Origin of the sequence: Haemophilus parainfluenzae, assembly GCF_003252755.1 — a bacterium.
GTDB classification, from domain to species: Bacteria; Pseudomonadota; Gammaproteobacteria; order Enterobacterales; family Pasteurellaceae; genus Haemophilus_D; species Haemophilus_D parainfluenzae_N.
In genome coordinates this window covers 1-99,648 of record NZ_QEPT01000008.1, presented here as the reverse complement: position 1 = coordinate 99,648, position 99,648 = coordinate 1, and the positions used below count along the sequence as shown (strand labels likewise).

Below are 99,648 nucleotides of genomic sequence, written 5' to 3'. Positions count from 1 at the left end.
GCGAAAGCCAAAGTATTAGTCATCAAAAATCAACCGTGAATACGGGGACATTTAATGCAAAAGCGCGCGATGAAAAACTCAGTTTTGAGGGCGTTGATGCGAATGCGAAATTGATGGCATTATCAGGCAAAAAAGGGATTGAGATAAAAGGCGTGAAAGACGAAGAGCATCAACGCACAGAAAATAAATCTGTAGGGGGAAGTGTAGGCGTCTTTGTCGGAACCAATGGTAATAGCTATGGAATTGGTATTGAGGGTTCGGTGAATGTGGCTAAGGGCAAGTCGAACTCAGATAGCGAACGTTGGCAAAATAGTCACTTTACTGCAGATAAAATCATCACGAATAGTGAGGAAGGCGGCTTAAACCTTGATGCGGCGAATCTTAAAGCAAAACGCTGGGAAGCGGACATTCAAAATCTCACTGTCACGAGCCGTCAAGATACAGAGAAATACGAATCCAAACAAACGAGTGCGAGTGCAAGTGGCTCGGTGGCGTATGGTTCAGGTGGTGGTGCTTCGGTGAGTGCGTCATACAGTAAAGCGAAAGTGGATTATGCTCAAGTAAAAGAGCAAACCGGCATTAGTGTGGGTGAGGATGGCATGGATGTCACCGTTCATCACCACACGCAATTAAATGGTGCGATTATTGAAAGTGATGCTGATGCAAGTAAAAACCGCTTTAAAACCCAATCAATCTCGACAACAGATATTGAAAATAAAAGTGAGATTAAAACTGAAAGTGCAAGCATTAGTGCAGGCAGTGGTGGAGTGAATCCAATGCAGGCGCTTAGCAGTGCGTTGAGCTTGCTTGGCAATAGTCATGAAAGTGAACATAGCCAAACCAAATCAGCCATCAGTGGCAACATTCAGATAGACACCGAAACACCACAAAAACTGACCGTATCGATAGTCAAGACCCAGGTAAAATCTTAATTGCTGGCAATCTTTCGCTTTCTGGTGATGATTTAAAAAACCAATATAGTAAATTGTTAGTGGGTAAAACCCTTTATTTGGGTGACAGTGCGGTATCTGCTAATGCAAACCATAAAGATTTAGTTGCGGGTGCGACCAAGCTTATCAATGAAGATAAGATTGGGGAAATTCATCGCGTAGATGACGGGAAGTATGGTCAATTACTTTCTTATCGTGATAAAAACCCAGTTAGACGACGTTATGGTCATAAAACTGTATGGGAAGATGATTATCATCACGAGCATGCTACCGACAATTTTAATTTCAATGTGGTGAAAAATAACATTGGTGATTTAGCTGCGGTGAAAGAGGCGAGTTCCCAGTCTACTATTGGTGCGCGTAATGAGGCTGATGCCGTGGGAGCGGTGAATAATGCAGTCCGTTTACCTAATGCGAGCTTATATAAAATTAACCAAGATCCACAAAGTCGTTATGTGGTTGAAACCGATCCTAAGTTTGCAGATAAACGCACTTGGTTAAGTAGCGATTATATGTTTAATGCATTGAAAAATGATCCACAAAACATGCTAAAACGCTTAGGGGATGGATATTACGAACAGCGTTTAATCAATGAGCAGATTAACCAATTAACGGGTAAACGCTTCTTAGATGGCCATGATAACGATTATGCTCAATATAAGAGCTTGATGGATAATGGGGTACTTTATGCGAAAAAATGGCAGTTGGTACCAGGAGTTGCTTTAACTGAAGCTCAAATGAAAGAGCTGACCTCTGATTTGGTGTGGTTTGAGAAACAAGAAACCGTTTTACCAAATGGTCAGAAGGTTTCAGTATTAGCACCAAAAGTTTATTTAGCGCCACGCAATGTTAAAGTGAATGGTGAAGGGGCGATTATTTCGGCGAATAAGGTCGTGATTAATGGTATTCAAGAAGTTGAGAATAGCGGTACGATTTTAGGGAACGAAGGCGTTAGCATTAATGCAGAGAACATCACGAATGACAAAGGACGTGTACAGGGTGATGTTGTACTCTTACAGGCAGAAAACACACTTAAAAATATTGGTGGTGTGATTGAAGGAAAAGATGCGATTCTTGCCAAAGCGAAAAAAGTTCAAATTGAGGGAAGTGTTTCTGAAACCCAAGATGATGGCAAATTCCACCAAAAAATAATTGGTAAAGCAGCAGAGATTAATCTCACCAATAAAGAGGGAGAGGTACAGATTTATGCTGATGAAAATATTACGGTAAAAGGTGCGAAAGCCAATATTGCTGGTGATGCGGTATTTAATGCGAAGGGTAAATTAGAGCTAGGCGCATTAGATACCCATAATAAAGAGCATTATGGTTCTGGTGACAAGTATTATCGTTTAGACCAAGAGATGCAGGTAGGCAATCAGCTGAATGTTGGCGGTGATGTTAATTATATTGGTGGTGAGAAGGTGAGTATTGTTGGCAATGATTTACATGCTGACGGTAATGCACTGATTGCTTCAAAAGGCGATATTGAAATTAAAGAAGGTCGTAATAAAGAACAGTTAAGCAGTGGTGTGAAAACTGTAGATAAGGGCTTAAGTGAAGTAACAAGAGTAATTAAACATGAGCATGATTATGACCTTGCTCAAGCTTCGACCCTGGATGCGAATAAAATTCGTATACAATCCGATGGCAATATTTCTGTACAAGGTTCGAATGTAGTAGCAGAAAGTGGATTAGCAGTTGCAGGAAAAAATATTGATATAAAAGAAGCTGAAAATCGGGTGTATTCAGAAGATTTTTCAATGACTAAAAAATCCGGTTTGCTAGGTGGGGGGATTGGTTTTACTATCGGCAAGCAAAAACAAACCTTAGAAAATGATCAAACTCGTCTTTATGCTAGCGGCAGTCAAGTTGGAAGTCTTAATAACAATACCACAATAGTCGCAGAGAATGCATATACTCAGACAGCAAGTATAGTAAGTGCCATTAAAGGTGATGTAAATATTCTGGCTAAAAAAGCAGATGTTAAAGCGGCAGATGATAAATATGAAACCAATACCAAACAAACTTTTGAACAAAAAGGTTTAACTATTGCTATTACCTCCCCTATCATTTCTGCAATTCAGGCAGTACAAGGGGCTATCGAATCCACTAAACAAGTTGGTGATAGTAAGCATGGTCGTGTGAATACTATGTCGGCAGCTAATGCAGGCTTTGATGCTTATCGTGCAGCTGATAGTGTAATGAATGCTGGCGACTCTATTCAAAAAGCAATGAGTAATAGCAATGTGGATTCCGTAGTGGGAGTACAAATCACTTATGGTCAACAAAAGAGCGAGTCTCGTACTCATACTGAAGGAAAAACCGTAGCCAAATCTCAAGTTAATGCGGGCGGCAAGGTGAATATTGTGGCAACGGGTACTGGAAAGGATTCGAATATTAATATTAAAGGTTCGGATATTTCTGGTAAACAAGGCACGACTTTGATTGCAGATAATCAAGTAAATATCAAAGCCACAGAACAAAACCATCAAGAGCGTAGCACCAACAAGTCAAGTGGTTTTAATGCTGGTGTTGCTATTAAAGTCAGCAATGGCGTAGCAGCAGGTATTACTGTAGGCGGTAATTACGGAAAAGGTTACGGTAATGGTGATGAAACCTCTTATGTTGCTAGTCATGTGGGAGATAGCCAAAGTAAAACAGTGATTCAAGCCGGTGGTGATGCCAATATTATTGGTAGCCAAGTAAAAGGCAAACGAGTAGAACTTAATGCTGAAAACTTGAATATCGAAAGTTTGCAAGATAAATCTAGCTATCATGGCAAACAAATGAATGTAAGTGGTAGTGTGACGGTAGGCTATGGTTTTGCCGCAGGTGGCAGTTTCAGTAAATCGAAAATCAATGCTGATCATGCTAGTGTGAATGAACAGGCTGGAATTTTTGCAGGTAATGATGGCTATGATATCAATGTAAAAAATAAAGTTTCTTCTGTTGGTGGCGCTATCATCTCAAGTGCTGAGAAAGAGAAAAATCAAATGACAGCACAAGATTTCGAATATTCAAATATTCAAAATTATTCTAATGCTAAATCATCTGCGATGGGATTGATGGGAGGTTTCTCTGTAGATCGTGATCAAACTTCTGATGAGGATAAAGCTTTAAATAAAATTTATCGTGGTGAGGATAGAAAGAGCGAAACCTTTGAACAGGCGAATCCAAATAAAGCAAATCAATTGCCAGTAAAATTTGGTTTAGGCACAAATGATGTTCATAGTACAGATTTATACGCTGCAGCAAAAATTGGTCTAGCTAATTTAGCGAGCAATAGCAGTCAAAGTGAAAATAATCAGAGTACAACTAATGCTGTGATTAGTGATGGTAACTTTAATATTGCGAGTATGCAGGGCAAACAGAATATTGAGACTATCAAGAAATCAACAGAGCAAGACGCAAATAAACTTGAAAAAGTGGATCATGCGGAACTTCAGAAGGAAGTTGAGCAGGATGTTGCAACAATTCAGCGTTTTGCGAAGAATGTTGGTGGCGCAACGGATGAAGCTTATCGAACAATGTTTATAGCTGAGCACCGGATGTTTACTCATAAAGTGGATGAAAAAGGAGAGCCTATAAAGGATCCAGAAATCCTGAAGAAAATAGATGAGGAAGCTGATACTAAAGGTATCGCTAGAGATGTATATCTACAACAACAGCTAGATAAAGGACGTAATATTTATCAATTGCATGAATTATCAGATCAAGAACGCAATCAATTACAAAAAGTTACTTATACTGATCCAAAAACAGGGAAAACAGAGAGTAAATATGTTGTTGCATTTAATGGCATCTTTAATAATCATAATGCAGCAGCAAAATTTGCGGTACAAAACTATATTGCAGGCAGGGATGATAAAACAGGCAATATAGATCAAAAAATATATAAAGATGTTTATTTTGTTCACCATCCTGAAGCGAAAAATGGTTTGTCAGAGCTCTTAGTGGCGGGTTATGAGAAAATGTTTGAAACTTCTTTTGGAAATCTATTAGGTATGGATAATTCAAGTTTACAAGCGATGAATATCATGAAGCAGTATGGTAAAGATGATTTATACCTAGGTTCCCATAGTCGTGGCACATTAACATTAAGTAATGCATTAAAAGCGCTAAATACAGAAGATAACCGAGATAAAAAGCTACTTTCAGGTACGACAATTAAAATGGTGGGTCCTGCAGCAGATGTAACAAGAGCGGATGGTTATTTAAGTCAATTGCAAACGGGTAAAGAAAGAACGACTTCAGATGGTTCAATTCGGATTGAGAATCATGCTAGTGACCCAGTAGGTAGTATGCCGATTTTATTGGGAGGCAACCCTGCAACCACGACAGAAAATGACAATAATAACAGCTGGCTTAAACTTAAAGTGGATATGTTTCGTAATGAGGTCTCTTCCGTTCATAATTGTCATGGATTAGGACAGCCACAATGTGTGGATGATGGATATAGAAAAAAAACAGATCTTAAAATGGGTAATGAAACGACTATTTTTGAGTTAAATAACATGAATTAAGGAGGAGAAAAAATGAGATTTTTATTAATACTATTTTCGCTAACATTATTTAGCTGTTCTTTTGGAGGATTTAAGCCGGCACCACAACATTATCATTGGCGTTTACATAATTCTAGGGTTTTATTTCCTAACTCAGATCCTCAAGGACGTATCAAATTTCTTGACAGAAGACAAAAAGATATGTCGGATTGCGGTATGGATTATGTAACAGGAGAAAGTGTTAATCCGGAGGTGAATCTTTGCTTAGAGAAAAAAGGTTGGTATCTTGAAGGTGGACCAGTTTGTGAAGAAAGACTAATGTGGGATAGTCCAATATGTATCCAATGGCGAAAAAAACACAGCTAGCCTGATGCTAAGCCTTGGGGATAAATAATACAGAAGTATTTTAAGCAGGGTACAATTTAACTCGATACAAAGTGATCTGCACCCCAAAACCTGGATACCTATTTTGAGGTGCAGATTACTTTGTTTGTTAAGATTAGCGTTTCGCTTTTTTGATGAACTTCATCAAGCGTTTACGTTTACGTAATTGGTTTGGTGTGAGTTTATTTTTTTTACCCGCGAATGGGTTTGAACCTTCTTGGAACAGCAAGCGGATTGGCGAACCAATAATTTTCAAACTCTTACGATAATAATTAGATAAATAACGTTTGTACGAATCCGGTAATTTATCCATTTGGTTACCATGCACCACGATAATTGGTGGGTTATAACCACCTGGGTGAGCATATTTTAATTTAATACGACGACCGCCAATCATTGGTGGTTGGTGCTCATCCGTTGCCATTTGTAAGATTCGGGTGAGAAGGGACGTCGTCATTTTTTGTGTCGCACAAGCATAAGCTTCTTTAATCGAATCAAAAAGATTCCCCACGCCACTGCCGTGTAAAGCAGAAATAAAATGCACACGGGCAAAGTCGATGAAATCAAGACGGCGATCTAATTCAGATTTGACGCGATCTTTCACATCTTGATTTAAGCCGTCCCATTTATTCACGACGATCACGAGTGAGCGTCCTGCATTTAAGATAAAGCCAAGTAGAGAGAGATCTTGGTCTGAAATGTTTTCACGCGCATCAATTGTGAGTAACACCACGTTTGCATCTTGAATCGCTTGTAATGTTTTGATGACAGAGAATTTCTCAACGGCTAAATGCACTTTTCCACGTTTACGCACACCCGCTGTATCAATCAAGGTGTATTGTTGCCCATCGCGTTCCATCGGAATGTAGATACTGTCACGTGTTGTGCCTGGCATGTCGTAAACCACCACGCGATCTTCACCTAAAATACGATTGGTTAATGTAGATTTACCGACATTTGGACGACCTACAATCGCAATTTTGATATTTTTATCTTGTTCTTCTTCAAGCTCTTCGTCTAATGCCTCATCAATTAATAAGGTATCTTCTTCTGAGTCGAAGTCAAATTCGTGATCCCATTCATCTTTTTCTTCTTCATCAGAAGTGCGGTCATTTTCCGCTTCGTTTTCTTGTAGTTTTTCCGCTAAAGGCGCAAGTACTTGCTCCATTAACTGGGTCACGCCACGGCCTTGTGATGCGGCGATTTGTTCAATTTCACCTAAGCCTAATTGATAGAATTCCGCACAGTGTGAATCTGCATCAATACCATCAGTTTTGTTTGCCACCACGAGGGTTGTTTTATTCGTACGTTGGCGTAAGTAGTTGGCAATGCCAATGTCTGCAGCCGTTAAACCTGCACGCGCATCCACTAAGAAAAGCACTACATCGGCTTCTTCAATCGCTAATAAGGATTGTTCCGCCATTTTTTCTTCAACGCCTTCTTCAGTGCCATCAATACCGCCGGTATCGATCACAATGAAATCATAGCCAGAAATATTGGCATGACCGTATTTACGATCTCGGGTTAAACCAGGGAAGTCTGCGACAAGCGCATCGCGGGTACGGGTTAAACGGTTGAATAGGGTAGATTTGCCTACGTTTGGGCGACCGACTAAGGCAACGACAGGAGTTGTCATAAAAAATATCTCTGTAAAGTGTAAATTTGGTTAATTATAGCGAATGTTGGCTGGCAGGTAAAATTCGGGCATAAAAAAAGCACCTTCAGGTGCTTCATTATCTCGGCTTAATTGGCGGAATGGACGGGACTCGAACCCGCGACCCCCTGCGTGACAGGCAGGTATTCTAACCAGCTGAACTACCACTCCGTGAGTATATTAAGACAAGTTTTAAATTGGCGGAATGGACGGGACTCGAACCCGCGACCCCCTGCGTGACAGGCAGGTATTCTAACCAGCTGAACTACCACTCCGCTAAGTGCTGGGTATAATAATGATGAACGTTAGAACCGTCAATCTTTTTTTTCTTTTTTTATGTTTATCTGATTAATAGATAACCGATTAATGAGAGGTTTCATCTCCCATACGAATTGACCAAAAACATTTGCTATCGCTTTTTTTATTGACCAATTTAATGAAATCTAAATGAGCTTGTAGTTCATCATCTGTGGGTTGTAACACCTTTAAATTCTGCGAAAAATTGACCGCACTTTGAATATCTTGAACATTGGCGCTAGCTTGGATAATCGAACTATCCGAATGCTCTTCATCAAATAGACTGGTTTGACCGCCCGTCATGGACAAATAAACGTCGGCTAAAATCTCCGCATCCAGTAACGCACCGTGGAGTGTTCGTTTGCTGTTATCAATGCCTAAACGATCACACAATGCATCTAAGCTATTACGTTTTCCAGGATACATTTGGCGAGCCATTTGCAATGTATCGGTGACGAGGCAAATATCGGTCGTTTTGATATCTAACCCAAGTTTACGGAATTCATAGTCCATAAAGCCCACGTCGAAGGGCGCGTTGTGAATCAGCAGTTCGGCACCACGAATATATTCAATAAAGTCTTGTGCAATCGTTTTGAAATCCGGTTTATCCGCCAGCATTTCATCTGTAATACCGTGAACTTTAATGGCATCGGGATCAACCAAACGATCCGGCTTAATATAGATGTGAAAATTATTGCCCGTATATTTACGGTTGATCATTTCCACGGCACCAATTTCAATAATGCAATGTCCTTCGTAATGCGCACCAATTTGGTTCATACCGGTGGTTTCAGTATCCAGTACAATTTGGCGATCCGGATTTATCATTGTTCTACCTATCTGTTTCCTTTAAAATACTGCCTATTTTACACAAGCTCGAATTAGTTATGCAAAAACAGATTAAAATTTTTACGGATGGATCTTGCCTAGGCAACCCGGGAGCCGGTGGCATAGGGATTGTCCTGCGTTATAAACAGCATGAAAAACATATTTCAAAAGGGTATTTCAAAACCACCAATAATCGCATGGAATTACGAGCAGTGATTGAGGCTTTAAATAGCTTAAAAGAGCCTTGCCATGTAACGCTTTATAGCGATAGCCAATATATGAAAAATGGCATCACACAATGGATTTACAATTGGAAGAAAAACAATTGGAAAGCCAGCACGGGCAAAGCGGTAAAAAATCAGGATTTATGGATTGCGTTAGATCAGGCGATTCAAACCCATAACATTGATTGGCAGTGGGTGAAAGGCCATTCAGGCCATCGAGAAAATGAAATTTGTGATGAATTGGCCAAACAAGGCGCAAAAAATCCGACCTTCGAAGATATCGGTTACGAAGGCTAGTCTGCACCTTGTTTTAAAGTGCGGTTATTCTTGATAACGAATTAACCCTTCTTGCTGTGTAGTGGCAATTAATGTGCCATCTGCAGCAAAAATTTGTCCTCTCGCTAAACCACGCCCAGCAAAAGCATTATTACTTTCAATGGCATGTAAGTGCCAATTATTTAAATTGAAAGGTCGGTGGAACCAAATGCTGTGGTCGATTGTGGCCACTTTCATCCCTTTCTGTAAAAAGCCTTTCCCATGCGGATGAAGTGCGGTCAAAATACAGTGAAAATCAGAAAAATAGGCTAAGAGACATTGTTGCGTCTGCAAATCTAATGGTGCTTCTCCATTGGTTTTAAACCAAGCATATTGTTCGGGGGGCAGTTCTCGGCCATCAAATGGATTGTTCAAATATCGGCTATGAATCTGAAATGGTCGTTCTTGGGCAAATTTTTCACTCAAGCTTTCAGGCAAAGTCTGCGCTACTTTTAACATGATTTCGTGTTCATCAATACATTGCTCAGGGCCTGGTACTTGTGGCATAGCGGATTGATGATCGAAACCTTCTTCAGGTACTTGAAATGAGGCGGTGACGTGGCAAATCACATTTTTATGCTGAATCGCTTTTACACGTAAGGCAGAGAAGTTGCGACCTTCACGTAAGGTTTCCACATCGTAAATAATCGGGTATTGGCTGTCACCCGGCGCTAAAAAGTAAGCATGACAAGAGTGGAGTACTCGCTCTGTCGGGGCAACCTGCATTGCAGCAGACAGAGATTGAGCGACTACTTGACCGCCAAACACTTGACGAAAACCTAAGTCTTCACAGGCTCCGCGAAAGATAAGATCATCGATTTTTTCTAATTTTAACAATTCGATGAGTTGATTTAATTTATCTGACATTGTTTTTTCCTTTTATAAATACAAAAAGACCGCATAGTTATGCGGTCTGAAGTGTTTTTATACGTTAAAGCGGAAGTGCATGACATCACCATCTTGGACGATGTAGTCTTTACCTTCTAAGCGCCATTTACCCGCTTCTTTTGCACCGTTTTCACCTTTGAATTGGATGAAGTCATCGTAAGCAATTACTTCTGCACGGATGAAGCCTTTTTCAAAGTCGGTGTGGATGACAGACGCTGCTTTAGGTGCTGTTGTACCCACAGAAACTGTCCATGCGCGCACTTCTTTCACACCCGCAGTGAAGTAGGTTTGAAGATTTAATAAGGCATAACCTGCACGAATTACACGGTTTAAACCAGGTTCTTCAATGCCAAGATCTTGTAAAAATTCGATTTTTTCATCGTCATCAAGTTCAGCAATTTCCGCTTCAATCGCCGCACATACAGGCACCACAACAGAGCCTTCTTTTTCTGCAAACTCACGTACTTTGTCTAAATATGGGTTATTTTCAAAACCGTCTTCATTCACGTTAGCAATGTACATGGTTGGTTTTAATGTGAGGAAGTTATAGCTTTTAATTGCTAATAACTCATCTTTATCTAACTCAACAGAACGAATCATGCCCGCTTCAGAAAGTACAGGAAGGATTTTTTCCATCATAGAAAGCTCAAATTTTGCGTCTTTATCGCCACCTTTTGCACGTTTTTGTAAACGTTGGATGGCACGTTCACAGCTGTCTAAGTCAGCAAGGGCTAATTCGGTATTGATGGTTTCGATATCGCTTAATGGATCGATTTTACCTGCAACGTGCACGATGTCATCATTTTCAAAACAACGAACAACATGACCAATTGCATCCGTTTCACGGATATTAGCTAGGAATTTATTCCCTAAGCCTTCACCTTTACTTGCACCCGCAACCAAACCAGCGATATCCACAAACTCCATAGTGGTTGGCAACACTCGTTCAGGTTTAACAATTTCCGCTAACGCATCTAAACGCGGATCCGGCATTGGTACCACGCCAGTATTCGGTTCGATGGTACAGAACGGATAGTTTGCCGCTTCGATACCGGCTTTGGTTAATGCATTAAAAAGGGTAGATTTACCGACATTTGGCAAACCAACGATACCACATTTAAATCCCATGATGTTTTCCTTATTGTAAGCGTAAGTGCGGTTAAAATTTATGGTGTTTTTTCACCGCACTTTTGAGTTAAATTTTAAAACTGTTTAAGCGATTGGTGGCTTTCACCATGCCTTCTTTGAAAAGCAATTCGATGCAATCGGTGGCTTCATCTAACGCTTTATCGAGCGCTTCTCTTTCTGCTGGCGAGGGTTTGTTAAGCACAAAACCTGAAACTAAATCACGATGTCCTGGATGGCCAATACCAATGCGTAAACGATAGAAATTATTGCTGTTACCAAGCTGTGCCACGATATCTTTTAGACCATTGTGACCGCCATGTCCGCCACCTTGTTTGAGTTTTACGATGCCCGGCGGTAAGTCTAATTCATCGTGTAGCACTAAAATTTCTTCTGGTTTGATGCGATAAAAATTAGCAAGTGCGCCTACCGCTTTTCCACTTAAATTCATAAACGTCGTTGGCACTAAAAAACGGACTTCTTTGCCGTTAATCAGTGTTTTTCCTACATAACCGAAGAATTTATTTTCTGCATTAAGCGAAACATTAAAGCGACGAGCCAAACGCTCAATCAGCCATTCACCTGCATTGTGGCGGGTTTCCGCATATTTATCGCCAGGGTTTCCCAGCCCCACGATGAGTTTAATTTCAGACATAGTTTTCTGCTTGAATAAAAATAGTGGCGTATTGTAGCGAAAAAGGGCTAATTTCTCAATCTATAAGGCTAAGACTAAAACACCTGAGAGAATTAATAGACTTCCCATAACTAATTTCATACTTAAAGGTTCGCCTAACAAAACTACGCCTAAAATAATGGCAATCACGACACTGAGTTTATCAATGGGCGCAACCCAAGAGGCGGGCGCCATTTGTAACGCGCGATAATAACAAAGCCAAGATAGGCCCGTAGCAATACCCGAAAGAATTAAAAAGGTGAGTGGTTTTGCGGCAATGTGTTGTGGCAGTTGCCATTCGTTACGTGCGCTAATGATACCTGCTGTAACGAGTAAAACCACAATCGTACGGATAAATGTCGCAAGATTGCTATTCATGCCTTCAACTCCTAATTTGCCTAAAATAGCGGTAAGCCCAGCAAAAAAGGCTGAACCAATAGCAAAAAATACCCAATTCATAATGTGCTCCTATTTTATCGTTAATATTGACCGCACTTTTCCGCTATAATAACGGAAAACTCATCAAGACAGAATAAGACATGAACCAAATTAATATTGAAATCGCTTATGCCTTGCCGGATCGTTATTATTTGAAGTCCTTCAAAGTGGATGAAGGCACAATGATTCAAACGGCTATTTTACAATCGGGCATTTTACAACAGTTTACCGAGATCGATTTGCGTGAAAATAAAGTGGGGATTTATTCCCGTCCAGCAAAACTAAACGATCAATTAAAAGACGGCGATCGTATTGAAATTTACCGCCCATTATTAGCCGATCCTAAAGAAATTCGTCGTAAACGTGCAGCAGAGCAAGCCAAAGCCGCACAAGAAAAAGCTCAACAAGAAAAACAGGAAAAGGAGTAAAAAAATGACCGCACTTTCCAACCAATATTGTCTGCCTGATGGCATTACCCCTGAAATTTTCCTGCGTGATTATTGGCAGAAAAAACCATTAATTATTCGTAATGGTTTGCCTGAAATTGTTGGTCAATTTGAGCCTGACGATATAATCGAATTAGCACAAGGCGAAGATGTGGCCGCGCGTTTAGTGAAAACCTTTTCAGATGATAATTGGAAAGTGTTTTTCAGTCCGCTATCCGAAGAAGATTTTGCAGATGTACCTGAGAAATGGTCGGTGCTCGTGCAAAATTTAGAGCAATGGAGTACAGAACTCGGTCAGCTTTGGAATAAATTTGGCTTTATCCCACAATGGCAACGCGACGATATTATGGTGTCCTACGCACCTAAGGGTGGTTCTGTTGGTAAGCATTATGACGAATATGATGTGTTTTTGGTACAAGGCTATGGCTACCGTCGTTGGCAGTTAGGTAAATGGTGCGATTCTTCCACAGAATTTAAACCGAATCAGCCAATCCGTATTTTCGATGATATGGGCGAATTGGTGATAGATGAAGTGATGAATCCGGGCGATATTCTTTATATTCCGGCTCGTATGTCTCATTACGGTGTGGCAGAAGATGATTGTTTGACCTTTTCTTTTGGTTTGCGTTACCCGAATTTAGCAGACATTTTCGATAACGTGAACAAAGCGTTTTGTCATCAAGATCCTGAATTGAATTTAAGTGAATTCCAATTACCGTTACGTTTAACACAGTCGGAGCAGCGTACGGGCAAATTGGCGGATGAAAATATTCAAGCAATGAAAAAGCAATTCTTAGCGAAATTGGCAGAGTCAGAAGCCTTTGATGCCTTGTTCAAACAAGCAGTAGCCAGTACAGTGAGCTCACGTCGCTATGAAATGTTGGTATCTGATGATATGTCCGATCCTGACGAAGTGCGGTCAATTTTAGAAGAGGAACAAGGTGTATTAATGCAGGACAATAACTGCAAATTACTTTACACCGAAAATCCGCTCCGTATTTATGCTAATGGCGAATGGTTAGATGAAGTGAATGTTATTGAAGCGGAAGTGTTGAAACGTCTTTCTGATGGTGAAGCGCTAGATTGGGCATTTTTAAACAATTTAGTGAATGATACAGAAGATCCTGAAAGTACAATGGAATTATTGCTTGATTCGATTTGTAACTGGTTAGATGACGGTTGGGTGTTGATTGAATAATGTCTGAAAACATTTACTCCGTTTCCCAACTGAACAGCGCAGCCCGCCAAATGCTAGAAGGGAATTTTTCACAGATTTGGCTTACAGGGGAGATTTCTAATTTCACTCAACCTGTGTCAGGGCATTGGTATTTAACGTTGAAAGATGAAAATGCCCAAGTTCGCGGTGCGATGTTCCGCATGAAAAATTTGCGGGTGGGATTTCGTCCACAAAATGGTATGCAGGTGTTGGTGCGGGCGAATGTCAGTTTATATGAGCCTCGCGGTGATTATCAGCTGATTATTGAATCTATGCACCCTGCTGGTGAAGGATTATTGCAACAGCAATTTGAAGCGCTAAAAATGAAATTGGCCGCTGAAGGGTTGTTTGCACAAAACTTGAAGAAAAGCTTGCCGGACTATGCTAAAGCGGTGGGGATTGTTACCTCTTCGACAGGCGCTGCGTTGCAAGATATTCTGCATATTTTGGCTCGTCGAGATCCCAGTTTGAAAGTGGTGATTTATCCAACGGCAGTGCAAGGCAAAGAAGCAACGGCTGAAATCGTCCAAATGATTGAGCTCGCCAATGTTCGTCAAGAAGTAGATGTATTGATCGTCGGTCGAGGTGGTGGTTCCTTAGAAGATCTTTGTTGCTTTAATGAAGAAGAAGTGGCACGTGCGATTTTCCGTTCTAATTTACCGATTATCAGTGCAGTTGGTCATGAAACAGATGTCACTATTGCCGATTTTGTGGCTGATTTACGTGCGCCGACACCGTCTGCAGCGGCAGAGTTAGTGAGTCGCAATCAGCAGGAATTACTTCAACAGTTAGCTTATAAACAACAGCGTTTGGAGATGGCTTTAGATCGTATTTTTAGTCATCAACAACAACGTTTACAACAGTTACGTTTACGCCTGCAAAACCAACATCCGCAAAATCAATTGTTGATGCAAAAAGCCAGAACAGAACAATTACATCATCGTTTAGTTTTGGCAATGCAGCGCCAAATAGATAAAACGCAGCAAAAATTGACCGCACTTTCCGCGCGCTTAAAACAAAATCCGTTGCCTTATCGCTTGCAAAAACAATCTCAATATTTAGCCCAGTTACAAGTGCGGTTAAATTTAGGGGCGAATCGTCAAGTCACGGAACGTCAAAATAAGTTGGCAACATTGTGTGGTAAGTTAGATGGATTAAGCCCATTAAAAGTATTGGCACGAGGATATTCCATTGCAGAGGATGACAAAGGACATGCGATTGTGAGTGTGAAGCAAGTCAAAACAGGCGACACCATTAAAACGAAGGTGGCCGATGGGGTAATTACCAGCCGCGTTTGTTAATTTAAATAAATTTTTAATGTAAACCTATGATGAATAAGAAATCATCATAGGTTTTCTTTTTTTGTGACCGGCTTCAAAGTTTCGACAAAAAAATAGAGGGGTCAGTTTTTTTTATTTTTTTATGGGAGTATTATGCGACCTCGATACTAGGAGAGTAATGATGTCAGAAATTCAACAGTTTAGTCAGCATGATATAGAAGTTCTTAATGAAGAAACTGTTTATAAAGGTTTTTTTATACTTAAGAAAGTACAGTTTAAACATAAGCTTTTTGCCGGTGGCGAAAGTGGCGTTGTGACACGTGAATTATTGGTCAAAGGTGCCGCTTCTGCAGTAATTGCTTACGATCCGGAAGAAGATGCTGTGGTTTTAGTTGAACAAATACGTATTGGTGCATATCAACCTGAATCAGCTCGTTCCCCTTGGTTATTAGAATTGATCGCTGGGATGGTAGAAGAGGGTGAACAACCTGAAGAAGTCGCTTTGCGTGAAAGTGAAGAGGAAGCAGGCTTATCCGTTCAAGATCTCACACATTGTTTAAGCGTGTGGGATAGCCCGGGTGGCGTAGTCGAGCGCATTCATCTGTTTGTCGGTCGAGTAGATAGCTCGCAAGCCAAGGGTATTCATGGTTTAGCTGAAGAAAATGAAGACATCCGTGTTCATGTGGTGAAACGTGAACAAGCCTATCAATGGATGTGCGAAGGTAAAATTGATAATGGCATTGCAGTAATGGGCTTGCAATGGCTTCAATTAAATTACGCCCAATTGCGGCAGCGCTGGCAATAGGAGTCCCATGAGCAATACATTTGAATGCGAACCCGCGAGTGAGATCGTCAAATTATTACAAATTACCGATCCTCATTTATTTAAGGATACAAGCAAAGACTTATTAGGTATTAACACGCACGAAAGCTTTTCTCAGGTGTTAAAAGAAATTCAGGCAGAATCTTTTGATTATGATGTCGTGCTTGCGACGGGTGATTTGGTACAAGATAGTAGCGATGAAGGTTATCTACGATTTGTTGAAATGGTTAAACCATTAAATAAGTCAGTATTTTGGCTTCCGGGTAACCATGATTTTCAACCCAAAATGGTCGAGCATTTAAGCCAACCGCCTATTAATGCGTCAAAACATTTACTTCTTGGAAAACATTGGCAAGTGATTTTGTTAGATAGCCAAGTTTCTGGTGTGCCTCATGGTGAATTGAGTACTTATCAGTTAGATTGGTTAAAAACAAAATTAGCTGAAAATCCAGCACGTCATAGTTTGGTTGTATTACATCACCATTTATTGCCAACAAATTCAGCATGGCTTGATCAGCATAATTTACGTAATGCTCATGAATTCTCAGTGGTTCTTGCTCAATTCAACAATGTAAAAGGGATTTTATACGGGCATATTCATCAAGAAGTCGATGGCTATTGGCAAGGTTATCAAACCATGGCAACACCAGCGACTTGTATTCAATTTAAGCCAGATAGCAACCATTTTGCTTTAGATACCTTACAACCAGGCTGGCGTGAAATTGAGCTACACCCAGATGGGCGAATTGAAACAAGAGTGAAGAGAATTAAACAAAAAACATTCCTACCCAATATGGAAGAAGAGGGATACTAAACAAAGTGCGGTTAAAATTCACGGTAATTTTAACCGCACTTTTTCTATACCGAAATAGGTAAAAGTCCATTTTGCACTAGCCAGAATTGCCACAAATCTGTACAATAGCCGACCGATTTTATCTTTTTACTAATCTTTATTTTTAAGCAATATGACGCAAAAATTACATATTAAAACATGGGGCTGCCAGATGAATGAATACGATTCATCAAAAATGGCTGATCTTCTCTTAAATACGCATGGTTTGGAATTAACTGATATTCCAGAAGAAGCCGATGTGTTACTTCTTAACACCTGTTCTATCCGTGAAAAAGCACAAGAGAAAGTGTTCCATCAATTAGGTCGCTGGAAAGAATTAAAAAAACAGAATCCAAATCTAGTGATTGGTGTGGGCGGTTGTGTAGCTTCACAAGAAGGTGAGCATATACGTCATCGTGCACCTTATGTGGATATCGTATTTGGTCCGCAAACTTTACATCGCTTACCAGAAATGATTAATCAAATTCGTGGCGGTAAAAGTTCGGTGGTGGATGTGAGTTTCCCAGAAATTGAGAAATTTGACCGTTTACCTGAACCTCGTGCAGAAGGCCCAACCGCGTTTGTGTCTATTATGGAAGGCTGTAATAAATATTGTACTTACTGCGTTGTGCCTTATACTCGTGGTGAAGAAGTCAGCCGTCCTGTTGATGATGTATTATTTGAAATTGCGCAGTTGGCTGATCAAGGTGTACGTGAAATCAATTTATTAGGGCAAAACGTAAACGCATATCGTGGCCCGACATTTGATGGCGGTATCTGTACATTTGCAGAATTATTGCGTTTAGTGGCATCTATTGACGGTATCGACCGTTTACGTTTTACCACCAGCCATCCAATCGAATTTACAGACGATATTATTGATGTATATCGCGATACGCCTGAGTTGGTAGACTTCGTGCACTTGCCGGTACAAGCTGGTTCAGACCGTATTTTAACCATGATGAAACGTGGCCATACCGCGTTAGAATATAAATCGATCATTCGTAAATTACGTGCAGTGCGTCCAAATATTCAAATCAGCTCAGACTTCATTGTTGGCTTCCCAGGTGAAACCAATGAAGAGTTTGAACAAACGATGAACCTAATTGCACAAGTAAATTTTGATATGAGCTTTAGTTTTATCTATTCCGCGCGCCCAGGCACACCTGCTGCAGATATGCCAGATGATGTCACTGAAGAAGAGAAGAAACAACGTCTTTATCTTTTACAAGAGCGTATCAACCAACAAGCGGCGCAATATAGCCGTCGTATGCTTGGTACAGAGCAACGTGTATTGGTAGAAGGGCCGTCTAAGAAAGATATTATGGAATTAACAGGACGTACTGAAAACAACCGTATTGTGAATTTCCAAGGTTCACCAGATATGATTGGTAAGTTTGTCGATATCAAGATTACCGATGTTTATACTAACTCTCTACGTGGTAAAGTAGTGCGTACTGAAGATCAAATGGGATTACGTATTGCACAATCACCACAAGAGGTGATGAACCGAACTCGTAAAGAAGATGAATTAGGCGTAGGACGTTATCACGGCTAATCATTTTAGAATATAGATAAGTAACCGTACGAAAGTGCGGTTATTTTTTTATGTGTTTTTAGAAAAAGAGAGTAGGAAAGTCTTTATCCTAAATTTTAGGCATAAAAAAACACCCGTTAAGGTGCTGATTTAAAGTGGTGGGTCGTGAAGGATTCGAACCTTCGACCAACGGATTAAAAGTCCGCTGCTCTACCGACTGAGCTAACGACCCACAGGTATAATTTTGAAATGGTGCCCGAAGCCAGACTTGAACTGGCACGCCTCGAAAGGCGAGGGATTTTAAATCCCTTGTGTCTACCGATTCCACCACTCGGGCAAATTGGAGCGGGAAACGAGGCTCGAACTCGCGACCCCGACCTTGGCAAGGTCGTGCTCTACCAACTGAGCTATTCCCGCGCTTGCTTGTTGCCAAACAACGGGGCGTATTTTACGGATTTATCTTATTGTGTCAAATAAAATTCGTAAAAAAATTTTTTGATTGGTTAAAAATAATTCAAAAATAAAAGGTGCGATTAAAATAACCGCACCTTTTATTTAAATTTTAGCCAATTTTATAATTCAATATTATCTAATAAGCTGCCTTTTGCGGCTTTCAAGTATTGGAGCATAGACCACACAGTTAAAATCGCCGCCAAGTAGAGTAGTATGATTGCCAAGGTTTCCATATAAACGTTATATCGCCAGAGTAATCCACCTAAAGCTAGCATTTGAGAGGTGGTTTTCACTTTTCCCATCCATGAAACAGCCACTTTATTACGTTCACCTAATTCAGCCATCCATTCACGTAAAGCGGAGATTATGATTTCACGTGAAATCATAATAATGGCGGGGATAGTAATCCAGAAAGAATGTTGATATTCCACGATTAACACAAGGGCAGTAATAACCATCACTTTATCAGCTACAGGATCAAGGAAAGCACCGAAGCGAGTTGTTTGTTTTAATTTTCGAGCAAGATAGCCATCAAACCAGTCGGTGACACCTGCAATAAAGAAAATAAGAGTGGTAATAAAAGGCGCGGAAGGGATAGGCAAATAAAACGCCAAGACGAAGAATGGAATTAAAATCACTCGGAGAATCGTCAGGAAAATGGGAATATTATATTTCATAAAAATAACCGCACTTTGGTTAAAGATATGTTCATTTTAAAGGATCTACAAAAATAAAAAAAGCCACTTAATGTGGCTTTTTCTTAAAAATTAAAGTTTGTCAGCGTTTTGTTTCAAGTATTTAGCAACACCTTCAGGGCTGTCTTTCATACCTTCTTTGCCTTTTTCCCATTGAGCTGGGCAAACTTCACCGTGTTCTTCGTGGAATTGTAACGCATCTACCATACGTAACATTTCATCGATGTTACGACCTAATGGTAAGTCGTTTACGATTTGGTGACGAACAACCCCGTTTTTGTCAATTAAGAATGAAGCACGTAATGCAACACCAGCTTCTGGATGCTCAATACCGTATGCTTGAGCGATTTCGTGTTTAACGTCAGCTGCTAATGCATATTTAACTGCACCGATACCGCCGTTTTCAGTTGGGGTATTACGCCATGCGTTGTGAGTGAATTCTGAGTCAATAGATACACCAACCACTTCAACACCACGTTTTTTGAATTCTTCATAACGGTGGTCGAATGCGATTAATTCAGATGGGCAAACGAAAGTAAAGTCTAATGGGTAGAAGAATAATACCGCAGCTTTACCATTAACGTGTTTTTTGAAATTGAAGTTGTTAACGATTTCACCATTGCCTAAAACTGCAGAAGAAGTAAAATCTGGAGCTTGACGAGTTACTAATACCATAGTCATAATTCCTATATAAATGTTAATAAAAATTTTGCTAACGCAAAAACTCGGCCACTATTCTAAAAAAATTGACCGCATTTTAACAGCTGTTTTTATCTATTGAATTAATTAATATTGTCTAAGTTATAGGTGAAATATATGTCAGAACATCATACTTTATCAACCACACTGGTTCATGCCGGACGTAAAAAACGTTTTACTCAAGGGGCTGTAAACCCCGTGATTCAGCGTGCATCTTCTTTAGTATTTGAGACTATTGCAGATAAAAAACATTGCACAAAAAATCGTTATAAGGGAGAGCTTTTCTACGGGCGTCGTGGCACGTTAACGCATTTTGCGCTTCAAGATTTAATGTGTGAAATGGAAGGGGGCGCTGGCTGTTATCTTTATCCTTGTGGTGCTGCAGCGGTAACCAATGCCATTTTATCATTTGTAGAAACGGGTGATCACGTTTTAATGACAGGTGCAGCCTATGAGCCGACACAAGATTTTTGCAATGTAATTTTGAAAAAAATGCATATTGATACGACCTATTATGATCCCATGATAGGTACAGATGTTGCCAAACTCGTGCAACCAAATACCAAAGTCTTATTTTTAGAGTCACCAAGTTCTTTAACAATGGAAGTGCCAGATATTCCAGCGATTGTTAACGCCGTTCGAGCCGTGAGCCCTGAAATCATCATTATGATCGATAATACATGGGCAGGAGGGGTACTATTCAAAGCGTTAGAACACGATATTGATATCTCCATTCAAGCTGGGACTAAATATCTAGTGGGGCATTCTGATATTATGATTGGTACTGCTGTGGCTAATACACGTACCTGGGATAAATTACGCGAGCACTCCTATCTAATGGGACAAATGGTTGATGCCGATTCCGCTTATACGACAGCACGCGGTATTCGAACCTTAGGTGTGCGATTAAAACAACATCATGAAAGTAGTTTAAAAGTGGCCAAATGGTTAAGTGAACAACCACAAATTAAAGCAGTGTATCATCCTGCGTTACCAAGTTGCCCAGGCCATGAAAACTTTAAACGTGACTTTACTGGCGCAAGCGGTTTATTCTCTTTTGAATTACATAAACGTTTAAATGATGAAGAGCTTGCCGCCTTTATGGATCACTTTGAGCTTTTCACAATGGCTTATTCTTGGGGCGGGTTTGAATCGCTCATTTTATGCAATCAACCGGAAGAAATTGAGAAAATTCGCCCAGGTATTGAGCGTAAATTAACAGGCTCATTAATTCGTGTGCATATTGGATTTGAAGACACGGATGAATTAATTGCCGATCTTCAAGCAGGCTTTGAGCGAATCAAATAAGAAAGAGGGCTGTTTATGTAAACAGCCCTTATTTACTCAATCTTTGAGTTGATTTATCATAGTCAGCATTTTTAGCAACTAGAGAAGAACAATGAAACATATTCATATTTTAGGCATCTGCGGTACCTTTATGGGCGGTATCGCGATGATTGCCAAACAAATGGGTTATAAAGTCACAGGCTCCGATACCAATGTTTACCCACCAATGAGTACTTTTTTACAAGAGCAGGGTATTGAAATTATTCCTAATTATGATGTTGCTCAGCTTCAGACTGCACCCGATATGGTGATTGTTGGTAATGCCATGAAACGCGGTAATCCTTGCGTAGAATATGTTTTGGATAATGCCTTGCCTTATACATCCGGCCCACAATGGTTACACGACCATTTATTGCGTAATCGTTGGGTGTTAGCGGTTTCGGGTACACATGGTAAAACCACAACAACGGGCATGTTGACTTGGATTTTAGAACAAAATGGGCTAAAACCCGGTTTCCTAATCGGTGGTATTGCGGGGAATTTTGGTACCTCTGCTCGTTTAGGGGAGAGTGAGTTCTTCGTGATTGAAGCGGATGAGTACGATACGGCGTTCTTTGATAAACGTTCTAAATTTGTCCATTACAATCCGAAAACTTTGATCATTAACAATATCAGCTTCGATCATGCTGACATCTTCGATGATCTTCATGCAATCCAGCGCCAATTCCATCATATGATCCGCACCATTCCTTCTACAGGACGCGTTCTTTCTTTTGCAGATGAACAGAGCGTGAAAGAAACCCTCAATATGGGATGTTGGTCAGAACAGCAATTTATCGGTAAAGATAAGGAATGGTTTGCGGAACGTATTACCAATGATTGCTCTGAATTTGCTGTATTCCATCACGGTCAAAAAATCGCTGAAGTGAAATGGAATATTGTTGGGCAGCACAATATGCACAATGCTTTAATGGCGATTGCGGCGGCTTACCATGCCGGTGTGAAAATTGAAGATGCATGTCATGCATTAGGTAGCTTTATCAATGCAAAACGTCGTTTAGAAGTGAAGGGTGAAGTAAACGGGATTACGGTTTATGATGACTTTGCTCATCACCCAGAAGCCATTTTGGCAACACTTACTGCGTTGCGTGATAAAGTAGGTGGTGGTGTACGTATTCTTGCCGTATTAGAACCTCGTTCAAACACCATGAAAATGGGTGTGCATAAAGATGAAATTGCCCCAGCACTTGGGCGAGCTGATGCCGTGTTTATGCTACAACCAGATAATATTCCATGGGATGTGGCTGAAATTGCAGGACAATGTGTGCAACCGGCACATTACACAGGAAATGTTGATAAATTAGTCGATATGATTGTGGCAGAAGCGAAACCAACTGATCACATTCTTGTGATGTCAAACGGTAGCTTTGGTGGCATTCATCAAAAGATTTTAGATCGATTAAAATAATCTCAATGTAAAGTGCGGTCAAAAATGAGAGTGTTTTTGAACGCACTTTTTATCATCAAAAATAAGGAAATAGCATGGCTGATCCACATATCCAATCTCCAATGGATGTTTGGGATAAACTCACTGTCATTATTTATCGTACAGGCTTTGTGATTGCGGCATTTAGCATTTTGGCTTTAACCTGGTATCCTCAGCAGGCTCAAATCGCTGTATTAATTGCGGCAACTTGCTGTGCGTCATCCCTTCATATTTATTTAAAGCATTTCCGCTTAACATTCCAATTTGCCACGTGGCTTGCACTTTTATGTGCGCTTTTAGGTTGGCATGAATTAGCGTTAGGTGGTGCATTGGTCACACTTGGCGGTTTATGTTTTAAAGAATACTTCTGTTTTAGAGTATCGCTATTAAATTTGCAACCTGCATTTGTCGCTGCACTTTGGTTTGCTTGGGTATTTGAAGAGGGTTGGATTGCCCGAATTTTATCGTTGATTGTTGGCGGATTATTATTGATTCTTGCGGTTCAAAAATGGCGAATGCCATTGCATTTTGATATTGGCGATAAAACAAAGTATCAAATCTAATAAGATTGATAGATAAAGGCATAATTTTTCAGTACATTGTGCCTTTTTATTTTGATTAAAGTTACCTTTATCTAAAAACGAAAAAAGCACCGAAATTTCGGTGCTTTGTAATTTGGTTGCGGGGGCCGGATTTGAACCGACGGCCTTCGGGTTATGAGCCCGACGAGCTACCAAGCTGCTCCACCCCGCGTCTGATGGCGCGTAATATACTCGTTTCAAAAATTATTGCAAGATTTAAACTGAATTTGACTTTCCGTTTGTTAAGAAAATAAACAATGTGAATATTAATTAATCATTTTATGAAATAGTGCTAGTCCTAAAAGGGAATTTTTGATAGCGTATGCAACTTTGTATTAGTTAGTTTAATTTAGGAAAATAAGAATGAAATTTCGTCAAAATCTCGCCGTAAAAATGCTTTCTGTGATGGCGGCTGTTTCGGTGCTTGCATCATGTGGATCGGCACCAAGTAAAGTTTCTTCAAAAAATAATTCTAGCTTGCCGCGTACTGCGACGGGCGACGATCCACAAAAATTCGGAGCAAAGTATAGTGGACGTACTTATCAACAAGCTATTTTAAGCCCAGTGGCTTCCGTTGAAAACAAAGGTGCGGTCGTTAACCAAGGTGATTTTTTAACACAGTTGACGAATGTTCGTGATTATTCAAATTCATTAACAAATCGCTTTGCGGCGAATTATGGCAAAATCACTAACTGGGTGCTTGCAGGAGCAAATGTAAATGAATTAGCACAATACGGTATTAATCCTCAGATTATGAAAGGTTTTGATGGTTATCAAAACGTGTTGATGACAGGTTATTATTCGCCGGTGATTCATGCACGCCGTACTGCACAAGGCCAATATCAACATCCAATTTATGCGATGCCAAGCTATAAACGTTATAGCCGTGCAGAAATTTATAATGGTGCATTGGCAGGACAAGGCTTAGAGCTCGCTTACAGTGATTCAATGATGGATAACTTTCTATTAGGCGTGCAGGGTAGTGGCTATGTTGATTACGGTGATGGCAATTTAAATTATTTAGCCTATGCAGGCCAAAATGGCTATAAATATCAAGCGGTTGGTCGTTTGCTAGTTGAAGATGGTGAAATTCCAAAAGAAAAAATGTCTATTCAAGCGATTCGTGAATGGGGGAAAGCAAACCCATCTCGAGTACGAGAATTGTTAGAACGTAATCCATCTTATGTTTTCTTTAAAAACGATCCAACAGGAGAAGTGAAAGGTTCTGCAGGTGTGCCTTTAGTGCCAATGGCTGCTGTTGCTTCTGATCGCAATGTGATTCCTTCTGGAACCGTATTATTGGTTGAAGTACCGGATATTGATAATGAGGGTAACTGGATGGGCACACACAAATTACACTTAATGGTGGCACTTGATGTGGGCGGTGCGGTAAATGGTCACCACTTTGACTTATACCGTGGTATTGGCGATCAAGCGGGTCATATTGCGGGGTTATCAAAACACTATGGACGTGTTTGGGTACTACAATAATGGCTCGAGTCGATAACTACGAACAACGTTTTGGCGGCATTGGCCGCCTTTACACACCAGAAGGCTTGGCGCGTTTGCGTCAGGCTCATGTGTGCGTCATTGGTATTGGCGGCGTAGGTTCGTGGGTGGTGGAAGCACTTGCGCGAAGTGGCGTAGGGCAGATCACCATGATTGATATGGATGATATTTGTGTCACCAATATTAATCGTCAACTTCCCGCATTAAGCGGCAATATTGGTAAGCTTAAAACAGAAGTGATGGCAGAGCGCGTTAATCTGATTAATCCAGAATGTGTGGTGAATATTATCGATGATTTCATTTCACCGGATAATCAAGCCGAATACTTAAATCGTGGCTATGATTATGTCATTGATGCCATTGATAATGTGAAAACCAAAGCGGCGATGATTGCCTATTGCAAACGTAATAAAATCAAGATTATTACTATTGGTGGCGCAGGTGGTCAGACAGATCCATCCAAAATCCAAATTGCTGATTTAAGCAAAACGATTCAAGATCCATTATTGGCAAAAGTGCGGTCAGTTTTACGTAAGGATTTCAATTTTACTCAAAATCCACAACGTAAGTTTGCAGTTGATGCGGTGTTTTCTAGCCAGCCTCTGATTTTCCCTAAAATGGGCGAAGGCTGTGAAGTATCAGCCACCATGAATTGTGCAAATGGCTTTGGTGCAGCAACTATGATAACCGCAACTTTTGGATTTTTTGCCGTTTCTAGGGTAATCGATAAGTTATTAAAATAAAGAAATGAAGCAACGTGAAAATGTTGCTTTTTCTTTATGAATGAAAGTATTTAACAAGATGAAGAAATATCACTTCATTTTTTTATTTGGAATGTTGCAATTTTATCAAAAAGGCGTAGTCTATGTTGGCTTTGAGAATAATTCCCAATAAAAGTAAGGAAACAAACATGAAACAAGTATTAAAAATGAGTGCAATTTCTACCGCACTTTTAACCCTTCCAATGATGGCAAATGCTGATGTATTGGCCTCCGTGAAACCGCTCGGTTTTATTACATCGTCTATTGCAAACGGTGTGACGGATACACAAGTTTTAGTACCAGCTGGTGCTTCTCCACATGATTACAGCTTAAAACTTTCAGATGTGCAAAAAGTGAAATCTGCGGATTTATTGCTTTGGGTTGGTGAAGATATTGACGCTTTCTTAGCAAAACCGATTAGCCAAATTGATAGTAAAAAAGTCATCAATATTTCTGATATTCCAGAAATTAAACCGCTTTTAAGCAAAGTGCATCATGAGCATTATCATGAAGGTGATGAACACGAGCACGGCCATGATCACAAACATGGACACGATCATAAACACGAGCATGGTCATGACCATCACGACCACGATGTTGATGAAAATGGGTTAAGTGTGAACTGGCATTTATGGTATTCACCAGCGATTAGCCAAATTGTGGCACAGAAAGTTGCGGATAAATTAACAGAACAACACCCAGATAAAAAAGAGCTCATTGCGAAAAACTTAGCTGATTTTAACCGCACTTTGACTGAGCAAAGCGATAAAATCAAAGCACAATTAGCCCCACTCAAAGATAAAGGCTTCTTTGTGTTCCATGATGCTTATAGTTATTTCAATGATGCGTATGGTTTAAATCAAACCGGTTATTTCACCATTAATCCATTAGTGGCACCAGGTGCAAAAACCATTGCTCACATCAAAGAAGAGATTGAAGAACACCATGTAAATTGTCTTTTTGCTGAGCCTCAATTCACACCAAAAGTGATTGATTCGCTAGCGCAAAGCACAAAAGTCAATGTAGGTCGTTTAGATCCTATTGGCGATAATGTACAGCTTGGTCCAAATTCTTATGCGAATTTCCTTCAAGCCACCGCTGATAGCTATGCTCAATGTTTAAGTAAATAATCTAATTTGCTTCTATCTTAAAAACAGCCTTTAAGGCTGTTTTTTTATTGCCCCATCTAAATCGCCCGAATGATTTTCAATTTTTAAGAAATTTTCGCTTGTTTGAGCGAAGCGAGTTCGAAAATTTCTGTAAAGAAAATTGAAAGAGAATGAGGATTAGCGATTTAATTGGGGTGTGTTTTCTTTTGCCTACTTTGCTTTGCACAAGCAAAGAAAAGTAGGTCGCCTTAGGCAAAATCCTAATTAAAACTATGCTATAATCCGCCCAATTTTTCCCTATCGAGAAAACGCATGAAACAATTATTTGCCACAACTGCCCGTGGTTTTGAAGAACTCTTAAAAGTCGAACTGACAGAGCTTGGTGCAATGGAATGTAAAATTGCACAAGGAGGCGTACATTTTCAGGCTGATGATGAAACACTTTATCGTAGCTTATTATGGTCACGTTTAGCTTCACGTATTTTGTTACCTATTGTAAATGGCAAGGTATATAGTGATTTAGACTTGTATTCAATTGTGACAGGGCAAGATTGGTTAAGTTATTTTGATGAGAAAGCTACCTTTTTTGTTGATTTTAACGGGACAAACCAAGAGATTCGCCATACCCAATTTGGTGCGATGCGTGTGAAAGATGCCATTGTGGATTATTTTGAACGCCAAGGGAAAGCGCGCCCAAATGTGGATAAAGACTATCCGGATATTCGAATTCATGCTTATTTGAATAAAGAAGAGCTCGTCGTTTCACTCGATTTAAGTGGTGAAGCATTGCATTTGCGTGGCTATCGTGAAGATACAGGGCAAGCGCCTTTACGTGAAACCTTAGCTGCCGCGATTGTGCTTCGTTCAGGTTGGAAAAAAGGGACACCTTTAGTGGACCCAATGTGCGGTTCGGGCACCTTGCTAATTGAAGCCGCGCAAATGGAAGCACAAATTGCAGCGCAATTACATCGTTTACATTGGGGCTTTGATTGCTGGAAAGGGCATAATCAAGATGCTTGGGATAAGGTAAAAGCAGAAGCGGTACAGCAAGCGGAAACTTATTTTAATCAAAACCCTAAACCGCATTTTTATGGTTTCGATCTCGATCATCGCGTACTGAAAAAAGCGCAAAAGAACGCACAAAATGCAGGTGTAGCACACTTAATTCAGTGGAAACAAGGTGATGTCACCGCATTAAAAAATCCAAGTCCAGATGAAGTGGGAACAGTGATTTGTAACCCGCCTTACGGTGAACGTTTAGGCACAACTCCTGCTTTGATTGCTTTATATTCAGTCTTTGGACAACGCCTTAAAAATGAATTTGGAGGTTGGAATGCGTCAATTTTCAGTAGTGAATCTACCTTACTTGATTGCTTGCGTATGCGTTCTCATCGTCAATTTAAAGCGAAAAATGGTCCGTTAGATTGTGTTCAGAAGAATTATCAAATTTCAGAACGCAAAGAAAGTACGGTTGAAAATCCGCTCGAATTTGACCGCACTTTAACGGTCGCGGTAGATTTTGCGAATCGCTTACAGAAAAATATCAAGAAAATTGAAAAATGGGCGAAACAGCAAGGCCTTGATGCGTATCGTTTATATGATGCTGATTTACCGGAATATAACGTAGCGGTGGATCGTTATGGCGATCATATTGTGGTGCAAGAGTATGCCGCACCGAAAAATATTGATGAAAATAAAGCCCGTCAGCGTTTATTGGATGCAGTGACTGCAACCTTGCAAGTCACTGGTATTGAAACCAATAAACTGATTTTGAAGGTCCGTCAAAAACAAAAAGGCACCAATCAATATGAAAAATTGGCCAATAAAGGCGAATATTTCTATGTAAATGAATACGGTGCACAGCTTTGGGTGAATTTAACGGATTACTTGGATACAGGATTATTCTTAGATCATCGATTAACCCGCAAAATGGTTGGTGAAATGGCAAAAGGTAAAGATTTCCTCAATCTTTTCGCTTATACCGGTTCCGCAACAGTGCATGCTGCATTAGGTGGGGCAAAATCGACAACAACCGTGGATATGTCAAACACCTATTTAAACTGGGCAGAGCAAAACCTGATTTTAAATGATATTGAAGGCAAGCAGCACAAGCTCATTCAGGCAGATTGTTTGCAGTGGTTAGAGAAATGTGATCGCCAGTTTGATTTGATTTTCGTGGATCCGCCAACATTCTCGAATTCTAAACGTATGGAAGACAGTTGGGATGTTCAACGTGACCACATCAAATTAATGCGTAATCTCAAACGTATTTTACGCCCTAACGGCACCATCGTGTTCTCGAACAATAAACGAGGTTTTAAAATGGATTTTGAGGCGTTAGATGAATTGGGATTAAGTGCGGTCGAAATTTCAGCGAAAACCTTACCACTTGATTTTGAGCGTAATAAACAAATCCACAATTGCTGGATTGTAACAATGAAAGCCTAACAAAAAGCCCGATAATGATTTATCGGGCTTTTTTATTATTCGACTTCTTTTTGTTTTTCGGCTTCAGAATCATCATGAAGAAGGGTTTCAACCGCTGCTTCGTCATTGGTGTCATCTTCTTTTTCTAAAATCTCAGCCGTTTCTTCGTTTAGTGCTTCAGCATCAGAATGTGGTTTAATGAAAGGTTTAGGCATCCAATATTTTCGGATGATGTCCGTAGAAAAACCATGCAAAACTTCTTCATTCAATCGTTCTTGATCTAAGTAACGAACTTCTGCAATCACTTCATCCGCTTCAATTTTATTGATACCTAATTGCATTAATGTTGCATGGCTGAGCGTAAGTGCAGACTCAAAGGTTTCACGTACAATAAAGTCTACGTCTCGTTTAATCAGGCTTACTGTTGTTTTACGGTCATAAGTTCGCGCCAAAATAGGGAGTTTCGGATAAGCATCTTTCAAGTTCTGAACAATGCTTTCAATACGATCTGTATCGTTAATCCCGATGACGACACATTTCGCTTTTTCGATACCGGCAGCACGTAACACATCAAGACGAATACCATCACCGTAATAAACTTTAAAACCAAATTTGGCTGCCGCACGGATGTTTTCGATGTTACGGTCAATCACCGATACGTTAATGCCACGAACAAGAAGCGATTGACAGACGATTTGACTGAAACGACCAAAACCAATCACGAGCACGCTATCTTCTAAATCCACAATTGGATCAAGATCGCTAGTATCGATTTTTTCCTCTTGATTTGCTGATTTACGTTGGTTGATTTTACGCATTAATAAACCTATCAATGGGGAGAATAACATCGAGATAATCACCGCAGCGGTAAAGGTTGCATTTTGATCTTTTGTCATCACGCCTGCAGTGGTCGCAGCTGAGAAGAGTACGAATGCAAATTCACCACCGTGCGCCATGATAGTCATTCGTCCAACTGATTCTTTTCGGTCAAGTTTTGTAATTCGTGCAACGGTATAAACGGCTAAGGCTTTGCCAATGATATAAAGACATACTATGCCTAATAACCAAAGTGCATTATGGAATACCAAGGTTAAATCAAGTGACATTCCCACGCCCATGAAGAAGAGACCAAGCAATAGACCACGGAAAGGTTCAATATCGGCTTCTAATTGGTGACGGAATGCAGATTCTGAAAGCATCACGCCAGCAACAAAGGCGCCCATCGCCATTGAAAGGCCACTTGCTTCCATGGCTAATGCCGCGCCTAAGACTACAAGCAACGCGGCTGCTGTCATCATTTCGCGAATATGAGCTTTGGAAATCAAACGGAAAATTGGGTTCATTAACCATTTACCCGCAACCACTAAACCGACAACGGCGCCGAGTGCAATAGCAATAGATGTCCAGTTTGTTTGATGTTCAATATGTTTGGTTTCGGGCGTTAAAAAGGCAATAGAAGCCAATAATGGTACAATGGATAAATCTTCAAAAATTAAGGTAGAAATAACTCGTTGGCCTTTTGGTGTATTCGTAATCCCGCGTTCTTCTAATACCTGCATCACAATAGCGGTGGAAGAAAGGGTAAAGCCCATACCCGCAATAAATGCGACTTCTTTAGGAAGATTTAAAATATAGATACCCGCAAAGGTAAGCAGAGCACCACACAGCCCGACTTGTAGAAAGCCCCGTCCGAAGATCGCTTTTCGCATGGCCCATAAACGTTCCGGATGCATCTCCAAACCGATAATAAATAAGAACATCACCACGCCAAGTTCAGCCATATGCAGAATCGATTCGGCATCTTTCACTACGCCGAAAACGGAAGGACCAATTAAACAGCCAGCCACTAAATAGCCTAACACGCTACCTAAGCCAATACGCTTAAAAAGCGGCACGATAGTGACACTGGTAGCAAGCAGGACTACAGTTTTAATTAATTCAGGGCTGACGACATTCGACATAGGGCAAAAAACCTTAGTAAAAACAGGGAGTATGAGAAGAAAGTTGACTTGTATTCTAGCTTTTTTTCACTAAATAAAAAACACAGAAAAGCAAGAAATTGGTATAATTTACAAAAACTTTACACGCATAAAAATGGTCAGTTTTTTGACCGCACTTTAGAGGTATTATGACATTACAATTCAATATGGTCGCGTTGCTATTGGTTTTCTTAATTGTTTTAGGTTTAATTAGCCAAAATAGCGCGATTACCATCTCAGCCGCCGTGCTGTTAATCATGCAGCAAACCTTATTATCCAAATACATTCCTATACTCGAACAATACGGTGTCAAAATCGGGATTATCATTTTAACGATTGGTGTCCTAGCTCCATTAGTGTCGGGAACAATCCAACTACCCGATCTCAGTTCATTTTTAAACTGGAAAATGGGTGTCTCTATTTTAACGGGAGTATTTGTCGCATGGCTTGCTGGTAAAGGCGTACCATTAATGAGTGAACAACCTGTTTTGGTGACAGGATTATTAATTGGTACGATTATTGGTGTGTCTTTCTTAGGCGGTATTCCGGTGGGACCTCTCATCGCCGCAGGGATTTTAGCGGTATTAATAGGAAAATTTTAAATGAAAAACAAATGGTTATTTATCGCGGGATTAAGCGGCTTTTTATGTGTGGCGATTGGTGCTTTTGCGGCACATGGATTAAGCAAGGTTTTAGAACCTAAAGAATTAGCCTGGATTGAAACGGGTGTGAAATATCAAATGTTCCACACTATTGCGATTTTAGCGATTGGCATTTTGCAATTATGCCGTGAATCATTGGTTGCAAACAAAATGGCTAATCTTTCTGCAGGGACTTGGGCGTGCGGCATTTTTCTTTTTAGTGGCAGCCTTTATGCGCTCGCACTTGGTGCGGGCAAATTCCTCGTTTGGGTGACACCCGTTGGTGGAACGTTATTTTTAATTGGTTGGCTTTGCTTGGCTTACGGTGGTTTTAAAAGTAAATCAGTATGAAGAACAAATCAGTCAAACGTGAATTAAATCTGATACAACAATCTCTCTTTTCGAAACTCAAGGATATCATGCTGGTGGATCAACGTCGTTTATCCGCCCGCATTCATGGTATTGGAAAAATTAAAAGCCAAGAGGCTCAACAAGCTGTTGCCGCAGAAATCCAGCTGCAGATTGAACAGGCTCAATTACGTGTAGAAAATCGTAAAAGTGCGGTGCAAAATCCCATCATTTTTCCAGAGAGTTTGCCCGTTAGCCAACGCAAAGCAGAAATTCAAAAACTGCTTTCTGAACATCAGGTCATTGTGGTGGCAGGGGAAACCGGTTCAGGTAAAACCACCCAATTGCCGAAAATGTGTTTGGAATTAGGTTTCGGCAATTTGGGTATGATTGGTCATACTCAACCACGCCGTATAGCCGCTCGTTCGGTGGCTGCACGTATTGCGGAAGAGCTGGAAACAGAACTTGGCGGTTTAGTTGGTTATAAGGTTCGTTTTAACGATCAAATCAGTGATGATACACAAATCAAATTGATGACTGACGGGATCCTGTTAGCAGAAATTCAAAACGATCGTTTTCTCAATCAATATTCTTGTTTGATTATCGATGAAGCCCACGAACGAAGCCTGAACAATGATTTTATTCTTGGTTATCTAAAACAGCTTTTACCACGTCGTCGTGATTTGAAACTTATCATCACTTCCGCGACCATTGATGTGGAACGTTTTTCCAAACATTTCAACAATGCCCCGATTATCGAAGTCTCAGGCAGAACCTATCCTGTTGAAGTGCGTTATCGTCCCGTAGTGGAAGAAGACGATCAAGATCAGCTACAAGGCATTCTTAATGCGGTGGATGAACTGCAAGCGGAAGGTCGGGGCGATATTTTGATCTTTATGAACGGTGAGCGAGAAATTCGTGATACCGCCGAAGCTTTACAAAAACAAAATCTAAAACACACGGAAATTCTACCGCTCTTTGCACGCTTGTCTGCTCAAGAACAAAATAAAATTTTCCATCCGAGCGGATTAAATCGCATCGTGTTGGCAACCAACGTCGCAGAAACCTCATTGACCGTGCCGAGCATTAAATATGTGATTGACCCAGGTACTGCGCGAATTTCCCGTTATAGCTATCGCACCAAAGTACAACGTTTACCGATTGAACCCATTTCACAGGCTTCTGCGAATCAGCGTAAAGGTCGTTGTGGTCGTGTAAGTGAAGGGATTTGTATTCGTTTATATTCGGAAGAGGATTTTAATTCTCGTCCAGAGTTTACCGATCCTGAAATTCTACGCACCAATTTAGCCTCTGTTATTTTGCAAATGACGGCATTGGGTTTGGATGATATTGAAGCGTTCCCGTTTGTTGATGCACCAGATAAACGCCATATTCAAGATGGGATAAAACTGTTGGAAGAATTGGGGGCGTTTGAAATGGTTCGCACCAAATCAGGCGAGAAACGTCAATTAACGGCAGTAGGGCGTCAATTATCACAACTCCCTGTGGATCCACGTTTGGCGAAGATGTTGCTGAGTGCTGTCTCACAAGGTGCGTTGCATGAAGTGATGATTATTGTCGCTGCTTTATCTATTCAAGATCCGCGCGAGCGCCCACAAGAAAAACAGCAAGCTTCCGATGAAAAACATCGTCGTTTTGCCGATAAAAAATCAGATTTCTTGGCATTCTTAAATCTTTGGCATTATCTACAAGAACAACAAAAAGAATTGAGTAAAAACCAATTCCGTCGTCAATGCCAAAAGGATTTCTTAAATTATTTACGCATTCGCGAATGGCAGGATATTTATCATCAAATTCGTTTAACCGTGCGTGAAATGGGCTTGCCGATTAATTCTGAAAAAGCAGAATATCAGCAAATTCATACCGCACTTTTAAGCGGCTTGCTTTCTCATATCGGCTTAAAAGAGGTGGAAAAACAACAATATCTTGGCGCGCGTAATGCCCATTTTGCGATTTTCCCCAATTCTGTGCTTTTCAAAAAACAACCGAAATGGGTGATGGCGGCAGAGTTAGTGGAAACCTCCAAACTTTGGGGGCGTATGGTGGCGGAAATCGAGCCAGAATGGATTGAGCCACTTGCCGAGCATTTAATTAAAAAATCCTATTCCGAACCACGTTGGTCGAAATCCCGTGGTGCCGTGATTGCTGATGAAAAAGTCACGCTTTACGGTGTGCCGATTGTGGCTGCGCGACCAGTGAATTACGGTTCTATTGATCCGACGATAAGCCGCGAGCTCTTTATTCAATCAGCCTTAGTGGAAGGGGATTGGAATACCAAACATAAATTCTTCAAAGAAAATCAACGACTCGTTCGAGAAGTAGAGAAGTTGGAACACAAAAGCCGCCGCCGCGATATTTTGGTGGATGACCGTACGCTTTTTGAATTTTACGATCAGCGTATTGGTACGGAAGTGGTTTCCCAAAAACATTTTGATACCTGGTGGAAAAAAGCGCAGCAAAAAGATCCTGAATTGCTTAATTTTGAACGCTCATTCTTGATTAATGATGATGCGGAACAGGTGAGCAAGCTGGATTTCCCGAATTTCTGGCATCAAGGCAATTTGAAACTCAAACTGACGTATCAATTTGAACCGGGTACCGATGCAGACGGCGTGACGGTTCATATTCCGTTGCCATTGCTCAATCAAGTGGAAATGACCGGCTTTGATTGGCAAATTCCAGGTTTGCGTGAAGAATTGGTGATTGCGCTGATTAAATCTCTGCCGAAATCTTATCGTCGTAACTTCGTGCCCGCACCTAATTATGCTCAAGCTTTTTTAAGTCGTGCCGTACCGTTGGAAAAGCCATTATTGGATACGCTAATTTATGAATTACGTCGTATGACGGGCGTTACCGTAGAAGCGGAACATTGGAATTGGGAACAAATTCCAAGCTATTTGAAAATGACTTTCCGTGTGGTGGATGAAAACGGCAAGAAAATTGCCGAATCCATGAATTTGGATGAGCTGAAATTCAACTTAAAAGATCGTGTGCAGGAAAGTATTTCTGCTGTGGCAGATGATGGCATTGAGCAAAGCGGGCTGCATATTTGGAGTTTTGCAGATTTACCACAATGCTACGAACAAAAACAACGTGGTTTTAGCGTCAAAGCGTTTCCAGCCATCGTAGATGAAAAAGATGCTGTAGGTATTAAACTATTTGAAACAGAGTTTGAGCAAGCGGTGGCGATGCAACAAGGTTTACGCCGTTTGTTATTGCTCAATGTGCCGTCACCAATTAAATATCTGCATGAAAAATTGCCGAATAAGGCTAAATTAGGTCTGTATTTTACCCCGTTCGGTCGTGTGTTGGATTTGATTGACGACTGTATTGCTTGTGCCGTGGATAAACTGATTGCTGATTTTGGCGGGTTTGTATGGGATGAAGCAGGCTTTGAAAAATTGCGTGATTTCGTTCGAGAAAACCTTAACGGAGTGACCGTGGATATTGCGCAGAAAGTGGAGCAAATCCTCTCTCTCAATCATGCCTTAAATCAACGTTTAAAAGGTAAAATGGATTTCACCATGGCTTTTGCCTTTTCTGATATTAAGGCGCAATTAAGCGGACTGATTTATCCCGGTTTTGTGCAAAAGAGCGGTTATGATCGCCTACCGGATTTACAGCGTTATCTGCAAGCCGTTGATAAACGCATTGATAAGTTGGCTCAAGATGTAAACCGTGATCGTGCCGCGATGCTACGCGTGGAACAAGTGCAACAAGCTTACCAACAATTGCTGGCTAAACTACCGAAATCTAAACCAATTTCCGATGAAGTGGCAGAAATTCGCTATATGATTGAGGAATTACGTGTGAGTTTATTTGCACAGCAGTTAGGCACGAAGTATCAGGTGTCGGATAAGCGGATTTTGAATTTGATTAAAGCTGTGCATGTTGTATAGTATAAAGTATATAGTTTTGGTAATCTAAATAAGAATTACTTATTGTAGATGTTAGGAGGATGTATGGATTTTACAGAAATTGAAATCGCAAAATTATTTGGTTCAGAAGCAGCAGAAAGTGAGGATCCTGATCGTTTAAAAGAATATTATGTGAAGAGTAATATATATTCACAGGTTATTACTGATCTTCCTCTTAGAATATTGGTTGGACATAAAGGAACTGGTAAATCAGCATTATTTCAAGTTGCTATACAAGAGGAATTATCAAAAAAAAGGCTTGCAATCTTAATAAAACCAGATGATATTGCTGATTTAGAGATAAGTGATGATGGACCTTTAAAGTTGATTCGAAGCTGGAAGGTTGGAATAACGGAGATTATTGCGAAGAAGATTTTAGTTTCATTTGGGAAATTATCAGAATTAAAAGATTGGAAAGATAGATTAAAAGATTATGGAGGAAGATTATTTGATTTTATTTCATCATCTAATTTATTACTAAATAGTGAAAATTTAGCAGAAATAAAAAGAGTTATTCTTGAAAACTATCTAAGTGATGGTAGGATTTCGATTTATTTAGATGATTTAGATAGAGGATGGCAGGGTAGAGAAAATGATATACGAAGAATATCTGCATTATTAAATGCGGTTAGAGATTTATCAACAGAAAATAGAAATATGTTCTTTAGAGTTAGCTTACGTTCTGATGTATATTATCTATCAAGAACATCAGATGAGTCTACGGATAAAACCGAAGGGGCTGTTATATGGAACACATGGTCTAACCATGAAATTCTAGTATTATTAGTTAAACGTATTGAAAGCTATTTTGGTCGCCCTATAAATGAAAATGAGTTAATAAAACAACATCAATCTATAATGCTGATGAATTACTTACAACCAGTAATAGAAGATAGATTCACAGGGAGAGGGCATTGGGAAAATGCTCCGATGTATAGGGTACTTATGTCTTTAATTAGAAAAAGACCTAGAGATTTAGTAAAACTGCTAACTTTAGCAGCTAGACGTGCAAATATTGATAAGGCAACTAAAATATCAACTAGACATTTAGAAGGTGTTTTTGAAGAGTATTCTCAAGGGAGATTACAGGATACTATTAACGAATATCGTTCAGAACTTCCTGACTTAGAAAGATTAATTCTTAATATGAAACCTTCTAAGAAGCAGAAAAAGACCTCGGAGTCATATGTATATACAACAGACGAGCTTCTGAAAAAAATAAAAACTATTGAATCGCAAGGGGCATTTTTTTGGCAAAATAAAAGTAAGGCTGACACAAAAGGGTTAGCTGCATTTCTATATAAAATTAATTTTATTACGGCTAGAAAGAAAACAGAAAATGGTATAGACCGAAAATATTTCGAGGAGAATAGATATTTATCAAATAAATTTGCAGATTTTGGCTATGAGTGGGAAATTCATCCTGCTTATAGATGGGCTCTGCAACCAGATAATTTATTTGATATATTTAAAGAAGTAGAATTGAGTAGTGATTAGTATTTTCTCTATAATGGTTCAAGCGTCCAAATGTGGGCGCTTGAACCATCGTTCTGTTTTTAAAAAGCGCGGTTGTTTTCTCAAACGTTTTTTAACTGCAAAAATTCCATCAAAACCGACCGAACTTTCTCCCCAAAACTCTTTTGTGATCTATCTCAAATTTTCGTATTGAACTGATTTACAACTGCCAATTCAATTGCTAATTAGCAACACAAATGGGCGTCAATCCAGCGTCTTAACCATTCCAATGTTACAAGCCTCTAACTTAGGTCGAGGTTTATCACCGGTTTCTGGTGTGGTTGTAGCGGTATCCGATATGGGAAAAATCTCACCATTTGAAATTGTAAAACGTATGTCTGTCCCTATGTTGGTTGGTTTTATTTGTGTGATTATTGGCACAGAAATCTTTGTTTCCGTTGCCGCCTAATTTGATAGGTAAAAAAGAAGGGCTGATAGTGAATATCAGCCATTTTGTTTTGAGTTAAGTGCGGTCAATTTTCTCGCTGTTTCTGATTTTATGCATTTGATGATTTTCAAAGGCTTTCACCAAATCTGCGACTTTTTCGCCTTCTGGTAAAACCAAATCTTGTGCGATATCATAGAGTGGCACAATCACAAATTCGCGATTTTTCATATCGTAATGAGGCACCGTTAAGCGTTCATTTTGAATGATTTGATCACCATAAAGCAGAATATCCAAATCCAGTGTACGCTCACCCCAGCGACGTAAACGTACGCGACCTTGTTCATTTTCGATACGTTGCAATTCATCGAGCAAGGCTAAAGGTGGGCGAGTGGTTTCGATCATCGCCACCGCATTCACATAATCAGGTTGATCCTGCGGACCTAATGGTTTGCTTTGATAAAATCCACTGACCGATTTTAATTCGGTATTAGGTAGTGCAGAAATTGCCTCTAATGCCGAATTTAATTGTTCTGTAGGCGTATTTAAATTGCTGCCAAGGGCGATATACACTTGAACCATTAGTTAGCCGCCTTAGGTTTACGTCTACGATAATATTTTTTCTTCGGTGCAGGATGCAATTTTTGTTGCTCTTGAACTAGTTGGCGACGTTGTTCTTGATTGCTAAGTTGGTACTCATGCCACCATTTTGCGAGTTCAACGGTTTCACCGCCTTCCACTTCAGCACGCATCGCCAATAAATCAAAGGCTGCACGGAATTTTTGATGTTCCATCGTGCGAGCAGGGTGAGAACCCGTGCGTTTAAGCAATTGTAATTGCAACATCCAAATATCACGAATAACGGATGTATGACGACGAGGTGCGGCTAATGATCGGCATAATTGATCAAGCACTTCATTTGCCGCAAGGGCATAGGCATCGTGATTGTTTAAGCCACCTTCATTTTTCAGCACATCCACTTTTTCGCGTAATGGATACCAGAAGAATGCCGCAAATAAAAAGGCTGGATTAATACGTAATTTGTCGGCAATACGTTCATCGGTTGAATTTAACGAGGTTAAAATCATGCGTTCCGCAAGGCTGTCTTCTTTTTCGGTGAAATAAGGCGTTAAGCTTGGGAAAAGCTGTTCAAATAAGCCATATTGGCGAAGTAATTTATAAGTTTTTACGCCATTGCCAGACTGCAATAATTTTAAGCTTTCATCGAATAAACGCGCCGGTGGAATATTTTTCAGCAATGGTGCAAGCTCACGAATTGGCTGTTCACTTGGTTTTTCCAAGAACATATCCAATTTCGCCATAAAGCGCACAGAGCGTAGCATACGAACTGGATCTTCTTGATAACGGGTAACGGGATCGCCAATCAGACGTAATTTTCCGTTTTTCAGATCATCAATCCCGTTGAAATAATCACGCAATGTATTATCTTGCGGATTGTAGTAAAGCGCGTTTACAGTAAAGTCACGGCGTTCAGCATCTTGTTCAATGGTGCCATACACGTTATCACGCAGTAACATTCCTTCATCGCTTTGTTTGGCTTGATTTTCGCTGCGCGCATCCGAATGGTTGGCACGGAATGTGGCTACTTCTATCACATCGCGACCAAACATAATATGCGCAAGGCGGAAACGACGACCGACTAAACGGCACTGACGTTGGAATACCGCTTGAATTTGGTCTGGACGAGCGTTTGTTGCCACATCAAAATCTTTTGGATGTTTACCTAATAATAAATCACGCAAACAGCCCCCTACGATATAAGCCTCATAACCTTGGCGTTGCAATTTTTCTACCACAGTAATGGCATTACGACTAAACATACGTGGATTAATGCCGAAATGAGAGGCTTTCACGCTATGTTTGTCGTAACGAGACACTTGAGTGTTGGTTTTTTTATGGTGAGAAGAGGACGGGGCGATCTTGGGTTGTGAACGCTCTGTTTTTGAAACGTTAGATTTTTTGCTTTTTGGCTCCGTTTTTGGAACGGGCGAATTTATATTGGTTTCGGTTTCTTTTTTAGTTTTTTTACCAAATAAATTTTTTATATAAGTAAGAATAATTTACTCCATTCTCTATGTTCAATACGCATTTGATAAAAACACGAAAAGTGCGGTTGTTTTTGACCGCACTTTTTTGTTGGGTTACTTAAATAAATTAACCTGCGACTTGTTTTTCACGAATTTCAGCAAGAGTTTTGCAATCGATACAAAGATCAGCAGTAGGGCGTGCTTCTAAACGACGAATGCCAATTTCTTCGCCACAAGAATCACAATAACCGAAATCATCGGTATCTAATTTTTTCAATGTGTATTCAATCTTTTTCATTAATTTACGTTCACGATCGCGGTTACGTAATTCAAGACTGAATTCTTCTTCTTGCGTCGCACGGTCAGCCGGATCAGGGAAGTTTGATGCTTCATCTTGCATGTGAGCAACTGTTCTTGATGCTTCTTCCACAATTTGCTCGTGCCACGCAGTTAAAATTTTTTTGAAATGAAGAATTTGATCTTCATTCATATATTCTTCACCTTTTTTAGGTTGATAAGGCTTAACACCAGCCAAATCCAGCAAACTTAGAGAGGCCTTAGACATAGATAACTCCTAATTATGTTACAGACTTTTTATGACATCCTGTCTTGTTTTAGTTTGTTCAGAGCAACTAAAAATAGCTGACATTAGAACCCTGTTATTTTAAGGGCGATATAAATAGCAGAACTTCACCTATTTAGCAAATAAATTTAGTCTAGAAATTTCAAATTTGCGATCGTGATCGCAAAAAACGACATATTCATTTGCGTATCTACAAGCTTAAGGTTAGCTTGCCTTATTTTTCGCTATAAATAACACTTAAAATGAAAATCACGCTATTTCAACTGTGCATGATGTTTATTGTTTCTGCCTTATCCTTGCTTGTAGTACCTGATTTTTTACTGTTTACCTGGCAACGAGCAGGGCTGGGCATTTTATTGCTGGTTATGACCACACTTTGTTCCCATTGGTTCAATTATTTTAAAGCTAGAAATTTTTGCATGAGCGGTATCTTGTTTTTGCTTACTTTGGCTTATGCGCATTCACCTGCTTTATCGTTATTGGGACAAGCAGAGAAAATTTCAAGTTTACCAAATAAAATCACCTTAGATCTTTATATCTCAGAAATTCTTCATCAACAAGATTATCAAACGTTGGTTGCAAGAACGTCATTATTTGATGGGAAAGAACAACAGATTTTTATTAATTGGAAAGCGCCGGAAAAGCCACAAGTAGGTGAAATTTGGCGGGCTGATGTAAAACTTCGACCTATTTCTGCAAGACTTAATCATGGGGGATTTGATCGACAGCAATGGTATTTTTCCAAAAGGATTATTGCCGTTGGAAATGTGAAAAGTGCGGTCAAAATGAGCGAAGATTTTTCTTACCGCACACATTTTCTACAGACTAGCCTCAATCAGACAGAGGGGCTTTCTTTGCAAGGCTTGCTTATTGCATTGGCATTTGGTGAGCGGGCTTGGTTAGATAATAAAACATGGCTGATTTACCAACAAACGAATACGGCACATTTGATTGCCATTTCAGGGCTCCATATTGGTTTAGCAATGGGAATAGGCTTTTTCTTTGCTCGATTCTTGCAACTCGCACTGCCTACACGCTTTATTTCACCCTGGTTTCCACTTTGCTTTGGTGTGTTGATTGCTTTAGGTTATGCCTATTTAGCCGGATTTAGTTTACCGACCTTCCGTGCAATGATGGCATTGCTTTTTATTGCAATCCTTCAATTTTCGCGACGATATTACACGCCTTCGAAAATGCTTTGTTTGGTCGTGGCATTTCTGCTTTTTTGTGATCCACTTATGCCACTTTCGGTTAGCTTTTGGCTTTCAGTTGGTGCTGTTACCTGCCTGATTGTATGGTACCGATATGTTCCCTTATCAATAATCGAGTGGCAACATCAAAAATTATCCCGCAAAGTGCGGTGGATTTTGGGCTTGTTTCATTTGCAGTTAGGGTTGCTGATTTTATTCACGCCTATTCAGCTTTTCTTTTTTAATGGGATGGCGTTAAATGGATTCTTGGCGAATTTAATTACGGTGCCCTTGTATAGTTTCTTACTTGTGCCATTGATTCTCTTTGCGGTGTTAACGAATGGCGCATTTTCTTCTTGGCATTTTTCAAATGCGATTGCTCAAGGTATTACACAATGCCTCAGTTTTTTCCAAGGCTCGTATATGCCGATTTCGATTAATTTATCCCTCATTCTGACCGCACTTTTAAGCCTTGTTTTTGGCGGAATGTTAGGTGGATTGTATTTTTTGTCTCAAGCTCAAACAAAAAATATACCGTTAAAATCAAGTCGATTTTTCACATTAAACAGCACAAAAATCTTATCGTCAGAAGCTTATAAACAAGCTCTTTTAGGTGTTATTCTTATTTCTAGTTTTTGTATTGGTACTCTTGGGTATCGATATATCACGAAACCCAAATGGCAGTTAGATACGTTAGATGTGGGACAAGGTTTAGCAACCTTAATTGTAAAAGAAGGGAAAGGCGTGTTGTATGATACGGGGCCCGCTTGGCAGAGTGGAATAGGTGGCTCTTCTATGGCGGAATTAGAAATATTGCCTTATCTTCAACGGGAAGGGATTGAACTTGAAACCTTGATTTTAAGCCATGATGATAATGACCATTCAGGCGGTGCTAAAACGATTTTAACCGCATACTCAGAGATTGAGCTGATTACACCTTCTCGCAAAAGCTATGGCGAAATGCACCGCACTTTTTGTCTTCAGGGGAAACAATGGCAGTGGCGAGGACTTGATTTTAAAATTCTTTCACCAATGCAAATTACAGACAGGGCGGAAAATCCGCAATCTTGCGTAATTTTACTAACGGATGGGCAGTATCAGATCCTTTTAACTGGTGATGCTGATGTGGCGACAGAAAGATCTTTTGCTGAAAACCTCGGCAAGATTAACGTGTTACAGGTGGGGCATCATGGTAGTAAAACTTCAACAGGCGAGTTTTTACTGGGACAGACAAAACCGGATATAGCCTTAATTTCAAGTGGACGATGGAATGCGTGGAATTTTCCTCATCCAACCGTGATTGAACGGTTAAATCGTTATCAAAGTGCGGTCGAAAATACCGCTATTTCAGGTCATATAAGGTTAAATTTTACTGAAAAGGGCATTGAAATTGAAAAAGCGAGAGGAGATTTTTCACCTTGGTTTGCCCGTGTAATTGGATTATCCCCGAAATAACAGGTACAATGCAGCCAATTTTTTTAAGATAATTGATGTAAGAATAAGCTATGCAAGATAAAGATTTCTCAACCACACAAACTTTTAAGCGTTTATGGCCGATGATTTCACCGTTTAAATCAGGCTTATTAGTCGCCGCTTTTGCTTTAATTTTTAATGCTTTGGCAGATTCAGGTTTGATTTATATGCTTAAGCCTTTGCTTGATGATGGTTTCGGAAAAGCCGATCATTCTTTCTTGAAAATGATGGCATTTGTTGTCGTTGGTATGATTATATTGCGTGGGGTGACCAACTTTGTCTCTACTTATTGCTTGGCGTGGGTATCCGGTAAAGTAGTGATGATTATGCGCCGCCGTTTGTTTAAACATTTAATGTTTATGCCAGTGAGCTTCTTTGATCGTAATTCAACAGGTAAATTGCTTTCTCGTATTACCTACGATTCAGAAATGATAGCGAACTCTTCATCTAGTTCATTAGTGACGATTGTTCGCGAAGGAGCCTATTTAATTTCGTTGCTTGTTGTGATGTTCTATACTAGTTGGGAATTAACACTTGTACTTTTCGTGATTGGGCCGATTATTGCAGTGCTGATTCGCATGGTATCTAAGATTTTCCGTAAGCTTAGTAAAAACATGCAAGATTCCATGGGGGAATTGACCTCTGCAACGGAACAAATGCTAAAAGGGCATAAAGTGGTGCTGTCTTTTGGTGGACAATTAGTTGAAGAAGAGCGTTTCGATAAAGTCAGTAACGATATGCGTCGCAAAGGTATGAAGATGGTGACTGCTGATGCGATTTCAGATCCAGTTGTGCAAGTAATTGCTTCTTTGGCGTTGGCAGCAGTGCTTTACTTAGCAACGACACCATTAATTGCTGATGATAATTTAACTGCGGGTTCTTTCACGGTGGTCTTTTCTTCCATGTTAGCGATGATGCGTCCGTTAAAATCTTTGACGAATGTGAACTCACAGTTCCAACGTGGCATGGCAGCGTGTCAGACATTATTTGCCATCTTAGATTTGGAAACAGAGAAAGATAATGGCACGTATAAAGCAGAACCTGCAAAAGGTGATTTAGAATTTAAAAACGTGAGTTTTGCTTATGAGGGTAAAGAAGAGAAAGCCTTAAATAATATCTCTTTTTATGTGCCTGCAGGCAAAACTGTGGCATTAGTCGGACGTTCAGGTTCGGGGAAATCAACGATTGCTAATTTGGTGACGCGTTTCTACGATATTGACGAAGGCGAGATTTTATTAGATGGTGTGAGAATTCAAGATTATCGTTTATCTAATTTACGTGAGAATTGTTCTGTCGTTTCTCAACAAGTGCATTTATTTAACGATACGATTGCCAATAATATTGCTTACGCGGCAGAAGATAAATACACGCGTGAGCAAATTATTGAAGCAGCAAAAGCAGCTTATGCCCTTGAATTTATCGAGAAACTTCCACAAGGCTTTGATACCGTTATTGGTGAAAATGGGGCAACTCTTTCAGGTGGCCAACGTCAGCGTTTAGCGATTGCTCGTGCATTACTACGTAATTCACCGGTCTTAATTTTAGATGAAGCTACATCGGCATTAGATACAGAATCTGAACGAGCGATTCAGTCAGCATTAGAAGAACTGAAAAAAGATCGTACAGTATTGGTGATTGCACATCGTTTATCAACCATTGAAAATGCCGATGAAATCTTAGTCATTGAGCACGGTGAAATTAAAGAACGTGGTACGCATCAAGATTTGTTAGCGCTTGATGGCGCGTATAAACAATTACACAGTATGCAGTTTAGCGGATAAAATAATAAGGGCGAACCAATGTGTTCGCCCAAAATCAATATAGGATAAATGAAATGCCTTTTTGGTACTCTAATTCAAAGCTTGCTTGGTTGCTTCTTCCTTTTTCACTGCTATTTTGGTTGATTAGCCAAATTCGCCTAGCACTATTTTCCCTGAATATCTTATCCTCTTATAAATCTCCAAAACCGGTCATTATTGTCGGTAATCTTTCTGTGGGCGGAAATGGTAAAACGCCTGTTGTGGTGTGGTTAGTTGAAGAGTTGCAAAAACAAGGATTGCGTGTAGGTGTGATTTCTCGTGGCTATGGTAGCCAATCTAAAACCTATCCTTTACTTGTTACGCCTGAAACCGATCCCGTTCAAGGGGGCGATGAACCTGTTTTAATTGCCAAAAGAACAGGTGTGCCTGTGGTGATTTCACCGAATCGTCAGCAAGCTATCGAATTACTTTTGAAAACACAGGATTGCGATCTGATTATTTCGGATGATGGATTACAACATTATAAGTTGCAGCGTGATATTGAAATTGTGGTGATGGACGCAGAACGTGCTTTAGGGAACGGCTTTGTTTTGCCGGCAGGGCCTTTGCGTGAATTACCAAGTCGTTTAAAAAATGTGGACTTTGTGATTACCAATGGTGGAAAAAACGCTTATTCTGATGCGGTTATGACGCTCGTTCCTCACTATGCGATTAATTTAGTGACGGCTGAAAAACGCTTGTTAAGTGAATTTACTCAAGGTTCAGCCATCGCGGGAATTGGCAACCCCCAACGTTTTTTCATGATGTTGGAAAATTTAAATATTCGTTTAGCCAATACGAAAGCTTTTCAAGATCATCAACATTTTGAGCCACAATTATTAGAAAAACTCGCTGAAAATCAACCGCTCTTTATGACGGAAAAGGATGCCGTAAAATGCCACGCTTTTGCTAAAGAGAATTGGTGGTATGTTCCCGTTGATGCAGAGATTGTAGAGGCTGAAAATCAAGGCCAAAAACTTCCACAATTGTGGGAAAAAATTCGTCATTTGGTTTAACTTATTCGAGTGAAATATGCGTGAGAAACTCAATCCTCGATTATTAGAAGTGATCGCTTGCCCGCGATGTTTGGCAAGATTGAAATACGATCAAGAAAATCAACGGCTCATTTGCCCTTTTGAGCAAGTAGCGTATCCTATTGAAAACGGCGTGCCTGTATTGTTGGCAGAAAAAGCCGAAACATTGAAAGAATAAGGAATGATTATGTCATTTACAGTTATTATCCCTGCTCGTTTTGCATCGAGCCGCTTACCGGGTAAACCTCTAGCCGATATTGCCGGTAAGCCCATGATTCAGCATGTTTTTGAAAAAGCTCAGCAATCAGGCGCGAGCCGAGTGATTATTGCGACAGATAAGGAACAAGTTGAAAAGGCCGCAAAAGCTTTTGGGGCAGAAGTTTGCATGACATCAGAAGCGCATAATTCTGGTACGGAACGTTTAGCAGAAGTCGTGAGTAAACTCGGAATTGCTGATGATGAAATTATTGTAAACATCCAAGGGGATGAACCGTTAATCCCCCCCGTTATTGTGAGTCAAGTAGCAGAAAATTTAGCGAAATTTAATGTGAATATGGCGACACTTGCGGTAAAAATTCATGAAGCGGAAGAGTTATTTAATCCAAATGCCGTGAAAGTCGTCACAGATAAAGATGGCTACGTTTTATATTTCTCTCGTTCAGTGATTCCTTACGATCGTGATCAATTTATGCAATTGGAGGATACCTCAAAGGCACAACTGGCCGATGCGTATCTTCGTCATATCGGTATTTATGCTTACCGTGCAGGCTTTATTAAGCAATATGTGCAATGGGCACCAACACAATTAGAAAACTTAGAGAAGTTAGAGCAACTCCGTGTATTATGGTACGGTGAGCGTATTCACGTGGAGTTAGCTAAAGAAGTGCCTGCTGTTGGTGTAGATACGGCTGAAGATTTAGAAAAAGTGCGGTCAATTTTGGCGTAGTTTTTACTGATGTTTGATTCCAAGAAGTTTCTCTCAGACGTTTCTCATGAACCTGGTGTTTATCGTATGTATGACGATAAAGATCAGGTTATTTATGTGGGCAAAGCGAAAGATCTCAAAAAGCGACTCTCCAGCTATTTCCGCAAAAACTTAAGCAGCAAAAAAACAGAAGCGTTGGTGTCGTCAATTCATCATATTGATACGACGATTACTTCTTCTGAAACAGAAGCGTTATTGCTTGAGCATAATTTCATTAAGCTTTATCAACCTCGTTATAACGTATTATTGCGAGATGATAAATCCTATCCTTTTATTTTATTGACGAAAGAACGTCATCCTCGTATTACTTCTTATCGCGGAACGAAAAAAATTGCAGGTGAGTATTTCGGGCCTTATCCTCATGCAGGTGCAGTGCGTGAAACCTTGTCGTTAATGCAAAAATTATTCCCTGTTCGTCAATGTGAAAATTCGGTTTATAACAATCGTTCCCGCCCTTGTTTGCAATATCAAATCGGGCGTTGTTGTGCACCTTGTGTGCCAGGTTATGTGACTGATGAGGAATATAACCAACAAGTTGAATTAGCGCGATTATTTTTGCAAGGGAAAGATCAGCAAGTATTAGATTATCTCATTGGTAAAATGGAACAAGCGAGCCGAGACTTAGATTTTGAAGGTGCGGCACGTTATCGTGATCAAATTCAAGTGGTTCGTGCAGTCATCGAAAAACAATTCGTATCCAATGAGCGTTTGGACGACATGGATATTATGTCTATTGCGTATCAGCACGGTTTAGCTTGTGTTCAAGTGATGTTTATTCGTCAAGGTAAAGTATTAGGCAATCGCAGTTATTTTCCTAAAGTACCCGCTAACACTGATTTATCTGAATTAACCGCAACATTTGTTGGGCAGTTTTATTTGCAAGGTCATCAGGGCAGAAGTATCCCGAATAGTATTATTGTGGATCATAAACTAGATGAAAAAGCGGAACTTGAGGCCTTATTAACTGAACAAGCCGGTCGAAAAGTGGTGATACAAGAATCCGCTAAAGGCGATAAAGGTAAATATCTACAACTAGCACAGATTAATGCTAAAGCGGCTTTAGCGACTCAACTTAAACAATCTTCTCGAATGCACGAACGTTATCAAGCACTTTGTGAATTACTCGATATGCCTGAAATTAAACGTATGGAATGTTTTGATATTAGTCATACGATGGGGAATCAAACGGTTGCATCTTGCGTGGTATTTAACCAAGAAGGTCCACTGAAATCAGATTATCGCCGTTTTAATATTGAAGGTATTACGGGTGGTGATGACTATGCAGCGATGGAGCAAGCCTTAAAGAAACGTTACGATCGCGATCTTGATGAAGATAAAATCCCCGATATTATTTTTATTGATGGTGGTAAAGGGCAGCTTAATCGTGCCTTAGAGGTTTTTCATCACCTCAACGTAAAATGGGATAAAAATCGACCGCACTTAATTGGTGTAGCAAAAGGTGTGGATCGTCGAGCAGGACAAGAGGTGTTGATTATCAGCAAACAAGATCGTGAGATTCACTTGCCGGATGATAGCCTTGCACTGCATTTAATCCAACATATTCGAGATGAAAGCCATAATCATGCAATTAGCGGCCATCGTCAAAAACGCCAAAAAGCCTTTACCCAAAGTGGATTGGAAACCATTGAAGGGGTGGGCGCTAAACGACGCCAAGCCTTATTGAAATATTTAGGTGGATTACAAGGTGTGAAAAATGCTACGTTGGATGAAATCGCCTCAGTACCCGGTATTTCTAAAGCCTTAGCAGAAAAGATTTTCGAGACCTTAAAAAGTTAGGAAAAATCTTGATTTTCTACGCGAACTGTCTATGATTCAACCTTTCGGATTTTATATAGGAACATATTATGTTTGAATGGCTTGTTGATCCTGAAGCATGGATTTCATTGCTTACTTTGACCGCACTTGAAATCGTTTTGGGTATCGATAACATTATTTTTATTAGTATTTTAGTGGGACGTTTACCCGCAAATCAACGCCAATCTGGTCGTATTATCGCTCTTGGGTTAGCGATGATTACTCGTATTTTACTTCTTGTTTCACTTTCTTGGATGATGAAATTAACGGAGCCGTTATTTACTTTAGTCGGTCAGGAAATTTCAGGCCGTGATTTGATTTTATTCCTTGGGGGCTTATTCCTGATTGTAAAAAGTATAGGTGAAATCAAAGAAGCGATGCATCCTGAATCACATCATGAAGAAGAAACGAACAAGAAGAAAGTCAGTTACTTGGGCGTGTTAATCCAAATTGCTGTTTTAGATATTGTGTTTTCTTTAGACTCCGTGATTACGGCAGTAGGTATGGCAAACCATCTTCCAGTGATGATTTTAGCGATTATGCTTGCGGTTGGTGTCATGATGTTTGCGGCGAAACCAATTGGTGATTTTGTAGATACTCATCCAACATTGAAGATTTTAGCCTTAGCCTTCTTAATTTTAGTGGGCATAAGTTTAATTGCGGAAAGCTTAGATATTCATATTCCGAAAGGCTACATTTACTTTGCGATGGGCTTCTCTGCAGTGGTGGAAATGCTCAACATTAAGATGCGAAAAGCACTAGGACATTAATTATATAAAAAGGGCGGAACAATGTGTTCCGCCTTTTTTAGTGATGATAGAAAACCCCTTTCCCGTATAAATACAGTGTGACGTGTTCTCCAATTTGGTAATGATTAATGAGATCTTCATTAAGATTAAATTCATAACCGCCAACATCAATACAAAGATTAATGGCGCGTCCTCTCGATTCAATCCGTTTAATCTCACCTTTAAAAGACGCTGTCGGATCTTGGATTTTTTTTGCAAGAGAGAATTGCTCAGGGCGGAATAAAACCTTCCCTTGCGTATGACCATTTCCTTTATTTTCTACAGCAACCTCACCTAATTGACAGATCGCGATGGCATCATTTTTTAACGTTGCAGGGAAAATAATACTTTCTCCGATAAATGTTGCGATGGATAAATGCTGCGGTGACCAATACAGTGTTTTAGGTGTCGCAATTTGGAGGATTCTTCCTTCTTGAATCACAGCAATTTTGTCTGAATAACAGAGTGCTTCATCACGATCATGAGTCACAAATATGGCGGATGAATCACTTTCTCTTAATACCTGTAACATATCGTAACGAATTTGATTTCTTAGATGCTCATCTAATGCACTGAATGGCTCATCAAACAGGATGAGTTCTGGGTTTGGTGCGAGAGCTCGAGCAAGTGCAACACGCTGTTGTTGCCCGCCTGAAAGTTGATGGGGAAAACGATCAGCTAAGCTGCTAATACCAGTTAGTTTCATCACTTCCTGTATGCGTTGTTTTTCCTCTTCGGTTTTTCCTTTACCATCGCCTAAGCCATAAGCAATGTTGTGGTAAACATTTAAATGAGGGAATAACACGCCTTCTTGTACCACATAGCCTAATTTGCGTTGCTGAGTTGGCACATTGATATTGTCGTTAAAAATAGGTTGATTCTTTAACCAAATCTCACCGCTTGTAGGTTGTTCAAAACCAGCAATACTACGCAATAAGGTGGTTTTTCCACAACCGGATGCACCGAGAAGAAACAGAATTTCACCTTTCTCTAATTGCAGAGAGATATTGTGTAGAACCTGGTGCCCATTAAAGGATTTATTCAAATTTTTAATGTCGAGTAATGTTGTCATTTTTATCTTCTCGTTATTTAAAACCGTATCGTTTCAGTAAAAATACAGGAATGCCTGAAAATAGCACTAACATAATGGCATAAGGCGTTGCTGCCGCATATTGTGCATCAGAGGTATATTCCCACACCGCGGTTGAAAGTGTTTTAATGTCATTTGGTGTCAGCAATAGGGTTGCAGTGAGCTCTTTCATTAAGTTTAAGAACACTAAAGCAAACGCAGCGGCAATCCCTGGTAACATGGCCGGAATGACTAAGGTACGGAAAATATAAAAGTTACTGCGACCTAAGCTTTGTCCTACCTTTTCAATGTTACTAGACATTTGTTCAAGCGAGCTACGCAAGGTCGTTTGCGCCATTGGAAGATAAAGCATAAAGTAGGCGACGACAACCATGGCAAAGGTTTGATAAAGCGAATACGCATAGTTGATGGTAAAGAAAACCAACGATAATGCGATAACAAGCCCTGGCACAGCGTGAAGTAGATAAGGGATTCGATCAAGCCAAATCGTCAATTTACTGCGATAGCGTACCGCGGCCCATACCAATGGTAGTGCACAAATAACGGTAAGTGTTGCCCCCAGTGTTGATATAGTCAGTGAATTTGTGAAGGCGGTAAAAAATTCCCCAAAATCGACCGCATTTTCAATGGAACTTCCCACGGTTAGCCAATAAATCAGCATAGTAATCGGCACACCAATACTGAGCATAAAAATGGTCGTGAAAAAGTTCACGGCTAAAATTTGTTTTCCTGCTGAGAGCGTTTTCAACGGATACGGACGTATTACACCTTTGCCGCTTTGATAGAGCGTTTGTGTGCCTCTAAAACGAATTTCACCCATCACCACAAGGATACAAATGACCATTAACACGCCAGAGAGTAAGGCGGCAGTGTTGTTATTAAAGGCCATTTCATATTCTTGGAAAATTGCTGTAGTGAAGGTTTGATAATTTAAAATAGAAACCGCACCAAAGTCTACCAACATATGAAGCGCAATTAATAATACGCTACTACCAATGGCGGGTTTGAGTTGCGGAAAAATCGCATGCCAAAATGTGTAAGCATGGCTTTTCGCCAGTGAAAGGCTCACTTCTTCTAAAGAGCGGTCGAGTCTTTTTAAGGTCGCCGCGACAGGGAGATAAGCAAGCGGGAAAGAACTCAGCGTCATAATGCCGATGGTTCCCCAGAAGCCTTCCACTCTGAAGGTGAGACTGATCCACGTAAAACAACTGACAAAAGCCGGAATACAAAGAGGGAGCGTCATGGCTACTTGGAAAAAGCCTTTTCCCCAAAAGCGATAACGTTCTAATAAAAATGCACATAGTGTGCCGAGAATAATGGCAAAAAGTGTAACAAATACCATTAAAAGTAGGGTGTTACTGAGCAATTCCCACATTCTTGGGCGCCAAAGTAATTCAATGCTGCGAGCCAATCCGACATCTGCAGCACGCTCAATAACATATAAAAAAGGGAGTAATAATGGCAAACTAATCAGCACGATTAAGGCTATAAGCCAGCGAGGTGGGCGATTAGACACAGAAAAATCCTTTAAAAAGTATAGAGTAAGTCGAGTAAATAACAGAAGGGCGTGTATTACACGCCCTATATTGCATAGTAAATTAAACTTATTTCAAACCAGCTTCTTCAATAAGTTTGTTTGCGTTGTCTTTGTCTTCAGAAGTGGTTGCTGAAACAACAGGCGCTTCTAATTTTGCATAAGGTTCCATGTTAAATGGAGAAACCACATCGGTACGAAGTGGGTATTCTGCACGTACTGAAACAAACGCTTGTTGTCCTTCTTTACTTGCTAAGAAATCAACGAATTTTTTCGCTTCTTCTTTATTTTTAGACCCTTTTAATACAGCAGCACCAGAATAAGTCACTAATGCACCAGGATCTTGATGACGAATAAAATAAAGACGTGTTTTGAGGTTTTCAGCACCTTTTTCTTTTGCCAGAGTATACCAGTAATAGTTGTTAATTAACGCTGCTGGTACTTCACCATTTTCAACCGCTTGAAGGGCAACACTGTTTTTCGCATAAAGTTTGCCGTTTTCTTTTAAGCCTTTTAACCATTTAAGAGCGGCATCTTTACCTTTTAATTTGGTAATCGCAACAACTTGCTCTAAGAATGCGCCTGAAGTTGGAACGTAACCAATTTTATCTTTCCATTTTGGTGTTGCATAATCTAACACGGATTTTTCCATGTCTTTTTCAGATAATTTAGTGTGATCGTAAACCACAACACGAGAACGACCGCTTAATGCGACCCAGTCTTTTTTCGGTGCAACAGGAACGCCCTTGTGTGCAGTTTGTTTAATAGTATCTGCAGAAAGCGGTTCTAATAAGCCCGCATCAGACAGGGCAGCGAAAGGTGCAGTTTGTTCAGAAAAGAATACGTCAGCAGGGGTTTTATCGCCCTCTTCTTTTAATTGACCTGCAAGTTGATCACTTTTAGCACTGTTTAAGGTCACTTTAATGCCCGTTGCTTTTGTAAATGCATCAGCAACAGCTTGAGAACCTTCTTTGTGCTGTCCATTGTAAACAGTAATATCTGCAGAAGCGAAGCCTGCAAATGCCATTAAGCCAGTAAGGGCGGCAATTTGAAAATGTTTAATTTTCATAAAAACTCCTTTATATTATCGGGGGAAGGGGAATATAGCTAATTCTCTGAAAACAAGAATTGTCCCATTCTAATATACTTAAAACAGATAATGCAAATAATTATCAAATATTTTTATTTATATCAAAATTTTATATTTCATGCTATTTTCTTACTTTGTTACTTATTAATCTTTTTACATAATGTAGAGCAAACATCTTGAGTAGGAATGGATATGAACATTCAGCAAATCATTAAACAACATCATCTAGAACTCTTATTCCAGCAAGGCACTTTTGGGATTGAAAAGGAAAGTCAACGGGTGCATTCGGATGGTTCAATAGTGACATCATCGCACCCCAAAGCCTTTGGTAATCGTCGTTTCCACCCTTACATTCAAACAGATTTTGCAGAAAGTCAGTTGGAATTGGTGACTCCCCCTATGAAAAAGTTAGAGGATACACTACGTTGGCTTTCAGCCATTCATGAAGTGACTTTGCGAACTTTACCGGAGGATGAATTTATTTTTCCTTTCAGTATGCCAGCAGGATTACCGCCAGAAGAACACATTAAGGTTGCACAATTAGATAATCAGGAAGATGTGGCTTATCGGGAGCATTTAGTCCAGTCTTATGGTAAATATAAGCAAATGGTCAGTGGTATTCATTACAATTTTCAAATTGACCCGAAGTTTATTGATGCTTTATTTCATGCGCAAAATGAAACACAAAGTGCGGTTGATTTTCAAAATGATTTTTACCTAAAAATAGCCAAAAACTTCTTACGCTATCAATGGATTCTGCTTTATCTGTTTTCTGCGACACCGACGGTAGAGGAAAAATATTTCAGAGGTCATTCCCCCCTTAAACCGCATCAATATGTGCGGAGTTTACGTTCAGGGAAATATGGTTATGTGAATGATCCGAAGATCCACGTCTCTTATGACAGTTTGCAAGAGTATGTTGAGACCTTAGAACACTGGGTGAAATCGGGTGATTTGATTGCGGAAAAAGAATTTTACTCAAGTGTACGCTTGCGTGGTGCTAAAAAAGCACGAGATTTACTTGAAAAAGGAATTCAATATTTAGAATTCCGTTTGTTTGATCTCAATCCGTTTGCACCTTACGGAATAGAACTTGCTGATGCGAAATTCATTCATTATTTTATTTTGTTAATGGCATGGCTTGAAGATACGGCTGATCAAGAGGGCGTAGAATTAGGTAAAGCACGTCTTGCAGAAGTAGCATGGGAAGACCCAAGACAGCAAAGTGTTTATGCGGTAGAAGGGGAATTAGTCCTCCTTGAAATGCTCAAAATGCTTGAGCAACTCAATGTAAGTGATGAGATTAAAACGATTGTTAAAGACAAATTAGGGCAATTTGCGGATCCAAGTCAAACGCTTTGTGCAAAAGTCGTCTCGGCAATTGAACAGGTCGGCAGTTACCAACAATTAGGGGCGGATATCGCGCAATCCAATAAAGCCAAAGCCTTTGAACGTTTTTATGCATTAAGTGCGTTTGATAATATGGAACTGTCAACACAGGCGTTATTGTTTGATGCAATCCAAAAAGGATTAAACATAGAGATTTTAGATGAACGCGATCAATTTATCAGTCTTCAATTTGGCGATCATTTGGAATATGTGAAAAACGGTAATATGACTTCTCACGATAGCTATATTTCCCCACTCATCATGGAAAATAAAGTGGTGACGAAGAAAGTGTTAGCGAAAGCAGGATTTAATGTACCGCAAAGCCTTGAGTTTACCGATGTGAAAAGTGCGGTCAAAAATTTCCCACTTTTTGAGAATCGAGCCGTCGTGATTAAGCCAAAATCAACGAATTTTGGTTTAGGGATCAGTATCTTCCAACAAGGTGTAACGAATAGAGAAGATTTTGCAAAAGCAGTAGAAATTGCTTTCCGTGAAGATAAAGAGATCATGGTTGAAGATTATCTACAAGGCACCGAATATCGTTTCTTTGTGTTGGGTGATCAAACCTTAGCCGTCTTATTACGCGTACCTGCAAATGTGATTGGAGATGGTGTACATACCGTTGGTGAATTAGTTGCCGCTAAAAATGATCATCCTTTACGGGGCGATGGCAGTCGTACACCATTGAAAAAAATTGCATTAGGGGATATTGAGCAGTTGCAGCTTAAGGAACAAGGCTTAACCGTAGATTCTATTCCTGCGAAAGATCAAGTTGTTCAATTACGTGCGAATTCCAATATTAGTACCGGCGGCGATTCTATTGATATGACGGATGAAATGCATGCCAGTTACAAAGAGATTGCGGTAGGGATTAGTAAAGCAATGGGGGCAGCAGTGTGTGGCGTGGATTTAATTATTCCTGACTTGAAAAAGCCAGCAGGGCCGAGTCTACGTTCGTGGGGCGTTATTGAGGCAAACTTTAATCCTATGATGATGATGCATATTTTTCCATTTAGTGGACAATCTCGACGATTGACAATGAATGTGATTAAGATGCTTTTCCCTGAATTGCCTTAATTTGGTTATCGGGCTTCATCAGTTGGTGAAGCCCGTTTTACATTCATCGTAATTAGGCTAAAATGGAGACAGTATTCACCATTCTAAAACGAAATTTAATGACAACTTTTACCCTCGAGCCTCAAGAAAATGATCGTCTGCAATCTCTTTGTGGTGCATTCGATGAAAATATCAAACTGATTGAAAAAGAATTTAACCTCAATATTTCTCGCAATAACTTCACTTTTACCGTGAAATCAAATGATGAAAATCCCAAATCTCACCATGAACAATTAATTGATCGTGCGGCTAAATTAATCCAAACATTATATGTGGAGACTGCACCAATTAAAGGGAAAGTGAAAGAACTTGATTTAGAAGATGTGCATATTGCCTTGCAAGAGAGCAGAATGTTATCGCAAGCGGGAAGTGAGTCACGTAGTGAAAATCACGTCTATAGCACCACAATTAAAACCAAGCGTGGTTTGATTAAACCGCGTGGTGAAAATCAAATTCAATATTTACATAATATTCTTACGCACGATATTAGTTTTGGGATTGGCCCCGCTGGTACAGGGAAAACCTTTTTAGCCGTAGCAGCGGCAGTTGAAGCATTAGAACGCCAAGAAATTCGTCGCATTTTGCTGACTCGTCCTGCGGTGGAAGCTGGCGAAAAATTAGGTTTCCTACCGGGTGATTTAGGCCAAAAAATTGAACCTTATTTACGACCACTTTATGATGCGTTATTTGAAATGTTAGGCTTCGAACGCGTACAAAAATTGATGGAGCGTAATGTGATTGAAATCGCGCCATTAGCTTATATGCGTGGGCGTACACTCAATGATAGCTTTATCATTCTAGATGAAAGCCAAAATACGACGGTCGAACAAATGAAAATGTTTTTGACCCGTATTGGTTTTAATTCTAAAGCCGTGATTACAGGGGATGTGACTCAAATCGATTTACCGCGCAGCACAAAATCGGGTTTACGCCACGCTATGGAAGTGTTAAGTAAAGTGTCAGAACTAAGCTTTAACTATTTTGAGAGTAAAGATATTGTACGACATCCTGTGGTGGCAAAAGTGGTGCAAGCTTACGAAGAATGGGAAGCCCAAGATGAAATTCGCCGTCAAGAAATCTCAGCGCAGCGTCGAGCTGAACGTGAGCAAAAAGTGCGGTCAGAAAATGAAACGTATTTAGGAGAATAGCATGGGCAATATGATTATTGATTTGCAACTGGCTTGTGAAAATACAGAAGGCTTGCCATCAGTAGCGCAAATTCAGCAATGGGCAACCGCCGCAGTGCAACCAGAAAGTGATAATGTTGAAATGACAGTACGCATTGTGGATGAAGCAGAAAGTCATGACTTGAATTTGACTTATCGTGGAAAAGATCGTCCAACCAATGTGTTGTCTTTCCCTTTTGAATGTCCTGACGAAGTGGAATTACCGCTGTTGGGTGATTTGGTAATTTGTCGCCAGGTAGTAGAACGCGAAGCTACCGAGCAAGAAAAGCCTTTAATGGCGCATTGGGCGCATATGATAGTGCATGGTAGCTTACATTTACTTGGTTACGATCACATTGAAGATGATGAAGCAGAAGAAATGGAAAGTTTAGAAACTGAAATTATGCAGAGTTTAGGTTTTGCAGATCCTTACCTTTCCGAAAAATAATGACGATTTGGAGCAATTATGTATAAAGCCGTATTCAGCGATTTTGATGGTACCTTATTAACTTCGGATCATCGAATTTCGCCTAAAACCTTAGATGCACTTCAACGCATTACCAAACAAGGTATTCCATTTACACCAATCTCTGCTCGTTCACCGCTGGGTATTTGGCCTTATGCAAAACTCATTGAAAATTACAACATCATTGTGGCATTCAGTGGTGCCTTGATTTTAGATAAAAACTCTACACCTATTTATTCGGTACAAATTGATCCAGCTGACATCCAAGCCATTAACAAAGTATTAGCAGATCATCCTGCACTAGGTGTTAATTATTATACTTATGATGATTGTGTCGCTCGTGATTTGGATAATAAATGGGTAATTTACGAACGTAGCGTAACAGGCATTCAGATTGATCCTTATGATGAAAGTGCGGTCTATTCCCCGCATAAAATTCAAATCATTGGTGAAACAGATGAAGTTATTGGTATTGAGCAAATCTTGAAAGAGAAATTCCCGCATTTAAGTATTTGCCGTTCTCATGCGAATTTCCTTGAAGTGATGCATAAATCGGCGACAAAAGGTAATGCGGTACGTTTTCTTGAAGATTATTTTCATGTGAAGATGGAAGAATGTGTCGCTTTCGGCGATAACTTTAACGATTTAGATATGCTAGAAAGCGTGGGATTAGGCGTTGCAATGGGCAATGCGCCGGATGAGATTAAACAGGCCGCCAATCGAGTCACTGCTTCGCATAATGATGATGGGATTGCATTGATATTGAATGAGATTTTCCCTGAATAAATAAAAAGGCGCTTTTTATGAAAAAGCGCCTTATTCATTATAGTGTGGCTAACGCAGCTTCATAATTTGGCTCATCTTTAATTTCAGACACCAATTCACTATGTAACACATTATTGTTTTCATCTAAGACAATCACTGAACGAGCAGTCAAGCCCGCGATTGGACCAGTTGTGATGTTTACCCCTAAGTTTTCATGGACTTCTTTATGACGGAAAGTAGAAAGCGTTTCTACGTTCTCAATACCTTCCGCACCGCAGAATCGTGCTTGTGCAAAAGGTAAATCAGCTGAAATGCAAAGTACCACAGCATTTTTTAAATTAGCTGCTTGTTGATTGAATTTGCGAACAGAAGTTGCACATACATCTGTATCAATACTTGGGAAAATATTTAAAACTTTGCGTTTTCCTGCATAAGTATCAAGCGTGACGTCAGCGAGTTCTTTATTGGTGAGCGTAAGTGCAGTCACTTTCTCTCCTTTTTGGGGAAAGTTGCCGCTTACTTCAATGGGATTACCCATCATTGTTACTTGAGTCATAAAAGCTCCTATTTTTCATTTCCTAAATTAAGCACTTTTTTAAGTGCAGTAAAAAATTTGTCATTTTCTCGTGGTAAGCCAATACTGATACGTAAGTGATTTGGCATGCCATAACCAGCAATAGGACGAACAATGACGCCTTCACGTAATAATGTATCATAAATTGGTGCGGCCGGTTGTTTAAAATCAATGGTAATAAAATTACCTTTAGACGGAATAAAGTCTAAGCCATATTGTTGACAGAAGGTTTCATAACGTTTCATTTCTTGGCGATTATTCTCCGCCACTTTTTCGACAAAGGCATCATCGTTCATCACTGCAATTGCACTGGTCAAAGCAAGGCTATTACAGTTAAATGGCTGACGAACACGATTTAATAAATCTGCAATTTCAGGATTAGAGACTGCGTAGCCAATGCGCAAACCCGCAAGTCCATAAGCTTTTGATAGAGAGCGTGAAACGATAAGGTTCGGATATTTTTCCAGTAATGCAAAAGAATTAACACGTTCGTTTGGATGGGTAAATTCAGTATATGCTTCATCTAATACCACAATCACATTTTCAGGTACTTTGACCAAGAAAGCATCCAATTCTGCTTCCGTTAAGAAATTCCCTGTTGGATTGTTTGGATTGGCAATAAAAATCAGTTTGGTTTTATCTGAAAGTGCGGTCAAAAAACCGTTTAAATCATGCCCCCAATTCTTAGCTGGAATTTCTTTTGCTACGGCGTTAATGGCTTTCGTCACTAAAGGGTAAACAATAAAGGCATATTGTGAATAAATCACTTCATCATGTTCACTCGCAAAGGTATGAGCAAAGAGCTCTAATAAATCGTTAGAACCATTGCCAAGGGTGATTTGGTTTGGTTGCACACCAAATTTTTTTTCAATAGCCGCTTTAAGTTCAAAACCGTTAGCATCAGGGTAGCGAGTTAAATGATCAAGTTGGGCTTGAATGGCTTTTTTCGCACTTTCAGGGAAGCCGAAAGGGTTTTCATTCGAGGCCAGTTTAACGATATCCGTAATGCCTAATTCGCGTTCAAGTTCTTTGATGGGTTTTCCTGCTTGGTAAGGTGAAAGAGATTTTACGCCTTGATTGGCGACGTTGATATATTGCATATGCTTTCCTTATAAAAACGAGCGGGCCTTTCAGCCCGCACATTGAGTTTAATGAATCAGATAATTAGCTATTTTCAGCTTCAAATTTTTTCATGAATTCAATAAGCGCTTGTACACCTTCTAATGGCATCGCGTTATAGATAGAGGCGCGCATACCACCTAGCACTTTATGGCCTTTTAAAGCCTGAAGACCCGCAGCTGTAGATTCTGCAACAAATTTAGCATCAAGCTCTGGATTACCTGTTACGAATGTCACATTCATGGTTGAACGGTTTTCTTTAGCCACTATGTTACGATAGAGTTTACTGCTATCAATGTAGTCATAAAGTGTTTGCGCTTTCACGGCATTATGTTTTGCAATTTCTTTTAAGCCACCAATCGCTTGAATGTGTTTGAAAACTAATGAACAGAGATACCACGCAAATGTTGGTGGGGTATTGATCATGGAGTCTGCATCACGTTGTGTGGCATAGTTCCAAATTGATGGCGTTGCTTGGCGTGCATGACCAATTAAATCATCGCGAATAATGACGAGTGTAATCCCAGCAGGACCAAGATTTTTTTGTGCACCGGCATAAATAACACCAAATTTGCTAATATCAATTTCACGAGAGAGCACATTAGATGACATATCTGCTACAAGCACCGCATTGCCTACATTCGGTACATCAAAAATTTCAACACCACTAATCGTTTCATTTGGGCAGTAGTGAACGTAATCGTATTGTTCAGCGATTTCGCTGAAATCAAGGTTCGTGATGCGTGTGTGATCACCATTTTCCACAATGGTAATTTCATCAATTTCAGCAAAGTTACGCGCTTCTTTCGCTGCAGTTGCTGACCAGTGACCGCTATTTAAATAAAGCGCTTTGCCTTTCTCACCGATTAGGTTCATTGGTAATGCTGCAAATTGACCACGAGCACCACCTTGTAGGAATAACACACGATAGTTATCTGGAATGTTATATACCTCGCGCAGATCTTTTTCTGCTTGAGTAATCAATTCCATAAAATATTTGCCTCGGTGGCTGACTTCCATCACAGACACACCTTGACCAAGCCAGTTAGTTAGCTCAGATTGTGCTTTGTGTAGTACCTCAGGGAAAATCATGGCTGGACCCGCGCTAAAATTAAAGACTTTTGACATTGTGTTTCCTTATTTTATTTTGAATGGATTCTTCATTTTTACCACTACCGAATAGGATAATCAACTAAATCAAACAGATTTTTGATCTAATCCATCAATTTAAATTTAAGCTTTTGACGGGGACGAAAAAAAAGGCTACATTACTCGAAGTTTGTTTTTAACTTTGAGAGAGTAGATCATGGGAAATGTAAGTAAATCCTTCCAAGAAGTATTAGAGTATGTGCGTTTGTATCGTTTAAAAAATAAACTTAAACGCGACATTGAAGACAACAACCGCAAAATTCGTGATAACCAAAAACGTGTCTTATTGTTAGATAACTTAAATCAATATATTCGTGATGATATGAGCATTGAAGATGTTCGTGCGATTATCGAAAATATGCGTGATGACTATGAAGGTCGTGTGGATGAGTACAACATTCGTAATGCGGAACTTTCAACTTTACGCCGTGAAACGAGCAATAAGATGAAAGAACAGAAAAAAGCTCACGCGAAATTAGTGAAAGATTCATCAAATAAAATTACATTATAAACCCTCAAAATAAATGACCGCACTTCGATAAAGTGCGGTCATTTTTTATGGTATTTTTAGAATGAACTAAATGATTAAACATCATAGGTGCCCATTATCACTGCTTGATCCAAAATATGCCCTTGCATCGCAAAATGTAGATCATTAAAACGGAATCCTGGTTTGAGGTTTAGTTTGGTATCGAGTGCATACACAATAAGCTCGTAACGATGTAAACAGTTTGGTGGTGCCATACCTCCATAGAATGAGGCTTCTGCAATATCAAATTGACCTAATTTACTCGCCCAAGTGTTTGCACCTTGTACATAATCAGTTGCGGTTTGGCTTTCATTTTCTTGAATAACTGTACGTTCAAGATCCGCAATAAGCCAATGAATCCACACAAAGCCACTCGCCGTAATTGCGTCTTTATCTTCTAAGACAACTGCAAAGGATTTAGTGCCTTGAGGGGCATCGTGAATTTCAAACGGAATAGAGTAGGTCGGCATACCATTTGGGCTAAATTGTGTGCCGCGTTTACCATATTTGTCTTCAAAGGCACCATTTTGAATAGCTGAACTGGTTACAAACATTGTTTTCTCCTTAATTTCTCACGGAATACACTTTAAATTTGGTGGTTTGAGCAAGGACTTCAAACTTACCGAAATGTTGTGTTAATAAATCGGGATAGGGTAGAAATGCATTAGCAACGATACGCAGTTCTCCGCCTGCTGTTAAATGCCATTTAGCTTGTTGAATAAGTTCTTTCACTGCACGATAAGCAGTGTCGATTCCATCGTGGAAAGGCGGATTTGAAATAATTAGATCAAATTTCCCTTCAATATGGGAAAACACATCGCTTGCGATAACCTGACCTTCAAGCTGATTTTCAGCAAGTGTTTGGCGAGCGGATTGAATTGCCATTGCATGAATATCAGTCATTGTGATATCCGCTTTAGGGTGATGTTTTTTGATCATTGAACCAATGACACCCGCCCCGCAACCAACATCTAATACTTTGCCTTGAATTGGCGATGTTAAGGTAGAAAGTAGAAGTGACGTTCCATTATCAAGTTCATTGGCACTAAATACACCCGGCAAGCTGTAAATACGGAGATCGCCTAATACATTATTTTGGTAGCATTTCCAATAAGATTGAAGATCAAAGTGCGGTTGTTTTTGTAATGAAAAATGGTATAAACCGCAACGACGCGCAGAGTCGATTTTGCCAATTTCACCATAAGGCTCAAGCAGTTTTTCAGCTGAACGGACGCCACAACGATTTTCACCGATAATCAACACTTCTTGACCAATTTTACTTTTGGCGAGTAGTTGCATCAGCTGAAAATTCACTTCTTGTTTATTCTTCGTCCAATAATAAATAATCAAATCGGCTTGCGGCTGAAATTCAACTTCAAAATTGACCGCACTTTGGGTTTTGGCATAATCAAAATACCAACTCCAAACCTGCACAGATTGGCAATATTTTTGCAATATTTGAGGGAAATCATCATTAATGCCGCCGGCAAGAAGAATTGATTTACCGCTAAAAAGGGGGAGATGGCGTTGTAAAACTTCGCTTTCGAGAGAAATCACGCTTTAAATCCTGTGGTTTATTGGTTAAAATTACGTGTTATTCTAACAAAAGAAAACGATTTAAACGTATTTATTAAGGAATTATTTATGAAAAAAATCATCACCGCAGTCGCAATGGCAAGTTTATTGTCCGGCTGTCAATTAATCGAACAAATTCAAGGTAGCAAACAACAACCTTCAACCTTACCAACAAGCTCAAACATTGAATTACCAGCCGCACAGGCGCAAAGCTTAGATGCGCAGTTTGAGCGTATCAAAAAAGGTAACCAAGAAGTGACATTCAACGGTGAGAAATTCTATAAACAAACGAAAGCCTTTGATAAATCAGAAGATCCCCGTTTTTTAAGTGGTGCGGCGAATGTAGATCGTAGCAATCGTAAATTCATCATGAGCGAAACCTATTATCTAAAAGATGTTTCACATGTTCCGGCATTAACGACAAAATATCTTGATGCAAACAAAAAAGTATGTGAGTTAAAAACAATTGGTAACGCTTCAGATGTTTATTATGCTTGTGATGGTAAAGATTTCCAACGTTTTATCGCCGTGGTTTATCAAGCGAAAAACATTCTTTCTTTCCGTAGCTTAAAAGCATATCAAGAAAAACCAACTGAAGCGCAAGAACAAGCGATTGTTAAAGGTTTAAGAGATTATCCGTTAGATACTATCGCTCGTTAATCTATGGATAGACGCAATCTTCTTTTAAATGAAATGGGGATAACCCGTTGGCAGCTCCATCGCCCCGAAATATTACAAGGGGCGGTTGGTGTGAGTGTGTCTGAGCAAGTGAAATTTATTGTGGTGACTAAAGATAACGTATCGAATTCCCCACTTTTTTCAGATGTTCGACTCGCACTCGAGTTAAATAAAGAAGATTGCCTTTGTCTGAATTTTGACCAAATTCAGCATATCACGTTACAACATTCTGTGCGGTATTGGTTATTAGCTGAAAATGCAGATGAAATCGACCGCACTTTGCCTTATTGCTTAAATGCAGAGCGTGTTTATCGCTCTGTTGATTGGCAACAATTCCAGCAAGATAGCCAAGCTAAGCGTGAGCTTTGGCAACAAATCCAACAAATTTAATTATGCCTTCTCTTTTTCCTATTGAAGAATGCGATATGGATCGCTTATATGAAATTGAACAAGCTGCACACCTTGTGCCTTGGTCATTGGGAACATTGAAAAATAATGTCGGCGAGCGTTATCTCAATTTGAAATTAGTGGAAAAAGAGCAAGTGCTTGGTTTTGCCATTTGCCAGACGGTATTAGATGAAGCCTCATTATTCAATATTGCGATAGATCCGGTTCAACAAGGAAAGGGCTACGGTTCGTTTTTATTGCAAGGTTTAATGGATATGCTTAAAGATAAAGGTATTCAAACCCTTTGGCTTGAAGTGCGTGAATCGAATCCCGCTCGTTTTCTTTATGAAAAACTAGGGTTTAATGAGGTTGATATTCGTAAGAATTATTACCCGAAACCGGATGGTGGACGAGAAAATGCTGTTGTGATGGCATGTTATCTCTAGAATGCAAAAGTGCGGTCAATTTTGACCGCACTTTGTTTATCTAAAAAGTAAGACATTACACTTCTTCTGCAGGGAAGACAAATGGATTTAATCCACTGCGTGCGAAGCCTTTTTCTTCCATTTCAATATCTAAGAAAATAGATGCCAAATCATCCGCTACCGCTTCAACGTTCGGATCTTTTTCTTGGAACATGATTTTTAAGTAGCTTTGGCAATCACCACAGGTTTCAGCACGAATGAGTGCAAGTTCTTCATTTAATGACCACAATTCGAGATTTTTATGTTCATTGCAGTTAGTACATTGTGCACGCACTAAATTCCACTCGCTTTCACAAAGGCTACAGTGTAAATAACGTAAACCTTGTGATGTGCCAATATGCACCACGCTCGCAACAGGGGTTGAACCACAAACAGGGCAGTAATGCAGATTATCTGTACCTTCTTGGCGGCTGTTATGAGGAATTTGTTGAGCCAATTGTAACCAATAAAGAGAAAGTGCTGCCCAGATAAAGACAGCTTTATCAGTGCTCACTAAATTAAATTCTTGGCTTAAAAGATGAGTCGACATTTCTTCAAGCTCTTTATCAGCGGCTTTTTCAAGATTTTCAATTGTAGCAATAACCTGTTCATTCGCTTTTGGTTTAATGCTATGTAAAATTTCTTTGAGATATTCAATCCAAATACTTGAGCGTTTAAATGTTTTAGCATTTAACGGCTCGATTTCGTTTAAGTTATCGAATTGCTCTGTTTCTAATGGATTTTTTTCAAATACGCTTAATTGGCTTTCCACAACATCTGCAGCAAAGAGTAAATAATCAGCCAATGGATGATCTTTTGCTAATTCTCTTAAACGTTTTGCACGACGTTGATAAAGATTTTTAGGGTTAGCAAACAAAACAGGTGGAATATCGTATGAATTCTTTTTTTGTTTGATTTCGTCTGCAGATAAGATTTTGATACTCATAATAGTCTCTTAAGTATTGATAAGAAAAAGTGCGGTCAATTTTAACCGCACTTTTTGATTTTAGCCATTGATACCTTTGAACAATGCTTTGGTTTTTACTTTTTTACCTTCAGCTTCATTTTCAAGGTCTTCTTCTAGCTTAGGAAGTACTTCATCTCGATACCATTTCGGGTGGTGTTTTTTCGCCCAACGAACGGTTACCCAACCTTCCACAATACCGCGAATAGATCCTTTAATCCAGAATGCCATGTACATGTGTACCAAAATACCAGTGAACAACATGAATGCACTTAAAGAGTGAAGGAAAATCGCAAAACGTAATACCGGAATAGAGAAGTAGTGCGAGAAATACTGACGCCACATAATGATACCGGTTACAAGTAAAGTGACCATCGCCAAGTTCAATGTCCAGAATAACATTTTTTGACCAAGGTTATACTTGCCGTTATCTGCAACAGCGTGCTCATTCCCTTTTAATACTTCAACGATGCCTTTTAACCAACGAATATCGTTTTTCTCTGGAATGTTGTGATCCCAGTAAAGATAGCCGAGGAAAATAAAGGCAACGAACATAATTATACCGGTGAACGGGTGAATTGCTCGAGCCAGTTGCGGAGTACCTAAAATCTCAGTTAACCACGCAAAATCCGGGAAGAAGAATGCCACACCAGTGAACATCGTCATAAAGAAGCAGATTACGAGTAACCAGTGGCTAAAACGAGCAGGCGTTCTATGACGAATGATTCGAGTATCATTGCTAATCTCAATCTTACTCATCTTTGCCTCCTTTTTTATCTTCTTCAAATTCATGGTGATGATCTTCTACATCTTCTTCAACGTTTGGACCTACAGCTAAGTAGTGAGCGATTTCAGCAAGTGCTAGACCACCCATTGCTACAGCCGCTACCGGTTTCAATACATCTTTCCAAAGGGTGACGGTAAGGTCAACTTTTGGATCTTTTGGAAGACCAGAATAAAGTTCAGGTTTATCCGCATGGTGTAATACATACATTACGTGAGTACCACCTACGCCTTCAGGGTCGTAGATACCTGCGTTTTCGTAACCACGTGATTTTAAGTCAGCAACACGTTGTTCTGCGTAGAGTTTCATCTCTTCTTTAGAACCAAAACGAATTGCACCGGTTGGACAGGTTTTCACGCAAGCCGGTTCTTGGCCCACAGATACACGATCCACACAAAGGGTACATTTGTAGACACGGTTGTCTTCTGGGTTCATACGTGGAATGTTGAACGGACAACCTGCGATACAGTAACCACAACCGATACATTTATCAGATTGGAAATCCACGATACCGTTCGCATATTGGATAATTGCGCCTGGTGCAGGACAAGCTTTTAAACAGCCTGGTTCTGAACAGTGCATACAACCATCTTTACGGATTAACCATTCTAAACGATCATTTTCTTCAACTTCGTTAAAGCGCATTACCGTCCATGCTTTTGCATTGAGATCTACTGGGTTATCGTAGATCCCCACACATTGAGCATTAACATCAGAACGGATGTCATTCCACTCTGAACAGCCCACCTGACAGGCTTTACAACCGATACAGGTGGATACGTCGATTAATTTTGCAACTTCAACTTTATGATCACGCGCTTGAGGTGCTGGTGTTAAACCAGACGTAGCGGAGACCTTGATAATGTCTTGCGATTGAACGCCTTGACCACTTCCTGCCATATTATGCCTCCGCTTTCTCAATGTTTACCAAGAATGTTTTGTATTCTGGTGTTTGAGTGACTGCTTCACCCCAAGATGGTGTTAAGGTGTTGGTGGAGAAACCACGATTACCTTTACCATTTAAGGCTTTCATATTCCAGTGAATTGGAATACCCACGTGATGTACGGTACGTCCATCGACTTCTAAATCTTTCAAACGTTTCGTTACCACTGCTACGGCTTTAATGTAGCCACGGCGAGAAGTAATTTTCACCATATCACCTTTTTGGATGCCTTTTTCTGCTGCTAATTTCTCACCAATTTCCACGAATTGTTGTGGTTGAGCGATGATATTTAACGCAGATTGAGCAGTCCAACTGTGGAAGTGTTCGGTCAAACGATAAGTGGTTGCCACATAAGGGAAATCTTTGTTTGAACCGATAAATTCACGGTCTTCTTTATAAATACGAACAGTCGGATCAGAGACAACACTTGGGTGTAGTGGGTTAGTGTCAATCGGACTTTCAATTGGTTCATAGTGTTCAGGCATAGGACCATTCGCAATTTTATCTACAGCGAATAGACGGCCAACACCTTCTGCAGACATAATAAATGGACCTGCATCAGAACCTGGTGGTTGTGTGCCATAGTCAGCTACATCTAACCAGTTCCAGTTTTTACCGTTCCATTTGATTAATTGGCGGTGTTTATCCCAAGGATTACCGTTAATATCAAGTGAAGCACGACTGTAAAGGATACGACGGTTTGCTGGCCATGCGAAGCCCCAACCTAATGTACAACCTAAACCTGATGGGTCAGAGTTGTCACGGTTTGCGGTTTGGTTACCTTTTTCAGTCCATTGACCCACATAGATCCAGTTACCTGATGAAGTTGTACCGTCATCACGTAAGTGAGCGAATCCGTTAAGTAATTGACCTTTTTTATACATGACGTTGCCATCAGCATCGAGAAGATCAGCAAGCGCGTAACCATTCAATTCTTTCGCTAATTCTACAGAACTTGGTGAATGCGGTTGAGCATAGTTCCAAGTCATCGCTTCGAAAGATTCGATACCACGACCACCTTCTTTTTGATAAAGGTGATGCATTTCTTCACGAATCATAGAAAGAATTTCAACATCTGGTAACGCTTCACCTGGTTGGTCACAGCCTTTCCAGTGCCATTGAGCCCAACGACCAGAGTTAGCAATAGAACCATCTTCTTCTGCGAAACAGGTGGTTGGTAAACGGAATACTTCAGTTTGAATATCTGCTGGATTCACATTGTTTGATTCACCAAAGTTTTTCCAGAATTCAGAAGATTCAGTTTGAAGCGGATCCATCACGATTAAGAATTTCAATTTGCTCATACCTGCAACAGTTTTGTTTTTGTTCGGTAATGAGTTTAATACGTTGAAACCTTGTAAAATCCAACCGTTCAATTTGCCATCATTCATTAACTTAACATGAGTGATAGGGTCGTATAAGCGGTCTGCTTTTGGTAAGAAATCGAAACCCCAACCATTTTCTTTGGTTGCTTTATCACCATAGAACGTTTTCATCATACTCACGAAGAATTTCGAGGTATTACGATAGTAGTTCACTTGGTTTGGTACGATATCTTTTGGCGTAATCGCATTAATGTATTGTTCGTAAGACGTATCTTTGTCATTCGGTAAACGCATATAACCAGGTAAAGACATCGGCAATAAGCCCATATCTGTTGTACCTTGTACGTTTGAGTGTCCACGTAATGCATTAATACCGCCTCCTGGCATCCCCATATTACCTAAGAGTAATTGGATCATAGCCATTGAACGAATATTTTGAGTACCGATTGTATGTTCAGTAAAGCCTAACGCATATAAGTGCGTCATGGTTTTATTCGGTGCAGAGGTTTTACCAATTTCTTCACAGATTTGTAAGAAGAGTTTTTGCTTAACACCGGTAATACGTTCAACTATTTCTGGGGTATAGCGAGAAACGTGATCTTTCAAGATATTAATCACACAACGTGGATCTTGTAAGGTCATATCACGTTTAGCATTACCATTTTCATCAAATTGGTAATTCCATTTAGATTTATCGTAAGTACGTTTTTCTTCATCAAAACCTACGAATAAACCATCTTCAAATTTGAAACCTTCATCAACTAAGAATGAAGCATTGGTATAGTGTTTAACGTATTCGTGTTGAATTTGATTAGTTTCCAATAGGTAACGGATCACACCCATTAAGAATGCGATATCAGAACCGGAACGAATTGGCGCATGAAGGTCAGCTACAGACGCTGTACGGTTAAAGCGAGGGTCAACCACGATGATTTTCGCACCGTTTTTCTTCGCTTCGATCGCCCAACGGAAGCCAACAGGGTGAGCTTCAGCAGGGTTACCACCTTGAACAATAATAAGATTGGCGTTTTTGATGTCAACCCAGTTGTTTGTCATGGCACCGCGACCAAATGATGGAGCAAGACTTGCTACCGTTGGTCCGTGTCAAGTATTCGCTTGGTTACACATCGGCACTATGCCTAACATTCTCACCCATTTTTGAGTAAGAAGTGCGGCTTCATTACTCATGGCGGAAGCGGTCATAATACCAGTGGTTGTCCAACGGTTAACAGTTTTGCCACTAGCGTCTTTTTCAACGAAGTTAGCATCACGGTCATCTTTTAATAAACGAGAAACGCGTTTGATCGCTTCTTCCCAAGAAAGACGAACCCATTTGTCAGAACCCGGTGCACGATATTCAGGGTATAATGCACGGCTTTCACTATTAACATAGTCTAATGCGCCCGCACCTTTCGGACATAATGCCCCACGGCTTACCGGATGGTCAGGGTCACCTTCAAGGTGGAATAATTTAGAACGGGTATTGGTGCCTGTATGGCTGCTTAAAGCATCGTAAGGTTTGCCTGTGCTATATAACAACATACCACAGCTCACTGCACAATATGTACAGGTGTTACGGGATTCAAAAGCCCGTAATAATTTGTATTCACGTGGTGCCGCTAAGACAGATGATGGTGCAAAGCCCAACATTGCCGCAGACGTCCCCGCCATACCACCTGCACAGATCTTAAAGAACTTACGTCTAGAGACCTGCATAATCACTCCTTCATAACGGCGAACCGTTAAGATATTTCGATAGTATAAATTCGTATAGATAATTTATTTGATTTCGTTAAAATAACGTATCAACAATTAAATTGATTATAACAATGACCAATTTAAACGGAGCTGATTTTAACTATTTTTTAACCGAAAATCTATAATCAAAACTTGTTATAATCGCTTTAAAACTTGAGCTAGATCACAAAACAAACATTTTTTGTTAAAAAAAAGTAACATTTTTACAACAGTCATTTTATTGGGAAAAAATAATGCACTGGATAATCCAAAAAACAATTAATTTTTTAAAAAAAACATCTGAAAATCCGACCGCACTTTTAGTGGAAAAACAAGATAGTTTGGCTGCCGAAGTGCCTGTTTCACTTGTTTATAATGGTATTGCACATACTGTTATGATGTGCTCTCCCCAAGATTTAGAGGATTTTGCTTTAGGCTTTTCATTAGCGGAAGGCATTATTGAGAAAAAAGCGGATATTTATGGCATTGATGTGGTGGAAGTATGCAATGGCATTGAAGTGCAAATTGAATTATCTAGCCGTCAATTTGTGGCATTAAAAGATCATCGCCGTACATTAACAGGTAGAACGGGATGTGGCATTTGTGGCACAGAACAAATTTCGCAAGTTTATAAAAAGTTGCCGAAATTAGACCACACTTTCCAATTTAATTTAAATTTATTAGATGGCTGTTTAGCACAATTACAAGCTAATCAAACACTCGGAAAAGAGACAGGGGCGACACATGCCGCCGCCTTTTTTGATTTATCGGGTAATTTACTGGCGATTCGAGAAGATGTTGGGCGACATGTGGCACTAGATAAATTAATTGGCTGGCATGCTAAACAAAATCAACCGCAAGGATTTGTACTTGTTTCGAGCCGAGCCAGTTATGAAATGGTTCAAAAATCGGTAGCTTGTGGTATCGAATTACTTGTGGCGATTTCTGCTGCGACAGATCTTGCTGTCAATATGGCAGAACAACACAATCTTTCCCTTATCGGCTTTGCTCGCCCAGGAAAAGCTAATATCTATGCGGGAAAAGAGCGGTTGGTTTTAGCTTAGTTTTATCTATTAAAAAAGTGCGGTCAAAAACATTCTTATTTTGACCGCGCTTTTTATTTATTCCTTCGGTGATTTGCTATCTAAGAGGACTTCAGAGACCCAACGTTGAGTCAGGCGTTTGCCTTCTTGATCCGTACCAAATTTCATAAAATCAATATCCACTAGTTTTAATTTGCTAGCCGGTAGGAAACTTGGTGCAGGTTCTGCATGGATATTGGTTGGAAGTTGATAAGAGTCTGATTCTTTCCAAGGAATTTCTTGGGCTTCTTTGCTTAGCACGAAATCCATAAACAGTTTGGCATTATCAAGGTTTCTCGATCCTTTAATGATGCTTGCCCCGCCTAAAGAATAGCCTACGCCTTCGCATGGTAAAATGCCTTCAACTGGCGCACCATTTTTCTTCTCACGCGGGTAAACCAGCATAAAACCTAAATCAATCGCCACGGTACCGTTAGCCAAATAGTTGCTCGCAAGACCTGTTTTGGTATGTTGCATGAGATTGGGTTCTAATTTTTTCAAATAATCGAAAGCTTTTTCTTCTCCCCATAATGTGGAAAAAGTACTGATAAGTGAGTAGCCCGTGCCGGAAACACGGGGATCTGGATATTGAATTTGCCCTTGATATTCAGGTTTTAGTAGATCTGCATAACATTTTGGCGCAGGAATATTCAATTCTTTCAATTTTTTAGTATTCACCCCAATGCCTAGTTCCATTAAGTAAATCACAGAGGTGAAATTACCGCGTTGATCCATTAAAGATTTAAACTGCGGCATGATATCTTTTTGTAATGGAGAACGATAGGATTCAAGCAAGCCTAACTCTGCGGCTTGAAGATGGGGTTCAATGGTGCCACCAAACCAGAAATCAGCTTGTGGGTTTTCTTTTTCCACTTTAATTTTGCCTAACACTACACCAGTACTATTACGCACAAATTGTGCATCTACATTGTATTTTTTACTAAAGGCTTGAGTGACTTTTTCGCATACAACGTTTTGCACGCTGCAATAGACGGTAAGTTTTCCTTCAGCCTGTGCGTGAGAAGTGTACGCGAGGGCGGTTAGGGCTGAAAGTGCGGTTAATTTTAGCGTTGTTTTTATTGACATTGTGTCTCCTTTAACTTCGTCAATATTTAGTAATTATTTGATATTGCTAATATAAAGGGACGGAGTAAATTTGTAAATATCAGGTTGTTTAAAAATATAATTCCCACTATAATCCCTGTAAATTTAACCAGATTAAAATAAGAGCAATGGATATTTCAGAATTACTTGATGGCTTGAATGATAAACAACGTGAAGCAGTGGCAGCACCGCTTGGTAATTACCTTGTACTTGCAGGTGCGGGAAGTGGTAAAACTCGCGTACTGACTCATCGTATTGCTTGGTTGATTGCCGTAGAAAATATTTCTGAAGGTAGCATTATGGCAGTAACCTTTACCAATAAAGCCGCTGCTGAAATGCGCCATCGTATTCAAGATACTTTATCCAAACATGCTCAATCCAATTTATTTGGCATGTGGATTGGCACATTCCATAGCATTGCCCATCGATTATTACGCGCTCACCATTTAGATGTGAACTTGCCACAAGATTTCCAAATTTTGGATTCTGAAGACCAACTTCGTTTAGTGAAACGTTTGATGAAATTGCACAATTATGATGATAAAGCATTTCCACCGAAACAAGCGTGCTGGTATATCAATAATAAAAAAGATGAAGGTTTAAGACCTCAAGATATTAATGATTTTGGTGATCGCCAGGAAAAAGAGTGGATTAAGATTTATCAAATTTATCAAGATACTTGTGATCGTGCGGGTTTGGTGGATTTTGCTGAATTGTTAATTCGTGCGTATGAATTATTTGCTAAAAAGCCTGTGATTTTGCAACGCTATCAGCAGCGTTTTCAGCATATTTTGGTGGATGAGTTTCAAGATACCAATAAAATCCAATATGCTTGGATCAAAATTCTTGCTGGTAATACGGGCAAAGTGATGATTGTGGGCGATGATGACCAATCCATTTATGGTTGGCGTGGTGCACAGGTCGAAAATATTCAAAAATTCCTAAAAGATTTTAACGCTGAAACTATTCGTTTGGAGCAAAACTATCGTTCTACCGGCAATATTCTGAAAAGTGCCAACCAACTTATTTCGAATAATAGTGATCGCCTCGGTAAGAATTTATGGACCGACGGTGAAATGGGCGAGCCAGTGGGCATTTATGCGGCGTTTAATGAGTTAGATGAAGCAAAATTCGTGGCATCTCAAATCCAAAACTGGGTAGATGACGGTGGAAAATTAGATGATTGTGCTGTTTTATATCGTAGCAATAGCCAATCTCGTGTTATTGAAGAAGCGTTGATCCGTTGTCAAATTCCTTATCGTATTTACGGTGGGATGCGATTCTTCGAACGCCAAGAAATTAAAGATGCGTTGGCTTATTTACGTTTAATTAATAATCGTCAAGATGATGCTGCATTTGAGCGAGTGATTAATACGCCTACTCGAGGTATTGGCGATCGTACTTTAGATGTGTTACGAAATTTAACTCGTGAACGTCAGATTACCTTATGGCAAGCCATACAAGTGGCGACGCAAGAAAATATGCTAACAGGGCGTGCTTCAACCGCATTGTTGCGTTTCCAAGAGTTGATTAATTCTTTACAGATTGATACAGCCGAAATGCCACTGTTTGCACAGACCGATTTCGTGATTAAACATTCTGGGTTATACGATATGTATAAACAGGAAAAAGGCGAGAAAGGCGAAGTCCGTATTGAAAACTTAGAAGAGTTGGTAACGGCAACCCGAGAATTTATCAAACCTGATGAAGCAGAGGATATGACCGATCTTACCGCCTTTTTAACTCATGCTTCTTTAGAAGCTGGAGAAGAGCAGGCCTCACCACATCAATCTTGTGTAGAAATGATGACTTTGCATTCAGCAAAAGGTTTGGAATTCCCACGTGTGTTTATGGTGGGGGTAGAAGAGGGCGTATTCCCAAGTTTACGTTCATTTGAAGAACCCGGTCGTTTAGAAGAAGAACGCCGTCTTGCTTATGTGGGCATTACTCGAGCTAAGCAAAAACTGACGATTTGTTATGCAGAAAGTCGCCGAGTTTACACGAAAGAAGAACGCCATTTGCCTTCACGTTTTATTACAGAATTGCCATCAGAGTGCATTCAAGAAATCCGCTTGCGTGGAACGGTGACTAGAGCATTAAACCAAGCAAAAGTAGGGAGTTTAAGCGCGAGTTTGCCTGAGAACGAATGGAAAATGGGGCAAAAAGTGAAGCATGAAAAGTTTGGTTTTGGCACAGTGATAAACGTTGAAGGCTCAGATAATAACACCCGTTTACAAATCGCTTTCCAAGCTCAAGGCATTAAGTGGCTGATTGCGCATTTGGCAAAATTAGAAAAAGTGCGGTAGAATCGGGAGGATTTTATTGCAGCGGGCATGAATATTGATGTTTGTGCTCAAGGTGCCAAGTGCGAAAGCATTCGAAGAAATGACCGCACTTTTATCATGTGGGAAGTAGATGTTTAAATTTATTTTAAAACGTATTTTGATGGTGATTCCTACCTTTATCGCCATTACTTTTGTAACTTTTGCGCTCATTCATTTTATTCCAGGTGATCCTGTGGAGATTATGATGGGAGAGCGAGGTTTAACGCCAGAAGTTCATCAACAAATGATGAAGCAACTTGGTCTCGATTTACCGTTGTATCAGCAATATTTCAATTATATTGGTAATGTAATACAAGGCGATTTCGGTGAATCATTCCGCACCCAACAACCTGTTCTGAAAGAGTTTTTCACACTTTTCCCTGCTACCTTTGAATTAGCTTTCTTTGCACTATTTTGGTCATTAATTGCCGGTATTACGCTAGGAACGATTGCGGCAGTCAAGAAAGATAGTTGGATTTCTCACACCGTGACAGCTATGTCATTAACGGGTTACTCCATGCCAATTTTCTGGTGGGGATTAATTTTGATCTTATATGTTTCACCTTGGTTTGGTTTACCACAAGGGGGACGTTTAGAAGATAGTTTCTGGATCGATACACCAACGGGTTTTATGTTAATCGATACTTGGCTTTCAGGCGTACCAGGCGCCTTTTGGAATGCAATTAAGTCATTGATTCTACCATCTATTGTGTTAGGTACCATTCCACTTGCGGTGATTACTCGAATGACACGTTCTTCGATGTTGGAAGTGTTAGGTGAAGATTATATTCGTACCGCAAAAGCGAAAGGCTTAAGTTATACCCGAATTGTGATTGTTCATGCGCTACGTAATGCGCTTATCCCTGTTGTGACAGTGGTAGGCTTGATTGTAGGGCAGTTATTATCCGGTGCGGTTTTAACTGAAACGATTTTCTCATGGCCAGGCATTGGTAAATGGATTATTGATGCGATTTCCAATCGTGATTACCCAGTCTTACAAGGTGCCGTGTTAATTATCGCTACAATTATTATTGTGGTGAATTTAGCTATCGATTTACTTTATGGCGTGGTAAACCCACGTATTCGCCATCAATAAGGAGCCTTATTAATGACGGAACAAACTTTATCTATTGAAACGATTGCGCCTCGCACACCGTTGCAGGAGTTTTGGTTTTATTTCAAACAAAATAAAGGGGCAGTGATTGGGCTCACTTTTATTCTTGTCGTAGCATTAATCAGTGTTTTTGCGCCTTGGATTGCACCTTTTGATCCTATTGAACAAAACCGTTCAGCACTGTTGTTACCACCTGCTTGGTATGAAGGCGGCAATTCTGCTTATCTACTGGGTACGGATGACATTGGTCGAGATATTCTTTCTCGCATTATTTATGGTACGCGCATTTCGGTTTTCGCAGGTTTCATTATTGTTATTTTATCTTGCATTTTAGGAACGAGCCTTGGCTTGCTCGCAGGCTATTATGGTGGGGCATTGGATACATTAATTGTTCGTTTCATTGACATTATGTTGGCTATCCCAAACTTGCTTTTAACCATTGTAGTGGTATCAATTTTAGAGCCCTCTTTAACGAATGCGACATTAGCGATTGCCGTGGTTTCGATTCCAAGTTATGTACGCTTAACACGTGCAGCGGTATTAAATGAGAAAAACCGAGATTATGTCACCTCTTCGCGCGTAGCGGGAGCAAGCGTATTACGTTTAATGTTTATTGTGATTTTACCGAATTGCCTTGCGCCTCTCATCGTACAAATGACGATGGGGATTTCTAACGCCATTTTAGAATTAGCAACCTTAGGTTTCTTAGGTATCGGTGCCAAACCACCGACACCGGAATTGGGGACAATGTTATCTGAATCACGTAGCTTTATGCAGGCGGCAAACTGGTTAGTTACTATTCCAGGTTTAGTGATTTTATCGCTTGTTTTAGCATTTAATTTAATGGGCGATGGGTTGCGTGATGCGCTCGATCCAAGATTAAAACAATAGGGGGCAGAATGGCATTATTAGATGTAAAAGAACTTTCTGTTCACTTTGGTGATGAAAAAACACCTTTTAAAGCGGTCGATCGCATTAGCTATCAAGTTAATCAAGGTGAAGTCTTAGGCATTGTTGGCGAGTCTGGCTCTGGGAAATCCGTGAGTTCCCTTGCCGTGATGGGCTTAATTGATTTTCCTGGTCGTGTTTCAGCGAAAGGCTTAGAATTTGAAGGAAAAGATCTCTTAAGCTTACCGCCAAAAGAAAAGCGGGAATTAGTTGGGGCCGATATTGCTATGATCTTCCAAGACCCAATGACAAGCTTAAATCCCGCTTATACAGTCGGTTTTCAAATTATGGAAGCCATTAAAGCGCATCAAGGGGGTAGCAAAAAAGAACGCCGTGAACGCACCTTAGAGCTATTACGCTTAGTCGGAATACCTGATCCTGAATCACGTATTGATGTTTATCCGCATCAGCTTTCTGGCGGGATGAGCCAACGCGTTATGATTGCTATGGCGATAGCTTGTAAACCGAGATTGCTTATTGCAGATGAACCAACTACAGCACTGGATGTGACTATTCAAGCACAAATTGTAGATTTGTTGCTTGAGTTACAGCAAAAAGAATGTATGTCGTTGATTCTGATCACGCACGATCTTGCGCTAGTCGCAGAAGCGGCACATCGCATTATTGTGATGTATGCAGGACAAGTGGTGGAAGAAGGTTGCGCAGAAGATATTTTCCATGAACCAAAACATCCTTATACTCAAGCGTTATTACGTTCTTTACCTGAATTTGCAGAAGGTAAATCTCGTTTGCAATCTTTACCCGGTGTGGTACCTGGTAAATACGATCGCTCACAAGGCTGTTTGCTAAACCCACGTTGTCCGTATGCAACGGATCTTTGTCGAAGTATCGAGCCTGAATTACGCCAAGTAGGAAACAGACAAGTAAAATGTCACACCCCATTAAATGCCCAAGGAGAACCAAGCAATGTCTAATGTCGCACAAGAAAATGCACCATTGCTCAATGCCATTGGGCTGAAAAAATATTATCCTGTGAAAAAAGGGATGTTTGCAAAAACACAGCAAGTGAAAGCGTTAGATGGTGTGTCTTTTTCCTTAGAACGTGGTAAAACCCTTGCTGTAGTAGGTGAGTCTGGTTGTGGTAAATCGACACTTGGTCGTCTTTTAACCATGATAGAAGAACCGACTGAAGGGGAGTTGTATTATAACGGGCAAAATTTCTTAGAGAATGCTTACGAAACGAAAGCATTGCGTCGTCAGAAAATACAAATTGTGTTTCAAAACCCTTATGCCTCACTGAATCCGCGTAAGAAAATCGGCACAATTTTGGAAGAACCTTTAGTCATTAATACCAATCTATCGGCAAAAGAACGCAAAGAAAAAGTGTTATCCATGATGGCAAAAGTGGGGTTGCGAGCCGAGTTTTATAATCGCTATCCACATATGTTTTCGGGTGGACAACGTCAACGTATCGCGATAGCCCGTGGTTTAATGCTTGATCCTGACGTGGTTGTAGCGGATGAACCGGTTTCTGCATTAGACGTGTCTGTTCGTGCGCAAGTGCTGAACTTAATGATGGATTTGCAAGCTGAGCTTGGTTTATCTTATGTCTTTATTTCCCATGATCTTTCGGTGGTTGAACACATTGCTGATGAAGTGATGGTGATGTATTTAGGTCGCTGTGTTGAAATGGGCACAAAAGAGCAGATCTTTAAAAATCCACAACATCCTTATACGCAAGCTTTACTTTCGGCAACACCAAGATTGTCACCTGAATTACGTCGTCAACGGATTAAATTAACCGGAGAATTACCAAGTCCGATTAATCCACCAAAAGGTTGTGCATTTAATCCACGTTGTTGGAAAGCGACCGATAAATGTCGAAATGAGCAGCCTAAATTGGAAAAATACCCTGATGGTAAGCTCATTGCTTGCTTCCATCTCGATTAGAAAAGAGAAAAGAAAATGACCGCACTTAAGTAAGTGCGGTCATTTTTTTAGGCGTTTTGAGTGCGATAGCGGAAATTAAAGAAGACAAAAATGCCGAGTGCAATTATAGCTAATGCTGCGCCACTAAAGCCTATATATTCAATACCAATGTGACGAGCGATTTGATTACCAAATAGTGCGCCTGCACCAATACCTGCATTAAAAATACCTGAATAAATGGCACTCGCTACGTCTGTTGCATCGGGTGCAAGTTGCAACACGCGCATTTGTAATGCGAGTCCAATACAAGAAATTCCTATCCCCCAAATAAAGGCTAAGGCAAACATTGTTGCGGTATAGCCAGCCGAAGTAAGCATAAAGCCTAAGGAAATAGCTAATAACAGAATTGCATGGATAATAAATTGTGTGGCGCCTAAACGGTATAATCGGTTAAAAATCACACTCGCTGTCACACCTGAAATACCAAAGACCAAGAGAATCATGGTAGCTAGATTAGGATCCATTTGCCCGATTTGAATCATAAATGGCTCGATGTAGGTATAGGCTGTAAAGTGGGCCGAAACAATAATTACCGTGGTTGCATAAAGTCCAATTAATAGTGGACGTTTAGCTAAAATAGGCAAACTTGCAACGGAACCTGCATTTTTACTTGGTAGCGTTGGTAATAAGCGAATGATTAAGAGCATTGTGACTAAAGCTAATACACCAATAATGGCAAAGGTAATGCGCCATCCTACAAGTTGACCAACTAAGCGTCCTAATGGCAAACCTAGAATTGTGGCCAATGATGTACCAATGGCTAACATACCAATGGCTTGTGTCTTTTTATTTTTAGGCGCAACGCGCATCACTAAAGAGGCGGTGATTGACCAGAATACGGAATGGGCCACCGCGATACACATACGGGCAATAAGAAGAATCCAATAATTCCATGCAATTACCGAGATAATATGCCCGATGATAAAAATGATGAAAAGCCTAACCAGTAAACTTTTACGTTCCATTTTTCCTGTGGCAAGCATTGCAGGCAGGGACATGATGAGAACTGTCCACGCATAAACGGTCATCATTAAGCCGACATCAGAGGTTTGCATATCAAAACTTTGTCCGATGTCAGTGAGTAAAGCAACGGGTACAAATTCCGTGGTATTAAAAATAAAAGCGGCGCAAGCCATGATAACTACGCGCCAATATTGGGTTCTTTCTGCTTTCTGATAAAACGACATTATTTTAATTTCTCTTTAATTAATTCCTTAAGTTGATGACGGAAATTTTTATCAATATTTAACTTGTATTGTGGTGCATAGCAGCTATCGAAAAAGCGAATAGGTAATGCGAGTTTTTTGTATTTTTCGTTAGTTGATCTTAAAGTTAAATTGATGTCACATTGTACATTATCTAAATCAATGGCTCCAGAACCTTCACCTAAAAGTGCGGTTGTTTTTAAGCTTATTTTATCTACTTTTAGTAAGTGGTTTTCGAACGAAAGATGTGATTCAAAACGTTCGTAAGGTGTATTCATATTTCTACTGGCAGTTAAATCACTGTTGTAATTAATTGGTAAATACTGTGCCGCCATATCTAATAAATTCAATCCTAAAAGCTCGCCATCACGCGCATTAAAATCAAATTTCCCTTCGATTAATTCTGAGTTTGTAAAGGCTAATTGAGTGTTAAAATCACTCGTACCTGTCATGGTTTGCGGGAAATTAAGTAAAGCTAACAACTGAGTTAAAGGAAAATTTTTACCAGAAAAATTGACCGCACTTTTTTGTAGATAGCTATCAAATTTGAGTACAGCAAGACAATTTGTGGTGCATCTAGGCTTAATGTAAGCAATGGCACGTTTCTGTGGCTTTGTTAAATCTGTATGAATTTCAATATAGCCCAGGTCTTGCTGATTGAATTGAACATGATCAAATTGAATAAGTGATTCACTTTCCCGACGGAGGGTAACATGACCTTTGATAAAACGAAAATTAAAGATTCTATTACTGCCATAAAGTGGTTTTGCTAGTTCAACAGTAATGAGAGTTGTTGTGCTAAATGGAATATCATCACTAGTAATATAATTAAGTGGGAAACCGTTGAAATGCACTTGAACATTTGCTGAGTTTTGTGCCTTTGGGGATAACTTGATATTTTGAGCAACTAATTCTTGCAGTTGAGCATTACCCAAAACTAATGATGGCAGAGAAAATTTTCCAGTTATTTTTTCAATACTTATTTGATTATGTTGAACTTTGTCAAAGGAAATATACGGCTCAGGGAAAATGCCCATATTAAACTCTTGGAAGGTAGTTTCATGCTGAGCTAGTGCGGTAGTAATCACTGTTTCCAGTTTTTGAATTTGTGAATAAAAAAAAGCAAAGATCGCAAACAGCACGATCAACAGGCTAATTGCGATCTTTTTCATTGATTAATCCTCATTAATTCGGCTCGCTACCGCATTTTGCTGATGTTTATATTTCGCATCTTTACGGCTGGTGTAAGGGCGTGCTGCCGGGCCACTTAATACTTCAAAACTTAAAGCACCAATCACCATATTAGGACGTAATGCTAAAGGTAATTTGCCGGAGTTATAGAATTCCAACACAATTTTGCCTTCCCAACCTGGATCGATACGATGTGCGGTTACATGTACCATTAAACCTAAACGAGCAAGTGAAGAACGACCATCTAGCCAACCGATAATATTGGCAGGGAGTTTCACTGACTCCAATGTGGTTGCTAATGCCAACATACCAGGATGTAAGAAGAAGGCTTCATCATCACCGATAATAATTTCGTCACTCATTACTGATTCAAGTTGAGCAGAGACTTCTTCTTTCGGGCCACTTAAATCAATATAAGGTGCGGAATGTTCACGAAATACGCGAAATGAATTGCCTAAACGCACATCAATGGTTGCCCCATTGATTTTGTCATTTTCAGGACGAGGCGTTAAAGAAATAATGCCATCATCTAGATAGCGTTCGATATCGGTATCGCAAAGACGCATGATTTTTCCTATTTTTGGTTTAATAAATGAAGAATTTGAGCTTTTAACATATTAATCGCAATACGGTTTTTACCACCGCGCGGAATCACGATATCCGCATATTGTTTTGATGGTTCGATAAATTGCATAAACATTGGGCGCACAGTTGCACGATATTGATCAATCACAGATTGTAATGAACGACCACGTTCTTCCATATCACGTTGTAAACGACGGATAAAACAAATGTCTAATGGCGTATCCACGAACACAGAAATATCGGCTAATTGGCGAACTCGCTCATCAGTAAGCAATAAGATGCCTTCTAAAATAACAATTTTTTTCGGGGTGAAGTGTTTGGTTTCGCCTGTTCTGGTATGCTCAACATAACTGTAGACAGGAACATCCACAGCAGTTCCGTTTTTTAAGTCTTTTAAGTGTTGAATAAGTAAATCTCTGTCCATTGAACTCGGGTGGTCATAGTTGGTTTTTACTCGCTCACTCATCTCTAAATGGCTTTGATCTTTATAGTAGCTGTCTTCAGCAATAATCCCAATTTCTTCACAACCTAAGTCGTTGCAAAGTTCTTTATGAACGGTGGAAGCAATGGAGCTTTTGCCTGAAGCGGATGCACCCGTGATGGCGATGATAATACAAGATGAGTTTGACATGGAACGTCCTCAAAAACGGAAGGTAAAAATTATGGGGATTATAAAGAAAAATCAGTTTAAATTCATCTTTCTTTTTTATTTAAATTTTTTAAATTTGTGAAGTAGTTCACGGAATTTTTTTTCGTTTTCGCTTACGATGTGCTCGTTTTTATTATTTCATCAGTGTTATTTATGAGGAGTGTACGATGAAAATGAATAAAATTTCTCTCTCCATTTCAACCGCACTTTTAGCAGCAGGCTTCATGACATCATCAGCCGTTAATGCTCAAGGGCGTTTAGTGGTGTATTGTAGTGCGACTAACATTCTTTGTGAAACGACAACCAAAGCGTTTGGCGAAAAATATGATGTGAAAACTTCATTCATTCGCAACGGTTCAGGCAGTACGTTTGCAAAAGTTGAAGCGGAAAAAAATAACCCTCAAGCAGACGTTTGGTTTGGTGGTACATTCGACCCTCAAGCTCAAGCGGCAGAGTTGGGTTTAATCGAACCTTATAAATCTAAACACATTGATGAAATTGTTGAACGTTTCCGTGATCCAGCGAAAACCAAAGGACATTATGTATCCGCTATTTACATGGGTATCTTAGGTTTTGGTGTGAATACCGAGCGTTTAGCAAAATTAGGTATTAAAGAAGTACCAAAATGCTGGAAAGATTTAACTGATCCTCGCTTAAAAGGCGAAGTGCAAATTGCTGACCCACAAAGTGCAGGTACAGCATACACTGCGTTGGCTACTTTCGTTCAACTTTGGGGCGAAGAAAAAGCCTTTGATTTCTTAAAAGCATTACATCCAAACGTATCGCAATACACCAAATCAGGTGTCACTCCATCTCGTAATGCGGCACGTGGTGAAACTGCGGTAGGTATCGGTTTCTTACACGATTACGCACTTGAAAAACGTCAAGGTGCGCCGTTGGAATTAGTGGTACCTTGTGAAGGTACGGGCTACGAGTTAGGTGGCGTAAGTATCTTAAAAGGTGCGCGTAACATCGATAACGCAAAATTATTCGTGGATTGGGCATTATCTAAAGAAGGTCAAGAGTTAGCGTGGAAACAAGGTGACTCTTTACAAATCTTAACTAACACCACAGCGGAACAATCACCAACTGCGTTTGATCCAAATAAACTTAACCTCATCAATTATGACTTTGAAAAATACGGTGCAACCGAACAACGCAAAGCCTTAATTGAAAAATGGGTTCAAGACGTTAAATTAGCGAAATAATGTTTAAAGTGCGGTTGAAAAACATGAGATTTTTTGACCGCACTTTTACCATTTTAGCCCCACTAGATAGATTTTTACGTGGGTTTCTACGATGAGCGTATTAGCTTATCTTATTTTATAAACACAGGAGTGGACCAATGAAAATGTCTAACGTTGCTTTAGCACTTTCTGGTGTTGTATTTGGTGGCGTGTTGCTAAGCTCTCACGCATCTGCTGCAGAAGGTCGTTTAGTGGTTTATTGTAGTGCACAAAATACGATGTGCGAGCAAGAAACCATGGCTTTTGAGAAAAAATACGGAATCAAAACTAGTTTTATCCGTGGTGGTACAGGCACAATTTTAGCCAAAATTGATGCTGAGAAAGACAACCCTCAAGGGGATGTGTGGTATGGCGGTACGCTTGATCCGCATTCTCAAGCGGGTGAAATGGGCTTACTTGAAGCGTATAAGTCACCAAATCTTGCACAAATTCCTGAACAGTTTAGAGACCCAGCTAAAATTAAAGGCAACTATTCCTCCGCGATTTATCTCGGTGTATTAGGCTTCGGTATTAACCCAGAACGTTTGAAAAAACTCAATTTGCCGACACCAAAATGTTGGAAAGATCTAGCCGATCCTGCGTACCGTAATGAGATCCAAGCAGCTGATCCACAAAGTTCTGGAACAGGTTATACACAATTAGCCACCTATATCCAACTTTGGGGCGAGGATGAAGCATTCAAATATCTCAAAGAACTCAATAAAAACGTTTCCCAATATACCAAATCCGGTAACACCGCAACCCGTAATACAGCGCGTGGTGAAACCGCAATCGGAATTGGTTTTTTACATGAATATTCTTTAGAGAAAGCAAAAGGCGCACCAGTTGAATTAGTTGTTCCTTGCGAAGGTACAGGCTATGAAATTGGTGGCGTGAGCATTATTAAAGGTGCAAGAAACCTTGAAAATGCGAAATTATTTGTGGATTGGGCATTATCAAAAGAAGCGCAAGAGTTAACCTGGAAAAAAGGGGAAGCATATTCTATTTTAACCAATAGTACCGCTGAGCAATCGCCTTATGCGCTTGATTTTAAATCCATCAATTTAATTAATTATGATTTTGACAAATACGGCTCAAGTGATTTACGTAAACGTTTGATCACAAAATGGGTTGATGATGTTAAATTAGCAAAATAATGATGTATACATAGCGAAATAATAGCTATTGTATTATTTCGCTTTTTTCTTTTATGCGAGGTTGTATGAACGCAAATAAACGTCCTATTATCCAATCAGCCAATTTTTGGATAATTCTTGCAGTGATTGCATTTCTTCTTCTTCCTTCTCATGCATTAGATTACGGCTTGTTTGAGAGTACTAGTGATGAATATTATGATGCAATGGGTTGGTCTTCGTTAAATATTACGGTCTTATGGTTTTTACCGATTCTTTTATACGGTTTAGTACCTTATCTTAAATTACCGAGGGCTACGCAAGCGAAAGTGGAACTTTATCTTATTGCCGCTGCGACGTTGTTTATCTTCGTCAGTGCGACCATTTATAAAGTCAGCCTAGGATACTCTGTGATTGTATTAATTGCGAGTTTAACCGCATTGGCGACGTTTTCTTTTGCAAAATTGCAGGTAATGCAAGGGGATAAATTTATTATTGCCTCTTTGCTTTGCATTATCTTATTAATTTTCTTCTTCATCGTTTATCCAACATTGGCGATCTTTGTCTCCATGTTCTATGACGGTGAGACTTTTGCACCACAACAAGTGATGCGAATTTTGACTCAAAGCTACATTGTACGTGTTATTAGTAACTCGTTATTCTTATCGGGCTTTGTAGGTATCGTATCAACCATTTTCGGTTTGGCATTTGCGCTTTATACTACCCGTATTGCACGTAGAACGGCATTCATTGGTAAAATTTTCTCTATTTTACCAATCGTCACACCACCGTTTGTTGTGGGTTTAGGGGTAACATTGATGCTTGGCCGTTCAGGTTATGTAACTGAGTTCTTATCCTCAACATTTGGATTTGAGAACCATAACTGGTTATACGGGTTCAACGGGATTGCGATTGCACAGATTCTGGCTTTTGCGCCGATTTCATTCATGATTTTAGATGGGGCATTAAAATCTGTTCACCCGTCAATTGAAGAAGCATCTTACACCTTGCGTGCAAATCGTTACCAAACATTCTTCAATATCATTTTCCCATTACTACGTCCGGCATTGGCAAACTCATTCTTAATCGTGTTTATCCAATCCTTAGCGGACTTTAGTAACCCGTTAGTATTGGGGGGTAGCTTTGACGTAATCGCGACACAAATCTACTTCTATATTGCAGGCTCACAATTAGATTATGCGTCAGCAAGTACTTTAGGTTCGATGCTTTTAATCTTCTCATTAGCCGTATTTATCATCCAATATATTTGGATTGGTAACCGTTCTTATGTGACCGTTTCAGGCAAATCCTATCGTGGTGACGTGCAAGATTTACCAACTGGCTTGAAATACACCATCATCGGTATGCTTGGCTTCTGGGTACTCTTTAACTTAGCGTTATACGGCAGTATTTTCTACGGTAGTTTCACAGTAAACTGGGGTGTGGATTACACCTTAACCTTGAAAAACTATGCGATGTTATTCGGACAAGGCTTAAGCGATGGGGCATGGCCATCATTGATTAATACCTTAATTTACGCAGGAATTGCCGCACCATTGACCGCACTTTTCGGTTTATTAATTGCGTATATTGTGGTGCGTAAAGATTTCCAAGGTAAAAAATCTCTTGAGTTCTTAACCATGCTTTGCTTCGCCGTACCAGGAACTGTTGCAGGGGTATCTTATATTTTAGCCTTTAACAATGCGCCACTTTACATTACAGGCACCAGCATTATCGTGATCATTTCAATGGTAATGCGTGATTTACCAATCGGTATGCGTGCAGCGATTGCAGGTCTTGGTCAATTAGATAAATCACTCGATGAAGCATCTCTTTCTTTAAAAGGTAGCTCATGGAAAACATTATGGTTTATCGTTTTACCATTGTTAAAACCAGCGTTACTTTCTGCATTGGTTACCAGCTTTGTTCGTGCGATGACCACCGTAAGTGCGATTATCTTCTTAGTCACCGCTGATACACGCGTGGCAACAGCCTATATTTTAAACCGTGTAGAAGATGGTGAATATGGTGTTGCTATCGCATACGGTTCGATTTTAATCATCGTGATGATGGCCATTATTTTATTCTTTGACTGGATTGTGGGTGATACCCGAATTTCCCGTTCTAAAGCGAAAAAAATGAATTAACTCGTTAAGTTGTAGGTAAATATTATGAGTAATAATGATTTCTTAGTATTAAAAAATATCACTAAATCTTTTGGTAAATCCACAGTCATTGATAATTTAGATTTAACCATTAAACGTGGCACCATGGTGACCTTATTAGGGCCATCCGGTTGTGGTAAAACCACTGTGTTACGTTTAGTGGCAGGTTTAGAAAACCCAACTTCAGGTCAAATTTTTATTGATGGTGAAGATGTAACCAAATCATCCATTCAAAATCGTGATATTTGTATCGTATTCCAATCTTATGCGTTATTCCCACACATGAGTATCGGTGATAACGTAGGCTATGGTTTACGTATGCAAGGAGTGAGCAAAGAAGAACGTGCTAAACGTGTAAAAGAAGCGTTAGAGTTAGTTGACTTAGCGGGTTTCGAAGATCGTTTCGTGGATCAAATTTCGGGTGGTCAACAACAACGTGTGGCATTAGCACGTGCGTTAGTGTTAAAACCAAAAGTATTACTTTTTGATGAACCATTAAGTAACTTGGATGCAAACTTACGTCGTTCCATGCGTGAAAAAATCCGTGAACTACAACAAAGTTTAGGTATTACCTCACTTTATGTGACTCATGACCAAACTGAAGCATTTGCGGTATCTGATGAAGTTATTGTGATGAATAAAGGTAAAATCATGCAAAAAGCGCCAGCAAAAGAGCTTTATTTGCGTCCAAATTCTTTATTTCTTGCAAACTTCATGGGAGAATCAAGCATCTTTGAAGGTAAATTAGAAAATAACACCATTGACGTGAATGGTTATAAATTACCATTAAGCAATGCGGCGCAATTCAATTTACCGGATGGTGAATGCTTAGTGGGCGTTCGTCCTGAAGCGATTTACTTAAAAGCAGAAGGCGAGGCAGCACAACGATGTGAAATCAAGAGTGCAGTCTATATGGGTAACCACTGGGAAGTGGTGGCAATTTGGGCAGGCAAAGAATTGCTCATTAATACCAAACCAGAAGACTTTAATGCTGATCTCAAACAAGCTTATGTGAACTTCTCTGAACAAGGTATTTTCTTGTTGAAGAAAGAGAAATAATATCAATTCAAAGGCGTATGGAAGCATACGCCTTTTCTTTTAAAATCCTTTCAAAATTGACCGCACTTTTCCTTTCATTTTATTTTTCCTAACAGATCTGTATAATCTTTACTCTTTGAATATAAACGATTGAAGGAGGAAAGCATGATAAAACCTGATACTTTACCGCAATTTTTGCGTAATAAAGTCGAGAAAAATGATGCCTTTGGTCTTGTGGAAGGGCTGTGTCAATTATTGCGTAGTAGCCCTACAGAAAAAATTTCTCCAACCTTACATTTATTTAAGTTTATCTTAAAGAACGACAAAGAATTAGGCTGTTCTGTTTCGAAATTATTATGTGGTTGGTTATGTGGTTTACGTCTTTATCCCTTGTTTATTAGCAGCGGTATTCTTACACGTGGCGGTTTTGGACAGGAAATGAAAACGCGTATTTATGAGCGTTTTAACCCCTCTTTTAAAGATATTAATGATTTACGTGATATTTTTTATTTATTGTTTAGCGATAAAAATGATGCGCGCTGGATTGATGCCGTCCCATTAAAAACGTGGCGAGGCGTATTTGGCGTTTTAACCCGTTATACAGAACAAAAAGATCGGGAACGTTTAAAAAATCATATTGAAAGTGAAGGGCTATTTGCCATAGAGATGCTTTCAATTTGGATTGCAGCTGAAGATATGGATCCTGAGCTGATGCGAATGGAACCCTCTCTGTTGAATGCTGATTCCCCTTTTGTGGCATTGCACCATGAAGTGGTGAATTGGTTACAGGCACGCCGCCAATCAACTGTTTTTGATGATAGCCATTTACAGGTAATGTTTAGCCAATGTAAAAAATTGGTTGAGCGTTTGCAAAAACGCGGGGCAGTGGTGGGATCTTCCTTAAATACAGCGTATTTATTGGAGCGTCTTTCTCAGACCTTAGAGCGATTGGAAACCTTGATGGCGATTTTTGTTTCAAATCGCTATTTACCACGCCGAATATTGTTATTAACCGGCTGTTTTGCCCGTGCAGCAGCAGAAAAACATAGCATCACCCGATTATGGAAACAAAGCTCAAGATTAATCTCACGTAGCATTACCCAAAATGCGGGCGACCACGGCGAGCACTACATTACGCGAGATAAAAAAGAGTATTGGGCAATGTTTTATTCTGCGGCAGGTGGTGGTGTATTAATTGCACTGATGGCGCTATTTAAAATCTATCTAGGTAGCATTATTGATGACAAAGTCTGGAAAGGCATTGCAGAAGGCTTAAATTACGGCTTAGGTTTCATGGTGATCTTTATGCTGCATTTCACGGTTGCAACCAAACAGCCAGCTATGACTGCAGCCCGTTTTGCTGAGGCTGTTGAGAAAACGCCTCAAGGGAAAACCGTCAATATGAAATTAGCCCAATTATTAGTGGATGTATTTCGTTCTCAAAGTATTGCTGTGCTAGGTAATGTGCTCATTGCGATGAGCTTAGCCGCATTGATTGCGTTTGGTTACCAATATAAAACAGGTGAGCCGTTGATGAATGCTGATCAAATAGCTTATCAGTTGCATAGCATTGATCCTTTTGCGGGAACCTTATGGTTTGCAGCCATTGCAGGTGTATGGTTATTTTGCTCAGGGATTATTTCGGGCTATTTTGATAACCGAAGCAATTATTTGAATATGCGCATGCGTTTAACCCAACATCCGTTATTGAAAAAACTAATATCTGAAAAGACTCGCGTTAAATTTGCTAATTATATGCATGAAAATTATGGATCGCTTATTGGTAATCTTTGCTTTGGTATGTTGCTTGGGATTACCGGTGTAGTGGGTTACTTAACGCATTTTCCGTTAGATATTCGTCATGTGGCATTTTCATCTGCGAATGTCGGTTATATTGCAGTGAGCGGACATTTCACCTATTCATTGCTTTTACAATGCATTGGTTTTGTATTGTTGATTGGTTTGGTTAATTTAATTGTCAGTTTTTCATTAACGCTTTGGGTGGCATTGCGTTCTTTGAATGCGGAAATTGATAGCTGGTGGCCAATTTGGCATGAAGTTTGTCAAATTGTGAAAAAACGTCCATTAAGCTTATTTCTTCCTGTTCAATTAGATAAATAATCGGCTTAAGTGCGGTCAAAAATATCAACGTTTTTGACCGCACTTTCTTTTCGACAAATTTAATTTGCGTTATCATGTTGCTCATCTAACTCGATAACTTTATGAATTATTCTAATGAAACAAACATTTCTTGAACTTCGTCACCTAAGAACCTTGCTTGCTTTGAAGGAAACGGGCAGCGTTTCGATGGCGGCAAAACGTGTGTATTTAACACAATCAGCACTCTCTCACCAAATTAAGTTAATGGAAGAGCAATTCGGTTTACCTCTTTTTGAGCGTAAAAGTAACCCATTGCGTTTTACAGCCGCAGGCGATCGCTTGATTCGTCTTGCCAATGAAATTCTTCCGAAAGTGGTTGATGCAGAACGTGAGCTTGCACGCGTAAAACACGGTGATGCAGGGCAATTACGAATTGCAGTAGAGTGTCATACCTGTTTCGACTGGTTAATGCCGGCAATGGATGAATTTCGTCAACACTGGAGCTTGGTGGAGTTGGATATTGTCTCAGGTTTCCACACTGATCCGGTTGGATTATTGTTATCTCATCGTGCAGATTGGGCAATCGTGTCAGAAGTTGAACAAAATAGTGATGTTTTGTTTAAGCCGTTGTTTTCTTATGAAATGGTGGGCATTTGCTCTAAAGATCATCCATTAGCCAATAAAGAGGTTTGGCAGGCGGAAGATTTTGCTGAAGAAACTTGGGTAACTTATCCTGTGCCAGATGATATGTTGGATTTATATCGTCAAGTATTGAAACCGAAAGGTATTAATCCACCTCGTCGTACAACAGAGCTAACGATCGCTTTGATCCAGTTAGTAGCGAGTCGTCGTGGCATTGCTACTGTACCTTATTGGGCGGCATTACCTTATTTAGAGAAAGGGTATGTGGTGGCACGTAAAATTACAGAAGAAGGATTGTACAGCAACCTTTATGCGGCGATTCGTAAAGAAGATGTGAATTTAGCTTATATCGAAGATTTCCATCAAACAGTTAAAACGCAAAGCTTTTCGACCTTACCTGGTTTGTCTGTTTTAGAGTTGTAGTAGGTCAATATGTCAGAAGTAGTGACAGAAAATCCCATCAAAGCCGCGGCAAAAGCGGCATTTCCTTACAGTATGCCAATGCTTGCCGGTTTTTTATTTTTAGGCATAGCATACGGCATTTACATGAAAGCACTTGGATTCGGTGTTTGGTTTCCCGTTGCAATGGCTGCACTTATTTATGCAGGCTCCGTTGAATTTATTGCGGCTGCAGCACTAGTTATGCCTTTTTCGCCTTTAAGTGTTGCATTGGTGACACTGATGGTAAGTGGTCGCCAGATTTTTTATGGCATTTCCATGTTAGAAAAATATGGGGTTCAACTCGGGAAAAAACGTTGGTATTTAATTAGTACTCTTGTAGATGAAAGTTTTTCTCTGAACTATATGGCAAAGATTCCTGATCATTTAGATAAAGGCTGGTACATGTTCTTTGTCAGTTTTTATCTCCATCTTTATTGGGTTGTTGGAGCAGGATTAGGTAACCTATTTGGTTCAATTATCCCTTTTGATTTAAAAGGGGTAGAGTTTGGTATGACTGCACTTTTCCTCGTGATTTTTGCTGAAAACTGGCTCAAAGAAAAATCTCATGAAAGTTCATTATTAGGTTTAAGTGTGGCTTTTGCATCGCTATTAATTGTTGGAAAAGAGCATTTTTTAGTGCCAACACTCATTAGTATTTGGATTCTGTTAACTGTAAGGCGGCCTAAACTTTCATCTAAATTGGAGGCATTAAAATGACATTGATGGAGCAAATTATCACCATTGTGATTTGTATTCTGTGCGTGCAATTTACCCGATTATTGCCTTTCTGGATCTTTCCCGCAAATCGCCAAATTCCAGAATATGTTCGTTACCTTGGCAAAGTATTGCCTGCGGCGATGTTTGGGATGTTAGTGGTGTATTGCTATAAAAATGTGGATGTGTTGAGTGGTTATCATGGCTTGCCAGATTTTATAGCGGGTGCTTTGGTATTGGGATTGCATTTCTGGAAAAAGAACATGTTTCTTTCTATCTCGGCAGGCACAATTTTTTATATGTTTTTAGTGCAAAAAATCTTTATCTAAGCGAATTTTGAGCGAAATAAAAATTTCTTGATATTGCAATCGGTTGCCTTTATTTCGCCTCTTTTCCTCAATTCCAAAATCTTTTATGATGGCGCCTCAATCATTGTTAACGGAGAGATTTATGGAATTTAATTTCATTGAGTTATTAGGTTATTTGGCAACATTCTTTGTGGCCGTGTCTTTTTTATTCAAATCCATTGTTCACTTGAGAGTTGTTAATGCAATTGGAGCGGTACTTTTTGTCGTTTACAGTTTAATCATCAAATCTTATCCAGTTGCGCTTCTAAACGCCTTCTTAGTTTTCGTTAATTTATATCAACTTTATCGTTTAAAAAAAGAGCAGCCAGCATCAAAAGTGCTTAAATAATTGACCGCACTTTTCCACGATTTACCCCCATATTTGATATAAGGCAATCACCAGAGGCATAGTAAACATACAAAGCAGCGTCGTTATTCCATAAATGGCGCTGGCTTTTTGTGGGTTGTTGTTATAAATCACCGCCATTTGTGTCACTGTTGAAGCTGAAGGGCTAGTGGTAGCCAAAAAGCTAATCAACACGATAATCTCACCTTTCTCAACCCAATGTACAAAGCCAATGAGCTTTATTAATATCAACAATACAAACGGAATAACCAACAAGCGCAATAGTGTGACTAAATAAATGCGCTTAGATGAAACAATGCTTTTTAATGGAATTGCGGCAATTAACATGCCCGCAACAAGCATGGCGTTTGGACCAATAAACAAACCAATGGAAGAGAGCGTGCCATTGATAATATTTGGCAACTTAATTTGAAAAGCAAACAAAAATGCTCCGACGAGAATTGACCAAATATTGATGTTTTTAGCAATCATCTTCAAGGATAAATTTCCTTTTCCTACAATAATCAAGCGGCAATGCGTCCAAAATAGAAAGGTTTGTACCACAATAAAACAGCTGGCGTAAATGACCCATTCTTTACCAAATAGCGACATCACAATTGGAATAATTAAGTTGCCAGAATTAGAATAAATGGAAGTGGCATGCTCAATAGGATCAAGGTTTAATAAGCGCTTTAACAGACTGCCAATAATAATCAGAATACTCTGAAGAAATACGGCCATAAGTAGTGAAAGCTGCAAACCTTGTAGAATTTCAGGTGTGTAATCAATTTGAAATGCTTCAATCATCACCGCAGGACTGATGACATAAAGCCCAATAATAGAAAGTGGCTTGCTATCTTCAGATTTTAATAATTTTGATTTAACCAACCCATAGCCGATAAGCACAATAAGTGTTAGTTCAATAATTTTAGTACCGAGTAAAAATGCGATGTCCATAGTGAATATTGATGAGAGAAATTAGTGCTATGAAAGAAGAAAAGGGCAAATAATTTGCCCTTTAAATTGATTGATATTATTCCCATTCTATCGTTGCTGGTGGTTTTCCGCTGATGTCATACACGACGCGGGAAATGCCGTTCACTTCGTTAATGATACGATTAGATACTTTGCCTAATAAATCATAAGGTAAATGAGCCCAATGTGCGGTCATAAAGTCGATGGTTTCTACCGCACGTAGTGAAATAACCCAATCGTATTTACGACCATCGCCCATCACACCTACAGATTTCACAGGTAAGAATACGCTGAAAGCTTGACTGGTTTTTTCATACCAACCGCTGTTGCGTAATTCTTCGATAAAGATCGCATCCGCGCGGCGTAATAAATCACAGTATTCTTTTTTCACTTCACCTAATACACGTACGCCTAAACCCGGGCCAGGGAATGGGTGGCGATTGATCATTTCAGCCGGTAAGCCTAATGCTAAACCGATTTTACGTACTTCGTCTTTAAATAACTCGCGTAACGGTTCAACTAAGCCAAGTTTCATATAGTCTGGTAAGCCACCTACATTGTGGTGTGATTTAATCACATGCGCTTTACCGGTTTTGCTTGCTGCAGATTCGATCACGTCAGGGTAGATCGTACCTTGTGCCAACCATTTCACATTAGTGAGTTTTTTCGATTCATCATCGAATACATCTACGAACACTTTACCGATAATTTTACGTTTTGCTTCAGGATCTGATACGCCTGCAAGTTCGCCTAAGAAACGGCTTTCCGCATCAACACGGGTAATATTTAAACCAAATTTATCACCGAACATTTCCATGACTTGATCGCCTTCGTGCAAGCGAAGTAAGCCGTTATCCACGAATACACAGTGTAAGTTTTTACCAATAGCACGATGTAAAAGTAATGCAACCACAGAAGAGTCAACACCACCAGATAAACCTAGAATCACTTCATCGTTACCCACTTGCTCTTTAATACGAGCAACGGCATCTTCGATAATGTTTTCTGCTGTCCATTTGGTTTCGCAACCACAAATGTTTACGACGAAATTCATTAATAATTCCAAACCTTTTTTAGTATGGGTTACTTCAGGGTGGAATTGTACGCCGTAGAAACGACGGTTTTCATCAGACATCGCGGCAATTGGGCAGGTTGGAGTTGTACCGGTAACTTGGAAGTTTTCTGGTAAGCGCGTTACTTTATCGCCATGACTCATCCATACATCCAATCTGCTATCGCCATCATTTAAATGAGCGAAAAGTGCGGTCGGATTATCCATTAAAACGGAGGCATAGCCGAACTCACGATGATCAGAGGTTTCAGTTAGACCACCAAGTTGCATCGCCATGGTTTGCATACCGTAACAAATACCCAATACCGGCACTCCTGCGTTAAATACATATTCTGGTGCACGTGGGCTATTTTCTTCAGTAGTACTTTCTGGACCTCCAGAAAGAATGATACCGTCTGGATTAAATTCACGGATTTGTTCTTCAGTCACATCCCACGCCCAAAGTTCGCAGTACACACCGATTTCACGCACACGACGTGCAATCAGTTGAGTATATTGTGAACCGAAGTCGAGGATCAGGATTTTATGATTGTGGATGTTTGTCATTTATAATGCTCTTATTATTAATAGTGTAGACGGTCAATTTTCTCCAAAGCTTTACAAAAATCAACCGCACTTTAAAACAACAAAAGGTGGACTAAAGCCACCTTACGGATTAGCCCATACGATAGTTTGGTGCTTCTTTGGTAATGGTTACATCGTGAACATGGCTTTCTTTAATACCTGCACCACTGATGCGAACGAATTCTGCTTTCGTGCGTAATTCTTCGATAGTTGCGCAGCCAGTTAAGCCCATGCAAGAACGCAAGCCACCCATTTGTTGGTGGATGATTTCTTTTAAGTAACCTTTGTATGGAATACGGCCTTCGATGCCTTCTGGTACGAGTTTGTCTGCTGCATTGTCCGATTGGAAGTAACGGTCTGATGATCCTTTCGCCATTGCGCCTAATGAACCCATACCACGGTAAGATTTAAACGCACGACCTTGATAAAGTTCGATTTCACCTGGCGCTTCTTCAGTACCAGCGAACATAGAACCAACCATTACACAGCTCGCACCAGCTGCGATAGCTTTTGCAATATCACCAGAGAAACGAATACCACCGTCGGCGATAACTGGAATACCACGATCTTTTAATGCCGCCGCTGCATCTGCGATAGCGGTGATTTGTGGAACACCTACACCGGTTACGATACGAGTAGTACAAATAGAACCAGGACCAATACCTACTTTCACTGCGCTTGCGCCTGCGTCTGCAAGTGCGATAGCACCTTCAGCCGTCGCGACGTTACCCGCAACGATAGGTAAGTTTGGATATTTTGCACGCGTTTCACGAACACGTTGTAATACACCTTCAGAGTGACCGTGAGAAGAGTCGATTAACAACACATCTACGCCAGCTTTCACTAAAGCATCAATACGTTCTTCGTTACCTGGGCCTGCACCTACAGCCGCACCGACACGTAAACGACCGAATTCATCTTTACATGCATTTGGTTTTTGTTCCGCTTTTTGGAAGTCTTTAACGGTGATCATGCCTTTTAATTTGAATGCATCATCTACTACAAGTACTTTCTCTACGCGGTTTTGATGCATTAATTCTAAAATCGTTTCACGGCTTGCACCTTCTTTTACGGTGACTAAGTCTTCTTTTTTCGTCATTAATTGTGAAACAGTTTTGCTTAAATCTTTTACGAAACGCGTGTCGCGGCCAGTAATGATACCGATTAAGTTATTTTCACCGTCTACAACAGGGTAGCCTGCGAAGCCGTTTTTCTTCACCATTTCAGCAAGTGCTGCAAGGGTTAAGTCTGGCGAAACAGTCACTGGTTCAGAAACGATACCACTTTCGAATTTTTTCACTTTACGAACACGATCCGCTTGGCGTTCGATCGTCATATTTTTGTGAATAAAGCCGATGCCGCCTTCTTGTGCTAAAGAGATTGCTAATTTGGTTTCTGTGACAGTATCCATTGCAGCAGAAAGCATCGGAATATTTAAGCGAATTTCTTTGGTGAGATGAGTTGAGAGGTTGGCAGTATTCGGAAGAACAGTTGAATGAGCTGGGACGAGTAGAACGTCGTCAAAAGTCAGAGCTTCTTGTTTGATTCTAAGCATGGCAATATCTCGTTGTTAAAAGTTGTGTCAAAAAATATTGCGCTGGGATTATACAGATTTTTCATGTGGTTGAAAATGAATTTTTTCGCTTTTATGGTAAGATTTGTCAAGGTTTTTATGAGAAGGAATGAATATGCCATCGTTATTGGATTGTTTGTCTGATTGCCAACCTAAAGTGCGGTCAGATTTGATGTCGTTTTTAAATATTGCATCAAATGAATTGGCGCAGGAAATGGCATTATTGAGCGAAGCGGGATTGAATATTCAAGAAGAAAATGATGTTTATCAGTTAGTGCCAGAAATGCCTTTGTTAAATCTTCAAGCAATTTCGACCGCACTTTTCCCTTATTCCGTGCATTATCATCGAACTATTTCTTCAACAAATGAATTTATAACGAATCAAATTAACCAATTAAAAAAAGGTGATTTGTGTTTGGCAGAATATCAAACAGCGGGGCGGGGACGTCGTGGTCGCCAATGGCTTTCACCGTTTGCAGGGCAGTTAATTTTCAGTTTTTATTGGACTATCGATCCTAAAAAAGCATTAGATGGATTAAGTTTAGTGATTGGTTTAGCCATTGCAGAAGCGTTAAATGCGAAAGTGAAATGGCCAAATGATATTTTGCTTTCGGGACGAAAACTAGGTGGCATATTAGTAGAAATCATTAATAACAAGAATGGTCTGCTAAACTTAGTGGTTGGTATTGGGATCAATGTAAAATTGCCACAATCGACAGAAATTAGTCAGCCGTATGCGCAGCTAACCGAACAGGATCCAAATATAGATCGTGAAACGATCCTTGTTAAAGTGATTCAACGCATTTATTCTCGATTAGCTCAATTTGAAGAAAAGGGTATTGATGAGGAATTCATTCAACAATGGATAAACCATAATGAATTTTTTGGTGATGAAGTGAATATCTTTACCGAACAAGGCGCAATTTCAGGTATAGAGCAGGGAATTGATAAACGCGGTTATTTGAAAGTCATAACTGATGAAGGCGATCGGTATTTTAATGCTGGAGAAGTTTCTTTAAGAAGGAAGTAAATAAAAGTGCGGTCAAAATTAACCGCACTTTTTATATGTATGCTAAACTACTTTCTGAATAAGCGCTGAAATGTCGTCTGCAAATTTTTCATTTTTTGCCATTTGCTCAATTTCCTCAGCAGAATATTTTTCACCGTTATACACGACAACAATGCTGAGATCATTAGGTTGTAAGAAATGCGTTTCACCGAACTCGGTATAACGAGTGGCGCCAATACTAATAATAGCTTGTTTCGGATAGTTTGCTAGCTCTAATAAAGAGGCAATATGATTCATCGGTCCTTCATCGGGTTGATTGTTCATTCTATCCACGATCCAATCTAATAATTGTTGGTGGAAATAGCTATAACCAATCGCGGGGCTGTCAATGCCGTAAGTATTGAGTTCGTCATTGCGTTTATGGAAGCAAGCGATATGATATTGATCAATTTCACTTCCTTTAACAAAAGAGGAAAGTGGAATTAGTTTGGAAGAAATACCTTTACTTGTCGCGCCCCAGTTTTTCTTTTCACAGATTTTTTTCGCATTAGGTCGACGAATAGAGCAGTCATTATAAGCTGTAAAATAACGCGGGATAATTTTCTCAACTTGATTTCCTTTATAGATAAGTTCACAAATAAGTGCAATTTCAGGTTCAATTTGCAGATTATCTGCGCCTTGTGGAAAATTAATTTGATTGTGACTTAAAGGATAGGTAGAAAGAAAGCCCGCTTTTTCACTTGGTATATAAAAAGGGAAAATCGCTTTGGGTTGAATGGCATTTTCTGTCTTAACTTGAGTGAAATCAGCTGCTTCACCGGCTTGTTCTAAATGTCCTGCGAAATTGCCTGCTACACCGAAACCAATCATTTGCTCAAAATTCATAACTACCTCATTAAAATGCCTACTCTTTGGTGGTAATTTACCTTGAATATTGAACAAAGACAATTCACTTTGATGATTAAATCATCAGACAAGAAAAAAATTGAATTTTTTTGTAAAAAAGCACTTGCAAAGAATTCTAAAAGTCCTATAATACGCCCCACACAACGACGCGCTGTTGTGAAGCTTTAACAAAACCAGTGCGTCGTTGTTTTTTGCTCTTTAACAATATATCAGACAATCTGTGTGGGCACTTGTTGATTGACTTGTTTTAAAAATATTTTTTAATTTTGAAGTCTTAATAGGTGCTAACTAGAAATTCATAATACTTTTTAAGTAGTGACATTTTATGTCAGCAGTATTGAGCGATTGAACTTGAATTGAAGAGTTTGATCATGGCTCAGATTGAACGCTGGCGGCAGGCTTAACACATGCAAGTCGAACGGTAACATAAAGAAGCTTGCTTCTTTGATGACGAGTGGCG

85 protein-coding genes, 6 tRNA genes, 1 rRNA gene and 1 pseudogene are annotated in these 99,648 nt (G+C 39.8%); 54 read left to right on the top strand and 39 right to left on the bottom strand.

Annotation, left to right across the window (positions count from 1 at the left end; translation table 11 throughout):
* The 3 genes from DPV95_RS09340 to DPV95_RS09330 all read left to right on the top strand — a co-directional run.
* The coding region (locus DPV95_RS09340) for a hemagglutinin repeat-containing protein (RefSeq protein ID WP_243583178.1) at positions 1-932 on the top strand (932 nt) is incomplete at its 5' end.
* A 59-nt stretch (positions 933-991) separates the two neighbouring features.
* Positions 992-5,473 carry a hemagglutinin repeat-containing protein gene (locus DPV95_RS09335; protein ID WP_243583175.1) on the top strand — a complete coding sequence of 1,494 codons (4,482 nt, stop codon included), beginning with the start codon at positions 992-994 and terminating at the stop codon, positions 5,471-5,473.
* Between the two features lie 12 nt (positions 5,474-5,485).
* Positions 5,486-5,818, top strand: coding sequence for a hypothetical protein (locus tag DPV95_RS09330; RefSeq protein ID WP_111406986.1), 333 nt, complete (start codon positions 5,486-5,488; stop codon positions 5,816-5,818).
* 133 nt (positions 5,819-5,951) lie between these two features.
* Here the strand turns inward: DPV95_RS09330 and der are convergent, their stop codons facing one another.
* The 4 genes from der to dnaQ all read right to left on the bottom strand — a co-directional run bounded on the left by der (position 5,952) and on the right by dnaQ (position 8,615).
* Entirely contained in the window at positions 5,952-7,472 is a 1,521-nt protein-coding gene (gene der, locus DPV95_RS09325) for a ribosome biogenesis GTPase Der (protein WP_049367657.1), read from the bottom strand.
* 112 nt (positions 7,473-7,584) lie between these two features.
* Positions 7,585-7,661, bottom strand: a tRNA-Asp gene (locus tag DPV95_RS09320).
* A 27-nt stretch (positions 7,662-7,688) separates the two neighbouring features.
* A tRNA-Asp gene (locus tag DPV95_RS09315) sits at positions 7,689-7,765 on the bottom strand.
* Positions 7,766-7,853: 88 nt separating this feature from the next.
* Positions 7,854-8,615 (bottom strand): DNA polymerase III subunit epsilon, encoded by a 762-nt coding sequence (gene dnaQ, locus DPV95_RS09310; protein WP_049367655.1) that lies wholly within the window; start codon positions 8,613-8,615, stop codon positions 7,854-7,856.
* 59 nt (positions 8,616-8,674) lie between these two features.
* Here dnaQ and rnhA point away from each other — a divergent pair, with 59 nt between their 5' ends.
* A complete protein-coding gene (gene rnhA, locus DPV95_RS09305) occupies positions 8,675-9,136 on the top strand; it encodes a ribonuclease HI (RefSeq protein ID WP_049367653.1) in 462 nt (153 codons plus the stop codon).
* 24 nt (positions 9,137-9,160) lie between these two features.
* On the opposite strand, the gene tesB is transcribed toward rnhA, so the two are convergent.
* The 4 genes from tesB to DPV95_RS09285 form a co-directional block, all read right to left on the bottom strand.
* Entirely contained in the window at positions 9,161-10,021 is an 861-nt protein-coding gene (gene tesB / locus DPV95_RS09300) for an acyl-CoA thioesterase II (RefSeq protein WP_049367651.1), read from the bottom strand.
* A gap of 57 nt (positions 10,022-10,078) precedes the next feature.
* On the bottom strand, positions 10,079-11,170 hold the full coding sequence (gene ychF / locus DPV95_RS09295; RefSeq protein WP_049367649.1) for a redox-regulated ATPase YchF: 1,092 nt from the start codon (positions 11,168-11,170) through the stop codon (positions 10,079-10,081).
* 67 nt (positions 11,171-11,237) lie between these two features.
* The gene (gene pth, locus DPV95_RS09290) at positions 11,238-11,822 is read right to left on the bottom strand and encodes an aminoacyl-tRNA hydrolase (protein WP_049367647.1); all 585 of its coding nucleotides are present in this window, start codon (positions 11,820-11,822) and stop codon (positions 11,238-11,240) included.
* 60 nt (positions 11,823-11,882) lie between these two features.
* Complete coding sequence (locus DPV95_RS09285) at positions 11,883-12,299, bottom strand: EamA family transporter (RefSeq protein WP_049367645.1); 417 nt, start codon at positions 12,297-12,299, stop codon at positions 11,883-11,885.
* Positions 12,300-12,379: 80 nt separating this feature from the next.
* Between DPV95_RS09285 and DPV95_RS09280 the strand changes: the two genes are divergently transcribed.
* The 6 genes from DPV95_RS09280 (at position 12,380) to miaB (ending at position 18,433) form a co-directional block, all read left to right on the top strand.
* Positions 12,380-12,706: an RnfH family protein gene (locus DPV95_RS09280; protein WP_049364381.1), complete on the top strand. Its 327-nt coding sequence runs from the start codon at positions 12,380-12,382 to the stop codon at positions 12,704-12,706.
* A gap of 4 nt (positions 12,707-12,710) precedes the next feature.
* Positions 12,711-13,922 carry a ribosomal protein uL16 3-hydroxylase gene (locus tag DPV95_RS09275; RefSeq protein WP_049367644.1) on the top strand — a complete coding sequence of 404 codons (1,212 nt, stop codon included), beginning with the start codon at positions 12,711-12,713 and terminating at the stop codon, positions 13,920-13,922.
* Positions 13,922-15,241, top strand: a complete 1,320-nt coding sequence (gene xseA / locus DPV95_RS09270; RefSeq protein ID WP_049367642.1) for an exodeoxyribonuclease VII large subunit — start codon at positions 13,922-13,924, stop codon at positions 15,239-15,241. Before DPV95_RS09275 ends, xseA begins: the two co-directional genes overlap by 1 nt.
* A 160-nt stretch (positions 15,242-15,401) precedes the next feature.
* On the top strand, positions 15,402-16,025 hold the full coding sequence (gene nudF, locus DPV95_RS09265; RefSeq protein WP_049367641.1) for an ADP-ribose diphosphatase: 624 nt from the start codon (positions 15,402-15,404) through the stop codon (positions 16,023-16,025).
* A gap of 7 nt (positions 16,026-16,032) precedes the next feature.
* Positions 16,033-16,857, top strand: coding sequence for a 3',5'-cyclic-AMP phosphodiesterase (cpdA, locus tag DPV95_RS09260; RefSeq protein WP_049367639.1), 825 nt, complete (start codon positions 16,033-16,035; stop codon positions 16,855-16,857).
* A 151-nt stretch (positions 16,858-17,008) separates the two neighbouring features.
* Positions 17,009-18,433: a tRNA (N6-isopentenyl adenosine(37)-C2)-methylthiotransferase MiaB gene (gene miaB / locus DPV95_RS09255; protein ID WP_049367637.1), complete on the top strand. Its 1,425-nt coding sequence runs from the start codon at positions 17,009-17,011 to the stop codon at positions 18,431-18,433.
* Positions 18,434-18,568: 135 nt separating this feature from the next.
* Here the strand turns inward: miaB and DPV95_RS09250 are convergent.
* From DPV95_RS09250 to DPV95_RS09230, 5 genes are all read right to left on the bottom strand, one after another.
* Positions 18,569-18,644 (bottom strand) — tRNA-Lys (locus tag DPV95_RS09250).
* A gap of 18 nt (positions 18,645-18,662) precedes the next feature.
* Positions 18,663-18,749 (bottom strand) — tRNA-Leu (locus DPV95_RS09245).
* A gap of 4 nt (positions 18,750-18,753) precedes the next feature.
* A tRNA-Gly gene (locus DPV95_RS09240) sits at positions 18,754-18,829 on the bottom strand.
* A 155-nt stretch (positions 18,830-18,984) separates the two neighbouring features.
* On the bottom strand, positions 18,985-19,542 hold the full coding sequence (pgsA, locus tag DPV95_RS09235; protein ID WP_005696448.1) for a CDP-diacylglycerol--glycerol-3-phosphate 3-phosphatidyltransferase: 558 nt from the start codon (positions 19,540-19,542) through the stop codon (positions 18,985-18,987).
* A 90-nt stretch (positions 19,543-19,632) separates the two neighbouring features.
* Entirely contained in the window at positions 19,633-20,235 is a 603-nt protein-coding gene (locus DPV95_RS09230; RefSeq protein WP_005697222.1) for a peroxiredoxin C, read from the bottom strand.
* Between the two features lie 141 nt (positions 20,236-20,376).
* On the opposite strand from DPV95_RS09230, the gene metC reads away from it, so the two are divergent.
* From metC to DPV95_RS09215, 3 genes are all read left to right on the top strand, one after another.
* Positions 20,377-21,567 (top strand): cystathionine beta-lyase, encoded by a 1,191-nt coding sequence (metC, locus tag DPV95_RS09225; protein ID WP_049366532.1) that lies wholly within the window; start codon positions 20,377-20,379, stop codon positions 21,565-21,567.
* Between the two features lie 91 nt (positions 21,568-21,658).
* The gene (mpl, locus tag DPV95_RS09220; protein ID WP_111406985.1) at positions 21,659-23,014 is read left to right on the top strand and encodes a UDP-N-acetylmuramate:L-alanyl-gamma-D-glutamyl-meso-diaminopimelate ligase; all 1,356 of its coding nucleotides are present in this window, start codon (positions 21,659-21,661) and stop codon (positions 23,012-23,014) included.
* Positions 23,015-23,088: 74 nt separating this feature from the next.
* The gene (locus tag DPV95_RS09215; protein WP_111406984.1) at positions 23,089-23,595 is read left to right on the top strand and encodes a DUF2301 domain-containing membrane protein; all 507 of its coding nucleotides are present in this window, start codon (positions 23,089-23,091) and stop codon (positions 23,593-23,595) included.
* Between the two features lie 113 nt (positions 23,596-23,708).
* Here the strand turns inward: DPV95_RS09215 and DPV95_RS09210 are convergent.
* A tRNA-Met gene (locus DPV95_RS09210) sits at positions 23,709-23,785 on the bottom strand.
* A 191-nt stretch (positions 23,786-23,976) separates the two neighbouring features.
* Here DPV95_RS09210 and mltA point away from each other — a divergent pair.
* The 4 genes from mltA to rlmKL all read left to right on the top strand — a co-directional run bounded on the left by mltA (position 23,977) and on the right by rlmKL (position 29,440).
* Entirely contained in the window at positions 23,977-25,104 is a 1,128-nt protein-coding gene (mltA, locus tag DPV95_RS09205; RefSeq protein WP_111406983.1) for a murein transglycosylase A, read from the top strand.
* Positions 25,104-25,865: a tRNA cyclic N6-threonylcarbamoyladenosine(37) synthase TcdA gene (gene tcdA / locus DPV95_RS09200; protein WP_165818936.1), complete on the top strand. Its 762-nt coding sequence runs from the start codon at positions 25,104-25,106 to the stop codon at positions 25,863-25,865. The genes mltA and tcdA overlap by 1 nt, the downstream gene beginning before the upstream one ends.
* A gap of 167 nt (positions 25,866-26,032) precedes the next feature.
* A complete protein-coding gene (gene znuA, locus DPV95_RS09195; RefSeq protein WP_111406981.1) occupies positions 26,033-27,013 on the top strand; it encodes a zinc ABC transporter substrate-binding protein ZnuA in 981 nt (326 codons plus the stop codon).
* A gap of 291 nt (positions 27,014-27,304) precedes the next feature.
* The gene (gene rlmKL, locus DPV95_RS09185) at positions 27,305-29,440 is read left to right on the top strand and encodes a bifunctional 23S rRNA (guanine(2069)-N(7))-methyltransferase RlmK/23S rRNA (guanine(2445)-N(2))-methyltransferase RlmL (RefSeq protein ID WP_111406979.1); all 2,136 of its coding nucleotides are present in this window, start codon (positions 27,305-27,307) and stop codon (positions 29,438-29,440) included.
* A gap of 35 nt (positions 29,441-29,475) precedes the next feature.
* Here the strand turns inward: rlmKL and DPV95_RS09180 are convergent, their stop codons facing one another.
* Positions 29,476-31,380 carry a monovalent cation:proton antiporter-2 (CPA2) family protein gene (locus DPV95_RS09180; protein WP_111406978.1) on the bottom strand — a complete coding sequence of 635 codons (1,905 nt, stop codon included), beginning with the start codon at positions 31,378-31,380 and terminating at the stop codon, positions 29,476-29,478.
* A 167-nt stretch (positions 31,381-31,547) separates the two neighbouring features.
* Between DPV95_RS09180 and DPV95_RS09175 the strand changes: the two genes are divergently transcribed.
* The 5 genes and pseudogenes from DPV95_RS09175 to dcuC all read left to right on the top strand — a co-directional run.
* Positions 31,548-32,000, top strand: a complete 453-nt coding sequence (locus DPV95_RS09175) for a DUF441 domain-containing protein (protein ID WP_049366872.1) — start codon at positions 31,548-31,550, stop codon at positions 31,998-32,000.
* Positions 32,001-32,390 (top strand): DUF423 domain-containing protein, encoded by a 390-nt coding sequence (locus DPV95_RS09170; RefSeq protein WP_049366870.1) that lies wholly within the window; start codon positions 32,001-32,003, stop codon positions 32,388-32,390.
* Positions 32,387-36,307, top strand: coding sequence for an ATP-dependent RNA helicase HrpA (hrpA, locus tag DPV95_RS09165; protein ID WP_111406977.1), 3,921 nt, complete (start codon positions 32,387-32,389; stop codon positions 36,305-36,307). Before DPV95_RS09170 ends, hrpA begins: the two co-directional genes overlap by 4 nt.
* Before the next feature lie 63 nt (positions 36,308-36,370).
* Positions 36,371-37,822: a P-loop ATPase, Sll1717 family gene (locus DPV95_RS09160; protein WP_005699916.1), complete on the top strand. Its 1,452-nt coding sequence runs from the start codon at positions 36,371-36,373 to the stop codon at positions 37,820-37,822.
* Positions 37,823-38,025: 203 nt separating this feature from the next.
* A pseudogene (gene dcuC, locus DPV95_RS09155) lies at positions 38,026-38,249 on the top strand (anaerobic C4-dicarboxylate transporter DcuC); the annotation flags it as partial.
* A 54-nt stretch (positions 38,250-38,303) separates the two neighbouring features.
* On the opposite strand, the gene folK reads toward dcuC, so the two are convergent.
* From folK to dksA, 3 genes are all read right to left on the bottom strand, one after another.
* The gene (gene folK, locus DPV95_RS09150; RefSeq protein WP_005699912.1) at positions 38,304-38,807 is read right to left on the bottom strand and encodes a 2-amino-4-hydroxy-6-hydroxymethyldihydropteridine diphosphokinase; all 504 of its coding nucleotides are present in this window, start codon (positions 38,805-38,807) and stop codon (positions 38,304-38,306) included.
* The gene (gene pcnB, locus DPV95_RS09145; protein ID WP_080574131.1) at positions 38,807-40,165 is read right to left on the bottom strand and encodes a polynucleotide adenylyltransferase PcnB; all 1,359 of its coding nucleotides are present in this window, start codon (positions 40,163-40,165) and stop codon (positions 38,807-38,809) included. The genes folK and pcnB overlap by 1 nt, the downstream gene beginning before the upstream one ends.
* A 235-nt stretch (positions 40,166-40,400) precedes the next feature.
* A complete protein-coding gene (gene dksA / locus DPV95_RS09140) occupies positions 40,401-40,838 on the bottom strand; it encodes an RNA polymerase-binding protein DksA (protein ID WP_005699926.1) in 438 nt (145 codons plus the stop codon).
* 260 nt (positions 40,839-41,098) lie between these two features.
* Here dksA and DPV95_RS09135 point away from each other — a divergent pair, with 260 nt between their 5' ends.
* The 7 genes from DPV95_RS09135 (at position 41,099) to DPV95_RS09105 (ending at position 49,922) form a co-directional block, all read left to right on the top strand.
* Positions 41,099-43,501: a DNA internalization-related competence protein ComEC/Rec2 gene (locus tag DPV95_RS09135; protein WP_111406976.1), complete on the top strand. Its 2,403-nt coding sequence runs from the start codon at positions 41,099-41,101 to the stop codon at positions 43,499-43,501.
* A 50-nt stretch (positions 43,502-43,551) separates the two neighbouring features.
* Positions 43,552-45,300, top strand: a complete 1,749-nt coding sequence (gene msbA / locus DPV95_RS09130) for a lipid A ABC transporter ATP-binding protein/permease MsbA (protein WP_005697209.1) — start codon at positions 43,552-43,554, stop codon at positions 45,298-45,300.
* Between the two features lie 53 nt (positions 45,301-45,353).
* Positions 45,354-46,334, top strand: a complete 981-nt coding sequence (gene lpxK, locus DPV95_RS09125) for a tetraacyldisaccharide 4'-kinase (RefSeq protein WP_032822464.1) — start codon at positions 45,354-45,356, stop codon at positions 46,332-46,334.
* A 16-nt stretch (positions 46,335-46,350) separates the two neighbouring features.
* Complete coding sequence (locus DPV95_RS09120; RefSeq protein ID WP_005696424.1) at positions 46,351-46,530, top strand: Trm112 family protein; 180 nt, start codon at positions 46,351-46,353, stop codon at positions 46,528-46,530.
* Between the two features lie 9 nt (positions 46,531-46,539).
* A complete protein-coding gene (gene kdsB, locus DPV95_RS09115) occupies positions 46,540-47,298 on the top strand; it encodes a 3-deoxy-manno-octulosonate cytidylyltransferase (RefSeq protein ID WP_049366859.1) in 759 nt (252 codons plus the stop codon).
* 9 nt (positions 47,299-47,307) lie between these two features.
* Entirely contained in the window at positions 47,308-49,134 is a 1,827-nt protein-coding gene (gene uvrC / locus DPV95_RS09110) for an excinuclease ABC subunit UvrC (protein WP_049366858.1), read from the top strand.
* 68 nt (positions 49,135-49,202) lie between these two features.
* The gene (locus DPV95_RS09105) at positions 49,203-49,922 is read left to right on the top strand and encodes a TerC family protein (RefSeq protein WP_005697199.1); all 720 of its coding nucleotides are present in this window, start codon (positions 49,203-49,205) and stop codon (positions 49,920-49,922) included.
* A gap of 37 nt (positions 49,923-49,959) precedes the next feature.
* Here DPV95_RS09105 and DPV95_RS09100 read toward each other — a convergent pair whose 3' ends face one another.
* From DPV95_RS09100 to DPV95_RS09090, 3 genes are all read right to left on the bottom strand, one after another.
* Positions 49,960-51,012, bottom strand: coding sequence for an ABC transporter ATP-binding protein (locus DPV95_RS09100; protein ID WP_005697201.1), 1,053 nt, complete (start codon positions 51,010-51,012; stop codon positions 49,960-49,962).
* 13 nt (positions 51,013-51,025) lie between these two features.
* A complete protein-coding gene (locus tag DPV95_RS09095; RefSeq protein WP_049366856.1) occupies positions 51,026-52,546 on the bottom strand; it encodes an ABC transporter permease in 1,521 nt (506 codons plus the stop codon).
* Positions 52,547-52,634: 88 nt separating this feature from the next.
* The gene (locus DPV95_RS09090) at positions 52,635-53,633 is read right to left on the bottom strand and encodes an iron ABC transporter substrate-binding protein (RefSeq protein ID WP_005697230.1); all 999 of its coding nucleotides are present in this window, start codon (positions 53,631-53,633) and stop codon (positions 52,635-52,637) included.
* A 213-nt stretch (positions 53,634-53,846) separates the two neighbouring features.
* Here DPV95_RS09090 and gshAB point away from each other — a divergent pair, with 213 nt between their 5' ends.
* The 4 genes from gshAB to DPV95_RS09070 all read left to right on the top strand — a co-directional run bounded on the left by gshAB (position 53,847) and on the right by DPV95_RS09070 (position 58,577).
* Positions 53,847-56,120 (top strand): bifunctional glutamate--cysteine ligase GshA/glutathione synthetase GshB, encoded by a 2,274-nt coding sequence (gshAB, locus tag DPV95_RS09085; protein WP_049366854.1) that lies wholly within the window; start codon positions 53,847-53,849, stop codon positions 56,118-56,120.
* A 98-nt stretch (positions 56,121-56,218) separates the two neighbouring features.
* A complete protein-coding gene (locus DPV95_RS09080) occupies positions 56,219-57,307 on the top strand; it encodes a PhoH family protein (protein WP_049366853.1) in 1,089 nt (362 codons plus the stop codon).
* A 1-nt stretch (position 57,308) separates the two neighbouring features.
* Positions 57,309-57,773, top strand: coding sequence for an rRNA maturation RNase YbeY (gene ybeY / locus DPV95_RS09075; RefSeq protein WP_049366851.1), 465 nt, complete (start codon positions 57,309-57,311; stop codon positions 57,771-57,773).
* Between the two features lie 18 nt (positions 57,774-57,791).
* Positions 57,792-58,577 carry a Cof-type HAD-IIB family hydrolase gene (locus DPV95_RS09070; RefSeq protein ID WP_049366850.1) on the top strand — a complete coding sequence of 262 codons (786 nt, stop codon included), beginning with the start codon at positions 57,792-57,794 and terminating at the stop codon, positions 58,575-58,577.
* A gap of 37 nt (positions 58,578-58,614) precedes the next feature.
* Here the strand turns inward: DPV95_RS09070 and tpx are convergent, their stop codons facing one another.
* From tpx to serC, 3 genes are all read right to left on the bottom strand, one after another.
* Positions 58,615-59,112, bottom strand: coding sequence for a thiol peroxidase (tpx, locus tag DPV95_RS09065; protein ID WP_049366849.1), 498 nt, complete (start codon positions 59,110-59,112; stop codon positions 58,615-58,617).
* 8 nt (positions 59,113-59,120) lie between these two features.
* Positions 59,121-60,230, bottom strand: a complete 1,110-nt coding sequence (hisC, locus tag DPV95_RS09060) for a histidinol-phosphate transaminase (RefSeq protein WP_049366847.1) — start codon at positions 60,228-60,230, stop codon at positions 59,121-59,123.
* A gap of 64 nt (positions 60,231-60,294) precedes the next feature.
* Positions 60,295-61,377 (bottom strand): 3-phosphoserine/phosphohydroxythreonine transaminase, encoded by a 1,083-nt coding sequence (gene serC, locus DPV95_RS09055; protein ID WP_049366846.1) that lies wholly within the window; start codon positions 61,375-61,377, stop codon positions 60,295-60,297.
* Between the two features lie 178 nt (positions 61,378-61,555).
* Here serC and DPV95_RS09050 point away from each other — a divergent pair, with 178 nt between their 5' ends.
* Positions 61,556-61,909, top strand: a complete 354-nt coding sequence (locus tag DPV95_RS09050; RefSeq protein WP_049366844.1) for a DUF496 family protein — start codon at positions 61,556-61,558, stop codon at positions 61,907-61,909.
* 74 nt (positions 61,910-61,983) lie between these two features.
* On the opposite strand, the gene DPV95_RS09045 is transcribed toward DPV95_RS09050, so the two are convergent.
* Positions 61,984-62,481, bottom strand: coding sequence for a YbhB/YbcL family Raf kinase inhibitor-like protein (locus tag DPV95_RS09045; RefSeq protein WP_049366843.1), 498 nt, complete (start codon positions 62,479-62,481; stop codon positions 61,984-61,986).
* A gap of 10 nt (positions 62,482-62,491) precedes the next feature.
* Positions 62,492-63,484 carry a 16S rRNA (guanine(1207)-N(2))-methyltransferase RsmC gene (rsmC, locus tag DPV95_RS09040; protein WP_049366841.1) on the bottom strand — a complete coding sequence of 331 codons (993 nt, stop codon included), beginning with the start codon at positions 63,482-63,484 and terminating at the stop codon, positions 62,492-62,494.
* 87 nt (positions 63,485-63,571) lie between these two features.
* On the opposite strand from rsmC, the gene DPV95_RS09035 reads away from it, so the two are divergent.
* The 3 genes from DPV95_RS09035 to rimI are packed head-to-tail and all read left to right on the top strand — an operon-like array spanning position 63,572 to position 65,013.
* On the top strand, positions 63,572-64,162 hold the full coding sequence (locus tag DPV95_RS09035) for a hypothetical protein (RefSeq protein WP_049366840.1): 591 nt from the start codon (positions 63,572-63,574) through the stop codon (positions 64,160-64,162).
* Between the two features lie 3 nt (positions 64,163-64,165).
* Positions 64,166-64,570, top strand: a complete 405-nt coding sequence (locus DPV95_RS09030; protein WP_049366838.1) for a DNA polymerase III subunit psi — start codon at positions 64,166-64,168, stop codon at positions 64,568-64,570.
* 2 nt (positions 64,571-64,572) lie between these two features.
* Positions 64,573-65,013: a ribosomal protein S18-alanine N-acetyltransferase gene (gene rimI, locus DPV95_RS09025; protein WP_049366880.1), complete on the top strand. Its 441-nt coding sequence runs from the start codon at positions 64,573-64,575 to the stop codon at positions 65,011-65,013.
* Positions 65,014-65,068: 55 nt separating this feature from the next.
* Here rimI and fdhE read toward each other — a convergent pair whose 3' ends face one another.
* The 4 genes from fdhE to fdnG are packed head-to-tail and all read right to left on the bottom strand — an operon-like array spanning position 65,069 to position 70,764.
* Positions 65,069-65,977: a formate dehydrogenase accessory protein FdhE gene (gene fdhE, locus DPV95_RS09020; RefSeq protein ID WP_049366836.1), complete on the bottom strand. Its 909-nt coding sequence runs from the start codon at positions 65,975-65,977 to the stop codon at positions 65,069-65,071.
* Between the two features lie 60 nt (positions 65,978-66,037).
* Positions 66,038-66,754 carry a formate dehydrogenase subunit gamma gene (locus DPV95_RS09015; protein WP_049365400.1) on the bottom strand — a complete coding sequence of 239 codons (717 nt, stop codon included), beginning with the start codon at positions 66,752-66,754 and terminating at the stop codon, positions 66,038-66,040.
* Positions 66,747-67,679 (bottom strand): formate dehydrogenase subunit beta, encoded by a 933-nt coding sequence (gene fdxH, locus DPV95_RS09010; RefSeq protein ID WP_049366835.1) that lies wholly within the window; start codon positions 67,677-67,679, stop codon positions 66,747-66,749. The genes DPV95_RS09015 and fdxH overlap by 8 nt, the downstream gene beginning before the upstream one ends.
* A 1-nt stretch (position 67,680) precedes the next feature.
* A complete protein-coding gene (gene fdnG, locus DPV95_RS09005; protein WP_152683597.1) occupies positions 67,681-70,764 on the bottom strand; it encodes a formate dehydrogenase-N subunit alpha in 3,084 nt (1,027 codons plus the stop codon).
* A 275-nt stretch (positions 70,765-71,039) separates the two neighbouring features.
* Here fdnG and fdhD point away from each other — a divergent pair, with 275 nt between their 5' ends.
* Positions 71,040-71,849, top strand: a complete 810-nt coding sequence (gene fdhD / locus DPV95_RS08995; RefSeq protein WP_049366826.1) for a formate dehydrogenase accessory sulfurtransferase FdhD — start codon at positions 71,040-71,042, stop codon at positions 71,847-71,849.
* Between the two features lie 57 nt (positions 71,850-71,906).
* On the opposite strand, the gene DPV95_RS08990 is transcribed toward fdhD, so the two are convergent.
* Positions 71,907-72,953: an ABC transporter substrate-binding protein gene (locus DPV95_RS08990; protein WP_049366825.1), complete on the bottom strand. Its 1,047-nt coding sequence runs from the start codon at positions 72,951-72,953 to the stop codon at positions 71,907-71,909.
* A gap of 146 nt (positions 72,954-73,099) precedes the next feature.
* Between DPV95_RS08990 and uvrD the strand changes: the two genes are divergently transcribed.
* The 5 genes from uvrD (at position 73,100) to DPV95_RS08965 (ending at position 79,268) form a co-directional block, all read left to right on the top strand.
* Entirely contained in the window at positions 73,100-75,277 is a 2,178-nt protein-coding gene (gene uvrD / locus DPV95_RS08985) for a DNA helicase II (RefSeq protein WP_049366822.1), read from the top strand.
* A gap of 109 nt (positions 75,278-75,386) precedes the next feature.
* Positions 75,387-76,391: an ABC transporter permease subunit gene (locus DPV95_RS08980; RefSeq protein ID WP_049366819.1), complete on the top strand. Its 1,005-nt coding sequence runs from the start codon at positions 75,387-75,389 to the stop codon at positions 76,389-76,391.
* Between the two features lie 12 nt (positions 76,392-76,403).
* Positions 76,404-77,300: an ABC transporter permease subunit gene (locus DPV95_RS08975; protein WP_049366817.1), complete on the top strand. Its 897-nt coding sequence runs from the start codon at positions 76,404-76,406 to the stop codon at positions 77,298-77,300.
* An 8-nt stretch (positions 77,301-77,308) separates the two neighbouring features.
* Positions 77,309-78,292, top strand: coding sequence for a dipeptide ABC transporter ATP-binding protein (gene dppD, locus DPV95_RS08970; protein ID WP_049366814.1), 984 nt, complete (start codon positions 77,309-77,311; stop codon positions 78,290-78,292).
* Positions 78,285-79,268 (top strand): peptide ABC transporter ATP-binding protein, encoded by a 984-nt coding sequence (locus DPV95_RS08965; RefSeq protein ID WP_049366813.1) that lies wholly within the window; start codon positions 78,285-78,287, stop codon positions 79,266-79,268. Before dppD ends, DPV95_RS08965 begins: the two co-directional genes overlap by 8 nt.
* Before the next feature lie 47 nt (positions 79,269-79,315).
* Here the strand turns inward: DPV95_RS08965 and DPV95_RS08960 are convergent, their stop codons facing one another.
* Genes DPV95_RS08960 through udk form a run of 4 tightly spaced genes read right to left on the bottom strand, consistent with a single transcriptional unit; the run spans position 79,316 to position 82,919 of the window.
* On the bottom strand, positions 79,316-80,494 hold the full coding sequence (locus tag DPV95_RS08960) for a sugar transporter (RefSeq protein WP_049366810.1): 1,179 nt from the start codon (positions 80,492-80,494) through the stop codon (positions 79,316-79,318).
* Positions 80,494-81,684, bottom strand: coding sequence for an AsmA-like C-terminal region-containing protein (locus DPV95_RS08955; RefSeq protein WP_049366809.1), 1,191 nt, complete (start codon positions 81,682-81,684; stop codon positions 80,494-80,496). Before DPV95_RS08955 ends, DPV95_RS08960 begins: the two co-directional genes overlap by 1 nt.
* Before the next feature lie 3 nt (positions 81,685-81,687).
* On the bottom strand, positions 81,688-82,269 hold the full coding sequence (dcd, locus tag DPV95_RS08950; protein ID WP_005696382.1) for a dCTP deaminase: 582 nt from the start codon (positions 82,267-82,269) through the stop codon (positions 81,688-81,690).
* Between the two features lie 8 nt (positions 82,270-82,277).
* Entirely contained in the window at positions 82,278-82,919 is a 642-nt protein-coding gene (gene udk / locus DPV95_RS08945) for a uridine kinase (RefSeq protein WP_111406975.1), read from the bottom strand.
* A 185-nt stretch (positions 82,920-83,104) separates the two neighbouring features.
* Between udk and DPV95_RS08940 the strand changes: the two genes are divergently transcribed.
* The 9 genes from DPV95_RS08940 (at position 83,105) to DPV95_RS08900 (ending at position 93,092) form a co-directional block, all read left to right on the top strand.
* The gene (locus DPV95_RS08940) at positions 83,105-84,145 is read left to right on the top strand and encodes an ABC transporter substrate-binding protein (protein ID WP_005697792.1); all 1,041 of its coding nucleotides are present in this window, start codon (positions 83,105-83,107) and stop codon (positions 84,143-84,145) included.
* A 137-nt stretch (positions 84,146-84,282) separates the two neighbouring features.
* A complete protein-coding gene (locus DPV95_RS08935; RefSeq protein WP_005696379.1) occupies positions 84,283-85,320 on the top strand; it encodes an ABC transporter substrate-binding protein in 1,038 nt (345 codons plus the stop codon).
* 65 nt (positions 85,321-85,385) lie between these two features.
* A complete protein-coding gene (locus tag DPV95_RS08930) occupies positions 85,386-87,443 on the top strand; it encodes an ABC transporter permease (protein WP_049366803.1) in 2,058 nt (685 codons plus the stop codon).
* 24 nt (positions 87,444-87,467) lie between these two features.
* Entirely contained in the window at positions 87,468-88,520 is a 1,053-nt protein-coding gene (fbpC, locus tag DPV95_RS08925; RefSeq protein WP_049366802.1) for a ferric ABC transporter ATP-binding protein, read from the top strand.
* A 144-nt stretch (positions 88,521-88,664) separates the two neighbouring features.
* Positions 88,665-90,620: a site-specific recombinase gene (locus DPV95_RS08920; RefSeq protein ID WP_111406974.1), complete on the top strand. Its 1,956-nt coding sequence runs from the start codon at positions 88,665-88,667 to the stop codon at positions 90,618-90,620.
* A gap of 114 nt (positions 90,621-90,734) precedes the next feature.
* Complete coding sequence (locus DPV95_RS08915) at positions 90,735-91,664, top strand: LysR family transcriptional regulator (RefSeq protein ID WP_111406973.1); 930 nt, start codon at positions 90,735-90,737, stop codon at positions 91,662-91,664.
* Positions 91,665-91,673: 9 nt separating this feature from the next.
* Positions 91,674-92,399, top strand: a complete 726-nt coding sequence (azlC, locus tag DPV95_RS08910) for an azaleucine resistance protein AzlC (protein WP_111406972.1) — start codon at positions 91,674-91,676, stop codon at positions 92,397-92,399.
* The gene (locus tag DPV95_RS08905) at positions 92,396-92,725 is read left to right on the top strand and encodes a branched-chain amino acid transport AzlD family protein (RefSeq protein WP_111406971.1); all 330 of its coding nucleotides are present in this window, start codon (positions 92,396-92,398) and stop codon (positions 92,723-92,725) included. The genes azlC and DPV95_RS08905 overlap by 4 nt, the downstream gene beginning before the upstream one ends.
* A 121-nt stretch (positions 92,726-92,846) precedes the next feature.
* Entirely contained in the window at positions 92,847-93,092 is a 246-nt protein-coding gene (locus DPV95_RS08900; protein ID WP_032822802.1) for a YgjV family protein, read from the top strand.
* 21 nt (positions 93,093-93,113) lie between these two features.
* Here the strand turns inward: DPV95_RS08900 and DPV95_RS08895 are convergent, their stop codons facing one another.
* From DPV95_RS08895 to guaB, 3 genes are all read right to left on the bottom strand, one after another.
* Positions 93,114-94,046, bottom strand: a complete 933-nt coding sequence (locus DPV95_RS08895; protein ID WP_111406970.1) for an AEC family transporter — start codon at positions 94,044-94,046, stop codon at positions 93,114-93,116.
* A 76-nt stretch (positions 94,047-94,122) separates the two neighbouring features.
* On the bottom strand, positions 94,123-95,682 hold the full coding sequence (gene guaA / locus DPV95_RS08890; protein WP_111406969.1) for a glutamine-hydrolyzing GMP synthase: 1,560 nt from the start codon (positions 95,680-95,682) through the stop codon (positions 94,123-94,125).
* Positions 95,683-95,791: 109 nt separating this feature from the next.
* Complete coding sequence (gene guaB / locus DPV95_RS08885) at positions 95,792-97,255, bottom strand: IMP dehydrogenase (RefSeq protein WP_049366795.1); 1,464 nt, start codon at positions 97,253-97,255, stop codon at positions 95,792-95,794.
* Between the two features lie 133 nt (positions 97,256-97,388).
* Between guaB and birA the strand changes: the two genes are divergently transcribed.
* Positions 97,389-98,303, top strand: coding sequence for a bifunctional biotin--[acetyl-CoA-carboxylase] ligase/biotin operon repressor BirA (gene birA / locus DPV95_RS08880; RefSeq protein ID WP_049366794.1), 915 nt, complete (start codon positions 97,389-97,391; stop codon positions 98,301-98,303).
* Positions 98,304-98,345: 42 nt separating this feature from the next.
* Here birA and DPV95_RS08875 read toward each other — a convergent pair whose 3' ends face one another.
* Positions 98,346-99,167, bottom strand: coding sequence for a DUF5718 family protein (locus DPV95_RS08875; RefSeq protein ID WP_049366793.1), 822 nt, complete (start codon positions 99,165-99,167; stop codon positions 98,346-98,348).
* Positions 99,168-99,541: 374 nt separating this feature from the next.
* Here DPV95_RS08875 and DPV95_RS08870 point away from each other — a divergent pair.
* Positions 99,542-99,648: ribosomal RNA gene (locus DPV95_RS08870) — 16S ribosomal RNA — on the top strand; the annotation flags it as partial.

What these genes read in the sequence shown, in the direction of transcription:
- tesB (WP_049367651.1), bottom strand. Translation starts at nt 10,021, where the DNA reads ATGTCAGATAAATTAAATCAACTCATCGAATTGTTAAAATTAGAAAAA.
- rlmKL (WP_111406979.1), top strand. Translation starts at nt 27,305, where the DNA reads ATGAAACAATTATTTGCCACAACTGCCCGTGGTTTTGAAGAACTCTTA.
- cpdA (WP_049367639.1), top strand. Translation starts at nt 16,033, where the DNA reads ATGAGCAATACATTTGAATGCGAACCCGCGAGTGAGATCGTCAAATTA.
- DPV95_RS09280 (WP_049364381.1), top strand. Translation starts at nt 12,380, where the DNA reads ATGAACCAAATTAATATTGAAATCGCTTATGCCTTGCCGGATCGTTAT.
- rimI (WP_049366880.1), top strand. Translation starts at nt 64,573, where the DNA reads ATGCCTTCTCTTTTTCCTATTGAAGAATGCGATATGGATCGCTTATAT.
- DPV95_RS08875 (WP_049366793.1), bottom strand. Translation starts at nt 99,167, where the DNA reads ATGAATTTTGAGCAAATGATTGGTTTCGGTGTAGCAGGCAATTTCGCA.
- DPV95_RS08965 (WP_049366813.1), top strand. Translation starts at nt 78,285, where the DNA reads ATGTCTAATGTCGCACAAGAAAATGCACCATTGCTCAATGCCATTGGG.
- miaB (WP_049367637.1), top strand. Translation starts at nt 17,009, where the DNA reads ATGACGCAAAAATTACATATTAAAACATGGGGCTGCCAGATGAATGAA.
- DPV95_RS09135 (WP_111406976.1), top strand. Translation starts at nt 41,099, where the DNA reads ATGAAAATCACGCTATTTCAACTGTGCATGATGTTTATTGTTTCTGCC.
- DPV95_RS09230 (WP_005697222.1), bottom strand. Translation starts at nt 20,235, where the DNA reads ATGGTATTAGTAACTCGTCAAGCTCCAGATTTTACTTCTTCTGCAGTT.
- DPV95_RS08905 (WP_111406971.1), top strand. Translation starts at nt 92,396, where the DNA reads ATGACATTGATGGAGCAAATTATCACCATTGTGATTTGTATTCTGTGC.
- DPV95_RS09080 (WP_049366853.1), top strand. Translation starts at nt 56,219, where the DNA reads ATGACAACTTTTACCCTCGAGCCTCAAGAAAATGATCGTCTGCAATCT.
- DPV95_RS09030 (WP_049366838.1), top strand. Translation starts at nt 64,166, where the DNA reads ATGGATAGACGCAATCTTCTTTTAAATGAAATGGGGATAACCCGTTGG.
- fdhE (WP_049366836.1), bottom strand. Translation starts at nt 65,977, where the DNA reads ATGAGTATCAAAATCTTATCTGCAGACGAAATCAAACAAAAAAAGAAT.
- msbA (WP_005697209.1), top strand. Translation starts at nt 43,552, where the DNA reads ATGCAAGATAAAGATTTCTCAACCACACAAACTTTTAAGCGTTTATGG.
- DPV95_RS09180 (WP_111406978.1), bottom strand. Translation starts at nt 31,380, where the DNA reads ATGTCGAATGTCGTCAGCCCTGAATTAATTAAAACTGTAGTCCTGCTT.
- DPV95_RS08960 (WP_049366810.1), bottom strand. Translation starts at nt 80,494, where the DNA reads ATGTCGTTTTATCAGAAAGCAGAAAGAACCCAATATTGGCGCGTAGTT.
- xseA (WP_049367642.1), top strand. Translation starts at nt 13,922, where the DNA reads ATGTCTGAAAACATTTACTCCGTTTCCCAACTGAACAGCGCAGCCCGC.
- mpl (WP_111406985.1), top strand. Translation starts at nt 21,659, where the DNA reads ATGAAACATATTCATATTTTAGGCATCTGCGGTACCTTTATGGGCGGT.
- rnhA (WP_049367653.1), top strand. Translation starts at nt 8,675, where the DNA reads ATGCAAAAACAGATTAAAATTTTTACGGATGGATCTTGCCTAGGCAAC.
- nudF (WP_049367641.1), top strand. Translation starts at nt 15,402, where the DNA reads ATGTCAGAAATTCAACAGTTTAGTCAGCATGATATAGAAGTTCTTAAT.
- tcdA (WP_165818936.1), top strand. Translation starts at nt 25,104, where the DNA reads ATGGCTCGAGTCGATAACTACGAACAACGTTTTGGCGGCATTGGCCGC.
- DPV95_RS09175 (WP_049366872.1), top strand. Translation starts at nt 31,548, where the DNA reads ATGACATTACAATTCAATATGGTCGCGTTGCTATTGGTTTTCTTAATT.
- DPV95_RS09330 (WP_111406986.1), top strand. Translation starts at nt 5,486, where the DNA reads ATGAGATTTTTATTAATACTATTTTCGCTAACATTATTTAGCTGTTCT.
- kdsB (WP_049366859.1), top strand. Translation starts at nt 46,540, where the DNA reads ATGTCATTTACAGTTATTATCCCTGCTCGTTTTGCATCGAGCCGCTTA.
- DPV95_RS09050 (WP_049366844.1), top strand. Translation starts at nt 61,556, where the DNA reads ATGGGAAATGTAAGTAAATCCTTCCAAGAAGTATTAGAGTATGTGCGT.
- DPV95_RS08935 (WP_005696379.1), top strand. Translation starts at nt 84,283, where the DNA reads ATGAAAATGTCTAACGTTGCTTTAGCACTTTCTGGTGTTGTATTTGGT.
- DPV95_RS08915 (WP_111406973.1), top strand. Translation starts at nt 90,735, where the DNA reads ATGAAACAAACATTTCTTGAACTTCGTCACCTAAGAACCTTGCTTGCT.
- uvrC (WP_049366858.1), top strand. Translation starts at nt 47,308, where the DNA reads ATGTTTGATTCCAAGAAGTTTCTCTCAGACGTTTCTCATGAACCTGGT.
- uvrD (WP_049366822.1), top strand. Translation starts at nt 73,100, where the DNA reads ATGGATATTTCAGAATTACTTGATGGCTTGAATGATAAACAACGTGAA.
- tpx (WP_049366849.1), bottom strand. Translation starts at nt 59,112, where the DNA reads ATGACTCAAGTAACAATGATGGGTAATCCCATTGAAGTAAGCGGCAAC.
- DPV95_RS08975 (WP_049366817.1), top strand. Translation starts at nt 76,404, where the DNA reads ATGACGGAACAAACTTTATCTATTGAAACGATTGCGCCTCGCACACCG.
- fbpC (WP_049366802.1), top strand. Translation starts at nt 87,468, where the DNA reads ATGAGTAATAATGATTTCTTAGTATTAAAAAATATCACTAAATCTTTT.
- DPV95_RS09105 (WP_005697199.1), top strand. Translation starts at nt 49,203, where the DNA reads ATGTTTGAATGGCTTGTTGATCCTGAAGCATGGATTTCATTGCTTACT.
- DPV95_RS09285 (WP_049367645.1), bottom strand. Translation starts at nt 12,299, where the DNA reads ATGAATTGGGTATTTTTTGCTATTGGTTCAGCCTTTTTTGCTGGGCTT.
- DPV95_RS08895 (WP_111406970.1), bottom strand. Translation starts at nt 94,046, where the DNA reads ATGGACATCGCATTTTTACTCGGTACTAAAATTATTGAACTAACACTT.
- DPV95_RS08980 (WP_049366819.1), top strand. Translation starts at nt 75,387, where the DNA reads ATGTTTAAATTTATTTTAAAACGTATTTTGATGGTGATTCCTACCTTT.
- serC (WP_049366846.1), bottom strand. Translation starts at nt 61,377, where the DNA reads ATGTCAAAAGTCTTTAATTTTAGCGCGGGTCCAGCCATGATTTTCCCT.
- znuA (WP_111406981.1), top strand. Translation starts at nt 26,033, where the DNA reads ATGAAACAAGTATTAAAAATGAGTGCAATTTCTACCGCACTTTTAACC.
- hisC (WP_049366847.1), bottom strand. Translation starts at nt 60,230, where the DNA reads ATGCAATATATCAACGTCGCCAATCAAGGCGTAAAATCTCTTTCACCT.
- DPV95_RS09070 (WP_049366850.1), top strand. Translation starts at nt 57,792, where the DNA reads ATGTATAAAGCCGTATTCAGCGATTTTGATGGTACCTTATTAACTTCG.
- guaA (WP_111406969.1), bottom strand. Translation starts at nt 95,682, where the DNA reads ATGACAAACATCCACAATCATAAAATCCTGATCCTCGACTTCGGTTCA.
- DPV95_RS09100 (WP_005697201.1), bottom strand. Translation starts at nt 51,012, where the DNA reads ATGACAACATTACTCGACATTAAAAATTTGAATAAATCCTTTAATGGG.
- birA (WP_049366794.1), top strand. Translation starts at nt 97,389, where the DNA reads ATGCCATCGTTATTGGATTGTTTGTCTGATTGCCAACCTAAAGTGCGG.
- DPV95_RS09160 (WP_005699916.1), top strand. Translation starts at nt 36,371, where the DNA reads ATGGATTTTACAGAAATTGAAATCGCAAAATTATTTGGTTCAGAAGCA.
- ychF (WP_049367649.1), bottom strand. Translation starts at nt 11,170, where the DNA reads ATGGGATTTAAATGTGGTATCGTTGGTTTGCCAAATGTCGGTAAATCT.
- guaB (WP_049366795.1), bottom strand. Translation starts at nt 97,255, where the DNA reads ATGCTTAGAATCAAACAAGAAGCTCTGACTTTTGACGACGTTCTACTC.
- DPV95_RS08920 (WP_111406974.1), top strand. Translation starts at nt 88,665, where the DNA reads ATGATAAAACCTGATACTTTACCGCAATTTTTGCGTAATAAAGTCGAG.
- pgsA (WP_005696448.1), bottom strand. Translation starts at nt 19,542, where the DNA reads ATGAAATATAATATTCCCATTTTCCTGACGATTCTCCGAGTGATTTTA.
- DPV95_RS08955 (WP_049366809.1), bottom strand. Translation starts at nt 81,684, where the DNA reads ATGAAAAAGATCGCAATTAGCCTGTTGATCGTGCTGTTTGCGATCTTT.
- DPV95_RS08900 (WP_032822802.1), top strand. Translation starts at nt 92,847, where the DNA reads ATGGAATTTAATTTCATTGAGTTATTAGGTTATTTGGCAACATTCTTT.
- DPV95_RS09215 (WP_111406984.1), top strand. Translation starts at nt 23,089, where the DNA reads ATGGCTGATCCACATATCCAATCTCCAATGGATGTTTGGGATAAACTC.
- metC (WP_049366532.1), top strand. Translation starts at nt 20,377, where the DNA reads ATGTCAGAACATCATACTTTATCAACCACACTGGTTCATGCCGGACGT.
- DPV95_RS09045 (WP_049366843.1), bottom strand. Translation starts at nt 62,481, where the DNA reads ATGTTTGTAACCAGTTCAGCTATTCAAAATGGTGCCTTTGAAGACAAA.
- DPV95_RS09170 (WP_049366870.1), top strand. Translation starts at nt 32,001, where the DNA reads ATGAAAAACAAATGGTTATTTATCGCGGGATTAAGCGGCTTTTTATGT.
- DPV95_RS08930 (WP_049366803.1), top strand. Translation starts at nt 85,386, where the DNA reads ATGAACGCAAATAAACGTCCTATTATCCAATCAGCCAATTTTTGGATA.
- gshAB (WP_049366854.1), top strand. Translation starts at nt 53,847, where the DNA reads ATGAACATTCAGCAAATCATTAAACAACATCATCTAGAACTCTTATTC.
- DPV95_RS09035 (WP_049366840.1), top strand. Translation starts at nt 63,572, where the DNA reads ATGAAAAAAATCATCACCGCAGTCGCAATGGCAAGTTTATTGTCCGGC.
- DPV95_RS09275 (WP_049367644.1), top strand. Translation starts at nt 12,711, where the DNA reads ATGACCGCACTTTCCAACCAATATTGTCTGCCTGATGGCATTACCCCT.
- pth (WP_049367647.1), bottom strand. Translation starts at nt 11,822, where the DNA reads ATGTCTGAAATTAAACTCATCGTGGGGCTGGGAAACCCTGGCGATAAA.
- ybeY (WP_049366851.1), top strand. Translation starts at nt 57,309, where the DNA reads ATGGGCAATATGATTATTGATTTGCAACTGGCTTGTGAAAATACAGAA.
- dksA (WP_005699926.1), bottom strand. Translation starts at nt 40,838, where the DNA reads ATGTCTAAGGCCTCTCTAAGTTTGCTGGATTTGGCTGGTGTTAAGCCT.
- dppD (WP_049366814.1), top strand. Translation starts at nt 77,309, where the DNA reads ATGGCATTATTAGATGTAAAAGAACTTTCTGTTCACTTTGGTGATGAA.
- mltA (WP_111406983.1), top strand. Translation starts at nt 23,977, where the DNA reads ATGAAATTTCGTCAAAATCTCGCCGTAAAAATGCTTTCTGTGATGGCG.
- azlC (WP_111406972.1), top strand. Translation starts at nt 91,674, where the DNA reads ATGTCAGAAGTAGTGACAGAAAATCCCATCAAAGCCGCGGCAAAAGCG.
- DPV95_RS08990 (WP_049366825.1), bottom strand. Translation starts at nt 72,953, where the DNA reads ATGTCAATAAAAACAACGCTAAAATTAACCGCACTTTCAGCCCTAACC.
- DPV95_RS08940 (WP_005697792.1), top strand. Translation starts at nt 83,105, where the DNA reads ATGAAAATGAATAAAATTTCTCTCTCCATTTCAACCGCACTTTTAGCA.
- udk (WP_111406975.1), bottom strand. Translation starts at nt 82,919, where the DNA reads ATGTCAAACTCATCTTGTATTATCATCGCCATCACGGGTGCATCCGCT.
- DPV95_RS09090 (WP_005697230.1), bottom strand. Translation starts at nt 53,633, where the DNA reads ATGAAAATTAAACATTTTCAAATTGCCGCCCTTACTGGCTTAATGGCA.
- lpxK (WP_032822464.1), top strand. Translation starts at nt 45,354, where the DNA reads ATGCCTTTTTGGTACTCTAATTCAAAGCTTGCTTGGTTGCTTCTTCCT.
- folK (WP_005699912.1), bottom strand. Translation starts at nt 38,807, where the DNA reads ATGGTTCAAGTGTATATCGCCCTTGGCAGCAATTTAAATACGCCTACA.
- fdhD (WP_049366826.1), top strand. Translation starts at nt 71,040, where the DNA reads ATGCACTGGATAATCCAAAAAACAATTAATTTTTTAAAAAAAACATCT.
- dcd (WP_005696382.1), bottom strand. Translation starts at nt 82,269, where the DNA reads ATGCGTCTTTGCGATACCGATATCGAACGCTATCTAGATGATGGCATT.
- fdxH (WP_049366835.1), bottom strand. Translation starts at nt 67,679, where the DNA reads ATGGCAGGAAGTGGTCAAGGCGTTCAATCGCAAGACATTATCAAGGTC.
- der (WP_049367657.1), bottom strand. Translation starts at nt 7,472, where the DNA reads ATGACAACTCCTGTCGTTGCCTTAGTCGGTCGCCCAAACGTAGGCAAA.
- hrpA (WP_111406977.1), top strand. Translation starts at nt 32,387, where the DNA reads ATGAAGAACAAATCAGTCAAACGTGAATTAAATCTGATACAACAATCT.
- dnaQ (WP_049367655.1), bottom strand. Translation starts at nt 8,615, where the DNA reads ATGATAAATCCGGATCGCCAAATTGTACTGGATACTGAAACCACCGGT.
- DPV95_RS09120 (WP_005696424.1), top strand. Translation starts at nt 46,351, where the DNA reads ATGCGTGAGAAACTCAATCCTCGATTATTAGAAGTGATCGCTTGCCCG.
- DPV95_RS09015 (WP_049365400.1), bottom strand. Translation starts at nt 66,754, where the DNA reads ATGAGTAAGATTGAGATTAGCAATGATACTCGAATCATTCGTCATAGA.